This window comes from Streptomyces sp. NPDC002838 (assembly GCF_040295365.1).
Taxonomy (GTDB): Bacteria; Actinomycetota; Actinomycetes; order Streptomycetales; family Streptomycetaceae; genus Streptomyces.
Map to the genome: position 1 here is coordinate 1,740 of NZ_JBEOVF010000032.1, position 112,450 is coordinate 114,189.

The 112,450-nt window shown below is 71.7% G+C and carries 108 protein-coding genes and 3 pseudogenes (1 of these 111 running past the window's edge); 54 read left to right on the top strand and 57 right to left on the bottom strand.

What is annotated here, in order from left to right; all coding sequences use genetic code 11:
- The 5 genes and pseudogenes from ABT063_RS32755 to ABT063_RS32775 form a co-directional block, all read left to right on the top strand.
- Positions 1–223, top strand: a pseudogene (locus ABT063_RS32755) (hypothetical protein); the annotation flags it as partial.
- A gap of 11 nt (positions 224–234) precedes the next feature.
- A complete protein-coding gene (locus tag ABT063_RS32760) occupies positions 235–666 on the top strand; it encodes a roadblock/LC7 domain-containing protein (protein ID WP_351063395.1) in 432 nt (143 codons plus the stop codon).
- A gap of 1 nt (position 667) precedes the next feature.
- Positions 668–1,027 carry a DUF742 domain-containing protein gene (locus ABT063_RS32765; RefSeq protein ID WP_351063397.1) on the top strand — a complete coding sequence of 120 codons (360 nt, stop codon included), beginning with the start codon at positions 668–670 and terminating at the stop codon, positions 1,025–1,027.
- A complete protein-coding gene (locus tag ABT063_RS32770; protein ID WP_351063399.1) occupies positions 1,014–1,601 on the top strand; it encodes a GTP-binding protein in 588 nt (195 codons plus the stop codon). Before ABT063_RS32765 ends, ABT063_RS32770 begins: the two co-directional genes overlap by 14 nt.
- A gap of 354 nt (positions 1,602–1,955) precedes the next feature.
- Positions 1,956–3,335, top strand: coding sequence for a glycoside hydrolase family 43 protein (locus tag ABT063_RS32775; RefSeq protein WP_351063400.1), 1,380 nt, complete (start codon positions 1,956–1,958; stop codon positions 3,333–3,335).
- A gap of 288 nt (positions 3,336–3,623) precedes the next feature.
- Here the strand turns inward: ABT063_RS32775 and ABT063_RS32780 are convergent, their stop codons facing one another.
- From ABT063_RS32780 to ABT063_RS32810, 7 genes and pseudogenes are all read right to left on the bottom strand, one after another.
- Positions 3,624–4,046: a hypothetical protein gene (locus tag ABT063_RS32780; RefSeq protein WP_351063571.1), complete on the bottom strand. Its 423-nt coding sequence runs from the start codon at positions 4,044–4,046 to the stop codon at positions 3,624–3,626.
- Between the two features lie 377 nt (positions 4,047–4,423).
- Positions 4,424–4,588, bottom strand: a pseudogene (locus tag ABT063_RS32785) (tail fiber domain-containing protein); the annotation flags it as partial.
- Entirely contained in the window at positions 4,585–4,806 is a 222-nt protein-coding gene (locus ABT063_RS32790) for a hypothetical protein (protein WP_351063402.1), read from the bottom strand. The gene ABT063_RS32790 and the pseudogene ABT063_RS32785, both read right to left, overlap by 4 nt.
- A complete protein-coding gene (gene amcB / locus ABT063_RS32795; protein ID WP_351063404.1) occupies positions 4,787–5,959 on the bottom strand; it encodes a cyclophane-forming radical SAM peptide maturase AmcB in 1,173 nt (390 codons plus the stop codon). The genes ABT063_RS32790 and amcB overlap by 20 nt, the downstream gene beginning before the upstream one ends.
- 93 nt (positions 5,960–6,052) lie before the next feature.
- Complete coding sequence (locus tag ABT063_RS32800; RefSeq protein WP_351063406.1) at positions 6,053–6,589, bottom strand: DciA family protein; 537 nt, start codon at positions 6,587–6,589, stop codon at positions 6,053–6,055.
- Positions 6,586–6,870, bottom strand: a complete 285-nt coding sequence (locus ABT063_RS32805) for a hypothetical protein (protein ID WP_351063408.1) — start codon at positions 6,868–6,870, stop codon at positions 6,586–6,588. The genes ABT063_RS32800 and ABT063_RS32805 overlap by 4 nt, the downstream gene beginning before the upstream one ends.
- Positions 6,871–6,880: 10 nt before the next feature.
- On the bottom strand, positions 6,881–7,840 hold the full coding sequence (locus tag ABT063_RS32810; protein WP_351063410.1) for an ABC transporter substrate-binding protein: 960 nt from the start codon (positions 7,838–7,840) through the stop codon (positions 6,881–6,883).
- Between the two features lie 464 nt (positions 7,841–8,304).
- On the opposite strand from ABT063_RS32810, the gene ABT063_RS32815 reads away from it, so the two are divergent.
- From ABT063_RS32815 to ABT063_RS32830, 4 genes are read left to right on the top strand one after another with little or no spacing between them, the layout of a single operon-like run.
- The gene (locus ABT063_RS32815; protein WP_351063412.1) at positions 8,305–11,064 is read left to right on the top strand and encodes an ATP-binding protein; all 2,760 of its coding nucleotides are present in this window, start codon (positions 8,305–8,307) and stop codon (positions 11,062–11,064) included.
- The gene (locus ABT063_RS32820) at positions 11,061–11,537 is read left to right on the top strand and encodes a roadblock/LC7 domain-containing protein (protein ID WP_351063413.1); all 477 of its coding nucleotides are present in this window, start codon (positions 11,061–11,063) and stop codon (positions 11,535–11,537) included. Before ABT063_RS32815 ends, ABT063_RS32820 begins: the two co-directional genes overlap by 4 nt.
- A 37-nt stretch (positions 11,538–11,574) precedes the next feature.
- Entirely contained in the window at positions 11,575–12,021 is a 447-nt protein-coding gene (locus ABT063_RS32825) for a DUF742 domain-containing protein (RefSeq protein WP_351063415.1), read from the top strand.
- Entirely contained in the window at positions 12,008–12,610 is a 603-nt protein-coding gene (locus ABT063_RS32830) for a GTP-binding protein (RefSeq protein ID WP_351063417.1), read from the top strand. Before ABT063_RS32825 ends, ABT063_RS32830 begins: the two co-directional genes overlap by 14 nt.
- Positions 12,611–12,650: 40 nt before the next feature.
- On the opposite strand, the gene ABT063_RS32835 is transcribed toward ABT063_RS32830, so the two are convergent.
- From ABT063_RS32835 to ABT063_RS32845, 3 genes are read right to left on the bottom strand one after another with little or no spacing between them, the layout of a single operon-like run.
- Positions 12,651–13,319 carry an ABC transporter permease gene (locus ABT063_RS32835; protein WP_351063419.1) on the bottom strand — a complete coding sequence of 223 codons (669 nt, stop codon included), beginning with the start codon at positions 13,317–13,319 and terminating at the stop codon, positions 12,651–12,653.
- On the bottom strand, positions 13,316–14,023 hold the full coding sequence (locus ABT063_RS32840; protein WP_351063421.1) for an ABC transporter permease: 708 nt from the start codon (positions 14,021–14,023) through the stop codon (positions 13,316–13,318). Before ABT063_RS32840 ends, ABT063_RS32835 begins: the two co-directional genes overlap by 4 nt.
- Positions 14,020–15,174 carry an ABC transporter ATP-binding protein gene (locus ABT063_RS32845; protein ID WP_351063423.1) on the bottom strand — a complete coding sequence of 385 codons (1,155 nt, stop codon included), beginning with the start codon at positions 15,172–15,174 and terminating at the stop codon, positions 14,020–14,022. The genes ABT063_RS32840 and ABT063_RS32845 overlap by 4 nt, the downstream gene beginning before the upstream one ends.
- 297 nt (positions 15,175–15,471) lie before the next feature.
- Here ABT063_RS32845 and ABT063_RS32850 point away from each other — a divergent pair, with 297 nt between their 5' ends.
- Positions 15,472–15,684, top strand: coding sequence for a mannosyltransferase YkcB-related protein (locus ABT063_RS32850; protein ID WP_351063572.1), 213 nt, complete (start codon positions 15,472–15,474; stop codon positions 15,682–15,684).
- Between the two features lie 95 nt (positions 15,685–15,779).
- On the opposite strand, the gene ABT063_RS32855 is transcribed toward ABT063_RS32850, so the two are convergent.
- The 3 genes from ABT063_RS32855 to ABT063_RS32865 are packed head-to-tail and all read right to left on the bottom strand — an operon-like array spanning position 15,780 to position 18,269.
- Positions 15,780–16,514 (bottom strand): FAD:protein FMN transferase, encoded by a 735-nt coding sequence (locus tag ABT063_RS32855; protein WP_351063424.1) that lies wholly within the window; start codon positions 16,512–16,514, stop codon positions 15,780–15,782.
- Between the two features lie 2 nt (positions 16,515–16,516).
- Entirely contained in the window at positions 16,517–16,918 is a 402-nt protein-coding gene (locus ABT063_RS32860; RefSeq protein WP_351063426.1) for an FMN-binding protein, read from the bottom strand.
- A gap of 10 nt (positions 16,919–16,928) precedes the next feature.
- On the bottom strand, positions 16,929–18,269 hold the full coding sequence (locus ABT063_RS32865; protein ID WP_351063428.1) for a ferredoxin reductase family protein: 1,341 nt from the start codon (positions 18,267–18,269) through the stop codon (positions 16,929–16,931).
- Positions 18,270–18,443: 174 nt separating this feature from the next.
- Here ABT063_RS32865 and ABT063_RS32870 point away from each other — a divergent pair, with 174 nt between their 5' ends.
- The 3 genes from ABT063_RS32870 to ABT063_RS32880 are packed head-to-tail and all read left to right on the top strand — an operon-like array spanning position 18,444 to position 21,621.
- Positions 18,444–19,115 (top strand): response regulator transcription factor, encoded by a 672-nt coding sequence (locus tag ABT063_RS32870; protein ID WP_351063568.1) that lies wholly within the window; start codon positions 18,444–18,446, stop codon positions 19,113–19,115.
- Positions 19,112–20,566 carry a sensor histidine kinase gene (locus ABT063_RS32875; RefSeq protein WP_351063429.1) on the top strand — a complete coding sequence of 485 codons (1,455 nt, stop codon included), beginning with the start codon at positions 19,112–19,114 and terminating at the stop codon, positions 20,564–20,566. Before ABT063_RS32870 ends, ABT063_RS32875 begins: the two co-directional genes overlap by 4 nt.
- A gap of 53 nt (positions 20,567–20,619) precedes the next feature.
- Complete coding sequence (locus ABT063_RS32880; protein WP_351063431.1) at positions 20,620–21,621, top strand: NAD-dependent epimerase/dehydratase family protein; 1,002 nt, start codon at positions 20,620–20,622, stop codon at positions 21,619–21,621.
- Positions 21,622–21,655: 34 nt separating this feature from the next.
- Here ABT063_RS32880 and ABT063_RS32885 read toward each other — a convergent pair whose 3' ends face one another.
- Both ABT063_RS32885 and ABT063_RS32890 read right to left on the bottom strand, forming a co-directional pair.
- Positions 21,656–22,768 (bottom strand): sensor histidine kinase, encoded by a 1,113-nt coding sequence (locus ABT063_RS32885; RefSeq protein WP_351063433.1) that lies wholly within the window; start codon positions 22,766–22,768, stop codon positions 21,656–21,658.
- A gap of 2 nt (positions 22,769–22,770) precedes the next feature.
- A complete protein-coding gene (locus tag ABT063_RS32890; protein WP_351063434.1) occupies positions 22,771–23,490 on the bottom strand; it encodes a response regulator transcription factor in 720 nt (239 codons plus the stop codon).
- Positions 23,491–23,593: 103 nt separating this feature from the next.
- On the opposite strand from ABT063_RS32890, the gene ABT063_RS32895 reads away from it, so the two are divergent.
- The 3 genes from ABT063_RS32895 (at position 23,594) to ABT063_RS32905 (ending at position 25,949) form a co-directional block, all read left to right on the top strand.
- The gene (locus tag ABT063_RS32895; RefSeq protein WP_351063436.1) at positions 23,594–24,301 is read left to right on the top strand and encodes a glycosyltransferase family 2 protein; all 708 of its coding nucleotides are present in this window, start codon (positions 23,594–23,596) and stop codon (positions 24,299–24,301) included.
- Positions 24,292–24,918 (top strand): TIGR04282 family arsenosugar biosynthesis glycosyltransferase, encoded by a 627-nt coding sequence (locus ABT063_RS32900; RefSeq protein ID WP_502990926.1) that lies wholly within the window; start codon positions 24,292–24,294, stop codon positions 24,916–24,918. Before ABT063_RS32895 ends, ABT063_RS32900 begins: the two co-directional genes overlap by 10 nt.
- Positions 24,919–25,064: 146 nt before the next feature.
- Entirely contained in the window at positions 25,065–25,949 is an 885-nt protein-coding gene (locus tag ABT063_RS32905) for a methyltransferase domain-containing protein (RefSeq protein WP_502990929.1), read from the top strand.
- On the opposite strand, the gene ABT063_RS32910 is transcribed toward ABT063_RS32905, so the two are convergent.
- Both ABT063_RS32910 and ABT063_RS32915 read right to left on the bottom strand, forming a co-directional pair.
- Complete coding sequence (locus ABT063_RS32910; protein ID WP_351063441.1) at positions 25,838–26,290, bottom strand: hypothetical protein; 453 nt, start codon at positions 26,288–26,290, stop codon at positions 25,838–25,840. The two genes, ABT063_RS32905 and ABT063_RS32910, sit on opposite strands and share 112 nt — an antisense overlap.
- A 59-nt stretch (positions 26,291–26,349) precedes the next feature.
- Positions 26,350–27,570, bottom strand: a complete 1,221-nt coding sequence (locus ABT063_RS32915) for a molybdopterin-dependent oxidoreductase (protein ID WP_351063443.1) — start codon at positions 27,568–27,570, stop codon at positions 26,350–26,352.
- 113 nt (positions 27,571–27,683) lie between these two features.
- Between ABT063_RS32915 and ABT063_RS32920 the strand changes: the two genes are divergently transcribed.
- Both ABT063_RS32920 and ABT063_RS32925 read left to right on the top strand, forming a co-directional pair.
- On the top strand, positions 27,684–29,000 hold the full coding sequence (locus ABT063_RS32920) for a hypothetical protein (RefSeq protein WP_351063445.1): 1,317 nt from the start codon (positions 27,684–27,686) through the stop codon (positions 28,998–29,000).
- Positions 29,001–29,381: 381 nt separating this feature from the next.
- On the top strand, positions 29,382–32,471 hold the full coding sequence (locus ABT063_RS32925; protein ID WP_502990927.1) for a beta-N-acetylglucosaminidase domain-containing protein: 3,090 nt from the start codon (positions 29,382–29,384) through the stop codon (positions 32,469–32,471).
- A gap of 12 nt (positions 32,472–32,483) precedes the next feature.
- On the opposite strand, the gene ABT063_RS32930 is transcribed toward ABT063_RS32925, so the two are convergent.
- Entirely contained in the window at positions 32,484–33,248 is a 765-nt protein-coding gene (locus ABT063_RS32930) for a sugar isomerase domain-containing protein (RefSeq protein ID WP_351063447.1), read from the bottom strand.
- 121 nt (positions 33,249–33,369) lie between these two features.
- On the opposite strand from ABT063_RS32930, the gene ABT063_RS32935 reads away from it, so the two are divergent.
- The 6 genes from ABT063_RS32935 (at position 33,370) to ABT063_RS32960 (ending at position 42,679) form a co-directional block, all read left to right on the top strand.
- Positions 33,370–34,254: a MurR/RpiR family transcriptional regulator gene (locus tag ABT063_RS32935; RefSeq protein ID WP_351063448.1), complete on the top strand. Its 885-nt coding sequence runs from the start codon at positions 33,370–33,372 to the stop codon at positions 34,252–34,254.
- Positions 34,255–34,364: 110 nt separating this feature from the next.
- A complete protein-coding gene (locus ABT063_RS32940) occupies positions 34,365–38,612 on the top strand; it encodes a glycoside hydrolase family 38 N-terminal domain-containing protein (protein ID WP_351063449.1) in 4,248 nt (1,415 codons plus the stop codon).
- Positions 38,609–39,235 (top strand): peptidyl-prolyl cis-trans isomerase, encoded by a 627-nt coding sequence (locus ABT063_RS32945; RefSeq protein ID WP_351063451.1) that lies wholly within the window; start codon positions 38,609–38,611, stop codon positions 39,233–39,235. The genes ABT063_RS32940 and ABT063_RS32945 overlap by 4 nt, the downstream gene beginning before the upstream one ends.
- A 158-nt stretch (positions 39,236–39,393) precedes the next feature.
- Positions 39,394–40,764 (top strand): ABC transporter substrate-binding protein, encoded by a 1,371-nt coding sequence (locus tag ABT063_RS32950; RefSeq protein ID WP_351063453.1) that lies wholly within the window; start codon positions 39,394–39,396, stop codon positions 40,762–40,764.
- Positions 40,765–40,766: 2 nt separating this feature from the next.
- A complete protein-coding gene (locus ABT063_RS32955) occupies positions 40,767–41,804 on the top strand; it encodes a carbohydrate ABC transporter permease (RefSeq protein ID WP_351063455.1) in 1,038 nt (345 codons plus the stop codon).
- On the top strand, positions 41,801–42,679 hold the full coding sequence (locus tag ABT063_RS32960) for a carbohydrate ABC transporter permease (RefSeq protein ID WP_351063457.1): 879 nt from the start codon (positions 41,801–41,803) through the stop codon (positions 42,677–42,679). Before ABT063_RS32955 ends, ABT063_RS32960 begins: the two co-directional genes overlap by 4 nt.
- Here the strand turns inward: ABT063_RS32960 and ABT063_RS32965 are convergent.
- Positions 42,669–44,903, bottom strand: coding sequence for a glycoside hydrolase family 3 N-terminal domain-containing protein (locus ABT063_RS32965; RefSeq protein ID WP_351063459.1), 2,235 nt, complete (start codon positions 44,901–44,903; stop codon positions 42,669–42,671). The genes ABT063_RS32960 and ABT063_RS32965 overlap by 11 nt on opposite strands.
- Positions 44,900–45,934: an N-acetylglucosamine kinase gene (locus ABT063_RS32970; protein WP_351063461.1), complete on the bottom strand. Its 1,035-nt coding sequence runs from the start codon at positions 45,932–45,934 to the stop codon at positions 44,900–44,902. The genes ABT063_RS32965 and ABT063_RS32970 overlap by 4 nt, the downstream gene beginning before the upstream one ends.
- A gap of 8 nt (positions 45,935–45,942) precedes the next feature.
- Between ABT063_RS32970 and ABT063_RS32975 the strand changes: the two genes are divergently transcribed.
- Positions 45,943–47,226, top strand: coding sequence for a glycoside hydrolase 5 family protein (locus tag ABT063_RS32975; RefSeq protein WP_351063463.1), 1,284 nt, complete (start codon positions 45,943–45,945; stop codon positions 47,224–47,226).
- Between the two features lie 4 nt (positions 47,227–47,230).
- Here the strand turns inward: ABT063_RS32975 and ABT063_RS32980 are convergent, their stop codons facing one another.
- The gene (locus tag ABT063_RS32980) at positions 47,231–48,706 is read right to left on the bottom strand and encodes a glycoside hydrolase family 3 N-terminal domain-containing protein (protein ID WP_351063465.1); all 1,476 of its coding nucleotides are present in this window, start codon (positions 48,704–48,706) and stop codon (positions 47,231–47,233) included.
- A gap of 286 nt (positions 48,707–48,992) precedes the next feature.
- Between ABT063_RS32980 and ABT063_RS32985 the strand changes: the two genes are divergently transcribed.
- Positions 48,993–50,033 (top strand): lysylphosphatidylglycerol synthase transmembrane domain-containing protein, encoded by a 1,041-nt coding sequence (locus ABT063_RS32985; RefSeq protein WP_351063467.1) that lies wholly within the window; start codon positions 48,993–48,995, stop codon positions 50,031–50,033.
- Between the two features lie 50 nt (positions 50,034–50,083).
- Here ABT063_RS32985 and ABT063_RS32990 read toward each other — a convergent pair whose 3' ends face one another.
- From ABT063_RS32990 to ABT063_RS33010, 5 genes are all read right to left on the bottom strand, one after another.
- The gene (locus tag ABT063_RS32990; protein WP_351063468.1) at positions 50,084–50,761 is read right to left on the bottom strand and encodes a DUF429 domain-containing protein; all 678 of its coding nucleotides are present in this window, start codon (positions 50,759–50,761) and stop codon (positions 50,084–50,086) included.
- A gap of 17 nt (positions 50,762–50,778) precedes the next feature.
- Positions 50,779–51,186, bottom strand: a complete 408-nt coding sequence (gene msrB, locus ABT063_RS32995; protein ID WP_351063470.1) for a peptide-methionine (R)-S-oxide reductase MsrB — start codon at positions 51,184–51,186, stop codon at positions 50,779–50,781.
- A 13-nt stretch (positions 51,187–51,199) separates the two neighbouring features.
- Complete coding sequence (gene murC / locus ABT063_RS33000; RefSeq protein ID WP_351063570.1) at positions 51,200–52,591, bottom strand: UDP-N-acetylmuramate--L-alanine ligase; 1,392 nt, start codon at positions 52,589–52,591, stop codon at positions 51,200–51,202.
- Positions 52,592–52,760: 169 nt separating this feature from the next.
- Positions 52,761–53,234 (bottom strand): indole-3-glycerol phosphate synthase, encoded by a 474-nt coding sequence (locus ABT063_RS33005; protein ID WP_351063472.1) that lies wholly within the window; start codon positions 53,232–53,234, stop codon positions 52,761–52,763.
- 143 nt (positions 53,235–53,377) lie between these two features.
- A complete protein-coding gene (locus tag ABT063_RS33010) occupies positions 53,378–54,172 on the bottom strand; it encodes a pyrimidine reductase family protein (RefSeq protein WP_351063473.1) in 795 nt (264 codons plus the stop codon).
- A gap of 116 nt (positions 54,173–54,288) precedes the next feature.
- Here ABT063_RS33010 and zapE point away from each other — a divergent pair, with 116 nt between their 5' ends.
- The 10 genes from zapE to ABT063_RS33060 all read left to right on the top strand — a co-directional run bounded on the left by zapE (position 54,289) and on the right by ABT063_RS33060 (position 64,869).
- Positions 54,289–55,401: a cell division protein ZapE gene (zapE, locus tag ABT063_RS33015; RefSeq protein WP_351063475.1), complete on the top strand. Its 1,113-nt coding sequence runs from the start codon at positions 54,289–54,291 to the stop codon at positions 55,399–55,401.
- Between the two features lie 183 nt (positions 55,402–55,584).
- On the top strand, positions 55,585–55,977 hold the full coding sequence (locus tag ABT063_RS33020) for a hypothetical protein (protein WP_351063477.1): 393 nt from the start codon (positions 55,585–55,587) through the stop codon (positions 55,975–55,977).
- Positions 55,978–56,114: 137 nt separating this feature from the next.
- Entirely contained in the window at positions 56,115–56,693 is a 579-nt protein-coding gene (locus tag ABT063_RS33025; protein WP_351063479.1) for a carbonic anhydrase, read from the top strand.
- Positions 56,694–56,701: 8 nt separating this feature from the next.
- Positions 56,702–58,174 (top strand): SulP family inorganic anion transporter, encoded by a 1,473-nt coding sequence (locus ABT063_RS33030; protein ID WP_351063480.1) that lies wholly within the window; start codon positions 56,702–56,704, stop codon positions 58,172–58,174.
- 116 nt (positions 58,175–58,290) lie between these two features.
- The gene (locus tag ABT063_RS33035; protein WP_351063482.1) at positions 58,291–59,079 is read left to right on the top strand and encodes a slipin family protein; all 789 of its coding nucleotides are present in this window, start codon (positions 58,291–58,293) and stop codon (positions 59,077–59,079) included.
- A gap of 93 nt (positions 59,080–59,172) precedes the next feature.
- Positions 59,173–60,567 (top strand): PhoX family protein, encoded by a 1,395-nt coding sequence (locus tag ABT063_RS33040; protein ID WP_351063483.1) that lies wholly within the window; start codon positions 59,173–59,175, stop codon positions 60,565–60,567.
- A gap of 33 nt (positions 60,568–60,600) precedes the next feature.
- Positions 60,601–61,470, top strand: a complete 870-nt coding sequence (locus ABT063_RS33045) for a PPK2 family polyphosphate kinase (protein WP_351063485.1) — start codon at positions 60,601–60,603, stop codon at positions 61,468–61,470.
- 28 nt (positions 61,471–61,498) lie between these two features.
- Complete coding sequence (locus tag ABT063_RS33050) at positions 61,499–63,013, top strand: FAD-dependent oxidoreductase (RefSeq protein ID WP_351063487.1); 1,515 nt, start codon at positions 61,499–61,501, stop codon at positions 63,011–63,013.
- Between the two features lie 60 nt (positions 63,014–63,073).
- Complete coding sequence (locus ABT063_RS33055; protein ID WP_351063489.1) at positions 63,074–63,925, top strand: polysaccharide deacetylase family protein; 852 nt, start codon at positions 63,074–63,076, stop codon at positions 63,923–63,925.
- Between the two features lie 188 nt (positions 63,926–64,113).
- Positions 64,114–64,869: a peptidyl-tRNA hydrolase gene (locus tag ABT063_RS33060; RefSeq protein WP_351063491.1), complete on the top strand. Its 756-nt coding sequence runs from the start codon at positions 64,114–64,116 to the stop codon at positions 64,867–64,869.
- 30 nt (positions 64,870–64,899) lie between these two features.
- Here ABT063_RS33060 and ABT063_RS33065 read toward each other — a convergent pair whose 3' ends face one another.
- Positions 64,900–65,172 (bottom strand): hypothetical protein, encoded by a 273-nt coding sequence (locus ABT063_RS33065; RefSeq protein ID WP_351063493.1) that lies wholly within the window; start codon positions 65,170–65,172, stop codon positions 64,900–64,902.
- 381 nt (positions 65,173–65,553) lie between these two features.
- Here ABT063_RS33065 and ABT063_RS33070 point away from each other — a divergent pair, with 381 nt between their 5' ends.
- The 6 genes and pseudogenes from ABT063_RS33070 to ABT063_RS33095 all read left to right on the top strand — a co-directional run bounded on the left by ABT063_RS33070 (position 65,554) and on the right by ABT063_RS33095 (position 71,532).
- Positions 65,554–65,757 (top strand): cold-shock protein, encoded by a 204-nt coding sequence (locus tag ABT063_RS33070; protein WP_351063494.1) that lies wholly within the window; start codon positions 65,554–65,556, stop codon positions 65,755–65,757.
- A 135-nt stretch (positions 65,758–65,892) separates the two neighbouring features.
- Positions 65,893–66,990, top strand: a complete 1,098-nt coding sequence (locus ABT063_RS33075; protein ID WP_351063496.1) for a fatty acid desaturase family protein — start codon at positions 65,893–65,895, stop codon at positions 66,988–66,990.
- A gap of 208 nt (positions 66,991–67,198) precedes the next feature.
- Positions 67,199–68,503, top strand: coding sequence for an MbnB/TglH/ChrH family RiPP precursor modification enzyme (locus ABT063_RS33080; protein ID WP_351063498.1), 1,305 nt, complete (start codon positions 67,199–67,201; stop codon positions 68,501–68,503).
- An 84-nt stretch (positions 68,504–68,587) separates the two neighbouring features.
- A pseudogene (locus tag ABT063_RS33085) lies at positions 68,588–68,884 on the top strand (DUF4142 domain-containing protein); the annotation flags it as partial.
- 135 nt (positions 68,885–69,019) lie between these two features.
- Positions 69,020–69,799: a TIGR04222 domain-containing membrane protein gene (locus tag ABT063_RS33090; protein ID WP_351063500.1), complete on the top strand. Its 780-nt coding sequence runs from the start codon at positions 69,020–69,022 to the stop codon at positions 69,797–69,799.
- Positions 69,800–69,912: 113 nt separating this feature from the next.
- Complete coding sequence (locus ABT063_RS33095) at positions 69,913–71,532, top strand: alpha/beta hydrolase (RefSeq protein ID WP_351063502.1); 1,620 nt, start codon at positions 69,913–69,915, stop codon at positions 71,530–71,532.
- Here ABT063_RS33095 and hemQ read toward each other — a convergent pair whose 3' ends face one another.
- Both hemQ and hemG read right to left on the bottom strand, forming a co-directional pair.
- Positions 71,533–72,264 (bottom strand): hydrogen peroxide-dependent heme synthase, encoded by a 732-nt coding sequence (gene hemQ, locus ABT063_RS33100; RefSeq protein ID WP_351063504.1) that lies wholly within the window; start codon positions 72,262–72,264, stop codon positions 71,533–71,535.
- Between the two features lie 5 nt (positions 72,265–72,269).
- Positions 72,270–73,943 carry a protoporphyrinogen oxidase gene (gene hemG, locus ABT063_RS33105; RefSeq protein ID WP_351063506.1) on the bottom strand — a complete coding sequence of 558 codons (1,674 nt, stop codon included), beginning with the start codon at positions 73,941–73,943 and terminating at the stop codon, positions 72,270–72,272.
- Between the two features lie 160 nt (positions 73,944–74,103).
- Between hemG and ABT063_RS33110 the strand changes: the two genes are divergently transcribed.
- Together ABT063_RS33110 and ABT063_RS33115 are read left to right on the top strand one after the other, a co-directional pair.
- Entirely contained in the window at positions 74,104–75,090 is a 987-nt protein-coding gene (locus ABT063_RS33110; RefSeq protein ID WP_351063508.1) for a DUF4349 domain-containing protein, read from the top strand.
- 61 nt (positions 75,091–75,151) lie between these two features.
- The gene (locus ABT063_RS33115; protein WP_351063509.1) at positions 75,152–76,558 is read left to right on the top strand and encodes an FAD-dependent oxidoreductase; all 1,407 of its coding nucleotides are present in this window, start codon (positions 75,152–75,154) and stop codon (positions 76,556–76,558) included.
- A gap of 122 nt (positions 76,559–76,680) precedes the next feature.
- Here ABT063_RS33115 and ABT063_RS33120 read toward each other — a convergent pair whose 3' ends face one another.
- Positions 76,681–77,007 carry a hypothetical protein gene (locus tag ABT063_RS33120; RefSeq protein ID WP_351063510.1) on the bottom strand — a complete coding sequence of 109 codons (327 nt, stop codon included), beginning with the start codon at positions 77,005–77,007 and terminating at the stop codon, positions 76,681–76,683.
- A 125-nt stretch (positions 77,008–77,132) separates the two neighbouring features.
- Between ABT063_RS33120 and ABT063_RS33125 the strand changes: the two genes are divergently transcribed.
- Complete coding sequence (locus ABT063_RS33125; protein WP_351063511.1) at positions 77,133–77,951, top strand: rhomboid family intramembrane serine protease; 819 nt, start codon at positions 77,133–77,135, stop codon at positions 77,949–77,951.
- A 120-nt stretch (positions 77,952–78,071) separates the two neighbouring features.
- Here the strand turns inward: ABT063_RS33125 and ABT063_RS33130 are convergent, their stop codons facing one another.
- The 22 genes from ABT063_RS33130 to ABT063_RS33235 all read right to left on the bottom strand — a co-directional run bounded on the left by ABT063_RS33130 (position 78,072) and on the right by ABT063_RS33235 (position 96,267).
- Positions 78,072–78,638 carry a DUF5134 domain-containing protein gene (locus ABT063_RS33130; protein WP_351063513.1) on the bottom strand — a complete coding sequence of 189 codons (567 nt, stop codon included), beginning with the start codon at positions 78,636–78,638 and terminating at the stop codon, positions 78,072–78,074.
- A gap of 4 nt (positions 78,639–78,642) precedes the next feature.
- Positions 78,643–79,200 carry a sigma-70 family RNA polymerase sigma factor gene (locus ABT063_RS33135; protein ID WP_351063515.1) on the bottom strand — a complete coding sequence of 186 codons (558 nt, stop codon included), beginning with the start codon at positions 79,198–79,200 and terminating at the stop codon, positions 78,643–78,645.
- Complete coding sequence (locus ABT063_RS33140) at positions 79,197–79,523, bottom strand: DUF6059 family protein (RefSeq protein ID WP_351063516.1); 327 nt, start codon at positions 79,521–79,523, stop codon at positions 79,197–79,199. The genes ABT063_RS33135 and ABT063_RS33140 overlap by 4 nt, the downstream gene beginning before the upstream one ends.
- A gap of 34 nt (positions 79,524–79,557) precedes the next feature.
- Positions 79,558–81,501, bottom strand: coding sequence for an enoyl-CoA hydratase-related protein (locus tag ABT063_RS33145; protein WP_351063517.1), 1,944 nt, complete (start codon positions 81,499–81,501; stop codon positions 79,558–79,560).
- Positions 81,498–82,373 (bottom strand): alpha/beta fold hydrolase, encoded by an 876-nt coding sequence (locus ABT063_RS33150; RefSeq protein ID WP_351063518.1) that lies wholly within the window; start codon positions 82,371–82,373, stop codon positions 81,498–81,500. The genes ABT063_RS33145 and ABT063_RS33150 overlap by 4 nt, the downstream gene beginning before the upstream one ends.
- Positions 82,354–83,058: a 2-hydroxychromene-2-carboxylate isomerase gene (locus ABT063_RS33155; protein WP_351063520.1), complete on the bottom strand. Its 705-nt coding sequence runs from the start codon at positions 83,056–83,058 to the stop codon at positions 82,354–82,356. Before ABT063_RS33155 ends, ABT063_RS33150 begins: the two co-directional genes overlap by 20 nt.
- A gap of 90 nt (positions 83,059–83,148) precedes the next feature.
- Positions 83,149–83,895, bottom strand: a complete 747-nt coding sequence (gene fabG / locus ABT063_RS33160) for a 3-oxoacyl-[acyl-carrier-protein] reductase (RefSeq protein WP_351063522.1) — start codon at positions 83,893–83,895, stop codon at positions 83,149–83,151.
- A 49-nt stretch (positions 83,896–83,944) separates the two neighbouring features.
- Entirely contained in the window at positions 83,945–84,454 is a 510-nt protein-coding gene (locus ABT063_RS33165; protein ID WP_351063524.1) for a 3-hydroxyacyl-ACP dehydratase FabZ family protein, read from the bottom strand.
- Positions 84,451–84,855, bottom strand: a complete 405-nt coding sequence (locus ABT063_RS33170) for a 3-hydroxyacyl-ACP dehydratase FabZ family protein (RefSeq protein WP_351063525.1) — start codon at positions 84,853–84,855, stop codon at positions 84,451–84,453. The genes ABT063_RS33165 and ABT063_RS33170 overlap by 4 nt, the downstream gene beginning before the upstream one ends.
- Entirely contained in the window at positions 84,852–85,139 is a 288-nt protein-coding gene (locus ABT063_RS33175; RefSeq protein WP_351063526.1) for an acyl carrier protein, read from the bottom strand. Before ABT063_RS33175 ends, ABT063_RS33170 begins: the two co-directional genes overlap by 4 nt.
- A gap of 53 nt (positions 85,140–85,192) precedes the next feature.
- Positions 85,193–86,374 (bottom strand): beta-ketoacyl synthase N-terminal-like domain-containing protein, encoded by a 1,182-nt coding sequence (locus ABT063_RS33180; protein ID WP_351063527.1) that lies wholly within the window; start codon positions 86,372–86,374, stop codon positions 85,193–85,195.
- Positions 86,371–87,201 carry an SDR family oxidoreductase gene (locus tag ABT063_RS33185; RefSeq protein WP_351063529.1) on the bottom strand — a complete coding sequence of 277 codons (831 nt, stop codon included), beginning with the start codon at positions 87,199–87,201 and terminating at the stop codon, positions 86,371–86,373. Before ABT063_RS33185 ends, ABT063_RS33180 begins: the two co-directional genes overlap by 4 nt.
- Positions 87,182–88,156, bottom strand: coding sequence for a beta-ketoacyl synthase N-terminal-like domain-containing protein (locus ABT063_RS33190; RefSeq protein WP_351063530.1), 975 nt, complete (start codon positions 88,154–88,156; stop codon positions 87,182–87,184). The genes ABT063_RS33185 and ABT063_RS33190 overlap by 20 nt, the downstream gene beginning before the upstream one ends.
- Positions 88,150–89,352 carry a beta-ketoacyl synthase N-terminal-like domain-containing protein gene (locus ABT063_RS33195; RefSeq protein ID WP_351063532.1) on the bottom strand — a complete coding sequence of 401 codons (1,203 nt, stop codon included), beginning with the start codon at positions 89,350–89,352 and terminating at the stop codon, positions 88,150–88,152. Before ABT063_RS33195 ends, ABT063_RS33190 begins: the two co-directional genes overlap by 7 nt.
- The gene (locus tag ABT063_RS33200; protein WP_351063534.1) at positions 89,352–90,353 is read right to left on the bottom strand and encodes an acyl-CoA thioesterase family protein; all 1,002 of its coding nucleotides are present in this window, start codon (positions 90,351–90,353) and stop codon (positions 89,352–89,354) included. The genes ABT063_RS33195 and ABT063_RS33200 overlap by 1 nt, the downstream gene beginning before the upstream one ends.
- A complete protein-coding gene (locus tag ABT063_RS33205; RefSeq protein WP_351063536.1) occupies positions 90,350–91,120 on the bottom strand; it encodes an alpha/beta fold hydrolase in 771 nt (256 codons plus the stop codon). Before ABT063_RS33205 ends, ABT063_RS33200 begins: the two co-directional genes overlap by 4 nt.
- Positions 91,117–92,139, bottom strand: coding sequence for a beta-ketoacyl synthase N-terminal-like domain-containing protein (locus tag ABT063_RS33210; protein ID WP_351063538.1), 1,023 nt, complete (start codon positions 92,137–92,139; stop codon positions 91,117–91,119). The genes ABT063_RS33205 and ABT063_RS33210 overlap by 4 nt, the downstream gene beginning before the upstream one ends.
- Positions 92,140–93,276, bottom strand: a complete 1,137-nt coding sequence (locus ABT063_RS33215) for a beta-ketoacyl-[acyl-carrier-protein] synthase family protein (RefSeq protein WP_351063539.1) — start codon at positions 93,274–93,276, stop codon at positions 92,140–92,142.
- The gene (locus tag ABT063_RS33220; protein WP_351063540.1) at positions 93,273–94,547 is read right to left on the bottom strand and encodes a beta-ketoacyl-[acyl-carrier-protein] synthase family protein; all 1,275 of its coding nucleotides are present in this window, start codon (positions 94,545–94,547) and stop codon (positions 93,273–93,275) included. The genes ABT063_RS33215 and ABT063_RS33220 overlap by 4 nt, the downstream gene beginning before the upstream one ends.
- A 5-nt stretch (positions 94,548–94,552) precedes the next feature.
- Positions 94,553–94,825: an acyl carrier protein gene (locus tag ABT063_RS33225; protein ID WP_351063542.1), complete on the bottom strand. Its 273-nt coding sequence runs from the start codon at positions 94,823–94,825 to the stop codon at positions 94,553–94,555.
- Positions 94,826–94,871: 46 nt separating this feature from the next.
- Complete coding sequence (locus ABT063_RS33230) at positions 94,872–95,801, bottom strand: LLM class F420-dependent oxidoreductase (protein WP_351063543.1); 930 nt, start codon at positions 95,799–95,801, stop codon at positions 94,872–94,874.
- Positions 95,802–95,835: 34 nt separating this feature from the next.
- A complete protein-coding gene (locus tag ABT063_RS33235) occupies positions 95,836–96,267 on the bottom strand; it encodes an SCP2 sterol-binding domain-containing protein (protein ID WP_351063545.1) in 432 nt (143 codons plus the stop codon).
- 242 nt (positions 96,268–96,509) lie between these two features.
- Between ABT063_RS33235 and ABT063_RS33240 the strand changes: the two genes are divergently transcribed.
- Both ABT063_RS33240 and ABT063_RS33245 read left to right on the top strand, forming a co-directional pair.
- Complete coding sequence (locus ABT063_RS33240; protein WP_351063546.1) at positions 96,510–97,766, top strand: NAD(P)/FAD-dependent oxidoreductase; 1,257 nt, start codon at positions 96,510–96,512, stop codon at positions 97,764–97,766.
- On the top strand, positions 97,763–99,022 hold the full coding sequence (locus tag ABT063_RS33245) for a cytochrome P450 (protein WP_351063547.1): 1,260 nt from the start codon (positions 97,763–97,765) through the stop codon (positions 99,020–99,022). Before ABT063_RS33240 ends, ABT063_RS33245 begins: the two co-directional genes overlap by 4 nt.
- A 418-nt stretch (positions 99,023–99,440) precedes the next feature.
- Here the strand turns inward: ABT063_RS33245 and ABT063_RS33255 are convergent, their stop codons facing one another.
- From ABT063_RS33255 to ABT063_RS33265, 3 genes are all read right to left on the bottom strand, one after another.
- Positions 99,441–100,265 carry an ester cyclase gene (locus ABT063_RS33255; protein ID WP_351063548.1) on the bottom strand — a complete coding sequence of 275 codons (825 nt, stop codon included), beginning with the start codon at positions 100,263–100,265 and terminating at the stop codon, positions 99,441–99,443.
- Between the two features lie 52 nt (positions 100,266–100,317).
- Complete coding sequence (locus tag ABT063_RS33260) at positions 100,318–101,523, bottom strand: NAD(P)/FAD-dependent oxidoreductase (RefSeq protein ID WP_351063550.1); 1,206 nt, start codon at positions 101,521–101,523, stop codon at positions 100,318–100,320.
- A gap of 67 nt (positions 101,524–101,590) precedes the next feature.
- On the bottom strand, positions 101,591–102,721 hold the full coding sequence (locus tag ABT063_RS33265; RefSeq protein WP_351063551.1) for an Acg family FMN-binding oxidoreductase: 1,131 nt from the start codon (positions 102,719–102,721) through the stop codon (positions 101,591–101,593).
- Between the two features lie 126 nt (positions 102,722–102,847).
- On the opposite strand from ABT063_RS33265, the gene ABT063_RS33270 reads away from it, so the two are divergent.
- Positions 102,848–104,092, top strand: coding sequence for a cytochrome P450 (locus tag ABT063_RS33270; protein ID WP_351063552.1), 1,245 nt, complete (start codon positions 102,848–102,850; stop codon positions 104,090–104,092).
- A 114-nt stretch (positions 104,093–104,206) separates the two neighbouring features.
- Here the strand turns inward: ABT063_RS33270 and ABT063_RS33275 are convergent, their stop codons facing one another.
- Positions 104,207–104,662 (bottom strand): helix-turn-helix domain-containing protein, encoded by a 456-nt coding sequence (locus ABT063_RS33275; protein WP_351063554.1) that lies wholly within the window; start codon positions 104,660–104,662, stop codon positions 104,207–104,209.
- 86 nt (positions 104,663–104,748) lie between these two features.
- Here ABT063_RS33275 and ABT063_RS33280 point away from each other — a divergent pair, with 86 nt between their 5' ends.
- The 6 genes from ABT063_RS33280 to ABT063_RS33305 all read left to right on the top strand — a co-directional run bounded on the left by ABT063_RS33280 (position 104,749) and on the right by ABT063_RS33305 (position 111,751).
- Positions 104,749–105,693 carry an NAD(P)/FAD-dependent oxidoreductase gene (locus ABT063_RS33280; RefSeq protein ID WP_351063555.1) on the top strand — a complete coding sequence of 315 codons (945 nt, stop codon included), beginning with the start codon at positions 104,749–104,751 and terminating at the stop codon, positions 105,691–105,693.
- 6 nt (positions 105,694–105,699) lie between these two features.
- Positions 105,700–107,184 carry an MDR family MFS transporter gene (locus tag ABT063_RS33285; RefSeq protein ID WP_351063556.1) on the top strand — a complete coding sequence of 495 codons (1,485 nt, stop codon included), beginning with the start codon at positions 105,700–105,702 and terminating at the stop codon, positions 107,182–107,184.
- Positions 107,185–107,277: 93 nt separating this feature from the next.
- Positions 107,278–107,928 (top strand): class I SAM-dependent methyltransferase, encoded by a 651-nt coding sequence (locus ABT063_RS33290; protein WP_351063558.1) that lies wholly within the window; start codon positions 107,278–107,280, stop codon positions 107,926–107,928.
- 73 nt (positions 107,929–108,001) lie between these two features.
- Positions 108,002–108,796, top strand: coding sequence for a class I SAM-dependent DNA methyltransferase (locus ABT063_RS33295; protein WP_351063559.1), 795 nt, complete (start codon positions 108,002–108,004; stop codon positions 108,794–108,796).
- A complete protein-coding gene (locus tag ABT063_RS33300) occupies positions 108,793–110,331 on the top strand; it encodes a flavin-containing monooxygenase (protein ID WP_351063561.1) in 1,539 nt (512 codons plus the stop codon). Before ABT063_RS33295 ends, ABT063_RS33300 begins: the two co-directional genes overlap by 4 nt.
- Positions 110,332–110,383: 52 nt before the next feature.
- The gene (locus tag ABT063_RS33305) at positions 110,384–111,751 is read left to right on the top strand and encodes an aminotransferase class III-fold pyridoxal phosphate-dependent enzyme (RefSeq protein ID WP_351063562.1); all 1,368 of its coding nucleotides are present in this window, start codon (positions 110,384–110,386) and stop codon (positions 111,749–111,751) included.
- A 75-nt stretch (positions 111,752–111,826) separates the two neighbouring features.
- Here ABT063_RS33305 and ABT063_RS33310 read toward each other — a convergent pair whose 3' ends face one another.
- Positions 111,827–112,450, bottom strand: the 3' portion of a protein-coding gene (locus tag ABT063_RS33310) for a M56 family metallopeptidase (RefSeq protein WP_351063563.1). It continues 270 nt past the right edge of the window; only the last 624 of its 894 coding nucleotides appear in the window; the start codon falls outside the window, past its right edge; the stop codon is at positions 111,827–111,829.

Here is a 112,450-nt window from a genome sequence, read left to right on the forward strand (position 1 = left end):
GCAGACGCCGCACGACCAGCAGTCACCGCACAACACGCAGACGCCGCACGACCAGCAGTCACCGCACAACACGCAGACGCCGCACGACCAGCAGTCACCGCACAACACGCAGACGCCGCACGACCAGCAGTCGCCGCACGACGAAGACAGACCGGCCGCACCGGACGTCCCCTCCCCGGACCCGGCCGCCACCACCTCGGCTCCCCACACCGACCGCTCATGAAGGACACCGCCATGACACGCGCCACCCCCGCCACGCACACCCAGCTCGACCAGCTGCTCACCGGACTCGTGGACCGGGTCGCCGACGTGAACCAGGCCGTCGTGCTCTCCGAGGACGGACTGGTCGTCAGCAAGTCCACGGGGTTCCTGCGCGACGACGCCGAACGGCTGGCGGCGACCGCGTCCGGGCTGATGAGCCTCAGCAAGGGCGTCAGCATGGACTTCCGCGGCGGCCCGGTGCGCCAGGCGCTCATCGAGATGGCCAAGAGCTACCTGATCCTGACCTCCGCCGGGCCCGGCGCCCACCTCGTCGTGCTGACCGGACCGAACGCGGACGTCGGCGTGGTGGCGTACCAGATGAACATGCTGGTGAAGAAGATCGGCGAGCACCTGAGCGCGGCACCACGGCCCAACGTGGGCCCCATGCCCGCCTCCGGCGAGTGAGGTGAGCGGAAGCGACGCGGCGGGCCGTCTGGTACGGCCCTTCGCCCTGACCGGCGGACGGACCCGCCCCAGCCGCGCCGACTTCACCCTCATCACGACGGTGGCCGCGGTGGATCCGCCGCCCGAGCGGGCCCCCAGGCCGCAGCCCGAGCAGGCACGGATCCTGCGCCGGTGTGCCCGGCCGGTCGCCGTGGCGGAGCTCGCCGCCCTGCTCGACCTGCCGGTGAGCGTGATGGTGATCATGCTCTGCGATCTGCTGGAGGCCGGTCTGATCACCGCCCACCCGCCGCATCCCGTCACCCGCGCCACCCCGGACCTGGAACTTCTGCAGAAAGTGAGGGACGGCCTTGGCCGGCTGTGACTCCGCCACCCGGGAGAAACCCGAAGCACCCGACACCGTCAAGATACTGATCGCCGGGGGCTTCGGCGTCGGCAAGACCACGATGGTCGGGTCCGTCAGCGAGATCGTGCCGCTGCGCACCGAGGAACCGCTGACCGTCGCCGGTCTGGACGTCGACGACCTGGCCGGCATCGAGGACAAGCGGGCCACGACCGTGGCCCTGGACTTCGGCCGGATCACGATCAGCGAGCAGCTGGTGCTGTACCTCTTCGGCACCCCCGGCCAGCAGCGGTTCTGGTTCATGTGGAACGACCTGGCCGTCGGTGCGCTGGGCGCCGTCGTCCTCATCGATGTCCGCAGACCTCAGGCGAGCTTCGCCGCCGTGGACTTCTTCGAGCGCCGGGGCATCCCCTTCGTCGTCGGCGTCAACGGCTTCTTCGGGAAGCATCCGTACCCGCCCGAGGAGATCCGGGAGTCCCTGGCACTGCCGGAGCACGTGCCGGTGCTGCTGTGCGACGCGCGCGAGCGCGGGTCGTGCCGTGACGTACTCATCGCGTTGATCGACCAGTTGATCGCCGCGGCAATCAAGGAATAGACCCCGCCCAGGAGCAGCTCCGCCTACTCGTCGGCATCTCCGGGCATCTCCGGGTCGAACGGGAACAGGGGCCGACGGACGCGGTGGTGGCCGAGGCGGCGGGGGCGAACGACCAGCGGGCACCCGGTGCGGGTCCTGCCCGCACTGCTGGGCGGGGACGCGGTGGCGATCGGGGCGGCGGCGCGGGCGCGGGCGGAACTCGGTCGCGTACGCGGCCGGGTGGCGGGAATCCGCCAAGGCTGACCGTGTGATTGACGGGTGCTCGAGGCTCTCCTACCTTCTGGTCGATTCACCGAACTCTGTTCGGTATATCGACAGGATCGATCAGAAGGCCCGCCCCCACCTGGAGAACCCATGACCCACCCCACCCGCAGACACATCCTCGGCCTGGCCGCGACCGCCCCGCTCGCCGCGACCGGCATCCTGGCACTCGGCGCGGGAACCGCCCACGCCGCCGACTCGGCGTACGTCATGGGCTACTTCACCGAGTCCACGACGATGCTCGAGGCCGACTACGGCCTCCACCTGGCCGTCAGCACCGACGGCCTGCGCTGGATGCCGCTGAACCAGAACAACCCGGTGGTCACGCCGACCGGGGGCGCCGGAGGCCTGCGCGACCCGTTCATCCTGCGCAAGCAGGACGGCACCTTCGTCGTGCTGGCGACGGACCTGAAGGGCACCGACTGGACCCGCGACAGCGTCTACATCCACGTCTGGGACTCGGCCGACCTGCGGACCTTCACCGGCTACCGGCTGCTGAAGCTGCACGACATGACGAACACGCACAGCTGGGCGCCGGAGGCCTTCTGGGACGCCGGCCGCGGCCGGTACGGCATCCTCTACTCGTCGGTGAACAGCAGCGGCCACAACGTGATCATGGTGAGCTACACGACCGACTTCCGGACGACCGAGAGCCCCCAGGTCTTCTTCGACCCCGGTTACGACGTCATCGACGGCAACCTCACCGTCGGTGTGAACGGCGTCAACTACCTGTACTTCAAGCGGAACCAGACGCTCGTCGGCGCACGGTCGACCTCCCTGAACCCGGGCAGCTTCACCGCCTTCAGCACGCCGGTCTCACACGGCGGCACCGAGGCGCCGACGGTGGTCAAGTCCCTGACGTCCAACACCTTCTACTTGTGGGGAGACACCTACGCACCGAACGGCGTCTTCTACGCCTGGCAGAGCACCAACCTCGCGGCCGGCACCTGGACGGCCCTCGACCAGCGCCTCTACACCCAGCCGCTCAACTCCAAGCACTGCGGCATCCAGCCGATCACCTCCACCCAGTACGACAACCTCGTCGCGAAGTGGGGCACCCCGGCCTGGAACCGGCTCAAGTCCTACAACTTCCCGGCCCGTTACGTCCGGCACAGCAACTACGCCGGACGGATCGACGAGTACCCCTTCGACCCGTACACCGACTCCCAGTGGAAGCTGGTGCCGGGCCTCGCGGACTCCTCGGGCGTGTCCTTCCAGTCGGTCAACTTCCCGACGCGGTACCTGCGGCACTACAACTACGAGCTGCGGCTGGACGCGAACGACGGCACATCGACGTTCGCCGCGGACGCCACCTTCCACCGGGTGGCGGGGCTGGCCGACAGCTCCTGGTCGTCGTTCCGCTCGTACAACAACCCGACCCGCTACATCCGGCACGCGAACTTCGCCCTGCGGATCGACCCCATATCGACCAGCACCGAGCGGCAGGACGCCACGTTCCACGTCGGGTACTGACAGGGGCTTCTACAACTCCGCCAGTACCGCCGGCAGTTCGGCCGCCGTCGCCACGTCGCCCACCGAGAAGGAACGCGGCCAGCCGCTGGGGGGTGTCGTGGACCCAGGAGTCCTGCGAGGAGGGCGGACGGGTGGCCAGCCGGGTGATGGGGGCGGAGGACGACAGGACGTCGTAGAGCGCCTCGCGAAGCGCGACCCGGTCGCCGGCGGCGTCGAAGGCACGGATGGCGCACCGTCGCACCAGGCGTACGGGAAGACGGGCGGTGGGGCTGTTGTAGAGAAGATTGATCACCTCGCCGGTGATCCACGCCTGGCGAGTGGTGCGGTCGACGGCCTTCTGGAGACGACGGCCGCACCCGGGCCGTAGCCGCCCCGGAACTCGTCACGGAGCGCAGCGGCAGCCGCTGCTGCCGTCGGCATGCCTTGAGCCAGTACGGGGTTGGAGGTGCGGGCGGCATCGCCCGGGACCACGAAGGCGTCGGGCCGGCGACGCGTCCGTCCGGTGCGGTGACGACGCTGCCAGCGCATGCGGCGCGTGAGGTGGACGGGGCCCACCGGTTCGCACCGGTCGATGAAGTCGGCCAGGAGCGGATGGCGTGCCCCGCGGGCGAAGTCGGCGAGCCCTTCCGTACTGGCCTGGGCGCTTCCTGGGGCGCTGCCGTGGGCGCCGAGGAGGGTGACCGTCCACTCCCCGTTCTCGATCGGGCACACGGTTCCGCCGCGCAGCGGGCCGGCCGCGAGAAGTCGGGCATGATCCAGTGCACGGCGGGCCGGGGGCCGTTGGTTTCGTCTCGGCTGCGCAGGATCTGGCCGGCGTAGCCGGTTGGCCAGTCGACCACGCTTTCCGGGATGGGGGCAGGCCCGGTTCGGCCAGCCAGTGGCCTGCCCGGGAGGCTCCCAGCGGGGCCTTGCCTCTGGCCCCGGCTCAGTCGCCGTGCAGCGGTGGATGCTTCCCGGAGTTGACTGAGGCGGGCTTCGAGTTCTTCCACGCGGTGTAGAAGGGCTTGGACAGCGGTGAGGAGCACGCCGTTGGCGTCGATGAGGGGGATGGCGTGTCCGTCGGCGGACAGGCCGATGAGGGCCTGCCAGTCCTGGGCCATGGGGCCGAGGTGGCGGACGTGGTCGGGCTCCCAGTGGTAACGCCAGGTGCTGATGGGCAGGGCGGCGACGGCGTCCAGGATGCGGTGGCCGTTGACGGGTTCCGGCGGGCCCTCGCCGGGCGGCGGGGACCCGCAGGGAGTGGGGTGGGTCATCGGCTCCAGTCCACGGGGAGGATGTCCCGCTTCAGCCTCCGGTCGCTGAGGACACCGCCCAGGCCGCCGATAGAGCCGATGTCGATGATGCCGCTGGTGGTGTCCTGGCATTCCTGGGCCTGGGCGGCGGGGGTGGCGAGCTGGTCGGCGTTGGCGTGGATGCGTTCGGCCAGCGGGGTGGCGGGCTCGGTGGGCTGGTCAGGGGCGGTGCTGGGCATGGGCGAGGATTCCTTCCATCAGGTCGATTTTGCCGGTGCGGCAGTAGGTGGTCTCGGTGGCGTCCAAATGGCCGGTCTCGAAGTACTTGTTGGCCGCCTGCCCGCCGCGGCAGTAGGCGAAGTAGTCGCAGGCGTTGCGGCAGGCGCGGACCCCGTTGAGGGCCTCGGCCACCCACGGCACTCCCGGAGCCTGGGCCACCAGGCGGGCCAGCGGAGTGTGGAGCACGTTGCCGGTGATGAAGGGGCCGTGTTCGGGGTGGGTGAAGCCGGCCAGTTCCGGGCCGATGGGCACCACGTCCCCGTTGTGGCAGACCATCGGCAGCGGCGACAGTTCGCGTGCCGCGCGCTGGAGGGCATGGCCTGCGAGCTCGGCCCTGATGTAGCTGTAGGCCTGGGCGAACTCGCGCACCCACAAGGCGGGGTTGGCCTGCCAGCAGGCGGCCAGCTCGGCCCAGAACGCCACCACGTGCGCGCTCGGGCGCTGCCCGGGAAGGGTGTGGACGCCCTTGCGTTCGGCCAGGTTAACCCCCAGGCTGCGGCAGCCGACCTCAAGGGCGAAGGCGTACAGCTCCCGCGCCGTCTGCGGGGTGGGATCGCTCACCACGGCGATCATGCCGAAGTCGATGCCGGCCGCGCGTAGCTTGGCTGCGCCGCGCAGCGCGTGGGCGGTGCTGTCCTTGCCGCCGCGGTCGGTGCGGGCGGCGTTCGCCGGCCCGGGGCCGTCGATGCTGATGTCCACGACTACGGGCCAGGAGGCGAACAGCTCGCACCAGGCGTCGTCGATGAGGGTGGCGTTGGTCTGTACGGCGTGTATCACCGGATGCGTCTCTTCAGGCGCGTTGGTGGTGAAGCGCTCCAGGAGGCGGCGGAAGTGGGGCAGGCCGACGGCCAGGGGTTCCCCGCCGTGCCACACCACCCTTACGGGGTGCGAGCGGGCCCACTCATGCACGCCCGCGGCGACCGCGTCGGCCACCTGCAGCGGCATCCGCTTGGCCACCGCGCGCTCGGGCAGGTAGCAGTAGGCGCAGTCCAGATTGCACAGGGTCGTCGGCTGTACGAGCACCGTAGCCGCCGACGCAGCCAGCCGCACAGGGGGCACCGCCTCGTCGTCGGTCCCGGTCGCTGTGTCCAGCCCGGTCGTCGGTGTACGCATACCGTGACGTTCGCATGCACTGCGGCAGACCGCATACGGAGGGCGACAGCCAGGTGACAAGCGGACGCTCGGATGTCGGAATAGGGGGCGGGTCTACTGGAGCCCGCAGCCGCGCAGGGTCGCCGCAGGTGACCCTACGGTCACGGGGTACGGCGCTGTCGTGCGGGTCGACGGGGCGACGACCAACTCGGTGTCCGGGTCGTGGTCGATCTGCGGAGGGCCGGCGACGATCATGGCGGCTCGGGCCCACGGCTGTTCTCGCAACATGAACGGCAGTTCCTCCAGCAGCCAGTTCGCCACGTGCTCCAGCTGCTCGGGGGAGTCACCGTCGCGGACGGCCAACAAGCGGCTCAGCCTGCCGGGGCCGCCGCGCCGCTGCCCCGGGGCCAGGACGCACGGTTCCTTGACGGTCTCCTGGCCGGTTTTGGCGTTGATCCGGGCGATCAGCTGCCTTCCCAGCAGACGCAGGTGGGTGGCATGGGCCGGGGAGACGGGCAGCAGGTCCAGCTGCCGGGTGGCCGGCTCGTAGCGCACCGGCTTCACCTTGCCGGCCAGTTCGGGGGCGACGGCCGCCCACTGGTCGATGACGCTGCCCGCCGCGGTCGGGGCTTCCCAGACCCGCTCGGTCACGAGACTGTCATTCGCCGCGGCGAACGTGATCGGATCACGCCCGCCACTGCGCCGCGACGGCCTCGGCCCGTGCCGCGCCCGTAGAGGCGGCCCACGGCGGCCAGGCGCTGCGCGGTGTGCCCGGAGCGCCGGGCCCGCTCGTATGCCTCGGGAGGCACGGTGGGGACGGCGGTGCCGTCGGCGAGCCGGACGAGCGTGGCGACGTCGAGGTTCGTGCCATCGAGGACGGCGCGGGTGCCCCCTGCCAGAGGGGGCACCCGCGCCGGTCCGTCCGCTGTCATGCTGCGGACGTCAGGTCAGGCCGACCGACTTCAGCCAGGCCTTGGCGACGTCCAGCGGGTCCTTTTTCTCCAGCTGCACCTGGGTGTCCATGTCCAGCAGCGACTTGGTGTCCAGCTTGGCCGACACCTCGTTGAGCGCGGCCACGCCCTCCTGGGAGAGGCCGGACTTGTACACCAGCGGGGTCACGTTCGCGAAGCCGAAGAGGTTCTTCGGGTCCTGCAGGACGACGAACTTCTCCTTGGTGATGGTCGGGTCCGTGGTGAAGATGTCCGCGGCCTGCACGGTGTTCTTCGTCAGCGCCGCCTGGGTCAGCGGACCGCCCGCGTCGAGGGCCTTGAACGACTTGAACTTCAGGCCGTACTCGGCCTCCAGCCCCACCAGACCCTGCTGCCGGGTCTGGAACTCCGGCGAACCGCCGATGACCAGCTCCGGGGCGATGTCCTTGAGGTCCTCGAGCGTGGACTGGGCGGTCAGGTTGTACTTCTTCGCGGTCTCCGCGTTGATGCTGACGGAGTCCTTGTCCTCGGCGGGCGCCGACTCCAGCAGCGTCAGCTTCGAGTCGAGCTTGGCCTTCGCGGCCGCGTTCACGGCCTCGACGGACTTCTGCTCCGCCTTGGGGTCCAGGTAGGCGAGCAGCGAGCCGTTGTACTCGGGCAGGACCGTGATGGAGCCGTTCTTCAGCAGACCGTAGGTGGTCTCGCGGCTGCCGATGTTGGGCTTGTAGGTGACCTTGACACCCTTGGCCTTCAGGGCCTCGCCGTAGATGTCGGCGAGCAGGATGCTCTCGGCGAAGTTGTTCGAGCCGACGACAACGGTGCCGCTGTCCGCCTTGTCGTTCGCGAGCGGGTCGGACGTGTCGTCGTCGGAGGAGCCACATCCCGCCAGCAGGGCCGTGGCGGCGGCGAGCGCGACGGCGGCCACGCCGGGGTGTCTCCTGAAGGACCTGCTGTGTGGGGCGGTAGAAGTCACGATTCCCGTTCCGGACTCTGGGGGTTCATCTGGGGGTTCATGGGGCCCGCGCCAGTGCGCTGCGAAGGCTCTGCGAAAGCACTTACGCTGATCCAATCCAGCGAGTTCTCGGTCAGTCAAGAGCAGCCTGGTCACCAATTGGCCTCAATGCGTGGTCGCTTGTGAAGGAAGGACGAAGGGCCCGCCACCGAACCCACCGAACACGCGTCGGGTTGTAACGGATTCTTGACTGAGGGTGGCGCGATCGAGTGTCCGAAGAGACTGTAGTCTCGCCGAAGTTGGCGCCGGTCACAGTGGCGTGCGGGGGCCGCAACGGTGTTGTCTTGCACCAGTGACATCACACTCGGTGTCGTTTCACACTTGCCTCGGTGCCCTGACCCAGCACCGGCCCGTACCGATCAGAAACGGTCACGTGAGTTCCTCGAGTTCCTCGCGCGCCGTGAGACACCCACGAAGGAGGCCTGGTGTCCACGAATGAGGTGGGCGCACCCGCCGAGTCGACACCGGCACCGTCACCGGTCCGCGGTGGCATACGGGGGTTCGCCGACCGCTGGCCGTTCCGCCGCAAGCTCAACGTCCTGGTCGGTGTGCCGCTCGCCGTGGTCGCCGCCCTGCTCGCCTACCTCATCGCCGACCAGGTGGGCCAGGCCCGGGACGCGGACGCGGCGGCCCAACTGGTCCGGGACAGCGCGCAGGTCGCGGAGCTCGTGGACCTGGTGGAGACCGAGCACCAGCAGGCCATCCTGCTGTCCGTGCGCTACGAGGCCGCCGGCCCCGGCACCCGCCCCTCCACCGCCGAGTACCGCAAGGCGCAGGCCGCGGTGGACACCCAGGTCGAGAAGGTGCGCGAGACCTTCGGCGACCGGCTGCCCGACACCGAGGCGCAGGCCCTGAGAGAGATCAACGGCCTCAGCAGCCTGCGCGACACCGTCGCGCAGGGCTATCTGCCCGCCGACAACATCGACCCGGCCTACGCCAACGCCTCCCAGGGGCTGATCGACGGCCTCGGTCTGGACCACAACGCGGACCTCGCCGGCACCTTCACCGGCAGCCTGCTGGACTCCCTGCTGCGCGCCGACGCCGCCCACAGCGCCTTCGAGACGGCCGTCTTCTCCGCGCGCACCGGTGACAGCAACGCCCTCATCGAGTTCATCGGCGCGGTCGGCGCCGAGAACGAGTACACCCACCAGGCCGACCGCTTCGCGCGGTTCGCCAGCGAGGCCCAGGCCGCCGAGCTCGGCGGCATCGAGCACAACCCCGCCCAGGCGACCATCGGCCGGCACTACGCCGAGCTGCAGATCGACCCCAGCAATCTCCAGGCCGGAACGCCCGAGCGGATCCGCGAGGCGTTCAACGAGGCCCTCGCCTCCTACCCCGCCTACCGCGAGCAGTCCCAGACCCGGCTGGAGATCACCGCGTCGCTCATCGACCAGATCGCCGACCGGGCCGACCACGCCTCCAGCGACGCCGCCTGGCGCGCGATCCTGCTGCTGGGCCTGGCGCTGTTCGGCTTCGTCGTCTGGATCGCCTTCGCGGTGCTGGTACGGCGCTCGGTGGTCCGGCCCGTGCAGGCCCTCACCGGCGCGGCCCGGCAGGTCGCCGACGTCGCCGGCCGTGAGCTGGCGCGGGTGGCGGACGACGACGCCGAGGACGACGGGCCGCCCCGGCTGCGCGAGGTGCCGGTCAACGCGAAGGACGAGATCGGCGATCTCGCGGAGGCCTTCAACCACGTGCAGACCACGGCGTCCGCGCTGCTGGAACGCCAGGTGCTCAGCCGCCGCAACGTCGCCGAGATGTTCGGCAACGTGGGCCGCAGGGTCAGCAACCTGACCACGCGGCAGCTTGCCCTGATCGACGCGGTGGAGCGGGGCGAGACCGACCCGGCGCTGCTGGAGCGGTTGTACAGCATCGACCACATCGCGGTCCGTCTGCGCCGCAACGCCGACAGTCTGATGCTGCTCGCCGGCATCCGCGAGACGGTCCTCGACTCCGGCCCTCTGGCGCTCACCAACGTCGTACGGGCCGCGCTCGGCCAGATCGAGGGCTTCCAGCGGGTCCGTCTGAGCGCCGCGACCGAGGCCATGGTGGAGCCCGACATCATCGGCGACCTCACGCTGATGGTGGCCGAGCTGGTGGAGAACGCGGTGTCGTTCTCGCCCGCGGGCAGCCCCGTGGAGGTGACGGTCAAGAACGACGCCGAGGGCGCGCTGGTCGTGGTCGCCGACCACGGCCTGGGCATGAGCGCCGAGCGACTCGCCGAGGAGAACGCCCGCCTGATCCGCCGCGAACGCCTGGACGTGGTCCCGACGAAGGTGCTGGGCCTGTTCGTGGTGGGCACGCTGGCGCGCCGCTGGGAGGTGACCGTGACCTTGTCCCGCACGCCGGGGGGTGGTGTGACGGCCGAGGTGTCCATCCCGTCGTCTCTGCTGCTGACGATGAGTCCGGTGGCGGTTGCCTCCGGCGGTTCGGCGGTGGCGTCGGGGGCGGTCACCGCGGCCGGTCGGGCAAGCTCCGCCGGCGCACCGGCCGCAGGGACGGCAGCGCTCGGTGGAGCGTCCGAAGAGGGCGGCACACCGGCCACCGAAACGGGGGCCGCTACCCCGCCGACAACGGCCGAGGGCGTGACCGCGGCCTCGGCCGCGTCGGCCACCGCCTCCGGCTCGCGCTCGGCGGTCCTCGCGGACGCCGCGGTCCCGGGCAGCACCGGCTCGGCCGACGACGAGCCCCGGCCGCTCCCCCGTAGGCGCCCCCGGCGAGACACCGCCCCGACCGACGGCTCTGCCTCACCCACGCCGGCCGCGACCGGCCCCGACGGCGCGACGACCCCCGAATCCCGCCCCACCGAAGCCCCGTTCATCCCCAGGGCCCGCACCGGCGAGACGCCCACGCCCGCCCAGCCGCCGACCGGCGCGGGCGTGCCCTCCGACGATCCCTCCGGCTCCCGGCCCCTGCGCCGCCGTGTCCGTGGAGCCACCCTCCGTACGACCTTCGGCACCGACCCCGACCAGCAGGCCCCCCGCCGGGCCGCGCCGCGCCCCGCCGACGCGGACGCCGTCCGGGCCGCCCTCGACGAGTTCGAGGCGGCCGTGGAACGCGCCCACCGCGACAGCGCGAACGGCGCCGGAATCGGCGACAACAACGGCACCAGCGAGAACAGCGACGGCTACGACGGCGTAGCCACCCCGCACGACCAGAACCACTCCCCGGAAGGAGCGGAGCAGTGAGCACGTCGAATGGTGACACTCCCGAGGGAGGCACCACGCCGGCCGAACTGCAGGCCGCCGCAGCCGACTTCACCTGGCTGTTGAATCGTTTCGCGACCGAGACGGCGGGCGTCGTCGACGCCATCGCCGTGTCGTCGGACGGGCTGCTCATCGCCGTGTCCGAGCTGCGCGAGCACGCCGACTCCGAGCGCCTCGCCGCGATCGTCTCCGGCATCACCAGCCTGGCCGCCGGCGCCTCCGGCAACTACGGCCTCGGCGGCCTCAACAAGGTCATCATCGACCTGGAGGGCGGCCACGTCCTGGTCTCCGCGATCGGCAGCGGCGCCGTCCTCGGCGTCGTCACCGACAAGGAGGCCAAGCTGGGCAACATCGCCTACGAGATGACGCTGTTCGCCAACCGCGCCGGTACAGCGCTCAGCCCCCAGCTCGTACTCCAGCTGAAGAACAGCGTCGGCGCCGCGTCGAAGCGCTGACCGGGCGCCGCCCGACCGAGGAGGAAGACACACAGCCATGGCGGACGGCCGCACTTCGACAGGTGCCGGCGAGGACGGCAGCACGCCCCCGGGCCAGGACCCGGTCGGCCCCGTCCCCGCCGTACGGCCGTTCCTGGTCACCGCCGGCCGGGTGGCATCCAGCACATCCGGCCGGACGATGCCCGTCGAGACCCAGGTGGTGGCCACCACCGACGGGCTCGAGGCGCTCGACCGGCTCTCCTTCGAACAGCACGACATCGTCGCCGCCTGCCGGCGGCCGCAGTCCATCGCGGAGATCGCGGCCCGGCTGCGGCTGCACCTCAACGTGGTCCGGGTCCTCGCCGAGGACCTGCGCACGGCGGGGCAGTTGACGGTGCACGTGCCCGACACCGGCGCCACCCATGACGCATCCGTCCTGCGAAGGGTTATCGATGGCCTCAGGGCCATCCCCGACTCCCGAGGGGTACTCCGTGACACCGACTGAACCGGCCACCCTCCCCGGGGCCGCGCAGGCCGCGGCCGTACGACCACCGCTGCCGGTCAAGATGGTGATCGCGGGCGGCTTCGGGGTGGGCAAGACCACCGCCGTCGGCTCGATCTCCGAGATCGAGCCGCTGACCACCGAGGCCGCCATCACCGAGGTGGCGGCGGGCGTGGACGACCTCAGCCACACCCCGCGCAAGACCACGACCACGGTCGCGATGGACTTCGGCTGCATCACCATCGACCCCACCCTGAAGCTGTACCTGTTCGGCACGCCCGGGCAGGAGCGGTTCGGCTTCATGTGGGACGACATCGTCGAGGGCGCGGTCGGCGGGCTCGTCATCGTGGACACCCGCCGGCTCGACGACTGCTACGCGGCCGTCGACTACTTCGAGCACAAGCAGATCCCGTTCGCGGTGGCCGTCAACGCCTTCGACGGCCACGTCAAGCACACGCTGGACGAGGTCCGCTGGGCCCTCGACGTCAACGACCGCGTGCCGCTCGTGGTGTTCGACGCCCGAGAGCGCGGCTCGGTCCGCGACGCCCTGCTCGTCGTACTGGAACAGGCCCTGGCGCGCACCGAGGGGTGATGTACGAGGAAGGGGCCGGGGAAACCCCCGGCCCCCACCGTCAGTTGCTCCTGCGCACCCCCGGCGACACCGCGACCCGGTGCACCGCCCAGAACAGTCCGAGCGTCACCAGCGCCATCACGGCGACCAGGGTGGCGCCGCCGACGACCTTCTCGTAGTTGCGCTGGTAGAGGCCGTCGACGATGTAGCGGCCGAGGCCGCCGAGGGAGACGTACGCGGCGATGGTGGCCGTCGAGACGATCTGGATGGCCGCCGAACGCAGGCCGCTGAGGATCAGCGGGAGCGCCACCGGCAGTTCGACCTGGAGCAGGACGCGGCTCTCCTGCATGCCCATGCCGCGGGCGGCGTCCACCGGGGAGGGGTCGACGGAGCGGACCGCCTCGTAGGTGGTGACCAGGATCGGCGGGATGGCGAGGACGACCAGCGGGATCATCACGGGCAGCAGACCGAGTCCGAGCACGACGAACATCAGCACCAGCAGGCCGAAGCTGGGCAGGGCCCGGGCGGCGGTGGCGATGAACGCGAGCGCGTTGCCGCCGCGGCCGGTGTGCCCGGTCCACAGGCCCACGGGCAGGCCGATTCCGGCGGCGATGGCGAGCGCCAGGAGGGAGTACCAGACGTGCTCCCACAGACGGGTGGGGATGCCGTCGTAACCCTTCCAGTGGGCGCTGTCGCTGAAGAAGGCGTTGATGAAGTTCAGGACGTTCACCGGGCTGCGTCCTCCAGGGCGAGGGCGGCCGGGTCGGGCCGGTCGGCCTTCGGTTTCGTGGGCCCACCGCGCGGCATCCAGGGCGTCAGCAGGACCCGCACGCCCACCAGCAGGGCGTCGATGAGGATCGCCAACACGGCCGTGGTGACGACGGAGTTCACCGCCAGTTCGGGCCGGTGGTAGAACATCGCGTCGGCGAGCAGGTTGCCCAGCGCGCCCTGGTTGCCGATGAGCGTGCCGACGCTGACGAGGCTGATACTGGAGACGACCGCGATGCGCAGCCCCGCGATGATGGCGGGCACCGCGATCGGCAACTGCACCTGCACGTACCGGCGTACGGGGCCGAAGCCCATGGCGGTGGCCGCGGCCAGCGTCTCCTGCGGCACCGACCGCACGCCGTCCACGATCGCCGGGACCAGCACCACCAGGCTGTAGACGCCCAGCGGGATCATCACGGTGAGTTCGGTCTGGCCGGTGTAGTCGATGAGGACGACGAAGAAGGCCAGCGAGGGGATGGCGTACAGCACGGTCGTCACCCACAGCACCGGCGGGTACAACCAGCGGAAGCGCACGCACAGTTGGGCGAGCGGCAGGGCGAGGATCAGCCCGGCCAGCACCGGCAGCAGGGCCTCCCGCAGATGCAGTCCGATCAGACCGAGCCAGCTGTGCTGGAGGTCGCTGGGGATGTCGAAGAAGCCGCTCATCGGGCGGCCTTCGCGACCTTGTCCGGCGTACGGCCGTCCGCCGTACGCCCCTCCGCGTGGGCGCCGCGGATCGCCTCGCCGATGGTCTGCTGGGAGACGACCCCGGTCGCCCGGCCCTCGGCGTCCACGGCGACGGCCCATCCGGTGGGCGAGAGCACCGCGCAGTCGAGCGCGGCCCGCAGCGAGTCCGTCCCGGCCACGAACGGCCGCCCGTACGGCAGGAGTTCCTCCCGCCTGATGTCCCCGGCGGTCAGCCCGTCCGGCTCGCTCCAGCCGAGCGGCTTGCCGTCCAGATCCGTTACGAGGAGATAGGGGGCGTCGGCCGTGTCGCGGGCGGCGATCTGCTCGGCCGTGGAATCGATCGCGACGATCGGCGCGGTCAGCAGCTCCAGACCGGCGGAGGGGAAGAAGGACAGCCGCCGGATGCCGCGGTCGGCGCCGAGGAAGTCCTCGACGAAGGCGTCCGCGGGGTGGGACAGCAGCTCGGCGGGCGGCGCGAACTGGGCGAGCTTGCCGCCGGTGCGCATCACGGCGACCATCGTTCCCAGCTTGACGGCCTCGTCGATGTCGTGCGTGACGAAGACGATGGTCTTGCCCAACTCCTCCTGAATACGCAGGAGTTCGTCCTGCAGGCCCTTGCGCACCACCGGGTCGACGGCCGAGAACGGCTCGTCCATGAGCAGCACCGGCGGATCGGCCGCGAGCGCCCGCGCGACACCGACGCGCTGCTGCTGTCCACCGGACAACTGGTAGGGGTACCGCTTGGCGAGCGAGGCGTCGAGGCCGACCCGCTCCATCAGCTCCCGCGCCCGGGCCCGTGCCTTCTCCTTGCCCCAGCCGAGCATGCGGGGCACGGTGGCGATGTTGTCGACGATCGTGCGGTGCTGGAAGAGCCCGGCGTTCTGGATGACGTACCCCATGGACCGGCGCAGCGTGTTGACCGGCTGCCGTGTGATGTCCTGGCCGTCGAGGAGGATCGTGCCCTCGCTCGGCTCGACCATCCGGTTGATCATGCGCAGGGTCGTCGTCTTTCCGCAGCCCGACGGCCCGACGAGGACGGTGATCGAGCGGTCGGGTATCTCCAACGAGAGCCGGTCGACCGCCACCGTGCCGTCCGGGTACCGCTTGGTGACTGAATCTATCCGTATCAAAACGCCGAATACCCTTCGGGTCTGGCTGAAGTCGCCCGCTCTCGGCCGGGTTCTGTCTGTGCGGGCCGTTGCCGGGAGAGTCTAGACGGCTTGTGTTGCGACCGTGGCGGGCGCTTCCTCGGGATCCGTCGGGGGCGGGCTGTGGGCGAGCTGTGAGTTCGCTGATTCTCATGCGCCCGCCCAGGACGGTTGTCCCCGGCACCGGGCCGCCCCAACCTCCGGAGGCGGACCGGCCGCTCGTACGAAGAGGCTGTTCACCGGCGCCCCCGAGGAACCGCACTGGGCCCGCCCCGCCCTGTGGGCGATCCTGCTGCCGGCCACGTCCTGTACGCCTGGAACCTGTCTTCCGTCACCGGCAACAGCTTCTACAACGCGGCCGTCTACAGCGGCACCATGAGCTGGAAGGCGTTCACGGTGATCTCCATGGGCGGCTGGTCCGGCACCGACGAGGCGATGACCCTCGCCAAGCTCAAGCGCCTGGTGCGCCTGCACGCCTCCGACGTCGGCTGAGCCGACCTCTCATCCACCCAGGGCGGGCTGCCGTTTGCGGCCCGCCCTCTGCCGTGAAACCGCGGTGAAGCCGCGCCGGATCGGTCAGCGTTCGATCACGCCGCCGCGGACCGCTCCCCCGCGACCGGAAACCCGGGCGTCCGCAGCACCTGGCGATGCGCGTCCACCGCGAACACCTCGCAGCCCTCCAGACCGGCGGCCCAGTCGACGCCCTCGGCGCCCATCGCGAACGCCGCCGTGGCGACCGAGTCCGCCTCCGTCAGGGCCGGGGCGACGACGGTCAGGCTGAGCAGGCCGGTCGCCGGGCGCCCGGTGCGGCCGTCGATGATGTGGTCGCCGCGCTCGTAGCACGCGGAGGTCGCCACCGCGCCGTCGTTGAGGTCGAGGACGGTGCACAGTTTGTCGGCGTGTTCGGGGTGCCGTACGCCGACCCGCCAGGGGCCGCCGGCGGCGACCACGTCACCGCCGGCGTTGAGGCAGAAGCGCGTCGCCCCGGCCGCCGTCAGCAGCTGAGCCGCCCACTGCACCGACCAGCCCTTGACCACCGCGCAGGGGTCGAGGCCGCGGTCGGGCAGCCGTACGTCGAAGGCGCCGCCGGTGGCGATCCGGTAGTGCTCGCAGAGGTCGAGGACCTCCCGCAGATCCGCGCTGAGCTCCGTCAGCTCGCCCCGGTCCAGCCGGGACACCTCGCTGTCGGGCTTGAAGGGGCTGAACCGGACGTCGACCTCGCGCAGCCACGCGAAGACCGCGTCCACGGCCGACTCGGGGATGCCCTCGTCGTCGATCCGCAGCGACACGGGGAAGCCCATGACGTGCTCGACGCGCCGCACGGTCAGGCGCCCTTCGCGTCGAGGGCGGCCTGGAGGGACTCCCGGTAGCCGTCGCTGGTGATCGTCGCGCCGGACACGGTGTCGATGTCCGCGCTCTGCGCCTCCAAGGTCTCCGCGATCAGCTTCGGCACCGCCGCCGTGGTCTGCGGATGGTTCGGCTGCTGGAGCATCTTCACGGCGGTGATCTTCTCGCCGTCGAAGGTGACCTCGACCTGGACGGGGCCCTTCTCGGTGTCGACCGTCGGGCCCGCGACGACCTGCGAGGAGCTGCCCGGGGCGGCGGACGTGGAAGGGGCGGGCGCGACGACCTCGGTCGTGGACGTCCCGCCGATCGACGGTTCGTAGCGCCAGACCGGGATCAGGCCCGCGACGCTCAGGACGAGAATGGGTATCGCTCGTTTCACGGTCTCTTCCTCATCCCGCCAGGCTGAAGCGCTCGAAGTGGATCTGCGGCTTGGGCACGTTCAGCTCGCGCAGGCTGCCCAGCACCGCGTTCATCATGGGCGGCGGTCCGCACAGGAAGACGTCCCGGTCGGCGATGTCAGGCACCAGCCGCGCCAGCTCGCCCGGCGCCAGCTTGTCGGGGACGGGCGGGCCGGTCACCAGGTGCAGCTCGGCGCCCTTGGTGAGGGCGAGGTCCCGCAGCTCGTCGTAGAGGACGGCGTCCCGCTCGGTGGCGACGCGGTAGATGACCACGGCGTGGCCGTGCAGCTCCTCAAGGAGCGCCCGGATGGGAGTGACCCCGACGCCGCCGGCGATGAGCACGGCCTCCGGCCGGGTGCGGTGCATCGCGGTGAAGGCGCCGTAGGGGCCCTCGGCGAAGACGCGTGTGCCGACCTTCACGTGCCGCAGGGCGGCGCTGCCGTCGCCGGCCGCCTTGGCGGTCAGCCGCAGGGTGCGGCCGTCGGGGGCGGCCGACAGGGAGAAGGGGTTGGCCTGCCACCAGCGGTCCCGGGTCAGGAAGCGCCACAGGAAGAACTGGCCGGCCCGCGCGGGCATCCGGTCCAGGTCGCGGCCGGTCATGTAGATCGAGACGACGTTGTCGGACTCGGGGACGACGGCCGTGACGCGCAGCTGGTGGCGCCAGTTCCGCCACAGCGGAAGCACCAGCCGGCCCACGATCACCGAGCCGAGCGCGACGCCCCACACCCCATACCAGTACGACGTGGCCACGGAGGACGAGGCGAAGGTCGTACCGACCGCGACCTGGTGGGTGAAGGCCAGCACGACCGCGACGTACGTGTACAGGTGGATGAAGTGCCACGTCTCGTACGCCAGCCGGCGCCGGGCGTAGCGGCCCGAGACGGCGCCCACGACGAGGATGATCGCCAGCGCGACGATCGCGCGGAGCACGCCCTCGATGGTCTCGGCGAGGTCCACGAGCTGGTTGACCGGGTCCAGGTTCGAGGACTCGGCGTAGCCGAAGACGATGAAGACGGCGTGGGCGAGCAGCGTGAACAGGAGGCCGAAGCCGGTCCAGCGGTGCCAGGAGGTCAGCCGGTCCATGCCGATGCGGCGGTCGAGCCAGGGCAGGCGGGCCACCAGGATCAGCTGGAAGGCCATCAGGAGAGCGCCGTACAGACCGGCCAGCCGGCCCAGCACGATGAGGGTGTTCGAGGCGAACCCGGCCTGGGTGAAGAAGTAGGTCACCACGGCCACGTTCGCGGCCAGCACGGCGTACAGGCCCGTGCGGGCCACCACCCTGGGGCGTGTTATCGCCGTGGGGGGCGCAGGGGGCGATTGGACGGCAGTCACGGGACGAGCTCCTTGATCGGGTCCGGGGTACTGAGCTTCTCCGGAGAGAGCTGTCGATTTACTGTCGTGCGACTTTCAAGTACTTATCGATGTGGCCACGGCGGTGCCCCGGGCTCCGGCATCGGGGGTCCGGTGACGCACTATGAGCGGGTGGAAAAAGTACGACTGCTCGTCGTGGACGACGACCCGCCGATCGCCGACCTCGTGGCGACGGTCGCCCGCTATGAGGGCTGGGACGCGGTCACGGCGAACTCCGGTGAGGAGGCGCTGAGCCGCGCCGCGGAGTTCCACCCGGACATCGTGGTGCTCGACCTGATGCTGCCAGACCTCGACGGTTTCGGCGTGCTGGACCGGCTGCGCCGCTCGGGGACGATGGTGCCGGTGGTGTTCCTCACCGCCCGGGACGCCGTCGCCGACCGGGTGGCGGGGCTCACCCGGGGCGGTGACGACTACCTGGTCAAGCCGTTCGCGGTGGAGGAGCTGATGGCCCGGCTGCGGACCGTGCTGCGGCGCAGCGCCGGACCCGGCTTCCAGCGGTCGGTACTCCAGGTGGCGGACCTGACGATGGACGAGGACACCCGTGAGGTGCGGCGCGGCGAGAAGCTGCTCACGCTCACCCCCACGGAGTACGAGGTGCTGCGCTATCTGATGCGCAAGTCGCCGACCGTGCTGACCAAGGCGCAGATCCTGGACCACGTGTGGGAGTACGGCTTCGGCGGCCGTTCGAACGTCGTGGAGCTGGTCGTCAGCCGGCTGCGCCGCAAGCTGGAAGGGCCCGACGACAGGGAGCCGCTGATCCAGACCGTGCGGGGCTTCGGGTACGTGATCCGGCAGGCCGCCGAGTGATCGGCCGGCTTCGGCGGACGTACCGCAGGATGCGCCTGGGCACCCGGCTGGCACTGGGCCTGGGCGCCCTTTCGCTGGTCGTGTTCGCCGTCGTCGGCACGGCTCTGACGACGTACATGCGGGACTACCTGTCGGCCCAGCTCAACGATCAGTTGAGGCTCGCCCAGATCGCCCAGTCCAAGAGCATCACGGACAGCGGCACGCTGGGAAAGCGGTACTACCGCTGGTACTACGCCGTGTACGACGTGTCGGACGGCGCAGCCATGCTCCGCAAGCCCGAGAACGCCGGTGACGTGCCGAAGGACGTCGACGAATTCACCTCTCTGGCCCGCGCCCAGGCGGGCTCGGACTCGGAGCTCCTGCGCACCGAGCACCTCGAGGGCGAGGGCGTCTACCGGCTGCGCTCCTGCGAGGTCGAACCCGGGGTGGTCCTGGTGAGCGCCGCGCCCATGGACGGCATCGACGACACCGTCACGCAGCTGATCACGATCCAGGCCGTCACGTTCGTGCTCGCGCTGCTGGCGCTGGTGATCTTCGGCCGGAAGATGCTGCGGCGCGGTCTGAAGCCGCTCAGCGACATGGCCTCCACCGCCCATGGCATCACCTCGCACAACCTGACGGAGTCGGCGGCCCGGCTGCCGCTGCGCGCGGACGGCCGGGACGGCGGCCCGGAGGTGGAGGAGCTGCGCACGGCGTTCAACACGATGCTGGAGCACATCGACGACTCCCTCGCCGTGCGCGCGGAGGCCGAGCAGCGCCTGCGCCGCTTCGTCGCGGACGCCTCGCACGAGCTGCGCACGCCCCTGATGTCCGTACGGGGCTACGCGGACCTCTTCCAGTACGCCGCCGCCAACGCCCCCGAGGAGCGCGACAAGCACCTGGCCCGGCTGCGCGCCGAGGCCGCGCGGATGGGCGTCCTGCTGGACGACCTGCTGCTGCTCGCCCGCCTGGACGCGGCCGAGGTGGACGCCCCGCTGCGGCTGGTGGAGGCGGATCTGGTGGAGCTGGCCGAGGACGCGGCCGACGCCTTCCGCGCCGGCCACCCGGACCATCCGCTGACGGTGCGGGCCGGTGCCGAGCCGCTGAAGCTGCGCCTGGACCCGCAGCGCATCCGCCAGGTCCTGGACAACCTGCTCACCAACGCGGCCGTGCACACCCCGGCGGGCACGCGGGTGACCCTGACGGTCTCCGTCGAGTCCGGCAGGGCCCTGGTGCGGGTGGCGGACACGGGCCCCGGCATCCCGCCCGCCGACCGCGCCCGCGTCTTCGACCGCTTCTACCGCGTCGACAAGGCCCGCAGCCGCGACCGCGGCGGCAGCGGCCTGGGTCTCGCGGTCGCGAGCTCCCTGGTCCGGGCGCACTGCGGCAGGATCGAGGTGAGCAGCCGGCCCGGGGCGACGGTCTTCACGGTGGCGCTGCCGCTGAGCCCCGCGAGTCTTACGAAGCCGTGACGTGAGGGGCGCGGCCCGGTCGTCCGGGCTGCTCACGGCTCTAGCGTGAGCGTATGCGTGTACTGGTCACCGGCGGTGCCGGATTCATCGGGTCCCATGTCGTCGAGGCGCTCCGGGCCCACGGGCACGAGCCCGTCGTGTACGACGTCCGGGCCGAACCGGCGGCGGACGTACGGAGCCCCCATTCGGTCCGCAACGCCCTGACCGGCGTGGACGCCGTCTGCCACCAGGCGGCGATGGTCGGCCTGGGCGTCGACTTCTCCGACGCGGCCGAGTACGTCTCCCGCAACGATCTCGGTACGGCCGTGCTGCTGACCGCCATGGCCGACGCGGGCGTACGACGGCTGGTGCTGGCCGGGTCGATGGTGGTGTACGGGGAGGGCAGGTACGACTGCCCACGGCACGGGACCGTCCGGCCGGGACCGCGTGCCGTCGCCGACCTGGACGCGGGGCGCTTCGAGCCGGTCTGCCCGCAGTGCGGGGCCGAACTGGCGCCCGGGCTGGTCGGGGAGGACGCCCCGGTCGATCCGCGCAACGTGTACGCGACCACCAAGCTCGCCCAGGAGCACCTGGCGGCGGCGTGGGCGCGGGCCACGGACGGCTCGGCGGTGTCGCTGCGCTACCACAACGTGTACGGGCCGGGCATGCCCCGCGACACCCCCTACGCGGGCGTCGCCTCCTTCTTCCGCTCGGCGCTGGCCCGCGGCGAGGCCCCGCGCGTCTTCGAGGACGGCCGCCAGCGGCGGGACTTCGTGCACGTACGGGACGTGGCCGCGGCCAACGTGGCGGCGCTGGAGGCGAGTTCGCGTCCGGGCGCGCTCACGGCGTACAACACCGGCAGCGGCGAGCCGCACACGGTCGGCGAGATGGCCCGGGCGCTGGCGGCGGCGTACGGCGGTCCCGAACCGGTCGTCACCGGGGAGTACCGGCTGGGGGACGTACGGCACATCACGGCGGACTCGGCGCGGCTGCGGGCGGAGTTGGGGTGGAAGGCGGAGGTGGGCTTCGCGGAGGGGATGCGGGAGTTCGCCCGGGCGGGGCTGCGGGGGGACTGAGGGGTACGGCGCCCTGGGTGCCGTACCCCCGCGCTCATACCTCCGCCGTCGGCAGCGTCACCTCGAAGCGGCAGCCGCCCGGGATGTTGCGTACGGTGGCCCGGCCCTGGTGGGCTTCCACGATGCCCCGGACGATGGCGAGGCCCAGGCCCGCGCCCGCCGGAGGCGTCCGGGCGTGCGTGCCGCGCCAGCCGGTGTCGAAGACGCGGGGCAGGTCCTCCTCGGGGATGCCGCCGCAGCCGTCCGTGACGGACAGGACGATGCCCTCGGGCGAGCGCTCGGCGGCGATCGCGACCGTACCGTCGGTCGGGGTCCGGCGGATGGCGTTGACCAGCAGGTTGCCCAGCACCCGGCTCATCTCCTTGCCGTCCACCTCGACCGGCACGGGCTCGACCCGGCTTCCGACCAGCCGTACCCCGTACTCGCGCGCCAGCGGGTCGGCGCCCGCGAGGGCGTCGCCGACGAGGTCGTACAGGGATATCCGGCTCGGGCTCAGCGCCAGCGCCCCCGCGTGGATGCGGGAGAGCTCGAAGAGGTCGCCCACCATGTCGTTGAGGCGCTCCACCTCCGTGCGGATCTGCCGCAGGTAGCGCTGGGGGTCGGCCGCGACGCCGTCCTCCAGGGCCTCGGACATCGCGCGCAGCCCGGCGAGGGGGGTGCGCAGGTCGTGCGAGATCCAGGCGACGAGTTCGCGCCGGGAGGTCTCCAGGGCGCGTTCGCGTTCCCGGGACTCGGCGAGCCTGGCGCTGGTGGCCTCCAACTCGCGGCTCAGCGCGGCCAGTTCGGCGGTCGCCGGGCCGTCGGGCGAGGTGAAGCCGCCGCCGTCGCCGAAGGAGCGGGCGGCGAGCGTGAGGGCCCGGCTGCGGGCGACGACCCAGCGGCCCAGCAGCAGCGCGGTGGCCAGGGAGACCACGGCGGCCATGGCGACGACCATGGTGACGACCTTCAGGTCGTGCGCGGACAGGAACATCGCCTGCGCGACCGCGAGGGTGCCCGCGAGCATCGCGGTGACGGCGACGGTGGTGACCACGGCGAGGTGCGCGACGACCGAGCGCCGCCGGATGAGGAGCAGCACCCACGCGCCGAGCAGGCCGGCCGTGGCGGCGCCGAGGAAGGCGAAGAGGGCGATGAGGAGGGTGTCGCGCACGGTCAGGCCTCCTCGGGGGTGCTGTCGAAGCGGTAGCCCACGCCCCACACGGTCTGGATCAGCCGGGGCCTGGCCGGATCGTCCTCGACCTTCCCCCGCAACCGCCGGACATGGACGGTCACGGTCGACAGGTCGCCGAAGTCCCAGCCCCACACCTCGCGCATCAGGTCCTCGCGGCTGAACACGCGGCCCGGGTGGCGCAGAAGGAAGGCGAGGAGGTCGAACTCGCGGATGGTGAGGGCGAGTTCGGCGCCGTGCTTGGCGGCTCGGCGGGCCGACGGGTCGACGCTCAGCCCTGCCGCACTCAGGACGCCGGACGGCTGGGCGGGACGGGAGCGGCGCAGCACGGACTCCACGCGCAGGACCAGTTCGCGGGGGCTGAAGGGCTTGGTGACGTAGTCGTCGGCGCCGACCTCCAGGCCGAGGATGCGGTCGTCCTCGTCGCCGCGCGCGGTGAGCATGATGACCGGCACGGGTCCGCGCCCCCGCATCCGGCGGCACACCTCGAGGCCGTCCATGCCCGGCAGCATCAGGTCCAGGACGACGAGGTCCGGCCAGTGCGCGGCGGCCCGGGCGAGCGCGTCGGGGCCGTCCCCGGCGCGGTCCACGACGTATCCGGCCCGGTCGAGGTACCCGGAGACGACCTCGGCGACGGTGGGGTCGTCGTCCACGACGAGGACCCGGGCCCCGGCCTGCGCGTACGGCTGTTGCTGCTGCTCCATGCCGCCAGCCTCGCACCCTCCGCGCCCGCGCGCGGCCCCCCACCCCTGACGTCCTTGTTTCGTAAGGAGCCGAAGTCCGTTATGCCTGTTTCGCGCTCGTAGGGTGAGAGCCGTGACGACCTCTTCCGATCCCGTTCCATGCCCCACGTCCGTGGACGTCGTACTCCCCTGTCTCGACGAGGCCGAGGCGCTGCCCTGGGTGTTGGGGCGCATCCCGCCCGGCTGGCGGGCGCTCGTCGTGGACAACGGGTCCACGGACGGCTCTGCCCGCATCGCCCACGACCTCGGCGCGACCGTCGTGCGTGAGGAGCGGCGCGGTTTCGGCGCCGCCTGCCACGCGGGGCTGACCGCCGCCACGGCCGACGTCGTCTGCTTCTGCGACTGCGACGCCTCGCTCGACCCGGCCGACCTGGTGCCGTTCGTGCGCGAGATCCGGGCCGGGGAGGCGGACCTGGTCCTCGGGCGGCGCCGCCCGCAGGCCCGCGGTGCCTGGCCGCTGCACGCCCGGACGGGCAACCTCGCCCTCTCCCGCCTGCTGCGCCGCCGCACCGGCCTGCGGCTGCACGACCTCGGCCCGCTGCGCGCCGTGCGGCGCGAGCCGTTGCTCGCCCTCGGCCTCACGGACCGGCGCAGCGGCTATCCGCTGCAGATGGTCGTCCGCGCCGCCGACGCCGGCTGGCGCATCACCGAACACGACGTCCCGTACCGCCCGCGCGCCGGCGCCTCCAAGGTGACGGGCACCTGGCGCGGCACCTGGCAGGCGGTACGGGACATGAGCCGCGTGCTGGCGGAGAAGGAGGTATGTACGTGACACCGTCGACCACGGTCCTCGTCATCGCCAAGGAGCCCCGCCCGGGGCGGGTGAAGACCCGGCTGACACCGCCGTTCACGCCGGAGGAGGCGGCCGCGCTCGCGGAGGCTGCCCTCGCGGACACCCTGGACGCCGTGGCGCGCACGCCCGCGCGACGCCGGGTCCTGGTCCTGGAGGGCACGCCGGGCCCCTGGCTGCCGCCCGGTTTCGAGGTCGTACGGCAGTGCGCGGGCGGCCTCGACGAACGGCTGGCCGCGGCCTTCGCGGGCTGCGACGGCCCGGCCCTGCTCATCGGCATGGACACACCCCAGGTGACCCCGGAGCTGCTCACGGTCGACTTCGCGGACTGCGACGCGTACTTCGGTCCCGCGGAGGACGGCGGCTTCTGGGCGCTGGGCCTGGCCGAACCGGACCCCGCGCTGCTGCGGGGCGTGCCGATGTCGACGCCCCACACGGGTGCCGCACAGCGTGCCCGGCTCGCGGGACTGCGGGTACGGGACCTGCCACAGCTGCGGGACGTGGACACGGCGTACGACGCCGACCTGGTCGCCAAGGCGGCACCCGGCGGCCGCTTCGCCGCACGACTGTCCCGACTCACCACGGCCGAGGGCCGATGAGCACGATCCGGACGACGACACCGCGGATCCCGAGGCAGCCGGGCACGGAGACGGCGGACCGCCGAACGGGGGTCGCGACGGAGACGGATGGGCGGTGGCCGGGGTCCGCGACGGACACCGACGAGCGGCGGCCCGGGCCCGAGCGGGTGGGGGACGCGACGGAGACGGATGGGTGTTGGCCGGGTGCCCCGACGGACGCGGACGGGCGGTGGCCGGCCACCCCGACCGACACGAACCAGCGGTGGCCAGATGCCCCGACGGACCCGAGCGGGCCAACGCCGGGCGCCCCGGTCGACACCGACCGGGCGTGGCCGGGCGTCCTCGTCGACGACCGCCCCTGGTCCGCCGACCCCTACTCCGATGCCCTGCGCACCGGCCGGGGTCCCCTCTTCCTGCGTCGGGACGACGGCTGGCTGCTGCCGCTGGAGGTGGAGCGGTGGTGTGCGGACGCCGACGCGGCCGACCTTGGGGTGCTGCGGCGTTGCGAGGGGGCGGTGCTGGATGTGGGCTGTGGGCCGGGGCGGCTGGTGGCGGCCCTGGGCAGGCAGGGGCGGCGGGTCCTGGGCATCGACGTCAGTGAGGCGGCCGTGGCGTGCACCGTGCGGCTCGGCGGCCAGGCGCTGCGCCGCTCCGTCTTCGACCCGCTCCCCGGCGAGGGCCGCTGGGGCACCGCCCTCCTCATCGACGGCAACCTCGGCATCGGCGGCGACCCGCGGGCCTTGCTCGACCGGATGGCCCAACTTCTCGTGCCCGGCGGCCTGTTGATCGCCGAGACGGTGCCGGACGTGGACCTCGACGAACGCGTCCAGGTCCACGTCACCGACGCCCGAGGTGCCGCCGGCACGCCGTTCCCCTGGGCCCGGCTCGGCACGCCGGCCCTGCTGCGGCACGCGGGCCGCGCGGACTGGCGTGCCGTCGATCAGTGGGCGGCCGGCGGACGTTCCTTCGTCGCCCTGCGCAGCCGCAGCACCAACAGCACGGCGGAACCGCCGAACAGCGCGGCCGTCAGCAGCAGCCAGCGGGTGAGATAACCGTCCGTGGACATACCGGTGACACCGGCGTAGCGCCCCGCCACCCGCCCGCTGATCAGCGGGAACCACACGAGCAGGAGCAGCCCGGAAAGGGCGGCGGGCACACGGACGTACCCGACCCCCTCGCGGCGGGGGCCGGCCGCCCTGACCAGCGCGCGGTCGAGCGTGCCGTACACCGGTAGCAGCACCAGATCGTGGAGCAGGGCGGCTCCCACGAACCACAGCGCGACCCCGAACCAGTCCCCCTCCAGCAGCCGGACGCCCGCGTATGCGGCGAGGGCGAACGAGCAGATGAGAAGGAGCAGTTGGAGGGGGCTGCCGAGGGGGATCCTGGCTCGCATCACAGGTTTCCTCACAGGTCTCCTCACAGGTCTCCTCACAGGTCTGGTCATAGGTCTTCTCACAGCTTTCCGAACGTCATCCGGGCCACCCATTTGGTGTTGAGCACACCGGGTGCGGCCGGCACGATGATCCGGGCCGGATGGCCGTGATCAGGGGTCAGATCCTCACCGTTGACGAACAGGGCGAGCAGGGAGCGCGGGTCGGCGACCTGGTTGGCGCGCAGGGCGGCCCGCCGGAAGGCGCCACGCCGTTGCAGCGACTCGACGAAGACGTCGGGCGGATCGTCGTACCCGACGAGGGCGGCGAGATCCCGCAGCCGTACCCCGCGCCACCACTGGTCGGAGGTCGACCAGCCCTCCACGCAGGCGATGGGCAACGCGGCACTGTGCAACGGGAGTTGAAGCAGATCGGCGCGGCTGAGCCGAACGGTTCCGGTGCGCCCCTCGACGACCAGCCGCCAGGCCTCCTCGCTCGTCTCCGCCGCCCTGATCCCCGCGTACGCGGCCGTCTTGTTGATCTGGAAGCCGGACGGTCCCCCGCCCGGTTCGGCGCCGCCGTGCGGTGCGAGGAGTGCGGTCCTGCGCAGCGCCCCGTCGAAGTTCTGCCCGACCGTGGTGACGAAGAGCAGCAGCGAGCCGCCGCCGACCAGTCCGAGGGCGCCACGCCGGGACACGGTGGGCTCGGCGGGCTCAGGAGACGTCAACTCGCTTTTCTCTTCCCTCAGTTCACGCAGATTGCGCAAGGCCGCCGGCGTCTTCAGCACGGCATGCACGACGAACGCGGCGAAGAACACCCAGGCGCCGTAGAAGTGCAGCGGATAGAAGGAGCCGGGAAAGATGTAGTCGAGCTGGACGTTGAGCACGCCGGTGACGAACTCGAACAGCGCGCCGCCCACCAGCAGCAGCAGCGAGATCCGCTCCAGCGCGTGCGCGACCGACCGCGCGGGCGGCAGCGTGAACAGCTTCGGCACGACCGACCACAACTTGGCCAGCAGCACGGGAATCAGCACGATTCCGAGCGTGACGTGGACGCCTTGGTTCAGCCGGTACAGCCAGTGCGGGTCGGTCGGCCAGGAGAAGAGGTAGAAGCCGAGGATCCCCTTGTCCGGGGTCTTGTCGTTCACCCGCGACAGGTCCGGGTTGTAGGCCGCGTACGACAGCAGCCCGGTCACGAACAGCACGGTGATCCCGCCGAGCAGCACGACGCCGAGCACGGAGGTGAACCAGGGGCCGCGCAGGGGACTGCGCCAGAACGCGGGCGAGAAGGGAGAGCGTGCCATGCCCCGACCGTAGGCCCGCGCCACCCCCGCGGCGGGTCCTTGAACCATGACGAAACTCTGACGTTCGCCCTTGTCAGCCGTCCGGACGAGCCCCCGCGGCCTAGCGTTTCCGCGTGAACCGCGATCTGAGACGTGACCTGTACGCGGCCCTGGCCGCCGCGCTCCTCGTGACGGCCGCCATCGTGATCGGCACCGTCATCCAGCACCGCTACGGCACGCTCCGCGTCGGCTGGCCGCCCCTGCTGGCGACCTGGGAGCCGCACGTGGGCCCCGGCACCCCGGCCGCGCTCGCCGTCGCGATCGCCGTGGTGGCGTACGGTCCTTCCCTCGCCGCCCGGCTGCCCTGGCGGACGCTGCTCCTCGCCACCTGGGGCGCCGGCATGGCCTGGACGTGGTCCCTGGCCCTGGTCGACGGCTGGCACCGGGGCATCGCCGAGCAGTTGACGACCGGGAGCGAATACCTCCGGGTCATCCACCGTTTCCAGGACATCACCGCGACCCTCCAGGGCTTCAACGACCACATCCTGATCGACACACCCGACAACTGGCCGGCCCATGTCGCCGGGCATCCCCCGGCGGCCACGCTCACGTTCGTCCTCCTGGACCGGATCGGCCTGGGCGGCGGGGGCTGGGCGGGAGTCTGGTGCATCACCGTCGGCACGACGGCAGCGGTCGCGGTCCTGCTCACCGTGCGCACCCTCGCCGACGAGTCCCTCGCCCGCCGAGCGGCCCCCTTCCTGGTCCTCGCCCCGGCCGCCGTGTGGGTGGGCACGTCCGCCGACGGCTACTTCGCGGCGGTCACGGCGTGGGCGGTGGCGTTCCTCGCGCTGGCGGTGACGGGACGCCGGCCGGCGTGGACCGGTCTCGCCTCGGGACTGCTGTTCGGCCTGACCATGTACCTGTCGTACGGCCTCACCCTGTTCGCGGTGATCGCAGCCGCCGTTCTCCTCCTGGGCTCGAACCGATGGCGCCCGCTCCCCTTCGTCCTGGCCGGCTTCCTGGTCGTCCCCGTCACGTTCACCGCCATCGGCTTCGACTGGTGGGAGGCGTACCGGCTGCTGGTCCGCCGCTACTACCAAGGGGCGGGCGGGGTACGGCCGTACGGCTACTGGGTGTGGGCGAACCTGGCGTGCACGGTGCTGATCGTGGGCCCGGCGACAGTGGCGGCCCTACGCCGAACCGCCGTGAAACTCACCCACCGCCGCTCCCGCCCCGACGTCCGCCTCGGTGTCCTCGTGCTCGCGGCTCTCCTCGCCCTGCTCGTCGCCGACCTGTCCGGCATGAGCAAGGCGGAGACGGAACGGATCTGGCTGCCGTTCGTGATGTGGCTGCTGCCGGCGTGTGCGTGGCTGACGGGAGTGCGGGGGTGGCTTGTCGGGCAGGCGGTGCTGGCGTTGCTGCTCAACCACCTGTTGTTGACGGGCTGGTGACGGCACCGTCTGGCCGGCCTTGACGGCGGGCAGCTCGGCGTTCTCCCAGCTACCCCGAGGTCCTTGTCGAAGCGGGCTCTGGCGTCGGTGGCCTTCTTCGCCTTCAGGTCGGCGCCGAGGGACTCGGCGAGCCGGCCGGTGCGTTGAAGCGGCTGGAGCAGGGAGGTGCGGGCGACGCTGATGCCGACCGTGGGGGCGAGGGCTTCGCTCCGGCACGGCGGCCGCCTGTCCGGTCGACGGGGGTGATGCCGAGGCGGAAGTGCGCTGTGCGGGGCCGGGGTTGCCGACACCGACCGGACCATTGAATGGTTCATTCAACATCTCTAACATCACTCGGTGGATGCATTCACCCATTTCGCTCACGGCCTCCGGAGGAGAACCGTGCTTTCATCCACTCGCTTCAGACGCACGGCCACCGCCCTGCTGCTGGCCGTCGGGCTCACGGTCCCGACAGGACAAGCGTCGGCGGACCCCCGCCCGACCGTGCCGCAGGTGTGGCCGACACCCCGGACCATGCACACGAAACCCGGCCAACTCACCGTCCCCGACCGGGTCGTTGAAGTCGTCGGCCCCGGCACCGACCCCTCCGCCCGCCGCGTCGTGGAGGCCGTCCTGCGCGACGCCGGAGCCGACCGGATCACCACCGTCGACGCCGGCGACAGACCTCCCGCCGCAGGGCTGACCGTCTACCTCGGCGGCCCCGACGAGAACAGCGCCACGGGGAAGGCACTGAAGCGACTGGGCGTCTCCTCCCCCGACGGCCTCGCCTCAGGCGGATACGTCCTGGCGTCCGGCCGGAAGGACGGCCGATCCCTCCTCGCCCTCTCCGGCGTCGACACCACCGGCACCTTCTACGCCGCCCAGACCCTGCGCCAACTGGTCACCCGGCACGGCCGATTGCCCGAAGTCACCGTCCGGGACTGGCCGACCGCCGCGCTGCGCGGAGTCGTCGAGGGCTTCTACGGCACCCCTTGGACGCATGCCGAGCGGCTCAGCCAACTGGACTTCTACGGGCGTACGAAGCAGAACGTCTACGTCTACTCGCCCAAGGACGACGACTACCTGCGCGCCCGCTGGCGCGAGCCGTACCCGCCCGCCGCACTGGACCGGTTGAAGGAGCTGGTCGACCGGGCCGACGCCAACCACGTCCGCTTCACCTACGCCCTCTCCCCCGGGCTGTCCGTCTGCTACTCCTCCGAGGCCGACATCGCGGCCCTCACCCGCAAGTTCGACTCGCTGTACGCCATCGGCGTCCGCTCCTTCGCGATCCCGCTGGACGACATCAGCTACACGAAGTGGAACTGCGCCGAGGACGAGAAGGAGTTCGGGAGCGGGGGCGGGGCGGCCGGTGCCGCGCAGGCCCATCTGCTCAACCGGGTCTGGCAGGACTTCACTGCCGAGCACGCCGACCTGCACCCGCTGGAGATGGTCCCCACCGAGTACTCCGACCTCGCCGACTCCCCCTACAAGAAGGCGCTGCGCGAGAAGCTGGACCCGTCCGTGGTCGTGGAGTGGACCGGCGTCGGCGTGATCGCGCCGACCATCACCGCCGGCCAGGTGGCGCAGGCGCGTGAGGTGTACGGCCACCCGATCCTGGTCTGGGACAACTACCCGGTCAACGACTACGTCACCAGCCGTCTGCTGCTCGGCCCCTACACGGGTCGCGAACCCGGTGTGGCGAGCGCCGCGACCGGTGTGACCGCCAACCCGATGGTCCAGGGTGAGGCCAGCCGGATCGCCCTGTTCACCTCGGCCGCCTATCTGTGGAACCCGGACGCCTACGAACCCCGGGCCGCCTTCCTCGCCTCGGTCCGCGACCTCGCCGGGCCCGAGGACGAGAAATGGCTGCGCGTCTTCGCCGAGAACAACTACTCCTCCCAGCTCGACGCGACCGAGTCCCCTACCCTCACCCGGCTCATCGCCGACTTCCGTACCGCCTACGAGCAGGACAGCGGACTCGACCGGGCGGCCGAGCGCCTGACGTCCTACTTCGCCGACATGGCCGCCGCCCCCGCCGAGTTGCGCGCCGGCCTCGACAACCCGGGCTTCCTCGAGGAAACCTCCGCCTGGCTCGACAAACTCGGCCGTTACGGCACCGCGGGCGAGACCGCCGTGGACCTGTTGCTCGCCAACAAGCGGGGCGACACGGATGCCGTAACCACGTACTGGAAGAGGCTCAGGGCGGAGCGGAAGGAGCTGGACGCCATCCCGCAGCAGGTCTCGCCGGGTGTCATGGACCAGTTCCTCTACACGACGATGCTGGACAACGCGCCCGATCCCGGCGTCGACGCCTCCTTCGCTCCCGCCTCGCTCTCCCTGAGGCCCGGCGCCTCCGAGGCCGTGACGCTCACCCTGTCCGACGAGCGATCCACCGCCGTGAAGACGGTCACCTGGAAGCTCGACGTGCCCGATGGAGTCACGGCCTCGCCCGCCGAGGGGACGGTGACCGTGCCGGCCGGGGGCAGCGTCTCGGCCACCGTCGAACTGACCGCGGACACCCCGGGCGTCCACTCCGTCGTGGTCTCGGGCGACGGCGTCCTCGACCGCGCGATCCCGGTACAAGTCACCGAAGGAACGGGCACGTTCAAAGCCCTCACCGCCAACTTCAGTGGCGCCTCGGTCAGTTCTGTCGACCTCGCCTCCGGCAAGAGCACCGACATCGCCGTCGGCAGCAACCCCGGCGAGGTGGCCGTCAGTGCCGACGGCCGTACCGCCTACGCCGCCAACCAGGGCTCGAACACCGTCAGCGTCATCGACGTCGCCGACAACGCCGTCACCGCCACGGTCGCCGTCGGCCGCGTCCCCGCCGGCCTCGCGCTCACGCCCGACGGCGGCACACTCTGGGTCGCCAACTACACGGACGGCACCGTCCAGCCGATCGACACCACCACGTTGAAAGCGGGCACCCCCGTCCCGGTCGGTTCCGGGCCGGAGAACATGGCGATCACACCCGACGGCCGGGCCCTTTACGTGGCCAACATCCACGACAACACCGTCACCCCGGTCGACCTCTCCACCGGGAAGGCCGAAACCGCCGTCCCCGTGGGCCCCCGCCCCTTCAACGTCGTGGCAGCGCCCGACGGGAGGACGGTCTACGTGTCCAACTCCGGCGGCTCGACCGTCACCCCCATCGACACTGCCACGAACGACACCGAGCCCACCCTGCTGGTCACCGGCCAGGCCTACGGTCTCGCCCTCTCCCCGGACGGCCGCACCCTGTGGGTCAGCCCCAGCACCGGCGACACCGTCACGCCCGTCGACACGGTCACCGGCGCCCCCGGCACGAGCGTCGAGGTCGGCAGATCGGCCTTCGACGTGGGCCTGGACTGGAACGGCCGTACGGCGTACGTCACGACGGCCGACGGGAACGTGCTGGTACCGGTCGACACCGCGTCGGGCACCACCGAGGCACCCCTGACGACCGGCGCCTATCCGCTGGCCGTCGCGCTGACGCCGCTGCCCGTGGAGTAGGTCTGGAGTAGGTCAACTGGCGGTGCGCCGGATCCGGCCGGCGTACCGCTTCTCCAGCTCCAGGTTGCCCTCGAAGCCGCCGGGCACGTTGGCCGAGACGTACACCGGCGGCTGCTCCCCGGCGGCGAGCAGCAGGGCCGACGCCTCCGCGACCGCCATCTGGACCAGCATCACGCCGGTGAGCGTGGACAGGGCGCAGACCGCGCCCCCGCCGGGGAGTTCCAGGAGGGCGTCGCCGCGCGGGGCCGCGTTGTCGAGGACGACGTCGGCGAGGTCGGCGAGCTTCTTGCCGCTCGGGTGGGCGGCGGGGACGGCCCGGGTGTGGGTGAGGGAGGTGATGGCCAGGACGCGGTGGCCCCGCGTCCTGGCGTGCAGCGCCATCTCCACGATCACGTTGTTGACGCCGGAGTTGGAGATGACGACGAAGAGGTCCTGGGGGTGCGGGGCGGCGAGGTCGTAGAGTCGCGCGGCCACACCCGGCCGGCGTTCCAGGAGCGGGTCGTCGAGGACGCTCGGGTCGTCGCCGCCGTACAGGACGAGGTCGGCGATGCTCAGCCGGTTGGTGGGCACCAACCCGCCTGCGCGACCGGCCAGTTCGAGGACTGTCGCCTGGGAGTGGCCGGTGCCGAAGGCCTGGATCACTCCGTCCGTGCGCACGCACCCGGCGATCAGTTCGGCGGCGCGCGCCACGTCGTCGCGGGCGGACTCGGTGACATGCTGGAGGACGGCCAGGCTCTCGCGCGCGAACCCCTGGGCGCTGACGGACTGGACGGACACGCGACACTCCCCTAGCTGATGGATTGAACCACCCTATGCATCTCCATCGGTGAATCAATAAATCATAGGACGGTCCTGGTATTCAATCCGCCCCCTGAACGGTGGCTGGTACATTCTTCCCATGCCCCCGACCGACGTCACCACACTGATCCGCACCGAGCTGCCCCGGCTGGCCGGCTCCCTGCGGAAGGTCGGCGAGCTGATCCTGGAGGATCCGGCCGCCGTCACCCACTGCTCGGCCGCCGAGCTGGGCCGCCGCACCGGCACCTCCCAGGCGACGGTGACCCGTTTCTGCCGTGCGATCGGCCTCGACTCCTACCAGCATCTGCTGATCGAGCTGGCCCAGGAGCGCGGCCGCGGCGAGGTCTCCGACTGGGGCACCGCCGAGATCGGCCCGGACATCTCCCCCGACGACGACCTGGAGCGGGTGGTGCAGGTCGTCGGCAGCGCGGACCTGCGCGCGGTACAGCAGACCATCGACCGGATCGACCTCGACGCGATCGAGCGGGCGGCGCAGGCCATGGCCCGGGCCCGGCGGATCGACGTCTACGGCGTCGGCGGCAGCGGGGCGGTGGCCCAGGAGACCGAGACCCGGCTGTTCCGCATCGGCTGCGCGGTGCGCGGCTGGACCGAGGTGCACGCCGCGGCCACCTCCGCCGCCCTGCTCACCCCGGCGGACGTCGCCATCGGCATCTCCCACTCCGGGGCGACCCGGGAGACGATCGAGCCGTTGGAGCTGGCCAAGGAGCGCGGTGCCACGACCGTCGTACTCACCGCCGACCCGCGCTCGCCGCTCGCCCGGGCCGCCGACATCCGGCTCATCTCCTCCACCTCGGAGACCAGCTTCCCCACCGGCATCATCGGCGCCCGGCACTCCGTGCTGGTGCTCATCGACTGCCTGTACGTCCGGGTCGCCCAGCTCTCCTACCAGCGCGCGAGCGCCTCGCTGGCGCTGACCGACCACATCGCCGGGCAGCACGCGGTGAAGTCGCGCCGGGCTCGCTGAGGGTGTCCGGGCATGCATGGATGAACCACCGAGGAAACGTGAAGATGGTTGTTTGAACCATCCCCTCGGTGCCACGATGGGGCTCCGCCGAGCATCCTCGTAGGAGCCTCATGCGCGTCATCTCTGTCGAGTCGACCGAGCTCTTCGCCGGAACCGCCGAGCAGCCGCGCCAGGTGGTGGCCGTCGAGCTGAGCCACACCCCGGGCCGGACCGTCCGCCTCACGGTCGAGGGCCCCGGCATCACCGGAGAGGCCGACGCCACAGCGGCCGACGACGGCACCGTACGCGCCGAGATACCCGTGCTCAGCGATCTCGCGGTCGGTGAGCGCCGCGACATCACGGTGACCGCCGCCGAAGGAGACCGACTCGCCCACCACACAGGTGAGTTCACCGCTGCCGAACCCGGCTGGACCATGTTCATGGTCAGCCACTTCCACTACGACCCCGTCTGGTGGAACACCCAGGCCGCCTACACCGAGACCTGGGACGTCGCCGACGACCCGGCCACGACCGGCCTGCCCGCCCGCACCTTCGACTCGCGCGGCCAGTCCGGGATGAGTCTGGTGCGGGCGCACTGCGATCTGGCGCGGCGCGACCCGGCGTACACCTTCGTGCTCGCGGAGGTCGACTACCTCAAGCCGTACTGGGACGCCTTCCCCGAGGAGCGGGCCTTCCTGCGCGAGCTGATCCGCACCGGCCGCGTCGAGATCATGGGCGGCACCTACAACGAGCCGAACACCAACCTCACCGGCGCCGAGGCGACCGTACGCAACGCTCTCTACGGGGACGGTTTCCAGCGCGCGATCCTGGGAGCCGCTCCCGAAACCGCCTGGCAGCTGGACGCCTTCGGGCACGATCCGCAGTTCCCGGGGCTGATGGCGGACGCAGGCGTCACCTCGAGTTCGTGGGCGCGCGGGCCGTTCCACCAGTGGGGGCCCACGCTGTCGGTGTTCGGCGAGGAGCCCCGGGATCCGCGGCGGATGCAGTTCCCGGCGGAGTTCAGCTGGATCGCCCCCTCGGGACGCGGGCTGCTGACCGCGTACATGGTCAACCACTACGGCGCCGGCTGGGCGATCGACAACGCGCCGACCCTGCCCGAGGCGGAGGCGGCCGCCCTCAAGCTGTTCAAGGGGCTGAAGAAGGTCGCGCTCACCCGCAACGTGCTGCTGCCCGTCGGCGGGGACTACGCACCGCCGTGCCGCTGGGTGATGGACATCCACCGGGACTGGAACGCCCGGTACGTCTGGCCGCGCTTCGTCAGCGCGATCCCGCGGGACTTCTTCGCCGCCGTACGGGCCGAGCTCGACGCGGAGGGCCGCAAGGCCTCGCCGCAGACCCGGGACATGAACCCGGTCTACACCGGCAAGGACGTCTCCTACATCGACACCAAGCAGGCCCAGCGGTACGGCGAGACGCTGCTCGCCGACGCGGAGGCCTGGGCGACGCTCGCCTCGCTCGTCACCGGGCACGCCTATCCCGACGCGGCGCTCGACAAGGCCTGGCGGCAGCTGATCTACGGCGCCCACCACGACGCCATCACCGGCTCCGAGTCCGACCAGGTCTACATCGACCTGCTCACCGGCTGGCGGGAGCTCGCCGACCTCGCCGAGACGGTGCACGCCGACGCCACCGGCGCCCTCGCCGACCGGGTCACCCCCGGCAGCGGCCCCGACCTGGTCGTCTTCAACTCCGCGAGCTGGGCACGGCGGGACGTGCTGACGGTCGCCGATCCCGGGCGGGTCCCGCTGGACGACGCCTTCCAGCCACTGCCCGCCGTACGCGAGGACGACGGGCAGCTGCGGGTCGTCGTACCGGAGGTGCCGGGCATCGGCCTCAAGGCGCTCCCGCTCGCCGAGGGTTCCGTACCCGGGTGGGCCCCGGGCGAGGGGACGACGATCCGCAACGAGTTCTACGAGGTGACGGTCGACCCGGCGCGCGGTGGCGGCGTCAGCGGTCTGCGGGCGCTCGCCGAGGGCGAGGGCGGCCGGGAGCTGCTGCGGCCCGGCGACATCGGGAACGAGCTCGTCGTCCAGGAGGAGTACCCGAGGCACCCCCGCTTCGGCGAGGGGCCGTGGCACCTGACCCCGACCGGCACCACGGTCGCTCGCGGCCGGAATGTGACAGCTTCCGTGAAAGTGGAACATTCTCCGGCCGGGTCCCGTGTCACCGTCACCGCCGACCTCGGCCTGTTCCGGTACACACAGAGGCTGTGTCTGTGGAAGGGCGTCGACCGGCTCGACGTGTCCACCACCATCGACGGCTATGACGGCGCCGACCGGCTCATCCGGGTGCGCTGGCCCTCCGACGTGCGGGGCGGTCTGCCGGTGCACGAGGTGGCGGACGCGGTGATCGGGCGCGGGTTCGGGTTCGTGGAGGTGGACAGCGAGCGGTTCCCGTGGACGCTGGACAACCCCGCGAACACCTGGTTCGGCCTCGGCTCCACCGCGCGGGTCGCGGTCCAGGACGACTCCGGCGCCTACCTCGGCCAGCGTGCCATCGGGGTCGCCGAGCTGGTGTACGCGGACTGGGACACCGCCGGTGACCTCGGCACCCCGCTCGCGGCGGCCCTCGTCCGCGCGGGCGTCACCGCGACCTCGACCATCGCGGGCGGACCGCGTTACGGCGACCTCGAGGTCGACTCCAACCTCCCCGACATCCGGATCGCGATCGGCGGCCCCGACCGCAACGCCGTGGTCGCCGAGGCGCTGGGCTGGGATCCGGCCGCCGGGCGGGAACTCGGACGCCAGCTGGCCGAGCGGGGGGTGGCGGCCGTATGGGTGGCTCCGCGGGCGGGACTGCGCGAGGAGTGGGTGCCGGGCGCCGATCTGCGGGACCTCGAACGGCTGCCGCTGCTGGTGGTGGCGGGCGCCCGCCCCGAGGACGACGCCAAGGCGGTCGACGCGCTGATCGCCGACCTGGACGACGCGACCGTCACGGCCACGGCGGCGGGCGGCGGCGAGGCGCTGCCGCCGGGCGACGCCTGGGACGGGCGCGGCTTCGCCGTCCTCAACCGGGGCACGCCCGGCTGCGTGGTCACCGCCTCCGGTGACCTCCACATGTCCCTGATGCGCTCGTGCACCGGCTGGCCGTCCGGCATCTGGGTCGACCCGCCGCGCCGTACGGCCCCCGACGGTTCGGCGTTCCAGCTCCAGCGCTGGTCGCACACCTTCGAGTACGCCGTCGTGGCGGGCCACGGAGACTGGCGTGAGCTCCGACTTCCCGCGCGGGGGCACGAGTTCAACCATCCGCTCACCGCGCGGCTGCGGACCGGCTCCGAGAGCTCCGCGGCCCCCGCGCTGCTGCCCAGGAGCGTCTCCCTGCTGACGCTGGAGCCCGCCCGCGAGGTACTGCTCGACGCCCTCAAGCCCCTCGGCTCCCCGCTCGCCCGGGGCAGCGTGGCTCCCGCCGACCCCGGGCGCGGGGTCGTCGTACGGATGCACGAGGCGAACGGGCGGCCGGTGCGGGCGCGGGTGCGCGGGCCGCTGGAGTGGAGGCGGGGCGCTCGTGTGGACGTACTGGAGCGGCCCGGGGAACCGCTTGCGCCTGACGGCAACGGAGTCCTGGACGTCGGTCTGACCGGCTTCGAGGTGGCCACGGTGCTGGCCACGCCCTCGACAGGGACCGAGCCGGCCTCCGGCCCGGGAGTCGCCGCCCACGAGCCCGCCCAGCCCGTGCACACCCGCTACTGGCTGCACAACTCCGGCCCCGCCCCACGCGGCAACATGCCCGTCGCCGTCTATGTCTCGCCCGCCGCTCTCACCGCCGCCGGTCCCGTCACCGCGACCGTCCGGGTCGGCTCGGAGCTGACCGACGCGCCGGTGTCGGGCACGGTGACCTTCGAGGTGCCGCCCGGCTGGTCCGTCCAACCCGCCGAGCTGCCCTACGCGTTGGGGCCGGGCGGGTTCAGCCTGGCCGAGGTCACGGTGACGCCCCCGCCGGACGCCGAGCCGGGCCGCCACTGGCTGGCCGCCCGGCTGTCGTACGGCGGGCAGACGTACGAGGACGTCGTGGCCCTGGACGTGCCCGACGGACACACCGGGCCGACGCTGGTGTCCCGACTGGGTGCGGAGCGGGTCGCCGTACGCGAGGGCCGGCGGGCCCGGGTTCCGGTGACCGTGCGCAACACCACCCGGGGGCCGGTCTCCGGGCAGCTGTGGGCCGTGTCGTCCTGGGGCACCTGGCCGGGGGTCGGGCCGGGCTGCCAGGGCTTCACCGTGGCCGGCGGGCAGGAGCTTCAGTGCGTGATCGAGGTGGACGGCTCGGCGGTGCCGCCGGGGTCGTACTGGCTGATGGCGAAGGTCGCCTGGCACGGCTGCGTCGCCTACACGGAGGCCGTCGCGCTGGAGGTGACGCCGTGACCGAGCCTGCGGCCCTGGTGCACGGGGAAGCGGTCGCACGAGACCGCGTGGACGCCCTGCTGAGGGCCGTCCCGGCCCGCGACCGCGAGACCCGCCCCGAGGCCCTCGCCCGCGCCGAACGGCAGCGGCGGCGCTGGGCGACCCAGGTGGTGGTCACCGACGAGCTCGCCCGCCGGGCCTGCGCGGATCGGGGACTGAAACCTCCCTCGGAGGTGTCGCCGGCCCAGGTGCTCGCCGTGGCCGAGACCGATGTCGCCGACCTCGGCAGCATCGTCGCGGCGGCGCTCGCCCACTCCCCGGCGGCGCGCGTGCTGCTGGCAGAGCTTGAGCGCGAGCAGCACGTCCCCGAAGCGGCCGTACACGACTACTACGACCGCAACCGGGACCGCTTCCTCACACCCGAGGCGCTCCGGCGCGGGGTCGACCCCTTCGGCGGGGCGGCGGAGGCGGACTTCCTGCCGTACGAGGACGTGCGCGGCGGCATCGTGCGGGAGCTGCGGCGGGCGGGCGGACGGCGGTCCTTCTTCGACTGGCTGGACCGGGCCCGTACGGGCGTGGTGTACGCCGCGGGACACGAGCACCCCGGAGATCCGGCGCACCCGGACCACGAGCACCGGCACTGACCCGGGCCGGAGCGGGCCTGAGCCGGCCGGAACCTAAAAGCAACACGGCACCCATTGACCTCCGATGAATTGTGGTCCACATTTTCATCAATCGGAGCTGAAGTTGGTTAATTGAACCAGCACATCCTGGCTTCCCGGTCGCAGGAGGGCACACGACAATGCGCGCTAGAAGACTGACCCGCACCCTGACCTGTATCGCGGTCCTGTCCTTGACCGCCGCCGGCTGCGGCCTGTCCGGCGGCTCCGACGGCGACGACGCCACCGCCGGCGGCTGCAAGGTCGACAAGGGCAACGTGGGGTCGGGGAAGCTCACCGGCGACGTCAAGGGCAAGATCACCTTCCAGACCACGAACCTGAAGAAGGACTTCGGGGACTACTTCAACGGCGTGATCGACGCCTTCGAGAAGGCGCATCCCGGCACCGAGATCAAGTGGATCGACGATCCCGGCGACGCCACCTTCACCCAGCGCCTGGTCGCGGACGCGCAGGGCTGCACGCTGCCGGACGTGGTGAACATCAACGTCAACACGGCGATCGCGCTCACCAAGAACGGCTACCTGCTCGACCTGGACAAGAAGGCACCGGACGCGGGCGAGCCGTTCGTCCCCGCGCTGTGGAAGTCGAGCCTGTACCCGGACGCCTCCGGCACCGAGGTGCACAGTGTGCTGCCCTGGTACTCCGGTGGCATCGTGCAGACCTTCAACACCGAACTGCTGGAGAAGGCGGGCCTGGATCCGGCCAAACCTCCGACGACCGTCCTCGGTCTGTTCGACGACGCCGAGAAGATAGCCAAGGCCTCGGGCGGCAAGTACTTCGCCTTCCTGGCCAACCCGCAACTGCGCATCCCGGCCGACTGGCAGCAGATGGGCATCGAGATCCTGTCCGCCGACGGCAAGAAGTTCACCTTCGCCGACGACCCGAAGACCGTTCAGTGGGTCGAGGCCATGACGAAGCTGTACAAGAGCGGGGGGATGCCCAGGGACTCCCTCTCCTCCACCCAGGACCCGGCCAACGTCTACGGCCAGGGCAAGCTGGCCTACGGCCCCACCAACCCCAACTTCCTGCGCTTCATCCAGCAGAACAACCCGACCGTCTACAAGAAGACCGGCGTCGCCCGCTTCATGCTGGACGACCTCGGCCACACCGTCGGCGCCCCGCAGTACATCGGCGTCGCGTCCACCAGCAAGAACGCGGCGACCGCGCTCTCCTTCGCACAGTTCCTGACCAACGCCGAGAACCAGCTGGAGTGGGCGAAGGACCCGAACGTCGTGATCTTCCCGTCCACCACGACCTCCCTGGACGACCCGTTCTTCCAGTCGGTCAAGGGCGACGACCCCTTCGGCGAGGCCCGCAAGATCGTCGCCAGCGATCGCAAGACCGCCACGGCCGACGAGATCGCCCTCACCCCCGGCGAGTTGAACGCCATCTCGGCCCAGATCCAGCTCGCCATGCAGGGCAAGAAGAGCGCCGAGGACGCCCTCAAGGAGGCGCAGTCCAAGGCCAACGAGCTGATCGAGCAGGGCAGCTGACGATGGCTCAGCGCACTCTCGACCAGGCGTCCGTCCCGCCTCCCCTTGGGGCGGGCGCCAAGCGCCCCGGCACTTCCCCCTCGCCCGACACGCCGGGGCGCCTGCGCCGCGTCCTCCGTTCCGTGGCCCCTGGCCCGACCGCGGACGCGGGGGGCGCGGCGCTCTACCGCCGCTGGTGGCTGCCCTGGCTGTGGATGACCCCCGCGATCATCGGCACGACGGTCTTCGGGGTCTTCCCCTTCCTCAACACGATCCTGGTGTCCTTCACCGACGCCAAGCCGCTCGGCGGCGCGTACAACCTGGTGGGCCTGGACAACTACACCCGGATGCTGGGCGACTCGGACTTCTGGCTCGCGACCCGCAACAGCGTCCTGTACGCGGTGATCGTCGTCCCCCTGATGGTCCTGCTGCCCCTGCTGCTCGCGATCCTCGTCGAGAAGAACCTCCCCGGGATCGGCTTCTTCCGCTCCGCCTTCTACACCCCCGTCCTCGCCTCCAGCGTGGTCGTCGGTCTGAGCTGGCAGTGGCTGTTGAGCGACCAGGGCCTGGTCAACACCTGGCTGCAGAAGGCGCACATCATCCGGGAGGCCATCCCGTTCCTGTCCGACTCCTGGCTGATCCTGCTGTCGGCGATGGGTCTGACGCTGTGGAAGGGCCTCGGCTGGTACATGATCTTCTACCTGGCCGCGCTGGGGAACGTCCCCCGGGAGCTGCACGAGGCGGCGGCCGTCGACGGCGCCGGCGTGGTCCGCCGCTTCTGGCACGTCACCGTGCCCGGCGTACGGCAGTCGATGATGCTGGTCGGCACGCTGACGGGCATCGGCTCCCTGCGGATCTTCACCGAGATCTACATGCTCGGCGGCTCCACCGGCGGCCCCGGCGGCGCCGACCGGACGCTCCCCTTCTACATCAGGGACGTCGGCCTCGACCCGCTCACCGGCAACGCCGGCTACGGCGCGGCCGTCAGCGTCGCCCTCTTCGCACTCACGCTGGGCCTCACGCTGCTCGCGCAGCGTCTGACGAAGGAGGACGAGTCATGACGACGGCGGTAGAGCGGCGCCGGCGCCTGATGCCGCGCTGGCGGGACTACGGCCGTCCCCGCCAACTGGTCGTCCGTTACCTGCTGTTGGTGTTCGTCCTGTTCATCACCGTGGGCCCGCTGCTGTGGCAGGTGCTGTCGTCCCTCAAGGGCGCCGGCGAGGACGTCTTCGGCGCGGGCGCCTCACTGATCCCGCGCGACCCGACCCTGCGGGCCTACGAGAAGGTCTTCGACCAGGTCCCGGTGTGGACGTACATCAGGAACAGCGTGTTCGTCGCCGTCATCTCCATCACCAGCCAGCTCGCCTTCTCCACCATGGCCGGGTACATGCTCTCCAAGCCCGGCTGGAAGGGCCGCAAGCTGGTCTGGGTGCTGCTGATGGCGTCCATGATGTTCCCCTTCGAGTCGATCATGGTGTCGCTGTTCCTCAGCATCCGCGACCTGGGCCTGGTCGACAACCTGGTCGGCGTCTGGCTGCCCGGCTTCGTCGCCGCGATCAACGTCCTGATCATGCGGGCCGCGTTCCTCTCCGTGCCGCGCGAGATCGAGGACGCGGCGATGCTGGACGGAGCGGGCGAGTGGAAGCGGTTCCGCCACCTCTACCTGCCCTCCGCCTACGGCGCGATCCTGGTCGTCACCATCAACACCTTCATCAGCGCCTGGGACGACTTCCTCTGGCCGCTGATCGTGCTGCGCACGGAGGAGCACTTCACGCTGACGCTGGGTCTGGCGCGGCTCCAGACCTCGTCCTTCGGCTACGACCAGCGGCTGGTGATGGCGGGTTCGGTGATCTCGGTGATCCCGGTGCTGGTGCTGTTCGTGATCACGCAGCGGTGGTTCTACAAGGGGGTTTCCTCGGGGGCCGTCAAACTCTGAGATCCAGCACCGCGGGTACGGCGGTGAGCGCGGCCCGGGACGACTCGGCGACGCGGATCTCGACGGCGCCGGCCGGTGCGAGTTGCTCGGTACGGAGGGGCATGGCGACCGTACGGCACTCGCCCGGCGCGAGATCGACACCCTCGAACGCACACAGTTCGAGGGTGCGCGGCCACACTCGAATGAGCAGCCGACGGACGTACAGCTGGACGACAGTACGCCCGTGCCGCGCACCCGTGTTGGTGACGTCGACCTCGACGGTACGGCCGGAGAACCGCGGTGGGCCGTACGCGAAGCTCGTGTACGACAGCCCGTGCCCGAAGGAGTAGAGCGGCTCGGCGCTTTCGTCCACGTAGCCGCCGTACTCGGTGTCCTTGTGGTTGTAGTAGACGGGGAGTTGGGCCGCGGAGCGCGGTACGGAGACCGGAAGCCGCCCGACCGGCTCTGCCAGTCCGAGCAGTACCTCGGCGATCGCCTGGCCGCCCCACGGGCCCGGGTACCAGGCGGTGAGCAGGGCGGCCCCGATGTCGGGAACGACATGCGGTCGGCCCTGGATCAGAACGACCACCGTCGGCGTCCCTGTCGCGGTGACGGCCTCCAACAGGGCGTACTGGGCCTTCCCCAGCCGCAGTCCGGCCAGGTCGACGCCCTCGCCGCAGGTCATCTCGGAGACGGCGGTGCGGGCGGCCCCGTTGGCGGCGAAGTCGGTCTCGGGGGTACGTGCGCTGCTGCCGCCCAGCACGAGCACGGCCAGGTCGGAGGCGGCGGCCTCGACGATTGCCTCGGGTATGCCGGAGAGGTCGTCGCCGGTCAGCGCGCAGCCGCGGGCGTGGCGGATGTCGACACCGGGCGGGGCCAGCCGCCGTAGTCCATCGAGGACGGTGGTGCCGGTGCCGGGCTGTTGCGGGGCGGTGTAGTCCCCCAACTGATGGGCGGTGGTGGCGGACTGGGGTCCGAGGACGGCGACGCGGGAGACGGCCTCTGTCATGGGCAGGACGCCTGAGTCGTTGCGGAGAAGGGTGACCGCGGCCCGGGCGAGGGCCGTACTGACGTCGGGGCCGTGTGCGGGAGAAGGCGTCCTCGCACCGTGCCTCTCGAACAACCCCAGGCGGAACTTGAGTCGGAGCACCCTGGCGACGGCCGCGTCGAGGACGTCTTCGCTCACCATCCCCCTTGCGACCGCCTCGTCCAGATGCGTGAAGCCCTCGTCCCAAAGGCTCAAATCGACACCGGAGTCGAGCGCGAGGGCACCGGCGGAGACCTTGTCGCCGGTGATGCGCGCCAGGCGGTCCACGGCGAGGCCGTCGGCCATCACGAGCCCCTCGAAACCCCAGTCGTCCCTGAGGAGTCCGGTGAGCAGGGCGCGGTTGCCGGAACAGGGCATCCCGTCGACCTCGTTGTACGCGGCCATGACGGCGGCGGCTCCGGCGCGGACGCCGGCGCGGGCGGCGGGGAGGTGGATCTCGTGGAGTTCCCGGGGCCCGAGTTCGGACTCGGCGGAGTTGCGGCCGCCGACGGTGGCGCCCTGCCCGGCGAAGTGCTTGAGGACGACGGGGACCTTGTCGGCGGCGAAATACTCGGCGGACTCCCCCTGCATGCCACGTACAAGGGCCTCCGTGAAGCGGGCCGCCAGGTACGGGTCCTCACCGAAGCACTCCTCGGTCCGGCCCCAGCGGGGATCGCGGGCGATGTCGAGCGCCGAGACGAGAGCCACGTGACCGCCTCGGGCACGCAGTTCGGCGGCGGCATGGGCGGCGGCGCGTTCGTACAGCTCGGGGTCCCAGGTGGCGCCGCCGGCCAGGTTGACGGGGAGGACGGTGCCGTCGAGGGCCATGTGCCCGTGCGGCACCTCCTCGACGAACAACGCCGGGATGCCGAGCCGACTCCGCCCGACGACATGCCGCTGCACCAGGTCGGCGAGGTCCGCGCCGTCCTCCGCACCGGGCCCGCCCGCGTGGTCGACGCCGGACCAGGCATCGGCGCGCTGGAGTCCGTAGAGGGCACCGAGTCCGGCGAAGCGCTCGGTCTCGGCGTACAGGGCGTCGGTGAGTTCGAAGTCGCCGTCGGGGGTGCGGCGGTAGGCGTCCCAGCCGTACATCCGCTGGTTGAGCTGCCCGACCTTCTCACGCAGGGTCATCCGGGAGAGCAGGTCCCGGACGCGGGCGTCGAGGGGGGCGGCGGGGTCGCGGTAGAGAGCGGGGGCTTCCTGCCCCGTGACGCTCACCGGCTGCCGCCGCGGTGTGCGAGGCGGGCGAGAGCCACGGCGCCCCGGCAGCCGTCGGGCACCCAGTCGAGTGTCAGCCCGAGCGGCGCGAGGCGGACGGTCAGGCGCGAGGTCAGGGGGCCGTCGGGACCCAGCAGGCCGCCGGTGGCGACGAGCGGTTCGCCCGGTCGAGGCGCCAATGCCCCTACGGCGTCGGTCAGTTGGTCGGCCGCCTCGTCCAGGATCGCCACCGCGACGGCGTCCTTCTCCCCGGCCGCCTCGGCCACCAGCGGGGCGAGGCGGGCGAGCCGGATCGGAGGCTCGGCCATGACGGCGGGGAGCAGGTGCATCCGGTAGGCCTCGCGTCGGGCTCGGGGCCAGTCGGCGACCACGGCGCCGCCTTCCTCGTACGACAGGACAGGCCCGCCCGGCAGAACCTCGCCCGGCAGACCCAGCGCTTGCCCGACCGATCCCGCCAGCGCCGTCGCCGGCCCCCGCCCGTCCGCCATCCGCAGCCCCGCCCGTACCGCCGCGCGTCCGATCCAGAAGCCGCTGCCGTCGTCGCCGAGCAGCCAACCGTCGCCGTCGACGGTGGCCGTGCCACGGCGGTCGGTGATGCGCATCGCGACCGCGCCGGTGCCGGCCACGAGGGCCAGCCCGCCGGCCGGGGTGCCGGGCGCGGAGGCGAACGCCGCCTCGATGTCGCTGCTGATGCCGATCGGGCCGGCCGGGATGCCCAGCCGTCGCAGCGCCTCGGTGAGGGCGGACCGGGCATTGACGTGCCCGGGGTCGTCCGGGGAGGCGGCCGTGGCGCCCGCGAAACCGCCGGCCACCGCCACGACCCTGCCGCGCGCCTCCTGCGGGACCGCCCGGGCGAGCGCCTCGGCCAGGTGGTCGGTGAGTCGCGGCACCGGCACGGTCATGGCGTTGCCGGGTCCCGCGGCGCCCTCGCCCAGCGGGCGCCCGTCCTCGGCGGCGGCCAGCACGGCACGCGTGCGGGTGCCGCCCGCGTCGAGGCCGACGACGAGTTTCTGGTTCAAATCATTGCCCATCACTGAGTATGGTGGTTGATACATTCGTGCAGCACAAGGGCAGCCCCGAGGAGGATCCCATCCACACGCTCCGCTTCGGCGTCAACTACACGCCCCGCCGCGGTTGGTTCCACTCCTGGCACGACTTCGACCCCGCGCACGCCCGCGAGGATCTCGACCGGATAGCCGGGCTCGGCCTCGACCACGTCCGCGTCTTCCACCTCTGGCCACTGCTCCAGCCCAACCGCACGCTCATCCGCCCCGCGGCCGTCGACCAGTTGGTACGGCTCGTCGACCTGGCGGCCGAAGCCGGCCTGGACGTCCTCGTGGACGGCGTGCAGGGCCACCTGTCCAGCTTCGACTTCTACCCGGAGTGGACCCGCAGCTGGCACCACCGCAACGTGTTCACGGACCCCGAGGCCATCACCGCGCAGGCCGACCTGCTCCGCACCCTCGGCCACGCCCTCGCCGACCGCCCGAACCTGCTCGGTCTCCAACTCGGCAACGAGCTCAACAACCTGGTCGAGCACAACCCGGTGACGGTCGCACAGGTGGACCACTACCTCGACACCCTGCTGGCCGCCACCCGCGAAGGCCTGCATCCCGGCCACCTCGCCACCCACTCCGCCTACGACGCCGCCTGGTACGGCGACGACCACCCCTTCACCCCCGAGGCCTCGGCCCGCAAGGGCGACCTGACCACCGTCCACCCGTGGGTGTTCTCCGGCGACTGCGCCCGCCGCTACGGGCCCCGCTCCCCGCAGGTGCTGCACCTCGCCGAGTACGGCACGGAACTCGCCACGGCGTACGCCGAGGACCCCGCACGGCCCGTCTGGGTCCAGGAGACGGGCGCGCCGGAGCCGCACATCCCGGCCGCCGACGCACCGGAGTTCGCGCGGGCGACCGTACGGAACGCGGCCGGGTGCGCGACGCTGTGGGGTGTGACGTGGTGGTGCTCCCACGACGTGGACCGCTCCCTGGCCGACTATCCGGAACTGGAGTACACCCTGGGCCTGTTCGACTCGGCGGGCCGTGCCAAGCCGATCGCCGACGCCCTCGCCGAGACCGTCGCCGACCTGCGCGCACAGCCGCCGTCCCCGCAGCCGCGCGACACCGCCCTGGTCCTGGACTGCGCGCCGGGCACGCGGTCGGCGTCCGGTCCGGGAGGCGCGTACTTCGAGGCGTGGATGCGGCTGCGCACGGAGGGTGTGCGCCCGGCGGTGGTCCTGGCCGCGCGGGCGGAGGACGCCGAGTACTTGGCGGCGCGCGGGATCAAGGACGTCGTACGGCTGCCGGTCGTACGGCTGCCATGAGCCCTTACGCGCCCGCCAGCGCCTCCGCGAGCGCCCGCAGATTGACCCGCCCGCGCCCGTAGGAGCACAGGGCACCGTCCTCCGGCAGCCCGGTGGCCACGCGTATCGCGTCCGGCCGCCGGGCCAGCAGGGCGTCCCGCAGATGCCGCTGCCAGGGATGAAGCCCGGCATCGCAGGTGGCGACGACCAGCGGCGTGCGCCGGGACACGCGCACGATCCCGTCGACGAGGGCGGCCGGATCCGCGGGCTCCCCGGCGACCGACGTACCCGCGGCCGTGGGGTCGACGGCGCGCAGCTCGCTCAGCAGGTCCTCACCACCCCAGTTGAGCGCCGGATGCGGCGGCGGGAACAGATCGACGACATGGGCACCCCGCAAGGGCGCCGCCCCGCCCCGGCTCCGTACGGCCCGGCGCGCCGCGTCCAGCCCAGCCCCCGCGTCCCACGCGGCGACCTGGGCCGCGGGGGTCGCGTACCGCTCGGCGAGCCGCCGCACCCGCCCCGCGGCCTCCTCCAGGCGCTCCTCGGCCAGCACACCGGAGCGCAGGGCGCCCAGCACGGTGTCCCGGCAGGACAGGGTGACCTCGAGATCCGGTACGGCGACGATGACCTGGTCGGCCCCCGCGGCGAGGGCGATGCGCGCTCCGGCCGCCTCGCCGTAGCGGTCGGCGATCGCCTTCATCTCCAGGGCGTCGCTGACCAGGACGCCGTCGTAGCCGAGGTCGTGGCGGAGCAGGTCGCCCAGGATGCGACGGCTGAGGGTGGCGGGGCGGTTGGCGTCCAGCTCGGGGAAGACCACGTGGGCGCTCATCAGCATCGGCACGCCCGCGGCGATCGCGGCCCGGAAGGGGGCGAGGTCGAGTTCGCCGTACGGCCGCGGATCGACCGCCATCTCGTGGTGGCTGTCGGTCACGGTGCCGCCGTGCCCGGGGAAGTGCTTGGCGCAGGAGGCGACGCCGCGCGCCTCGGTGGCGGCGACCCAGGCGCGTACGTGGCGGGAGACCAGCTCGGGATCGGTGCCGAAGGAGCGGGTCCGCACGATCGGGTTGTCCGGGTGCCGCTGGACGTCGGCGACGGGGGCGTAGGAGGCGGTGACGCCGAGCGTGGCCAGGTGACCGGCGAGGGCGTCGGCGCAGCGGGCGGTCAGCGCGGGGTCGTCGGCGACGCCGAGGGCGTAGCAGCCGGGGACGTCCGGGGCGCCCGCGTCCACGAGGTGGCCGATGCCGCCGCCCTCGTTGTCGATGCCGACGAGCAGGTCGGGGCGCAGGGCCCGCAGCGTGTCGGTGAGCCGGCGCAGTTGCTCGGCGTCCCGCACGTTGCGCGTGAACAGGATGACCCCGCCGAGGCCGCGGTCGATGAGCCGTTTCAGGGTGTCGGGGACGGCTGTGGTGCCGTCGAATCCCGCGACCAGACAGCGGTGTGCGGCCTCGTCCAGACCGACGGGGAGAACGGTGCTGACGGGCACTGACTCGGTACGGGTCATTTTCGGAATCCTCTGGCTCATTCAGCCAAAAGTCAACAGGCGTATGGATCACTGATTCAGGACAGTGACTGAGTAACTCGGCAAGGTCGACACCTCCGGCATGCCGGCGCTGGGGACCGCGGCGCACCACGTCGCCGACCCGCCCGCGCCCCTTCGGCTCCCGGACACCGGGGCGTCACACGGGGCGGGAACGTTTTCACCGTCCCCGTCTGTACCCCTGCCTCGCCTCGATCCGTCACGCCCCGCACACCCGGCGGGGCGTTGACGCGGAAGGACGACGTGCGCCGTGTCCCTGCTCCCGCTCGACGACCTCCCCGGGCCGCTCCCCGCCACCTCCCCGGCCCCGGTCTCCCCCTGCCCTGACGCTGCCTCCCCCACCCGCTCCTCGTTCCCCACCGCACGCCTCCTCCCCAGGCTGCTGAGTCTGCTGCCGCTCCTGCTGATCGCGGCGTGGGCGGCGATCGACTGGCGCACCGTGTACGACGGTGCCGCCCGGCTCGCCTCCGCCGATCCCTGGTGGCTGCTGGCCGCGGTCTTCTTCACCTGCCTGGGCTGGGTGTGCGCGGCATGCGTCCGGCAGGGCGCCATTCCCGACCGACTTCCGCCGGGGTTGCTGCTCGCCTCGCAGTTCGCCGCCGGTGCCGCGAACCATGTGCTCCCGGCGAGCATCGGCGCCCACGCCGTCACCGTGCGCTTTCTGCAGGGCCGCGGGATCCCCCTGTCGCGGGCTGCCGCGTCACTCGCGCTGTACTCACTGGTCAGGCCGATCGCGAAGACCGCGGTGTTCCTGGTCTTCCTGCTGGCCTTCCCCGACCTGGTACGGCTGGAGGAACTGGTCCCGGACCGGCGGACCCTGCTCCTCGGCGCCGGAGCCCTGGCGATCGGCCTCACCGCACCCCTGCTGGTCGTGACGGCCGTACCACCGCTGCGCCGCCCGGCCCTCACCTTCGTACGGACCGCCCTGACGGACGCACGCCGACTGCACACCATGCCCGGCCGGGTGCTCGCCCTGTGGGGCGGGGCGGCCGCGACCCCGCTGCTCCAGGCGAGCGTGATCTTCTGCGTCGGGGCCTCGCTCGGCCTGCCCATGACCTGGGCCCAGGTGGTCTTCGCGTTCCTCGCCGCCAGCACCGCGGTCGGCGCCGTCCCCGCACCGGGTGGCATCGGCCCCGTGGACGCGGCGCTGGTCTTCACGATGGCCGCGTTCGGCGCGCCCCTGGGCCTGGCCACGGCGACGGTGATCGGTTACCGCGTCGTGACGGTGTGGCTGCCGCTGCCGCCGGGCGCGTTCGTCCTCTCGGCACTCGTCCACCGCAAGGTGCTTTGAACGCACCCGGCCCTGAGGGGGGCACTGGTCAGCCCCGCGGCCATCGGCAGTCAATAACGAATCTCGACCACTCGCTCCGCCGCGTCCAGCTCCGGCACCTCCGGCACGCGCCCCGAGATGCCGAGCGCGATCCGGTGTGCCGACCAGGCCGCGGCCGCGGCGTCGAGAACGTCGTCCACAGGAACGCGGTCGGCCTCTCCGAGCTCGTCCGGGAGGACAAGCCCGGCCTCGGCCAGCAGGCAGCGGCGAAGATTCTGGCCGCGCCAGGTCTTCTTGGCGTGAGCCGGCGGCACTCCGCCGGCCAGGGCGCGGAAGGACACCTCGGGGTGCACCTCGTGGATCCGTTCATCGGCAAGCCAGCACGCCCGCGCCTCGAGGAGCTTCGGCGCCAGCGCCCATGCCTGCCGGCTCAATCGCTGACCGGTGAGCTCCTGGCAGCGGTCCGCGGCCGCCGCATAGTCCGGCTCCTGCCACGCCGGCCTCGGCGCGATGAGGAAGACACTGCCGCGCCGCACCTGGAGGAGCGCCCGGGCCGCGAGATCCGCCGCGCGCCACCCCTTCTCGACAAGGCCCAGCGGCATGTCCACGGCGATCACCCGTACCCCGCCGGCACGCTCGATCAGCGCATCGAGCCGGACATCCACCAGGCTGCCCGCGTACACGCCGTCCGTGAGCCTGATCCCCGCCCACCCCTGCTTACCGCAGGCATCGACCCCCAGGACGTCCATCAGTACGTACTCCCTGGTCAGCCCTCGTCAGGGACCAGCCGCAGCGAGATCGAGTTGATGCAGTACCGCTGGTCCGTGGGGGTCGGGTAGCCCTCTCCCTCGAAGACGTGCCCGAGGTGCGACCCGCACCGCGCACACCGCACCTCGGTCCGCACCATCCCGTGCGACCGGTCCTCGATGAGCTCCACCGCGTCGGTGTCCTTCGGGTCGTAGAAGGACGGCCAGCCGCAGTGCGACTCGAACTTCGTGGTGGAGGTGAAGAGTTCGGCGCCGCAGGCGCGGCAGGAGTAGACGCCCTCGGTCTTGGTGTCGGTGTACTCACCGATGAAGGCGGGTTCCGTCCCGGCCTGCCGCAGCACGGCGTACTCGGACGGGGTCAGCTCCGCGCGCCACTGCTCGTCCGGCTTCTCGACGTCGTACGACATGAAGGCCAACCCCTTACCTCTGCGCGAGACGGTCCAGAATCCGCGGGCCCAGGTCCGTCACGTCACCCGCGCCCATGGTGAGAACGAGATCACCGGCCTTCGCCATTCCCGCGACGGCCTCCGGCACCTCGCCCTTGTCGTGCACCGACGTGACGTCCGCGCCCGCGGCCCGCGCCACCTCGATGATCAGCTCGCTCGTCACGCCCGGGATCGGGTCCTCGCGGGCCGGGTAGACGTCGAGGACGACCGAGGCGTCCGCCAGGGCGAGGGCCTCGCCCATCTCCTTGCCCAGCTCCTGCGTCCGGGAGAACAGGTGGGGCTGGAAGACGACCAGGATGCGGGCGTCACCGGCCGCCGCGCGCATCGCCTCCAGGTCCGCCGTCATCTCCGTCGGGTGGTGGGCGTAGGAGTCGATGACCTGGACGCCGGCCGCCTCGCCCTTCAGTTGCAGGCGCCGCTTCACACCGGTGTACGCGGCGATGGCCGGGGCCAGCTCCGCGGCCGGGACACCCAGCGCCGCGCCCGCGGCCAGCGCGGCCACCGCGTTGTGCGCGTAGTGGCGGCCGGGGACGGAGACCGTGAAGGTGAGCTCCTCGCCGTCCAGGACGACCGTGACCTCGCTCTTCAGCCCCTGGGCCGTCACCGACAGGATCCGTACGTCCGCGTCCGCCGACTCCCCGTACGTCACCGTCTTCACCGACCCGGCCAGCCTCCGCGTCAGTTCCCGGGCGCCCTCGTGGTCCGCCGTGATCACCAGCGTGCCGCCGGGCACGATCCGGCCGGCGAAGGTCTCGAAGGACTCGTAGATCTCGTCGATGGACGCGTAGTTGGCGTGGTGGTCGAGCTCGACGTTGAGGACGATGGCGACCTCGGGGGCGTACTTGTGGAAGCTGCGGTCCGATTCGTCCGCCTCGGCGACGAAGATCTCGCCCTCGCCGTGCAGGGCGTTGGAGCCGGGCGCGTCCAGATCGCCGCCGATGGCGTACGACGGCTGCAGGCCGAGCTCGCTCAGCGACACCGCCAGCATCGACGTCGTGGTGGTCTTGCCGTGCGTGCCGGCCACCGCGATCGGACGCAGACCGTCCATCAGCCGGGCGAGGGCGTCCGAACGGTGGACCACCGCGATCCCCAGCTCCGCCGCCCGCGCCAGCTCCGGGTTGTCGGCCCGGATCGCCGAGGACACGACGACACAGGTCGCGTCGGACGCCAGATGCTCCGCCGCGTGCCCGATGTGCACGGTCGCGCCCAGCGCCCGCAGCGCCTCGGCGGTCGCGGACTCCTTGGCATCACTGCCCGCCACCTTCGCCCCACGCTGCGCCAGAATCTTCGCGATGCCCGACATTCCGGCGCCGCCGATGCCGATGAAGTGCGGTCGGTCCATGGCGGTGGGAAGGCCGGGTGCCATGCGCATTTCTCCCAAGATCCAGTACGAGAATGAACACCCCCAGCCTATTGCGTAAGGGCGACCGCAACGCCCCAGGGGCGCGGGGCGGTGACAATCATGCGGCTCCGCCGCGTGGGCGCGACCAGCCCCACACAACCCTCAGCCGGACACGCACCGCATCCCTACGGCGCTACGCCTTACTGTGCGAGAACAACTTCAGCACCGGCACCCCCACCTTGTGCCGCGCCCGCGACGCCCAGTCCCGGTGGAAGAACTCCTCCACGTAGTGGGGATCGGTCAGCACGATCACCTCGTCCGCGTCGACCTCGTCCACCAACGACTTCAGCGCATCCAGCGGGTGGTCCGCGATCAGCCGCCCCTCCGCCTCGCTGCCGGCCGCGCGCAGGGCGGTGAGGGACACCTCCAGTGCCTGCTGTCCGACGCTCTTCGCCTCCTCCCCCTCCGGCGTCTCTCCCTCCCGCGCGGCCTCGTCGATCGCGCCGAGCGCGACGTCGTCGATGGCGCGCAGCAGCCGGTCCGCCTGCTCGCCGCGTGGTTGCAGCAGCACGTGGAAGGCAACGCTCTCCTCCCCGTGCAAGCCGGTGACGAACTCCACGTCGGCGGACGTGAGGGCCTTCTCGATCATCAATACGCTTGTGAACACCAGGCGCCCCTTCTCCTCCGTGGGCCGTGCCAGGCCCTGCGGAAACCATCCTGCCCCGCGATCGCACGAGTACTGCCGGAATCAGTGTGCCCGCCGAAAGCTAAACGGAACGGAAGATTCCACCAATGTCGGGACCGACCGCCTCAGGACCGCTGGTACCGGCTGAAGAGGAACCCGTCGTCCTCCAGCAGCGACACCAGCGCGAACCGGTGCGGAACCCCGACCGAGGGCCCGCCCGCGATCCGCTGCGCGTCGCCGACGGTGAGCATCGGGGACACGGTCAGACAGAGCTCGTCGAGGACTTCGGCGGCCACCAGCTGGCCGAGCAGGCGCGGACCGCCCTCCGTCAGCAGCCGGGCGTGCCCGAGCTCGGCGAGGGCCCGTACGGCGCGGGCGGGCTCCACGCCGACGCCGTCCCCGGCGACGACCACCCGCGCGCCCGACTTCTCGGCGGCCGCGATCCGGTCCGGGGCGGCCGCGGCGCCGGTGAGCACCAGGGTGGGCACGAGCGGTGAGGTGAACAGCGGGAGGGTGAAGTCCAGGTTCAGGCTCGCGCTGACCACGGCGATCGCCGGCGCGGGCGCCTGCCCCGCCGCCGCCCGCATGCCGGCGAACTCCGCACGCGCGCGTGCGGGGCGGTACCCCTCCTGACGTACCGTTTCGGCACCGACCACCACCACGTCCGCCAGGGCCCGCAGGGTGCCGAAGATCCGCATGTCGGTGGCGCTGGAGATGGGCTGGGAATGGCCGTCGTGCTGGGCGGCCCCGTCGAGCGTGGAGACCATGTTGGCGCGCAGCCAGGCCACCGGCCCACCGGAACCGCCCTCGGGCCCGAGCTCGGGATAGGCATAGGCCCCGGCCAGCTCGGCGAGGCTCCACTCGGCCTCCTGCCGGCCCCGGGCCACTGTTTCGTCGGTCACAGGGAACAGGCGTCGCATGTCGTGCAGTCTGGCATGACGCTCAGGGCCTGCCCGGCGGGTCCGGCGGAGGTCGCGGAGGAACCGCCTGCCCCAGTTCGGCCGGACCCGCCGGGCAGGCCCTAGCATGGGTAACCGTGCCTACCTCCCCCGCCGCGTCCGGATTCGGCCCCATGGCCGACGCCGCCCCGCTGTCCCTGTGCGCCCGTGAGCCGCACGTCCCCGCGGACCGGCTGGTCGCCGAGATGGTGCCGCCGCCGCGGTTCGACTCGGTGCGCTTCGGCACGTACATCCCGGACCCGAACCAGCCCAGCCAGACCGAGGCCGTGCGGGTTCTCGAGGGTTTCGCGGCCGGGCTGGGCGGGGCGCACGCCTCGGGGGCCGGTAAGAGCAAGCGCGGTTTCCTGGGATTCGGGAAGGCCAAGGCACCGAAGACCCCGGCCGCCCCCCGCGGCGTCTACCTCGACGGCGGCTACGGCGTCGGCAAGACCCACCTGCTGGCCTCCCTCTGGCACGCCACCCCGGCCGAGCCCGCGCTCAAGGCGTTCGGCACGTTCGTGGAGCTGACCAACCTGGTCGGCGCCCTCGGCTTCCAGAAGACGGTGCAGACCCTTTCCGGCCACCGTCTGCTGTGCATCGACGAGTTCGAACTGGACGACCCCGGCGACACCGTCCTCGTCTCCACCCTGCTCGGCAAGCTCGTCGACGCGGGCGTCGCCCTCGCCGCCACCTCCAACACCCTGCCGGGCAAGCTCGGCGAGGGCCGCTTCGCGGCGGCCGACTTCCTGCGCGAGATACAGGGCCTGTCCGCGCACTTCCGCGCCCTGCGGATCGACGGCGAGGACTACCGCCACCGCGGCCTGCCCGCGGCCCCGCCGCCGTACACCGAAGAGCAGGTCACCAAGGCCGCGCACGCCACCGAGGGCGCCTCCCTCGACACCTTCCCGCAGCTGCTGGAGCACCTCGCCCGCGTCCACCCCAGCCGGTACGGAGCGCTCACCGACGACCTCAAGGCGGTGTGCCTCACCGACGTCCGGCCGATTCCCGACCAGTCGACGGCCCTCAGGCTCGTCGTCCTCGCGGACCGGCTCTACGACCGTGAGGTTCCGGTCCTCGCCTCGGGACTGCCCTTCGACCAGCTGTTCAGCGAGGAGATGCTGAACGGCGGCTACCGCAAGAAGTACTTCCGGGCGATCTCCCGCCTCACCGCACTCGCCCGGGACGCCAAGGGACTCGTCGAATCCGCCTAACCGACCAACTCTTCCAGGTCAAGGGCCAGTTCACGCCACCCCACCCGTAGGCTTCAGCCTCTCTTCAGGTCGAAACGCTAAGTTAACCCTGCAAACAACTTTGCCGGGCTAAAGTGTTTCTTGACCAGTCATTGACTAAGCGTTGGTCCGGAGTAGAGGTGTGAACTGCCTGAAGGGGGGCGCATGTTCCGAGGTACGACGGTACGGACCGTGGTAGCGATCCTCGCCGCCGTCCTGCTCGCCCTCCCCTTCTTCGCTCCCACCGAGCACTTCGCATCCGCGCACACGGCGCGTCAAGTCGAGGCCAAAGCTCAGCCCGGAATTAAACTCACCGGCAAGGCGGTCCGCGACGAGACGGCCACGTTCCGGCACTGCGACCCGGCAAAGGACCAGCCCGGTCCCCTGCGCCCCCGCGACCGGCACCGTGCCGTCGACTTCGGTCCTGAGGCACCCGATCGCCCGTTGCCGGCACAGGACCGGGCGGATGCGGACAGACGCCTCGCACGCGTCGCGCTCACCACGTCGAGACCCTCGACAGCGCACTCTCCGGCCGCACTTCAGGTCTTTCGCTGCTGACAGCACAGCTGCTGGCAGCACAGCAGTCCCCCACCTCTGTCATGTAAGCCCGATGTCATGTAAGCCCGACGCGCCCTCGTGGCGCACCGGGTAAGCCCCGACGCGCCATTGCGACGCGCCAGGAGGAGTCACCACATATGCAGCCCCTCATCGACAACGCCCGCATGTTCGGACAGCGCCCTGAGGAGTTCGCCAAGCTGGCCGAAGGCCAGTCCCCGCAGGTCCTGTTCATCACCTGCTCCGATTCCAGGGTCGTCCCGGCCCTGATCACGGGCGCCCGCCCCGGCGAGCTCTTCGAGCTGCGCACCGCGGGCAACATCGTCCCCCCGTACGCCTCCGAGCACCCCACCAGCGAGGCGGCCACCATCGAGTACGCAGTGGAGGTGCTGGGCGTCAACGACATCGTGGTCTGCGGCCACTCGCACTGCGGCGCCGTGGGCGCTCTGGTCCGCGGCGACGACCTGACCGCCGTACCGGCCGTGCGCGACTGGCTCACGCAAGCCGCTCCGCGTCCCGCGGGCGCGGCCGAGGACCCGACCGTGGCCGAGGGCGTGCAGAGCCATGTCCTCGCCCAGGTACTGCGGCTGCGGTCGTACCCGTTCATCGACAAGAAGCTGGCGAGTGGTCAACTGACCTTGCATGCCTGGTACTACGAGGTGCACACGGGGTCAGTGCTGACCCACGACGTGTCCTCCGACACCTTCCGGGCACTGTGAGGGCCGCTGTGGAGAATCGAAGGAAGTTCCCCCATCTGCGGCAGGACTTCACCGCATCCCTGGTCGTCTTCCTCGTCGCGCTGCCGTTGTGCGTCGGCGTGGCCGTCGCCTCCGGGGTCCCGGCCGAACTCGGCCTGGTCACCGGCATCGTCGGCGGCATCGTCACGGGCTTCATGCGGGGCAGCAGCCTCCAGGTGTCCGGACCGGCCGCGGGTCTGACCGTGCTCGTCTTCGAGGCCGTGCACGAGTTCGGGCTCCCCGCGCTCGGTGTGATCGTGCTGACCGCCGGACTGCTCCAGCTCGCCATGGGCGCCCTGAAGCTGGGCCGCTGGTTCCGCGCGATATCGGTCTCGGTCGTCGAGGGCATGCTGGCCGGCATCGGACTCGTGATCATCGCGGGTCAGCTGTACTCGGCTGCCGGTCTGGAGGCCCCCGCCTCCGGTATCGGCAAGATCGCCGGGCTGCCCGGTGCCGCCGCCGACGCGCTCGGCAGCACCGAGGCGCTCGCCTCGCTCGCGATCGGGGCGGGCACCATCGCGGTGCTCGTGCTGTGGAAGCGGATGCCGAAGAAGGCACAGCTGGTGCCGGGCGCGCTCGCCGCGGTGGTCCTGGCGACCGTGGTCACGCAGGTGTCCAGCCTGCCGATCGGCACCGTCGAGGTGAACGGCCTGCTGGACTCCATCCAGCCGCCCGGAGCGGGCGCCTTCGGCGAACTGGCCAACCCGGCCATCTTCGGCACGATCCTCGCCTTCACCCTGATCGCCTCCGCCGAGAGCCTGTTCAGCGCCGCCGCCGTGGACCGGCTGCACGACGGTCCGCGCACCCAGTACGACAAGGAGCTGATGGCCCAGGGCGTGGGCAACGCGGTGAGCGGCGCGCTCGGCGCGCTGCCGATGACCGCGGTCATCGTGCGCAGCTCCGCCAACGTCCAGGCGGGCGCCAAGACCAAGGCCTCCCGCATCCTGCACGGCGTGTGGCTGCTGCTGTTCGCGGCACTGCTGCCGTCGACCCTGGCACTGATCCCGCTGCCCGCGCTCGCCGGCATCCTGGTCCACGCGGGCTGGAAGCTGATCCCCTTCCGCGGGGTCGTGGCGCTGTGGCGGGAGCACCGCGGTGAGGCGCTGATCCTGGTGGTCACCGCCGTGTCCATCGTCGCGGTGAACATGTTCGAGGGCGTGCTGATCGGTCTGGCCCTGTCCGTGGTCAAGACCGCCTGGGAGGCCTCGCACCTGAAGCTGGAGGTCATAGACAAGGGCGCCGGACCCATCCAGGCGTACCTGTCGGGCAACGCGACCTTCCTGAGGCTGCCGAAGATACTCGACAGCCTGGAGGCACTGCCGCAGGACCGCCCGGTCGAGCTGGACCTGTCCGGGCTGCACCACCTCGATCACGCCTGCCGTACGGCGCTGGAGAACTGGGCCGAGCGGCACAGTTCGGTCGGCACGGAACCGGTGCGGGTGACCTCGCCGGAACCGGTGTAGCAACCGCGTCGTAGGCGCGTCGGTGCCCGGTCCGGGGCCTGTCATGGCCCCGGACCGGGCACCAGGCATATCGTTGCAGGAACAGACACAACGGACCTCTGGAAGAGGAGGTCGGGATGCTCGCAGAGCTGGTGACAGCGGCCGCGGCGGTCGGTTCCGCGGGAGTCGTCTACGTCGCCGCGGCGGCGCGGGTCGTCAAGCAGTACGAGCGCGGGGTGGTCCTCCGGCTCGGGCGGCTGGTGGGAGACGTACGGACGCCCGGATTCACGTTGATCGTCCCGATGGTGGACCGGCTGCACAAGGTCAACATGCAGATCGTCACGATGCCGGTGCCGGCCCAGGAGGGCATCACCCGTGACAACGTGACCGTGCGCGTGGACGCGGTCGTGTACTTCAAGGTGGTCGACGCGGCGAGCGCGCTCATCAAGGTCGAGGACTACAAGTACGCGGTCTCACAGATGGCGCAGACCTCCCTGCGCTCGATCATCGGCAAGAGCGACCTGGACGACCTGCTGTCCAACCGGGAGAAGCTCAACCAGGGTCTGGAGCTGATGATCGACAGCCCGGCCGTCGGCTGGGGCGTCCAGGTCGACCGGGTCGAGATCAAGGACGTGTCCCTGCCGGAGACGATGAAGCGCTCCATGGCCCGGCAGGCCGAGGCCGACCGCGAGCGGCGGGCCCGGATCATCAACGCCGACGCCGAACTCCAGGCCTCCAAGAAGCTGGCCGAGGCCGCCCAGCAGATGGCGGAAACGCCCTCCGCACTGCAGTTGCGGCTGTTGCAGACGGTGGTGGCGGTCGCCGCCGAGAAGAACTCGACGCTCGTGCTGCCGTTCCCGGTGGAGCTGCTGCGGTTCCTGGAGAGGGCACATCAGGAGCCGCCCCAGCAGTCGATCGGGAAGTGACCCGTTCTACGCGCGTGGTTCCCGTGATCCTCGGCAGATGATAGACACGGCGGGGTCACAGTTCCTGTCCGCCAGCAGGAAGGTTGTTGCCCCATGTCCGAAACCGTGTCCACGACACGCCGTCAGATCCTCACCGGCGCCGGAGCGCTGGGCGTCTCGATCACCTTCGCCGGAAGCCTCTCCGACCTCTTCGCGGGCACCGCCGCCGCGCAGAACCTCGGCCACACCGGATACGGCCCTCTGGTCCCCGACCCGGACGGCCTGCTCGATCTGCCGAAAGGTTTCCGCTACAAGGTGCTCTCCCGCGAGGGCGACCCACTCCGCTCCGGCGAGGGCCGCGTCCCCTCCAACCACGACGGGATGGCCGCCTTCGCCGGGCGTTCCGCGGGCAGGCACGGCGGCCGGGTCCACCTGGTTCGCAACCACGAGAACCGCAACACCGCGAAGATCCCCGTCCCGACGGTCAAGGGCCTCACCTACGACCCGGCGGGCAAGGGCGGCTGCACGGCCCTGACGCTGGACGAGCGCGACAACGTGCTGTCGGAGCGGGTCGCGATCGCCGGTACGGCCGTCAACTGCGCGGGCGGGCCCACCCCTTGGGGCACCTGGCTGACCTGCGAGGAGACCGAGGACAAGGCGGGCACCAACGGTTACACCAAGGACCACGGCTTCATCTTCGAGGTCCACCCGGCCGACCCGCTCCGCTCCGGCGCCGTACCGCTGACCGCGATGGGCCGCTTCCAGCACGAGGCGATCGCCGTCGATCCGAAGCGCGGCATCGTCTACGAGACGGAGGACGCCTTCGAGCGGCCCTTCGGCCTCTTCTACCGCTTCCTGCCCGGCAAGCCGCTGGCCGGCCTCGGTTCACTGCGCGCGGGCGGCCGGCTGCAGGCGATGCGCGTGCCCGGCGTACCCGACCTGTCCTCCATCCAGGAGACCGGTACCTGTTTCGACGGCATCGAGTGGGTGGACGTACCGGACCCGTCGGCCGCCGAAACCCCCATCCGTCACCAGGACTTCGGCCCGAAGGGCATCACGCACGCGCAGAAGCTGGAGGGCTGCTACTGGGGCGGGACGTGCGTGTACTTCGTGTCGTCGTTCGCGCGCAGCGCGGAGGGTTCGGCGGCCGACCACTACGGCCAGATCTGGCGCTACGACCCCGCGGCGCGCCGCCTGACCCTCGTGATCGTCTTCGGCCCGGACACCGACGTCCAGCTCCCCGGCGAGTCCCCGGACAACATCTGCCTCGCCCCCAGCGGCGGTCTCATGGTCTGCGAGGACGGCAACGGCGCCCAGCACGTCTACGGCGTCACCCGGCGCGGCGAGGTGTACGCGGTGGCGCGCGGCCGCCAGAACATCGGGACTCCGGACGAACCGGAGTGGGGCGAGTTCGCCGGTGTCACCTTCTCCCCGGACGGCAGGACGATGTACGTGAACTGCTACACGCCCGGGACGACGTTCGCGGTGACGGGGCCGTGGCGCAGGTAGCGGCGCGGGAGGAGCAGGAGGAAGGGGTGCCCCGTGGCCAAGAAGGGCTCGAAGTCCCGTAAGGGGAGCGAACTCCGCGAGCTGCTGCGCGTGCCCGGCGGCGAACCGGTCGACCTGGCCGCGTACGACGCACGGGGCACCCCCGGCGGCCCGAAGGGCAAGGCGGCGGGCAAGGTGGCCACCGCCGAACTCGGCGAGCAACTCGCCGAGCTCCAGGAACGCCTGTGGGCGGCGAGCACGGCCGGTGACCGGCGCCGGGTCCTGCTGGTGCTGCAGGGCATGGACACCAGCGGCAAGGGCGGCACGGTCAAGCACGTCATCGGCCTGTTCAACCCGTCCGGCTGCCGCATCCATGCCTTCAAGGCACCCACTCCCGAGGAGCGCCGGCACTCCTTCCTCTGGCGCATCGAGAAGGCGCTTCCGCACCCCGGCGAGCTGGGCATCTTCGACCGCTCGCACTACGAGGACGTCCTCATCGCCCGCGTCCGCGAGCTCGCCCCCCGCGCCGAGATCGAACGCCGCTACGACGAGATCAACCGCTTCGAGAAGTCCCTGGCCGACGACGGCGTGACCGTGATCAAGTGCTTCCTGCACATCTCCTACGACGAGCAGCGCCGCCGCCTGCTCAAACGCCTCGACCGCCCGGACAAGCACTGGAAGTTCGCCCCGTCCGACATCGACGACCGCGTGCTGTGGCCCGCGTACCAGGAGGCGTACGAGATCGTCATGGAGCGCTGTTCGACGCCGTACGCCCCCTGGTACCTGGTCCCGGCGGACCGCAAGTGGTACCGGAACTGGGCGGTGAGCCGGCTGCTTCTGGAGCACCTGAGGGCGCTGGACCCGCAGTACCCGAAGGCGGACTTCGACGTGGCCGAGTGCCGTCGGCGGCTGCTCGCGCAGTGAACCGGCCCGGTAGGGGTACCCGGCTCGTATGACAGAGCACCCGCATGTCAGCGGCTCGTACTGGATCCAGACCGCGCCCGGCCCGGAGCGGCCCGTGCTGGAGGACGACCTCCGTGTCGACGTGGCCGTGATCGGCGCCGGCGTCGCCGGGCTGAGCACGGCGTGGGAGCTGGCGCGGGCCGGGCGCGAGGTGGCGGTGCTGGAGGCCGACCGGGTCGCGGCCGGCGTCACCGGGCACACCACCGCCAAGGTCACCGCGCTGCACACCCTGATCTACGACAAGCTGCGGCACACCCGCGGCCCCGAGGGGGCGCGGCTGTACGCCCGCTCGCAGACGGAGGCGATCGAGCGGGCCGCCGGCATCGTGGCCGAGCTGGACGTCGACTGCGACTGGGAGCAGCGGAGCGCCTACACGTACGCCCGCGACGCGGGCCGCGTGGAGGAGTTGCGGGCCGAGGCGGAGGCGGCGCGGGAGGCGGGGCTGCCGGCGTCGTTCGTGACGGAGACCGGGCTGCCGTTCCCGGTGGCCGGCGCGGTGCGGGTCACCGGACAGGCGCAGTTCCATCCGCGCAAGTACCTGCTGGCCCTCGCCGACGACGTGCTCGCGCACGGCGGGCACATCCACGAGCACACCACCGTCATCGGTCTGGAGGAGGGCGAGCCGTGCCGGCTGACGACCGACACGGGGGCGACGGTGACCGCCGGGGACGTCGTGGTCGCCACGCACTACCCGGTCTTCGACCGCGCCCTGCTGTTCACCCGCCTCTCTCCGCGCCGCGAGCTGGTCGTCGCCGGGACGATCGGCGCCGACCGGGACCCGGGCGGCATGTACATCACGCCGGAGGAGGGCACGCGCTCGGTCCGCACGGCACCGCACGGCGAGCAGCGGCTGCTGATCGTCACCGGGGAGCACTTCACGCCCGGCACCGGCGACACCCGCTCCCGCTTCCAGCACCTGGCCGACTGGGCCGCCGAGCACTTCCCCGACGTCACCCTCACCCACGCCTGGGCCACGCAGGACAACGACCCGACCGACACCGTGCCGCTGGTCGGCCCGCTGCACCCGGGTGCGCACCACGCGTACGTCGCCACCGGCTTCGGCGGCTGGGGCATGAGCGGCGGGATGATGGCGGGCCGGCTGCTCACCGCGCTGATCACCGGCGAGGAGTGCGCGTGGAGCGGGCTGTACGACCCGCGCCGGCTGCGTTCGACCGTGCGCGAGGCCCCGTCGTTCCTCAAGCACCAGGCACAGGTCGCCCGCCACTTCGTCGGCGACCGGCTGCGGCCCCCGCCGCCGGTCGAGTCCCTGCCTCCGGGCGAGGGCGCGGTCGTACGCACCGGTGGCGGCCGGCTCGCGGTGTACCGGGACGAGGGCGGCCACCTGCACGCCCTCTCCCCGCGCTGCACCCACATGGGCTGCATCGTCGCCTTCAACGCCGCCGAACGCGCCTGGGAGTGCCCCTGCCACGGCTCCCGCTTCGACACGGACGGCAAGGTGGTGCAGGGGCCGGCGACGCGGGCGTTGGAGCAGCGGGAGATCTGAGCGGGTGACGCTCCGGCGGTGCTGACGCACATATAAGTCATATCGCCATACATTCGTACGATGATCACTCTTGTGCGACGCGGCACCGCCGCCTGCGCCCTGAGCGCCGCCCTCGCCTCTCTCGCCGCCTGCGGCACCGCCCAGACCCCCCGGGCCGCCCGCCCGGCCCCCTCGGCGCCCGCCACGGCCCCGTCCCGGCCGCCGACCCTCGCACCCGGCCCCGCGGGCCTGACCCCCGTCTTCGAAAACGGCCCCCGGACGCACGGCAGGACCGTCGCGCTCACCTTCGACGCCGACATGACCGCCGGCCAGGGGCCGCGGGCGGCGGCGGGCGAGCGGTTCGACAATCCGCGGCTGATCGCGACGCTGCGGGCGCTGAAGGTGCCGGCCACGGTCTTCATGACGGGACGGTGGGCCGAGCAGTACCCGGCGCAGGCCCGGTCCATCGGGCAGGACCCGCTCTTCGAGGTCGCGAACCACTCCTACAGCCACTACGCCTTCGCCGACGACTGCTACGGGCTGCCGACCGTCTCCGAGAACCGGATGCGCGCGGACGTGGAGCGGGCGTACGCCGCCTTCCGGAAGGCCGGGGTGCCGGAGCCGATGCCGTACTTCCGCTTCCCCGGCGGGTGTTATGACCGGCGGGCCCTGAAGGCGCTGACCCCGACCGACGTCACCGCCGTGCAGTGGGACGTGGTGAGCGGGGACGCCTTCGCGACGGACGCGGACGCGGTCGCACGGCAGGTCCTGGAGGGGGTGCGGCCCGGGTCGGTGGTCGTCATGCACTGCACGCGCAGTGCCGCCCCGACGACCGAGCGGGCGGTACGGACGATCGTGCCCGAGCTGCGCCGGCAGGGCTTCCGGTTCGTGAAGGTGTCCGAGCTGATCGGAGCGGCGGCCGTCCGGCGGTGACCGGCCTACGCCGAACGTATGAGCGAGGACGACCACTGCCTGATCGACGCGACCAGGCCGCCGAAGGCGGAGGGGCCGCCGTACGCGATGGGGTGCCCCCCGCTCGAGCGCAGTCGGGAGTGGGGAGGCAGGAGGCCAGCGGACGGCTTGCTCGGGGTGACGCGCGCCGGCATTGGCAGACTGGACGCGTGAGCAATGATCCGACTCCTGTGAATGACAGCCCTTTCCGGTCCCGGCGAAACGCACGCGACCACGCGCCGCAGTTCGTGCTGCCCCTGGTCGTCCGTATCGAACGAGCCGCACCCCCCGCCCGTACCGACGCCCTGGAGACCGCCGCGCGCGCCGTACTCGTCATGCTCAGTGACGAGCGGTCCCTCGGTGACGGCGAGTGGGCTCAGGCCGTGCGGGACTGGCAGGACGCGCGGATCCGGAAGGTCGTACGGCGAGCCCGCGGAGCGGAGTGGCGGCGGGCCGAGGCGTTGCCCGGGATCACGGTCACCGGCGAGTCGGCCGAGGTGCGGGTCTTCCCACCCGTCCCGCTGGACGGCTGGCCCAAGGACCTGGCCCGGCTCCAGGTCTCCGGGACCGACCTCGACGACCCGGAGCCGCCGATGGACGCGGACGGGTCGGCGCCGGTGCTCTGGCTGAACCCGGACCTGGAGATGTCGGCCGGCAAGTCGATGGCGCAGGCCGGACACGGTTCCCACCTCGCCTGGTGGGAGCTGTCGGACGTGGAGCGGGCCGTCTGGCGCGAGGCGGGGTTCCCGCTCGCCGTGCGCCCCGCGGCCAAGGGCCGTTGGCACGAACTCACCACGAGCGGGCTGCCGCTGGTGCGGGACGCGGGGTTCACGGAGATCGCGCCCGGGACAACGGTCGCGGTCGAGGGATACCACCGCGTCAGCGCCTTGCCGGACGACGCGCGCCGGCCGATCACCTGGCACTGAGGGTCCGGGCCCGACTGCCGGTCCTCCGGCTCAGGAGCCGTCGCCCTGATGCCTGCGCACGCGCTCCGCCAACGGGAGGGGCGTCTCGTCCAGACCGGTGACCGACCCGCTCGCCATCCGTGCGCACGTCCCGTGGCAGGCGAGCAGTTGCCTGTCGTCGCGGTGGGAGACCACCACCGCCTCCGCGTCCGGCCGGCTCCGGTAGTCGGTGCCGCAGATGAGACAGGCCAGCCCAAAGAGCATCTCGGCTGTCGGTTCGGGGCGGCCGCGGCGGTGGCCGGAGATCGCGTCCTGTGAATACATGCGTCCAGCATCCTTTTGGTCGGTTCAGGGCACGCGCGAGGTGCCGGAATGCGCTACCGCGGGGCGCGGAGACAGTACGAGCCAGGAGTACGGCATGCGAGGTGCGCTTGGTGCCGCAACCGTACTCCCCTCCGGACCTCGCAGCCGACCCGTCAGGCGTCCGCGGACCTTTCCCCGCCCGACGGGAACATTGCCGGCGCTCCGGACGTTGGAACGAGTGGTTGTAGTTGAAGTTTGCGAACGTGTGAGCGCCCGCGGAGTTCTGACAGCGGGCGCTTCGTCGTTATTCGGGGGTTTTCTTCGACGGCTGGCGACCAGCAGCCCGGGATCGCGCGAAGTGCGTGTTTCCCGCACTACTCGCCATCTCGAAGGAGACAGCACGTGGCTCAAGGAACCGTGAAGTGGTTCAACGCGGACAAGGGTTTCGGCTTCATCGCCCCCGATGAGGGCGGCGCCGACCTCTTCGTCCACCACTCGGCGATCGACACGAGTGGTTTCCGCTCCCTGGAGGAGAACCAGCGGGTGGAGTTCACCGCCGCCCAGGGCCCCAAGGGCATGCAGGCCGACCAGGTCCGCGCGCTCTGAGGCGCTCAGAGGACACCCTCCCCGAGGCAGGCCCGCGGCGCGGGCCTGCCTCGCGCTGCTTCCGTACGGCTGCCGCATCCGGCGCCTCGTCCCCGGCGCCGGCCAGGCAGCGCCGTGCACCCCGAAAGGAACCCTGTGACCACTGAGATCAGCGCCCGGAGCACCGATCCGGCGGAGCACGCCGAGATCACCAAACCCCCGCCCGCCGGCCGGGGCAGCGACTACGCCGCACTGTCCCGCGAGGTGAAGCAGAGCGGGCTGCTGAAGCGGCGCCCGGGCTACTACTCCGTCAAGGTAGGGGGGAACCTGCTTCTGCTGGCCGCCGGCTGGACCGCGTTCGCCCTGATCGGGCAGTCGTGGTGGCAGCTGCTGACCGCCGCCTTCCTCGCGGTGATGTTCACCCAGACCGGGTTCATCGGACACGACGCCGGACACCAGCAGATCGCCGGCTCCAAACGCGTCAACAACCTGCTCGGTCGCGTGCACGCGGACCTGCTGATCGGCCTCAGCTACGGCTGGTGGATCACCAAGCACAACCGGCACCACTCCCACCCCAACCACATCGACCGCGACCCCGACATCGCCGACGGCGCGATCGCCTTCACCGAGGACCACGCCCGCGTCCGCAGCGGAGCGTACGCCTGGCTGGGCCGTCACCAGGCCTGGCTGTTCTTCCCGATGCTGCTGCTGGAAGGACTCGCCCTGCACGTCGCCGGCGTACGGGCGATGCTCGACCGCACCGGCACCGCGACCTCGCGGGCGACCAAGCTGGGCGAGGCGGCCATGCTGACGGCGCACCTCGGCGGCTATCTCGCCGCGCTGTTCCTGGTCCTGTCCCCCGTCCAGGCCCTGTGCTTCCTCGCCGTGCACCAAGGACTGTTCGGGCTGTACATGGGGTGCTCGTTCGCCCCCAACCACAAGGGCATGGCCATGTTCGCCAAGGACGACAAGATCGACTTCCTGCGTCGGCAGGTACTGACGTCACGCAACATCCGTGGCAGTCGGTTCACCGACTTCGCGCTCGGCGGGCTGAACTACCAGATCGAGCACCACCTGTTCCCCTCCATGCCGCGGCCCAGCCTGCGCCATGCCCAGGAGATCGTGCGCACGTTCTGCGCCCGGCACGGCATCGCCTACCACGAGACCGGGCTCTTCGACTCCTACGCCCAGGTACTGCGGCACCTCCACGCGGTCGGCGGCCCGCTGCGCCTGCGCCCCGAGCTGGAGTACTGATCACCCTTCCCTCGGCCTTCACCGGCTTTTGAACGGCACGGCCGCTGCCCCCGTATCTCCTGGCACTGGCCGAGCGACACCCGCGCCGAACCTCAAATGTTGCTCTGAACGTTCCCGCGGCGGGGTTCGGGCGCGGGCGCCGGGGCCATACCCCCGTCACGCCCGAGGAGGCGGCACCGCGTATCCGGAGGAAGCCGAGGAGGGGACCATGGAGCGACTGGGGACGGGCATCGGGTGGCGGCCGGAGATCGCGGACGCCGTGGAACGCATGCCGGGCATCGACTGGGTCGAGGTCGTGGCCGAGAACGTCTGCCCCGGCCACCTCCCGGAGTCGCTGCTGCGCCTGCGCGAGCGCGGGGTGACGGTGGTTCCGCACGGCGTCTCGCTCGGCCTCGGCGGCGCGGACCGCCCCGACGAGGGGCGGCTCGCCGCCCTCGCCGAGCGGGCCGAGGCGCTGGGCTCGCCGCTGGTCACCGAGCACATCGCGTTCGTCCGGGCGGGCGGGCCACTGACCGCCTCGCCGCGCCTGGAGGCGGGCCATCTGCTGCCCGTGCCGCGCACCCGTGACGCGCTCGACGTGCTGTGCGAGAACGTCCGCATCGCGCAGGAGGCGCTGCCGGTGCCGCTCGCCGTCGAGAACATCGCCGCCCTCATCTCCTGGCCCGGCGAGGAGATGACCGAGGGTCAGTTCCTGTACGAGCTGGCCGACCGCACGGGCGTCCGCCTCCTCATCGACGTGGCGAACCTGCACACCAACCATGTCAACCGCGGCGAGGACCCGGCGGCGGCGCTCGCCGAACTCCCCCTGGAAGCCATCGCCTACGTCCATGTCGCGGGCGGCTTCGAACGTGACGGCGTCTGGCACGACAGCCACGCCCATCCGGTCCCCCGCCCGGTCCTCGACATCCTGACCGACCTCGCGTCCCGGGTCTCCCCGCCGGGCGTCCTGCTGGAACGGGACGAGAACTTCCCCGAACCGGCGGAACTCGAAGGGGAGTTGGAAGCGATACGGGAGGCGCTGGAGAAGGGCGGCGCGCAGGCCACCACCCCTGCGGCCCCGGCCGCCCCCGTCCCGCCGACGACGACAGCGGCCGACGACGCCAACCGCCAACGGCTCGCCCTGGCACAGACGGCGTTGCTGTCCGCGCTGGTCGCGGGGACGCCCGTGCCCGAGGGGTTCGACCGGGTACGGCTGGGCGTGCAGGCACGGGCCCTGGCCGGCAAGCGGGCGGACGTGGTCGCGAAGGTCGCGCCCGAGCTCCCGGAGCTCCTCGGCGCCGACTATCGCTCCGCCTTCCTCACCTACGCCCAAGGCCATCCGATGACCGACGGCTACCGCCGCGACGCTCTGAACTTCGCCGAGCACATGCTGCTCGCCGGGCGCCTGGAGGACGCGGGCGTCCGGCGGGAGCTACGGGAGTGGTGGCTGGAGCGCTCGGGACCGGCACCACGCTCGCAACGCCCGGCGGTGCGACTGGCGCGCGCGACGCGGCGGGTACTGCTGCGCCGCTGAACGGGAAGACGGTGGTGCACCTCTCGGCCGACCGAGTCGGGTGGTGGGTGGGCATAGGCCCGGGGGTCCAGGGGGCGGAGCCCCCTGGCGGGGGCGAAAACCCGGTACGGCAGTTGCCGCACCGGCCTGACGGCGCCCCTCGTCGCGCTGATCTTCCCGATCTGGTCGTACGAAGACAGGTCCGGTACGGGCCTGGACGTACTGAACGCCCAGACCGTGTCGACGAGGTACGGGCCGCTGTCCGCTCCGGACCGGGACTTCGTCATGAAGGTCCGGCTGGACGAACGCGTCCGCGACGTCGCCTCCAAGCTCGGCCTGGAACTGCCCAACGAACCCACCGACCAGCAGAAACAGTGGCTCGCCACGCTGAACTCGGCACGTCAAGGTCCTGGAGGCCACCGGCCCGCCACCGGAGCCCGTGGATCCCTGAGGCGGAACGTCACGTACCGGCAACGCTCGGTCCGGATTGTGAACAAGGCATGGCGTTCCACTGGCCCGTTCGCATAGAAAATCCACATGTTCTGGGTCCTTCTCCTGCTGCTCGCCTGGGCCGCCGCCGGCACGGCGTGTACGCGGCTGTGCCTGGCCGCCGTGCGTACGGCGACTGTGGACACAACAGACGCGACCACGGCCCGGGCACACGATCTGACGCTGTACGAGGCCGCGTTCCTGTCCGGCGGCCCCCGGCGGGTCGCCGATCTGACGCTCGTCTCCATGGCGCGCCAACGGCGCCTGCTGCTCGCGCACACCGGCTGGGCGACGGTCGTCGACCCGCGCGGGCGGGACGAAATGGAGCGATCGGTGATAGGCGCCATCGGGCCGGAGGGGCAGTCGCGCATCGCGCCGGTACGGGCCGCCGCCGCGGCCGCGGACGCCGTGCACGGCATCGCCGACCGGCTCGTCAGCGCGGGGCTCGCCATGCCCGACGGCGCCCGGGCCGGTGTCGCGGCCGGGGTCCGCCAGGTGCGGCTCGCCGCGGGGGCCGTCGTCGCGCTGGGCGCGACCGCGCTGCTGACGCCCGCTCAGTCGGACATGCCGCGCGGCCTGGTCGCCCTGTGGTTCGGGCTTCCCTTCGCGCTCACCCTGAGCTGCCTGGCCATCGCGCGGATCGAGGTCCCCCCGTACGCGCGCTGGGCCTCCCCGGCCGGCCGGCGCCTGCTCGGCGCCCTGACCCGGCACGCCGGCGGGGACGACCGTACGGACCTCACCTCCGTCGCCGTCCACGGCATCAGCGCGATCGGCGAACCGGACCTGCGCGCGGCCTTCGCCCACCGCGAGCAGCACCGGCAGGAGTGAAAGACGGGGCGCACGGAGGCATTGGCGCCGACACCGGCCGAGTGGTGCTTGCCTTCGCCAACAGGTGACCGAAATATCCCTTTTGTTGCTGCCGTGCACCGAAGGGAAACGCGATGAGAGCCCCCGCCCTCTACTCGGCCGCCGGGTCCTTGCTCCTGACCACGCTCGCGGCCGCCCCGGCCGACGGCGCCCCGGCCGTGCCGGCCGCGGCCGAACTGCGCGGCACCGCGGTGGCCGCCGCGCACGCAAAGGCGGAGGGCATCGACTTCGGGAAGTGCGCCGCCGAGCCGGACATGCCGGACAGCGTGCAGTGCGGCACGGTGTCCGTCCCGCTCGACTACGCCCATCCGCACGGCAGGCAGATCAAGCTGACCGTCAGCCGGATGCGCGCCACCCACAAGGACCCGCACAACAGCAAGCGCCGCGTGCCCCGGCAGGGCGCCCTGGTCTACAACCCGGGCGGGCCGGGCGGCACCGGCATGTACTTCCCGCTGATCGGTGCGCTCCCCGAGTGGAAGCGGATCGCGGCGGCGTACGACCTCGTCGGCTACGCCCCGCGCGGGGTGGGCCGCTCGGCGCCCCTGTCCTGCAAGGACCCCAAGCAGTTCTTCCAGGCACCGTCACAGGCGCCGACGCACCCCTCGGAGTCGTACAAGCAGGAGCGCGTCGCGCAGGCGAAGGCGTACGCGCGCGGCTGCGCCCAGCGTGCGGGCAGCGCGCTGCGGCACTACACCTCCCTGAACAACGCCCGCGACCTGGACGTCCTGCGCGCCGCGCTGGGCGAGCACAGGCTGACGTTCATGGGCGCGTCGTACGGCACGTACTTCGGAGCGCTGTACGCGACCCTGTTCCCCTCGCACGTACGGCGGATGGTGTTCGACTCGGCGGTGAACCCGGCCCCCGAGCAGATCTGGTACCGCAACAACCTCCGCCAGTCGGCCGCGTTCGAGGGCCGCTGGGAGGACGTCCGGGAGTGGATCGCCCGGCACGACGCCGTGTACGGGCTGGGCGACACGGCTCAGGAGGTGCTGCGCAGCTACGAGAAGGCACGGGCGCGGCTGGCGGTGAAGCCGGCGGGCGGGAAAGTCGGGCCCGCGCAGTTGCAGGGCGCGTTCCTGTCGGCCGGGTACTACGACGACTACTGGCCGCACCGCGCGCACGCGCTGTCGGCGTATCTGAAGGGCGACCCGAAGCCGCTGATCGAGCAGGCCGGGCCGCATCCGCAGGCGGCGGCCGAGGCGGAGAACACCCACGCGGTCTACACGGCCGTCGAGTGCAACGACGCGCCCTGGCCGACGGACTGGAGGGTGTGGGACCGGGACAACACGCGGCTGGCGCGCATCGCGCCCTTCGAGACCTGGGACAACGTGTGGATGAATCTGCCGTGCGCCTACTGGCCGGCGCCTCGGCAGCAGCCCCTCGACGTGCGGACCGGGCGGGGCGAGCTGCCGCCGACGCTGATCCTGGCCGCCGAGCGGGACGCGGCCACGCCGTACGACGGCGCCCTGGAACTGCACCGGCGTCTGTCGGGTTCGGTGCTGGTGACCGAGCGGGGCGCGGGCACGCACGGCATCGCGGGTGGTCCGAACCCCTGCGTCAACGGGCACGTCGAGGCGTATCTGCTGCACGGCGACCTGCCGGCGCGGCGCGCGTCCTGCGCACCGCGCCCCGAGCCGAAGCCGAAGTCGGCGACCGCCGCCCGGAAGGCGCCGACCGCCATGCCCCCACGCTGATCAGGCCAGGCCCGAGACCAGCTCGGCCACGGACTTACGTCGCCCGGTGAAGAACGGCACCTCCTCACGGACGTGCCTGCGGGCCTCCGAGCCGCGCAGGTGGCGCATGAGGTCGACGATGCGGTACAGCTCGTCGGCCTCGAAGGCGAGGATCCACTCGTAGTCGCCGAGGGAGAACGAGGCGACCGTGTTGGCGCGCACGTCCGGGAAGCCGCGGGCCATCTTGCCGTGGTCGGCGAGCATGCGGCGGCGGTCCTCGTCGGGCAGCAGGTACCAGTCGTACGAGCGCACGAAGGGGTAGACGCTCACGTAGTCGCGGGGCGTCTCGTCGGCGAGGAACGCCGGGATGTGCGAGCGGTTGAACTCGGCGGGGCGGTGCAGCGCCATGTTCGACCACACCGGCTCCAGCGCGCGGCCCAGCTTGGTGCGGCGGAAGAGGTTGTACGCCTCCTGGAGCTGGTCGCTGGTCTCCGCGTGCCACCAGATCATGAGGTCGGCGTCGGCGCGCAGACCCGACACGTCGTACGTGCCGCGGATCGTCACGTCCTTGGCGGCGAGCTGGTCGAACAGCTCCTGGACCTCGTCGGCGTAGCCCGCGCGGTCCTCGGGGAGCACGTCCTTGAGCTTGAAGACGGACCAGAGGGTGTAGCGGATGACCTCGTTGAGGTCCTTGGCCAGCTTGCCCTTGTTCGGGATCCTGCCGGGCTCGGTGGTGGGGGCGTCGTCACTCATGGTCCTTATTCTCCCGCTCCGCCGTGCAGACTCTGCACCGGGTTGGCGGTGAGCTCCTGCACAGCTCGCAGGTCACCCTGGATCTGGTCGACGGCCGCGTACGCGCTCGCGATGCAGGCGGGGATGCCGACGCCGTCGTACTGCGCGCCGCACACCGCCAGGCCCGGCAGCTTGCCGACGTGCTCGCGGATGCGGGCCACGCGCGCGTGGTGGCCGACAGGGTACTGGGGCAGGCCGTCGGTCCAGCGGGTGACGCGGGTTTCGACGGGGGTGGCGTCCAGGCCGGTGGCCTGCTCGAGGTCGTGCCGCGAGACGTCCACCAGGTCGGCGTCGTCGCGCCGGAGGATCTCCGTCTCGCCGTACCGCCCGACGGAGGTGCGCAGGACGATCAGGTCCGGGTTCTCGTCGGCGATCCAGCCCCACTTCTGGGAGGCGAAGGTCGACGCCTTGATGGTGCGCCCGTCGACGGGCGGCACGAGGAAGCCGCTGCCCTCGGGGAGGGAGATCTCGCCGCGGCGGTAGGCGAGGGTGACCAGGGCCATGGAGGCGTACTCCACGCCGGCGAGCTCGGCGGCGGCCTCAGGGGCCTCGGCGCGCAGGAGTCCTGCCGCGACCGGGGCGGGCACGGCGACGACGACCGCGTCCGCGTACAGCACACGATCGCCGGCGACGACCCGCCAGGTGGCGGGCGGCTGCGCCGCCGCGGAGCGGTGTGCCGGCGGGGCGTCGGAGGCGGGGGACTCGGCTGCGTGAGGACCAGCCGCTGGGGTACGAGCTGCGAGATCCGCCGCCTCGGCTTCCGTCCGCGCCGCGCGGCCCCCGGCCGCTGCCGCCCGCGCCCCGCAGCTCTCGTCGGCCCCCGCCCCGCCGCGGCCGAAGGCTCGCGGCCGGCCCGCGTCTCCCGCCCCCGTCGGCGCCACCCTGCGCAGTTCCGTCACCGGCACCCCGGTCAGGATCTCGCCGCCGTGTGCCCGCACCGACTCCGCGACCGCGAGCGGGAGGGTGCCCACGCCGCCCTCGATGCCCATGAACACCGGCCCGGTCTGCTGGTTGGCAGCGGCCTTGGCCTGGATCTCGCGGACCGCCTGCGTCAGGGAGTCGTGCGTCCGCGCCGCCTGGAAGAGCTGCGGGACCGCCGAGCGCATCGAGATGCGGTAAGCGTCGCCCGCGTAGACCCCGCCCAGCAGTGGCTCGACGAGGCGGTCGACGACCTCGCGGCCCAGCCGCGCCGCCACGTACTCCCCGACGGCCACGTCGTCGCCGACCTCCGTGCGGGGCAGGTCGGCGTCGCGCTCGATGCGGGCGAGGCCGTCCTCGGACAGCACACCGGAGAGGGCGGAGGGGGTGCCGGGGACACCCATGACGTGGCCCTTGGGCATCGGGCGCAGGGCGCCGCGCGTCCACAGGGAGGCGCTCGCGGTGGCGGGCGGCTGGAGGCGGTCGGTCAGACCGGCCTCGCGGGCAAGGGCGACGGCCTCCGGGCGGCGGGCGAGCATCGACTCGGCGCCGAAGTCGACGCGCGCGCCCGCGATCTCGCCGGGCAGCAGCTTGCCGCCGACCCGGTCCGACGCCTCCAGCACGGTCACTGTCGCCCCGCGCCGCAACAGCCGGTGGGCGGCGGCCAGTCCGGCGATGCCCGCTCCGATGACGACGACCCGACCCGCACCCGTTGCGCTCATGTCCCCACTTTCTCAGACCCCACTGACACTCCCGCGGCACCCCCGGTGTCCTTCACGAGTCCTGACCGTGACCGCATCGGGACCGTCGAAGGCCAACGTCCGGGCCCGCCCCGGCGTCGAAGGAGCGTCAGTCGTCACGACGACCCTCGGGGGTACGCACATGCGCGCACGACCTTCCGTACGACCGGTCCAGGCCCTGGCCGGGATCCTCCTGGCCGCGGCCCTCGCGCTCACCGGCTGCAGCGGCGGCGCCGACAGCGGCTCCGGCGACGAGGGCGCCCTCGCCCAGTCGGACGCGAAGGAGGCCGCCCCGGGCGGCGCCGCGGACAGCGACAGCGGCAACGGGGCGAGCGGCGCCAAGGCCACCGCACCGCCCAAACTCACCGCGAGCCACATCATCCGCACCGCCTCCCTGACCGTGCGGGTCAAGGACGTACCGAAGGCTCTCGACGCGGCCCGCACCACCACCGAGACCGCGGGCGGCTACGTCGGCAAGGAGACCACCACCCGGGTCGAGGAGAGCGGCGAGGAGACGGAGGTGGTGCTGCGTGTGCCCGTCGACAAGTACGACGAGGTCCTCGCCGATCTGGAAGGCACGGGCAAGCTGCTCGAGCGCACGGCAAAGGCGCAGGACGTCACCGACCAGGTCGTCGACGTGGAGAGCCGCATCACCTCGCAGCGAGCGAGCGTGACGCGGATCCGCGAGCTGATGGACCAGGCCACCCGGCTGAGCGACGTGGTGACGCTGGAGGGCGAGTTGAGCAGCCGCCAGGCCGAGCTGGAGTCGCTGCTCGCCCGGCAGGCGTCCCTGAAGGACCGCACGACCCTGGCCACCATCACCCTCTCCCTGCTCGAGCCGCCGGTCGAGGAGGCCACCGAGGACGACGATCCGGGGATCGTCGACGCGCTGGCCGGCGGTTGGAACGCCTTCGTGACGATGCTGCGCTGGATCGTCGTGGCGCTGGCGGCAGTGCTGCCGTTCGCCGCGGTCGCCGCGCTGATCGTGCTGGTGTGGCTGCGGATCGTACGGCCCCGGCTGCCGCGCCGGCCGGCCACCGCGTCGGCGATGACCGCGCTGGGCCCGCTGCCGACGGCCCGGCAGGCACCGGAACCGACGCGCCCGCAGGAGGGCGGGGAGGAGAACTGAACCAGCCTGGGCAGGAATGGCCGGGCAGGACTGAAATGCCCGGCACCCGTAGCGTGTTCGCATGAGCGTGAGCATGAGCGGAACGAGCCGTGGGGCAGAGCGTCTGGTCGTGATCGGCGGCGACGCCGCGGGTATGTCCGCGGCGTCGCAGGCACGCCGTCTGAAAGGCCCGGACGAGTTGGAGATCGTGGCCTTCGAGCGCGGCCACTTCACTTCCTTCTCGGCCTGCGGCATCCCTTACTGGGTGGGCGGCGAAGTCTCCGACCGCGACCAGCTGATCGCCCGCACGGCCGAGGAGCACCGCGCGCGGAACATCGATCTGCGCATGCGGACGGAGGTCACGGAGATCGACGTGGCCGGCGGGCGGGTACGCGCGCGTGACGTGGATTCCGGCGCCGAGTCCTGGAAGTCGTACGACAAACTCGTGATCGCGACCGGCGCCCGCCCGATCCGCCCCGACCTGCCGGGTGTCGACGCGCCCGGCGTCCACGGCGTGCAGACGCTCGACGACGGCCAGGCGCTCCTGGACACGCTGGCACGCACGCGTGGCCGCCGCGCCGTCGTGGTCGGCGCGGGCTACATCGGCGTCGAGATGGCCGAGGCGCTCATCAACCGCGGCTACGAGGTGACGGTCGTCAACCGCGGCAGCGAACCGATGTCCACGCTCGACCCGGACATGGGCCGCCTGGTGCACGAGGCCATGGAGGGCTTGGGCATCACCATGGTGAACGACGCCGAGGTGACCAAGCTGCTGACGGGCCAGGACGGCCGCGTGCGGGCGGTCGCCACGCAGGACGCCGAGTACCCGGCGGACGTGGTCGTGCTGGGCATCGGCGTACGCCCCGACACGGCGCTCGCCGAGGCGGCGGGCCTGCCCCTGGGGGCTCATCGCGGGCTGCTGACGGACCTGGCGATGCGGGTGCGCGGGCACGAGAACATCTGGGCCGGCGGGGACTGCGTGGAGGTCCTCGACCTGGTCTCCGGGCAGGAACGGCACATCGCCCTCGGCACCCACGCCAACAAGCACGGCCAGGTCATCGGCACCAACGCCGGCGGCGGCTACGCCGCCTTCCCGGGCGTGGTCGGCACGGCGGTGAGCAAGGTCTGCGATCTGGAGATCGCCCGCACGGGCCTGCGCGAGAAGGACGCCCGCCGCGTCGGCCTCCAGTTCGAAACGGTGACCATCGAGTCGACCAGCCGCGCCGGCTACTACCCCGGCGCCTCCCCCATGACGGTCAAGATGCTCGCCGAACGCCGCACGGGACGGCTGCTCGGCGTGCAGATCGTCGGCAGGGAGGGCGCCGGCAAACGGGTCGACATCGCCGCGGTGGCCCTGACGGCCGGCATGACGGTGGAACAGATGACGTCCCTGGACCTGGGGTACGCGCCGCCGTTCTCACCGGTATGGGACCCCGTGCTGGTCGCCGCCCGCAAAGCAGCAAAGGCAGTTCAGGAAAACGCCCTATAGGGCAGCGTCCCCAGGGGCGCGGGGCTGTGTCGATGTGCGGCTTCGCCGCGGGGCGCGACCAGCCACACACGACCCGCAGCCGAGAACCACCCACACCCCCACGGCGCTACTCGCACAAACCCCTACGCCGTCCCATTGATCCGATCGATCGCCTGTCGAGCCTGCTCGGCCGGCGGCCGAGCAGGCAACGACGACACCGACGCGCTGGAAGGCATCGCGGCAGCCGGCTGCGCCCCCGCCGGCCTCGCATGCGCAGCCCCCTGCGGACTCGACCGGAGCCGATGGCTCACCGCCTCGTCGAGAGTGACGGGCCGCTGCTTCTGCGTGGCCAGCCGCCCGGCCTCCTGGCCGAGCCTGGCCACGTCCTCCCACGGCAGCCGCAGCACCAGCGCGATCTCGGCTTCCCCGTCGGGCGTCGCCACCATCGGAGGGGTAACTCGGTCGTTCATCGCCTGTTCCTCACGTCGTCCCCGCGACCCGCCTTCCCCGTGCCGCGGGCGGTTGAGGACACATACGCACGCGCGGACGGCGGCGTTCACCGGTTCGCCGCCCGCATCGGGGGCACTACTTCCTTGTGGTCATCCCCGTCCATGACGTGAACCCGGCGCGCCGTACCCCCTGGGTGACGTACGCGCTGATCGCCGCGAACGTCTTCGTCTTCCTCTCCACGCCCGGCCTCGCCGGCTCCGTGACGGGGGAGAGTCACCTGGCCCAACTCTGCAACCTCCAGGCGTTCCTGGACCACTACGCGGCGGTACCACGGGAGTTGATCCACCATCAGATGCCGCGCCTGGTGCCGACGGGCGACGTCGGGGTGGGCCCGCAGGGGGCGGGCTGCGTGATCGGGCCGCCGAGCTACGACAAGTCCCCCGAACTGGCCGTCCTCACGGCGATGTTCCTGCACGGCGGCTGGTTGCACCTGTTGGGCAACATGCTGTTCCTGCTGATCTTCGGCAACAACATCGAGGACCGGATGGGGCACATCCGCTTCGCGCTGTTCTACGGGGTGTGCGGGTACGCGGCCGCGTACGGCTACGCGCTCGCGAACGCCGACTCGGCCGACCCGCTGATCGGCGCGTCCGGGGCGATCGCGGGGGTGCTCGGCGCGTACCTCGTGCTGTACCCGAGGGCACGGGTGTGGGTCCTCGTCCCGTTCCTGATCTTCCTGCCGCTGCGGCTGCCGGCCTGGCTGGTGCTGGGCTTCTGGTTCGGTCTCCAGGCGGTGTACTCGTCCGGCGAGGGCATCCCCGAGGCCGGGACCGTGGCATACCTGGCGCATGTCGTCGGCTTCCTGGCGGGCATGCTGATCGCCTGGCCGCTGCGCCCCGGCACTCCGCCGCCACCGGAACCGCGCGGCCTGCTGTTCGGCAGGCGGGCACGGCCGGGCTGGTGAGAACAAAAGCACCGGCCTCGGAACGAGGCGCCAGGAGAGACTCGCATGCCTCGACGAACGCGAGGACATCCGAAGTCGATTCCGATGCCCTCGCGCACGAGCAGGCGCGCAGCACATCGGTCAGAGCGCCGCGAGCATCGTGAGCATGGCCACCGCCATCGCGACACGGCAGGCGCGGCTCAAGAACATGGCGAGACGTGGGACCTGCCCGGAGATGTCCGCAGGACCTGGGGCCACGAGAGTGGCCCCGGCGTAGAGGACGTAGACCGCGAAGTAGGCGAGCAGGATCCCAGTGAGCACTGGCACGCCGATGCCGGCCATGTGGGCCCCGGGTTCTGTGCCGGAATGGTGTCCGCCCACGGGCATGGTGAACGCCATGTAGACCATCGCGAGCGCGCCGATGACGTGATGCAGACGTTGGCGCAACGGACGCGGGAACGCCAACGCGGTCAGACCGATGGCGGCGAAGACTGTTCCGAACACGGTGCTGCTCCAGCTGGGCAGGACGGCCATCAGCGAAGGCGGCGCCATTGCGGCCATGCCGAAACCCATCAGAGCGTCGCCCGTCATCTCGGCTCGCTCCGCGCGGGGCCCGGTGCGGACGCGGAGCAGACAGTAGGCGCCGACAGCCGCGCACAGTGCAGCGAGCAGCCAGCCGGGAAACCCGGACAGTGCCGCATGATGCATGCGGTCAACCCCCCAGGTCCTCGATGAGGGCTGCCCGGGCCCGCGCCACCCGGGACCGCACGGTTCCCACAGGGCACCCGCTGACCTGCGCGGCCTCTGCATAGCGCAGGCCCAACAACTGGGTGAGGACGAAGGCCTCGCGGCGTTCCTCAGGCAGGGTGTCGAGCAGCTGCCCCAGGGCGATGCCGTCGTCGAAGCCGGGCAGGCCGCGCGGCTGGGAGCGTTCAGCCATCGACTCCCAGTCGGGAACGGCGTACAGGCGCGGCCGGGCCGCCGCATACCGGCTGCTGTCGACGACGGCACGCCGTGCGATGGTCATCAGCCAGGTCCGCGCGGATGAGCGGCCCTGGAAGCGGCGAAGAGCGCTGAGTGCGCGCAGGAACGTCTCCTGAGTAAGGTCGTCGGCGGCCTGTGGGTCACGGCTGAGGTGGGCCACGAAGCGCCAGACATCGCGGTGCAGTGAGCGGACGAAGCGCTCCGCCGCGTCCGCGTCACCGTCGCGGGCCGCGAGTGCCAGCCGGGTCGCGTGCGTGTCGCGGGTCAGCCGGTCTGTGTTGGTCACGGAGTTCCTCTCGGTCGGAGCTCATCACCAGGCGGAAACCGTTTCCGCTTGCTGCCGGTGTCCTCACGTGCCGAGCCGTGGTCGGTCCGGAAGCCTCCGGCGGCGTACATGCGGCGTTCGAGCGCGCGCTCCTCAGCGGTCAGTGGAATCCCCGCGCGCCGGCGCTCCGGGTGTCCCGGCGGCGGGTCGCCGGACCGCAGGACGAGCGCGGTGTACTCGGGATGGCCCGGGGCGACCCAGAAGCTGCCGTATGCGGTCAGCGCCCGCCAGAAGCCGTTGAGCAGGACGAGAGCCCGGTAGCGCCACAGCAGGGCGCCCCTCATCCCCGTGGGGCGCGCCCCAGCTCTGGACGGCCGCTCACCTCCGCTCCCCCAGGTCGCCTCCGGTGCTGCGTACGGCGATGCCGGACCGGTTGAGGTACGGGGTGATGCCCCCCAGGTGAAGGGGCCACTCGCCGCTCGCCAGGAGCATCAGGTCGGCGTCGGCGGGGCCGGTCAGCGTGCCCTCGGCGACGAGTGCGCCGATGTCGCGGGCGAGGGCTGTCAGGGCGTGGTCGAGCGCGTCGCGGGCGGTGGCCGCAGGAGACGGCGCCGCGTGGGCCAGGCTGCCGGCCCGGCGCAGCCGTCGGCACAGCACGCTCGGCGGCGTCGGCAGGGCGAGCGGTGCGCAGACCGTGTCGAGGTCCTCCTCACGGGCGCGGTCGAGCAGCGCGCCCAGAAAGGTGGTCCGGAGCCGGTCCGCCACGGACCCGGGATGGTCGCCGACGGGCAGGCAGGGCAGGCCCAGCCGGGCGACGAGTGCGCCCGCCGTGGCGTACGCGGCGTCGGTGGCCCCGGCACGGGTCAGCTCCACGGCGCCAGGAACGGAACTGGCGGTGATCAGACTGAGGCCCACCACCCGGCTGGGGTGTTTGAGCCCGGCCGCCAGGTCAGCGACCGTGCGGCTGCCGACGGCGAGGAGAACGCAGTCCTCGGACACGACGCCCTCGGCCTGTCGCAGCACCGCGTCGTCCTCACCGGGCCGTCCGCCGGGCAGAGCCGCGACGACTGCGTCGGTGTCCGCGACGACGTCCACCGCGGTGCCGCCACTGATGCGTTCGGCGCACCGCTGGGCGTCCGCCGCCGAGATGCGGCCGGAGGCCGCGGCCTCGTCGAGGAGACGGCGCAGTTCGCCGGTGGCGACGTCGCAGGCGACCGGGTCGGGGACGCACACGGCGACCGGTACGCGCAGCTTCTCCAGCAGCAGGGCTGCGAGCCGCAGGCCGTGCTCCCCGTCGCCGATCAGTCCCACGCTCCGCACCGGCCGGGCCAGGCGGGGGTCGGGGCGTGCGGGGTGCGTTTCGGCGTGCTTCTGGGTGAGCTGGAAGGCGTAGAGGCTGGAGCGGAACTCGGGGGTGACGAACAGGTCGGCGGCGGCCTCTTCGGCGGCGGTGAGCACCTCGTCGCGTGTGGCCGTCCTGGTGAGTTCCAGCAGCTCCAGGGCGCGGCGTGGTGCGGGGACGACGCCGTGCGTGTGCGTCTCGACCAGGCCGGCGGCGCGGGCCAGCGCGTCGTCCCACTGGTCGGCGAAGGCTTCCGGCGCGGGCCGGGTCACAGTGTGCTGGCCTCGCAGGACGCCGGCGGCCCAGGCGAGCGAGCGGTCGAGGAACCTGGACGGCTCCAGCAGGACGTCCGCCAGACCGAGGGTGTGGGCCTCGGTGGCGGAGAGCATGCGGCGGGCGGACAGCGGATGCTCCAGCATCAGGGTGACGGCCTTGTCGGGGCCGAGCAGCCGCGGTGCCAGCCAGGCACCGCCCCATGCCGGTACGAGGCCTAGCGAGCACTCGGGGAGGGCGACAGCGGGAGCGCCGCGCGAGAGCGTGCGGTAGCCGCAGTGCAGGGCGAGTTCGAGGCCGCCTCCAATCGTGACGCCGTTGAGGAACGCGAAGCTCGGCACTGGCAGGTCGCCGAGACGGCGGAAGACCTGGTGGCCGCGGCGCAGGGTACGCACCGCCTCCTCGCGGTCGGTGACGCCGGCCGCGAGTGCGAGATCCGCTCCGGTGCTGAACATGAACGCGGTGCCGGTGACTGCAACCGCGGCGATATCTCCCGTCCGGGCCCGGGCCGCCGCCTCGTCGAGGACGGCGTCCAGCAGGTCGAGACCCTCGGGGCCGAACGTGGTGGGCCGCATGGCAGGGCCGAGCGGCGGGAGTCCGTTGTCGAGGGTGATCAGGAAGAGAGTGCCCGCGCCGTCCGGCAACTGGACGTCGCGCGGACGGGGTGTGGTGACGGTCTCACGGGCCTCGGGTCGCTGGGTGGTCACGGGGTCTCCTGGGCGGCCGGGGGACGGGGGGACACGATCAGGTCGCCGAGGAACTCGCGGATGGCGTCGAGGAGTTCGGCGGGTCGTTCGAGCGGCGGGGTGTGTCCGGTGGCGGGCAGCACCACGAGCCTTGCGCTGGGCATGCGCGCGGTGTACTCGCGCACGACGGGCAGCCGGATGGGGACGTCGTCGGCGCCGTGGACCACGAGCACCGGGACGTTCACCTCGGACAGCCGGTCGGTGATGTCGCCGCGCCGGTAGACGGAGTGGCAGGCGTGCTCGATGCGATCGCCGGTGAGGGTGGTGAAGTGCTCGGTCCAGAACCGCGCGGTGTCACTGGTCAGGAAGTCGCGACGGAAGTTGAGGCGGGCAACCATGGCCGCGAGGTCGGGGCTCATTCCGTCCGCGAGCACAGCCTCCACCATCGCCTCGAAGGGGCGCCTGGTGTTCTCCGGTTCCTCGTCGGGGCGAGTGTCCACCAGGACAAGGGCGGAAACGAGCGCGGGGTGCCGCAGGGCCATGCGCCAGCACTTCATACCGCCCATGGAGTGGCCCACCCACACGGCGGGACGCTCCCCCATGACGCCGCAGTAGGCGTCCGCGAGCCTGTCGACCTCCTCCTCCAGGGTGTACGGAGACGTGCGCGGCGGCGCCAGGCCGTGGCCGGGCGCGTCGACGGCGACGGTCGTCCGGGTGGCGGTCAGCCCAGCTGTGACGGGCTCCCACACCCGGCTGTCAGTGAGCAGCCCGTGCAGCAAGACGACCGGGTCGCCGGTACCACGCCGGTGCCATCCGAAAGCCCACCCCCCGGCCTCGACCGTGGAACCGGCGCTGCGCGTACGCGCCGTCGTGTCAGCCGCACCCCCCGCCATGGCCGAGGTCACCTCCTCTGCGTGCGTCGAGCGCCGGCTCGGGAAACTGCTCGGAGGGCGGCGTGTTGCCGTCCGTCCCGTGGTCGAGGGTGCCGAGGAAGGCGTCGAGGCGGTCCAGACCCCAGTACTTGTCGTGGCCGTTGATGAAGTACGGCACCCCGAACACGCCGTCCTGGACCGCGCGGCGCAGTGCCCGGGCACCCTCCTCGCGCAGTCGGGGGTCGTCGGCGGCGCCCGCGAGTTCGCCGGGGTCGAGGCCCATCTCCTTACCGATGGCGGCCATGGTGGCGGGGTCGCAGATGTCCCTGCCCTCCAACCAGCGGGCGGAGTACACGCGGTCGGCGAACTCGGCGCCGCGGCCGTACTCCCGGGCGGCGAGGTAGGCGAGGTGGGGGACCTCCCAGACCGGGTTCCGGTCCACCGGCCAGGTGACCTTCAGACCGTGGGCGGTGGCCAGCCTGCGCACGTCGGCGAGGATGTAGAAGTGCTTGGGGCGTGACATGGCCGTGTAGACGAAGGCGTCCTTGGTCTCGGCGAGGAGCCGTTCGCTGCGCGCGTCGGGCTCCCAGTAGGGCACCCACTCCAGAGCGGCCAAGACCTCGGGGTGACGTGCCGTCAGCTCTCGGTGGGCCAGCCAGGAGTAGGGGCTGCGCAGGGAGAAGTAGAAGATCTTTCTCGTGGTCATCGCCCTCGCCTTCCGGGGCTGTGGGGGTCGGGTTTCGGTGCCGGGGCCGGGACACGGCGCCCGGAATGGGGGCGGCTCGCGCCGCCCGGCTCACAGGGAGATGCCGCCGTCGATGGCGAACACCTGACCGGTGATGTACGCGGCCCGCTCCGACACCAGGAAAGCCACCAGGTCGGCCACCTCTTCAGGTTCGCCGAACCGGCCGAGCGCGATGCGTGCGCGCATGCCCTCGGCGGTGCTTTCGGGCAACGGGGCGGTCATGTCGGTGGAGATGAAGCCGGGAGCCACCACATTGGCGCGGACGCCGTGGCGCCCGAGTTCCTTGGCGAGGGATTTGGTGAAGCCGATGATCCCGGCCTTGGTGGCGGCGTAGTTGGCCTGCCCCACGTTGCCGTGGAGGCCGCTGACGGACGACAGCGTGACGATGTTGCCCGCCCGGCGCTTCATCAGCGGGAAGGCGACGGCGCGGCAGAGGTTGTAGGTTCCGTTGAGGTTGATGTCGACGACCTCTCGCCAGTCGTCGTCGCCCATCATCAGCAGGGGCTTGTCGCGGATGACGCCGGCACAGCCGACGACGGTGGTGATCGGGCCGAGCTCCTTCTCGGTGGCGGCGACGAAGGCACGGACGGCTTCGGGGTCGGTGACGTCCGCCTGGACGGGCAGAACGCGGGCCCCGGTCTTGCCGGCCGCCTCCGCGGTCTCCTCCGCGGCGTCGCTCCGGCCGCGGTAGCAGAACGCCACGTCGTGGCCTGTCTCGGCGAGCCGTTCCACGACGGCGCGGCCTATGCCCCGTGATCCGCCGCTGACCAGGGCGACGGGACGGTCCGGTGCTGGCATGGCGGGATCTCCTCGGAGGGCTGCGGGGGCGTGCGGGGGCGACGGTGTCTCAGTGGCCGGTGTGGCCGGACGCGAGCGGTGGTGCCACGGAGGCGAGCGGGCGCAGGGCGACGATGAAGTGGCCCACCTCGGCTACGAGGTCGCCGTCGCGCCGGGTCTCGCCCGCCAGGATCGTGGTGTCCCCGACCGCCCGGACCACCCGCACCCGGTGCTCCAGCAGGTCGCCGGGGAGCACGTGGCGATGGAAGGCGATCCGGTCGATGGCGCCGGCGAGTTCGACCTTTCCTGTGGTCACGTCGGGGTTGGGTGTGTCCCAGACGGCGAGCAGCACCGCCGCCTGGGCCCAGGACTCCACGAGCAGCGGGCGTGGGTAGTGGAAGCGGGCGGGGCCGCCGTGGGCGGGGGCCCCGCGGTAGCAGGGTTCGCCCACGGTTACCGCCTTGAGCGCGGTCAGGGTGCGCCCCGGGTCGACCTCCGTGACGCGATCGACCAGCAGGACGGGATAGCGGTGCGGGATGATCCGGGTAATGGCGTCGGCGTCGGCGGCCCAGCTGCTCATCCGGTCGCCCCGGTCCCCACCACGCGGTGCACGAGCCGCAGTTCGGCGGCGCGTCCGCGGTCGGTGCTGACCATCACGTCGCTGCGCAGCTCGCCGCCGCCGTCGTCGTCGGAGTAGTCGACGCGCAGGGTCAGCTCGTCGCCGGGGAACACCGGGTCCCGGAAGCGGCAGCGCTCCACGGCGGCCAGCTCCAGGTCGCGGCCGAGGCGCCGTTGGTCGAAGAGGATGCTGCGGTCCGCGTACTCGATGAGGCAGACGCCGGGCAGCACGGGGAAGCCGGGATAGTGCCCGGGGAACACCTCGTGTCCGGGATCGACGGTGGCGTGTGCGGTCACCGTGGCTCCGTCGCGGGTGACCGACCGGGGATCCATTCCGAGCAGGGAGACTGACGGCGCGGTCATGAGGCCGCCCGCAGTTTGGCGTGGAGCAGCTCGTAGGTGTCGTCGAGGGTGGCGAGCTGTGTCAGCTCTTCCTCGGCCAGCTTGACGGGGAACTCCGCTTCGAGCCGTACGGTGATCTCGAGGGCCATCAGCGAGTCCACCCCGAGGTCGTCGACGAAGTGCGCCTGGTCGGAGATCTGGGAGACATCCACGTCGAGGATCTCGGCGAGCAGGCCGCGCAGCCGCTCCTTGTCCAGGGCGGCGTGGCTCACGCGGTCGGGGGCGGTGCGGGTCTCTTCTGCCATGACGTTCCTTTCACTGCCAGGTTCGGGGGGCGGTACAGGACGAGGGCTGCCGGTCACCGCAGCCGTAGGACAAGGCAGGCGACGAGTCCGTCGTCGTCGAGGGAGGTCACCACGGCGGCGGCGCCGGGCCGGGGGCGGTGTGCCGCGGCGGCGAGCACCGCGGCGAGCTGGACTCCTGCTGACGCCGCGGACGCGTCGCCAAGCAGTTCGCGCACCCCGACGTACTCGACGTCCGCGCCATCGAGTACGTCGCCGAGCACGGCGGTCTCCACCGTCTCGACGTCGTCGGCGTCGGCGTCGGACGGACGCTGTCCGAAGCCCATGGGGCAGGTGCCCGGGGGCGGGGCGACCCGGCCTGAGGGGGCGGCGAAGGCGACCTCGCGGGGTGCCGTGCCGGCCGCTTCAAGGGCGCTGCGCACACACCGCTCCAGGGCGGGGCGGAGCCCTTGCGGACCGGCACCGAAACGGACGGCGAGGATGTCGGCGCGCGGGGTGCGGCCGGCGTCCTGGGCGGTGTCTGCGTCCTCCAGCAGGAACATGGCGCACGCCTCGGCGAGCGGCGTCCGGCGGCGCTCCTCGCCGCGCGTGTGCCAAGCGAGCCAGGCGCGCTGTTCGGAGAACTCCTCGACTGCACCGCACAGCACCGTCCGGCTGTAGCCGCGCTCGCGGAGCCGGGTGGCGTAGCGCAGGGCCTGGAGTCCGGTGAGGGGGCCGCCGGCCAGGGTGGCGTTGGGGCCCTTCAGGCCGTACCAGATGGCGCTCTGCCCGGCGGCGCGGTTCATCACGGTGTTGGGGAACAGAGCCGGATCGACGTAGAAGGGCTTGGCGCCGGTCAGCGCGTCGCGGGTGAAGTCCATCGTGCTCTGCACGCTGCCGGAGCCGGTGCCGAGGACGAGGCCCACGTGTTCCGGCTCGTCGAGACGGCGGCGGCTGCCGTTCGGTTCCAGGAGGGTGCCGAGGGTGGCGACGGTCAGGCCGGTAAGCCGGTCCATGGTGCGGGTGCCGCGGCTGCCGAGCAGGCCGACGATGTCGAAGCCCGGCACCAGGCAGGCGTCGCCCGGCGCCTGCCACACATCCCGGTTGAGCCGCGGCACGACAGGGCGGCGGGCCGAGACGCCCTCGACGAACGGTTCGGCACCGATGCCGTACGGGGAGAGTACCGACCATTCGGAGATCACGGTGGTGGCGCCGGGCGTGGTGGCACCGGCGGCGGTTTCCGGCACGGTGGTGGTCATCGGGTCGTCTCCCGTCGGCTCCAGGTGGCGCCGGCGGCGGCGAGTTCCGCGCCGTCCACGCCGATCGTGTTGCCCGTCAGCCACGACGACGGGGCGTTCGACAGCAGGACGACCGCCTCCGCGACGTCCTCGGGTGTGGTGAGCCGGCCGTGTGGATTGCCCGCCGCCGACTCGCCGACGAACTCCTCGTGCCCGGGGATGCGCAGCAACGAGGGGGTGATGGTCACGCCCGCGCGCAGGGCGTTGACCGCGACGCCGTGCGGGGCGAGTTCGCAGGCGAGCTGGCGGACATGGGATTCCAGGGCGGCCTTGGCCGCGGAGACAGCGCCGTAGCTCGGCAGGACCTGGCTGGTGCCGGCACTGGTCATCGCGAAGATCCGGGTGCCCTCGGCGATGAGCCCCGCGGCCAGCAGGTCCTGGGTCCAGTAGACGAGGCTGTGGGCCATCACGTCGAGCGTCATCTCCAGCTGGGCCCGGGTGAGTGCCTGCTTGGTGTCGTCGGTGGGCAGGAACGGCACCAGGCTGCCGAAGGCCAGGGAGTGCAGGACGGTGCGCAGCGCCTCGCCGCCGGTGAGTTCGGCGAGGGCGGGCACCAGGCGGGTCCGCCCGCGGTCGGACGCCGCGTTGACGTTGAACAGGTGTGCCCGCACGCCCTGGGCGCGCAGGGCGCACTCCAGTTCCTTGGCCGCCTGGACACCGTCCGCGCGGTCGAAGTGCACTCCGGCGACATGAGCGCCCTGCTCGGCGAGGGCGAGGGCGGTTGCCCGGCCGATGCCGCTCGACGCGCCGAGCACCAGGCACCAGCGGTCACGCAGTCGGTTCCGCACGTAAGCCTCCTGACGGGGTTTGTCGAAGTTCGGCGGCGAGGACGTGCACGGCGGCGAGGTGTCCGGGGGCCGTCGCGGTGACGACGACCCGCTGCCCGCCGCGGGCGGTGAACGGCTCCGCCGCGCTCAGCAACGGGGCGAGGCACCCGGCTCGCGCGGCGGACTGCCGGGCGGGAGTGCCGAGCAGTGCCGCGACGGCCCGGCCTCGGGCCGAGGTGTCAAGCACCGGATGGACCGGCGCGGGCGGATCGGACTGCACCGCGCTCAGCAGGTCGCCGACAGCTGGGCCGAGCGCTCCGTCGGGAGTGTCGGCGCCGGGCGGCACGAAGGTGCTGGCAGCGCGCAGTGTGCCACGCACGGGAGCGCCCCGGTGCTCCGCCGCGGCCCGCGGCTCCAGAACCAGCGCCACGGCGCCCTCCTCGGGGGACGGCCCCGCCTTCGGCGCCGGAACGGCCCGGTCCTCGACGGCGACGACGACCACCAGGTCGGCACGGCCGAGGCGGAGTGCCCGGACGGCCGTCTGCAGCGCCTCGACACCGGCGACACCGGACGTGGTGAGAGTGCAGCTGAAGCCCTTGAAGGACTGTTCGGCGGCGAGCCGTCCGGCGAGCACGTTGACGGCGAAGTAGGGGGCGAGCGCGGGACGCAGCCGCTCGGCCCCGGTGTCGACGACTGTGCGATCCATGTCCCGGAACAGCGGGGCGAGCCCGTTGTTGGTGCCGACGACGAGTCCGCGGCGCTCCGGGGGTATCCCCTCGGGCGTCGTGGCGGAGCGCAGGGCTCGCCGCCCTGCGGCGAGCAGGTACCGGGCGCCCTGCGGAAGGTACTTGTGGCCGCGCGGGCCGAGTTCGGCGTCGGCGTCGAACCAGGCGCCGGGCGGCCCGCCGCGATCCGGGACGACGGCGGCCACGCCGGTGACCACGATGTCGCGAGTGCGGTGATGCGCTGTCAGCACGTGGCCGCCCCCCTTATCACCAAGGAGATGTTGTTGCCGCCGAAGGCGTACGCGTTGATCAACACGGCCGTGCCGGTGAGCGGGGTCTCGACGGTCGGCAGCGGCACGTCACAGCAGGGATCCGGCGCCCCGACGGGCACGTTGGGCGGTACGCTGTCGCGTCCGACGATCAGGGTGGCGGCGACGGCGGCGAGACCCGCGGCGGCCCCGCCGGTGTGCCCGACGAGCGCCTTGAGGCTGTACAGCGGCGGTACGGCCGCCTCAGGCGCGAACACCTCACGCAGGGCGGCGCTCTCCACCCGGTCGTTCAGCCGTGTGCCAGTGCCGTGCGGAATCACACAGCCGACCTCGCCGGGCGCGACACCGGTACGGTCCAGGGCGTCACTCAGGGCGCGGATGATCTGCTCGCCGCTCTCCTCGGGTGCGGTGGGGTGGCCGGCGTCGCAGCTCCAGCCGGACTCTCCGACCTCGGCGAGCGGCCGGGCGCCGCGGGCCCGTGCGTGCGCCGTCGACTCGAGCACCACAATTCCCGCGCCTTCGCCGAAGACGGTGCCCGCCCGCTCGGCGGCGAACGGTCGGCAGCCCTGGGCGTCGACGGCGCCGAGACGGTTGAAGTTGGCGAGCGCGATGCGGGAGTAGGCGTCGGCACCCCCGGTGACGACAACGTCGGCCTCGCCACAGCGGATCATGTCCGTGGCAGTGGCGAGCGCGAAGCCACTGGCGGCACAGGCGTTGCTGGCGCTGCTCGCGGGTCCGGTGACGCCGAGTTCGGTGGCCAGCCGCGAGGACACCTCGAAGTCGGGCCGCCATTCGTGCGTCGCGACCGGATCGTCCGACGGGCCCGGTACGGCCGGTTCGTGGTCCCGTTCCCGGTCACCGATGGCGCCCATGCAGGTCCCGAGCACCACCGCGGCCCGCCCCGTGCGCAGCTCCTCCGGGCCCAGGCCCGCGCCGACGAGGGCCTCGTGCGCCGCCGTTACGGCGAAGGAGGTGGCGCGTCCCGGGCCGTTGCCCGCGTCCTCACCGAGGGCGGGCTCCGGCACCAGGTACATCAGGGGCAGCTCCATGCGCGCCCACGGGTCGGGCACCTTGTCCGGCTGCCTGGCCCCGGCACGGGCCATGGCGTCCCGCAGCGCGGGCACACCGGTGCCGTGGCACGTCACGGCACCGACTCCGGTGACCAGAACGGGATCCATCAGCCGTGCCGCCCGTTGAGCCGCTGGATCATACGGTCGTCGAACTCCACCAGGCTCCAGTCCCTCCGGTTTTCGATCAGCGCGTAGCCGTGGGTGATGCGTCCGGTCGCGGTGTGCACGGGGACGCCGTCGCGCAGGACGTAGCAGTCCATCCGGGCGGTGTAGATGAGCCGCTTGAACACGTCCTCGACGGTGAGGACGGTGTAGATGTCCTCCTCCATGCGGGCCTCGGCGAGCATGACGACCGAGTTCTTCGGCACCACCGGGATCCAGTTCTGCTCGTCCAGCAGCCGTTTGATGGAGATGCCGCGATCGGCCAGGAAGAGGTCGACGGCCTCCTCCATCAGGCGTAGGTAGCCGGACATCTGCAGACGCTCGGTGAAGTGGCAGTAGAAGTAGGGAATGCGCCACTTCCAGCCGTAGGCGTTGGCGTCCTGAGTCAGTGCGGCCAGCAGCGCGTCACCGTCCGCCACGGTGGCCGGCGGGGTGGAGGCGACTGGTACACGGACGAGTGAGGCACGGTCGATCTCCTTGACGGTGAACGGCTCCAGCACCTGGGGCACCGGGGCGGCCCCACCGCCCCGCGGGTCGTGCCGAAGCGCCACCCGGACCTTGGCGGAGACCGTCTTGAGCGGCGTTGTGGGCCCGTGGATGTCGAGCCCGACAGTCAGGGCGATCTCTCCGTCGACGGGCCGTCCCTCGGCGACGACCCGCGCGCTGACGATGTCGTCGATGTGCGTGGCGGAAAGGATCGCGGCCTCGATGCTCACGATGTCGACACACAACCCGAAGTCCTCGTACAGCATCCCGGCGGACCAGCCGCTGCGCCGCATGTGCTCGAGGACGGCCTCCTCGACGAGGTAGTTGACGTGCTTGAAGCCGATCCAGGTACAGATGTTGGAGCCCTCGTAGCGTGGCCGCAGCTGCACGGTCGTGGGGCGCTCCAGGGCGTCCACGGAATCCGGCAGCGAACGGGCGGTGAACACGGGTGCCTTGGTCACGTCATCTCCAGCGGGGCGTCGGCCGGCGGGGCGCCGGCGGAGCGGTCGGACGGGGCGGGCAGCGCGGCGAGGAAGTCGCCGAGCAGCCGGGTGAAGGACCGGGCCCGCTCGGCCATCGGGAAGTGTCCGCATGACGGGAGCACGTCGAGCCGGGCCGTGGGCAGGGCGCGGGCCAGGTTCCGCGCGTCGGACGGAGGCGCGGCGCGGTCGTCCTGGCCGGTGACGATCAGGACGGGCAGCCGTATGCGGTGCAGCGGTAGCGCGGGGGTGCGCAGATAGGCCCCGAAGAAGTCCATCCAGCCGTACGGGCCGACACTCTCCCGCACGCGCAGGGCCATGGCGTGCCGGACCGCGGGGTCGAGTCGGCCGCCCGCGGACACGTGCAGTCCCTCTTCGAGGATCAGGTGGAACTGGTTGAAGTAGTAGGAGATCGTCTCCCAGTCGAAGTCCTGCGGGCGCGGCCGGTAGAAGGGGGCTACGAGCACGGCTCCGCGCAGCGGGGACGCGTCCTTGGACGCGAGGTGTTCGAGCAGGGCGTTGGCGGCGAACGAGTGCGCCACCACGACCTGGGCACGGGTGCCGCGCGCCACGTGCCCGACGAGCCGGGCGGGGTCACCCGGGAGGCCGGGGCGCGCTGTGCCGTCGAACGGCCAGTCGACGTCGGCCGCGGTGATCCGGACGCCCTCGGGTGCCTCGGCACGGCAGCGGTCCCACAGACGTGTGCTGCCCGCGAGGCCGTGCAGCAGGGTCACCCGCAGTGCGCTCATGACGCGGCTCCTCCGGGTGGCCCGGGCACGCGGTGCAGGACGAGCGCGGCGGCGGCGTCGTCCTCACCGGGACCGCCACCGCGGGGCCCCTGTCCCGCGGTGGCGAGCATGGAGTGGCCTCCGGTGCGGGCGAGTTCGGCGGTGGCGGCCACGCACTGCAGCACGCCGAGCGCGCCCGAGCAGCGGCCGTGACGCGCGCTCAGGTCGTACGTGCGGACCCCGGCCGGGCGCGTCGTGTCCGGGGTTGCGGGTGAAAGGGGGCGCTCCGGCAGCCACCACGCGTCAGGCGGGGTGCTCTCGCCGTCGCGCGCGACGGCGAGAGCACCGGGCAGGTCACCCGCGCGTGCGTAGCGGCCGATGCGGGCGAGCGGGGTGCCGCCGCGGGCCTGGACGGCATCGGCGGCCTCGGCCACGAGGGCGACCGCGCCGTCGAGCAACGGCTCGGCGTCGCCGACCAAGTGCCGCACCGGCTCGTTGACCGGCTCGACGCCGATGACCAGGACCCGCCGCAGCCGTCGGGCCGCGATGAGGGTGCGAGCCCAGTGCACGGCGTCGAGCCCGGAGGTGGGGCCGTTGCACAGTGTGACGTTGGCGCCGCGCAGGCCGTGGACGATGGCGACCCAGGAGGCGGTGACGTTGCTGGCGGTGTTGGGCAGCAGCATGGGACTGGTCGCCTTGTACGTGCTGCGCCGGATGGTGGCCGAGGCGTCGCAGACAGTGTCGACGTTGCCCCAGTTGCTGCTGACCACCACGCCGAAGTCGTCCCCGTCCACGGTGAGATCCCCATCGGGGTCGAGCAGACCGGCGTCGGCGAGCGCCTCCCGCGCGGCGCACAGGGCCAGTTTGGTGGCTCGGTCCTTGTACCGCAGGCCGGGTCCCCGCAGTGCGTTCACCGGATCCATGCCTGGTTCGCTGCCCGGCGGATCCAGCAGGGCGTCCGGTCCGGGCACTCCCGCGAGCGCGGTACCCAACCCGCTGATCAGCACGTCGGCGCGCACCGTCGATTCCGCTGCCCGCATCTACGCCACCTTCTCCACGACGGCCACGGCGTTGAGCCCGCCGAAGCCGAAGGAGTCGATCTGGGCCAGGGAGAGTTCGGGGTCGACCACCGGCTCGGGGCCCAGTCGGAAGCCGGCCATCTCATCGATCGGATCGGCGAGGCCGAGCGTTGGCGGCACCCTGCCGGAGGCGAGTGACTGCACCGCGGTGATCAGGCTGTGCAGCCCCGAGGCGCCGGCGGTGTGCCCGATCATCGACTTGATCGCTGTCATCCGCGGGGTGGCCTCCACGCCGGCGTAGACCTCGACGAGCGCCTGCGCCTCGGCGACGTCGTTGTGCGGGGTCCCCGTGCCGTGCAGCAGGACGAGGTCGATGTCGGCGGGCTTCACGCCGGCCCTGGCGTGGGCAGCGCGCATGACCCGGCCGATGCTCTCCGCGTCGGGGGCAGAGGGGTGGTAGGCGTCGCAGTTGACGCCGACCCCTCTGACCCGGGCGTGCGGCCGGGTTCCGGGCGGCGCGGTGCGGTGCAGCACCACCGCGGCGGCGCCGTCGCCCTGGAGCATGCCCCGCCGGCCGCGGTCGAAGGGTCGTACCGCGTCGGGTGCCTTGTGGTAGACGCGGTCGAGCATGCCGTAGGTGCTCTCGGTGATGGTGTCCGCGCCGGCCACCACCACGGTGTCCGCTTCGCCGAGGTCGAGCAGGTCGACGGCCATGCCGAGCGCGTACAGGGACGCGGCGCAGGCGTTGGCGACGGTGTAGGTGCAATCGGCGTGGAAGCGGCGCCGCAGTGCGGTGCCGAAATGGAGGTCGGCCGGGTCGAAGGCGGTGCCGTCGCACCAGTTCAGCTCGACGGAGCGCAGTTCACGCAGGGTGGTGCCGAGCACCACCGGTATGCCCGTCAGATCCTCGGTCATTCCGGCGTCGGCCAGCGCTTCGGCCACGGCGTCCAGGAGCCATTCGGTGGGCCGCATCGGGCGGTCCGTACCGGGCGCGGGCCGGTCGTCGATCTCGTAGGCGTTGCGGGCACGGAATCCGGCCGGGTCGAATCCGCGCAACGGCGCCAGCCCGGTGCGGCCGGCGCACAGTGCGTCGAAGGTGGCCACACGGTCTGCGCCGACGCTGCTGTTCGCGCCCATGCCGGTGATCAACGCGCTCATCGGGCCTCCCCCGCGAGCGCCGGCTCCGCCTCGGCGTACTTGCCGAGGATCAGCACGGCGTTGTTGCCTCCGAACGCGAGGGCGTTGTTCTGCACGACGCGCAATTCCGCCTCGCGCGGCACGTTGGGGACGCAGTCGAGCCCGCACTCGGGGTCGGTCTCGACGTGGTTGATGGTGGGTGGAATGAAGCCCTCGGTGATGGCCAGGGCGCAGGCGGCGGAGGCCAGGGAGCTGGCCGCGCCCATGGTGTGCCCGATCATCGCCTTGATGGAGATGGTGCTCGGTGGCCGCTCGCCGAACACCTGGCGGATCGCGGCGGCCTCGGTGACGTCGTTGGCCTTGGTGCCGGTGCCGTGCGCCGAGATGAAGTCGATCTCCTCCGGCTTGACGCGGGCATTGACGTGGGCGAGTTCGATGCAGCGGGCGATGCTGTCGCGGTCAGGGGCGACCGGATGGTGGGCATCGCAGTTGAGGCCGTAGCCGAGCACCTCGCAGTAGATCCGGGCGCCCCGGGCGAGCGCGGACTCCAGGGTCTCCAGCAGCAGGACGCCCGCTCCCTCGCCGGTCAGAATGCCCTTGCGGCCCCGGTCGAACGGCTGGCACGCCTCGGGGGCGATGGTGCCGAGCCGGTAGAAACCGGTGAAGGTCTTGCGGCACATCGCGTCCGCGCCGCCGACCAGGGCGACGTCGACGTCGCCGCCGCGCAGCGCGTCGAGCCCGTAGCCGATGGCGTAGTTGCCGGCCGCGCAGGCGGTGGCGAGCGTGGTGGCCTCGACGTCGGTCAGGCCCAGTTCGGCGACCACCGCGGAGGAGAGCCGGCCGGCGGAGGTGCGGCGGGCGACGGTCGGGTCGAGGTGCTCGGGCCCGTCGGCGAGCTCGGCGGCCACCAACCGGTCCAGATCAGCCGATTCGCCGTCGGTGGTGCCTATGCACACCAGGGACCGGCGGGACCGCAGTTCCGCGAGATCCATCCCCGAGTCGCGCGCCGCCATGACCGCCGCCGCCGTGGAGAACTGTGCGGCGCGGCCCAGGTGTTCGACGGAGGTGTGGGTGATCCATTCACCGGGGTCGAATCCCGCGACCTCGCAGCCGTTGGCGTGGGCGAAGCCCTCGGTGTCGAAGGCGGTGATGGGCTGCGCGCCGTTGCGCCCCTCGCGCAGCCCGGCCAGGAACTCCCCGACGCCGATGCCGATGCTGGTCACTGTGCCCAGCCCGGTGACCACCACCCGCCGCGACCCCGGCCCGCCCTTGGGCGGCCTGCTTGTCGTCACGGGGCTCACCGCGCCGGCAGCGCCCGGTCCACCACCGACTCCACGCCGTCGAGGTTGACCATGCGACTGAGTTCGTCCTGTTCGATGGTGATGCCGAACTCGCGTTCCAGGGCCGCCAGGATCTCGATCGCCCGCAGCGAGTCGGCGTCGTGCTCCTCCTTGAACAGGCTGGTGTCGGTGAGTTCCGCGGGATCGATCTCCAGGATCCTGCAGACGATCTCCTTGATCTTTGCCTTGCGCGCCTCACGGCTGGCGATGGTGTTGTCCGGCGTGGTCATCTGCTCTCCAGGGTCGGTGGGATGGACGCGAAGCGGCGGGAGCCGGTCACAGCCGGACGAGGACGTCCTTGACCAGCCACTCCATGGTTTCGACGATTTCTGCGGGACGCATGGACAGGTCCAGGACCATCAGCTGCACCCCGGCCCGGCGGTAGGCGTCGATCTCCTCCACGACCTGCTCCGGAGTGCCCGTGATGCTGACCCGGTCGGACATGAAGTCCATGACCTCGAAGGGCGGCACCAGGGCTCGACGCACGGTTATCTCGACGGCGGCGGGGTCGCGGCCCGCTTCGGTGGTGAGCCGGTCGAGTGTGGCGCGGGCCGCCGTGATCTCGTCCGGGTACAGCTCGTGCGCGAGCCAGCCGTCGCCGAGCCTGGCCACGCGGCGCAGGGCCGCGTCGGTGTTGCCTCCCACGTACACGGGCGGCCCGGTCCTGCTGTGCGGCCGGGAGGCCAGCCACATGTCGTCGAAGTCGGTGAACCGGCCGTGGAAGGAGGTGGGATGACGGGCCGCCCACAGGGTGCGCATCACCTCGATGGCCTCGTCGGTGCGGGCACCTCGCTGGGTGCGCGGGACTCCGACCGTCCTGAACTCCTCGTCCATCCAGCCGATGCCGGCGCCGAGTACGGTACGGCCCAGGGAGAGCTGGTCGAGCGAGGCCAGTTCGGAAGCGAGGATGACGGGGTTGCGGTACGGGAGCGCCATGACATGGGTGCCGATGCGCACACGCTCGGTGACGCCGGCGACCACGCCCATCACGGCGATGGGTTCGAGCCAGGCCACGCCCCAGTTGTAGGCATTGGCGGTCTTGGCGCGCGGGTAGAGGCAGGTGCTCTGACGGGTCCGCGGCAGGGCGACATGGCTGCTGACCCAGACGGAGTCGAAACCCATCCGGTCGGCGGCCGTCGCCACGTCGAGGAGGTAGCGGCGGCGGCCCGGGGGACCGACGGTGGGCAGTGCGATACCGAACTTCACGGGACATCTCCAGGGCGGTGGCGGCGCTGTCTGCTCAGGCGGGGCGCTCGAACCAGTGCTCGAACTTGGCGGCGTAGAGGGTGTTGCCGGAGAGCTTGACCTTGCCTCCGAGGAATGCCTGCATTCCGTTGAGCCGGCCGGTGAGCAGCTTGAGGAAGGTCGGCAGCCCCACGGTGGTGGTCAGCTTGGGGGACTCCACGCGTCCCCGGCCGGTCCGGCAGCTGCCGCCCGAGATCTCGACGAAGTACTCGAAGACCCCGTCGGGTGTGTTGATCAGGTACTGGAAGGCTGCTTCCTGCCCCTTGGCCCGGTCGGCCCGGAACGCCTCGGGCATGTTCCCGAAGACGTCGTCGAGCAGCCCGGCGATGCCGCCGGTCTGCTGCCGGGCAAAGTCGAAGACCTCCTCTTCCTTGCGGCGCCCGGCCGCTTCCTTGATCTCTTCGAACCTGCGGGTGTCCAGGGGCATCGCCACGCTCCTGTGTCGGTAGAGCCGGTGTGTCGGACGGCCCTCAGGCTGCCGGGCGGCCGCGGGCGGAGACAGGGCCGTCAGGGCGGTGGATCGGGCGCCGCCGGGAGCGGCCGGGACGACGGGCCGAAGGCGCTGCCCGAGTGGGCACCTCCCCCAGGCCTTTCAGACTTTCGGCCGCCCGGCTTTGCTGTGCGGGGCACCGGCGTCCGCCGGCCGCCCCGCACGCACGCGGAGGTCATATGTACGACGTGATAGTCGTCGGTGCCCGCTGCGCGGGATCGCCACTGGCGATGCTGCTGGCCCGCAAGGGGTACCGCGTGCTGGTCCTGGACCGTGCGGCGTTCCCCAAGGACACCGTCTCGACGCACTACGTCCAGCCGAGCGGACTCGCCCGGCTGCGGCGCTGGGGGCTCCTCGACCGGCTGACCGCCACCGGCTGCCCACCGATCACTCAAGCGGTGTGGTGGTTCGGCGACGACCTGTCGGTCCGGGGGTTCGCTCCCCCGTACGACGGCGTCGGGATGGCGCTCGCACCGCGCCGCACCGTGCTCGACGCGCTTCTCGTGGCCGCGGCCCGGGAGGCGGGAGCCGAGGTGCGCGAGCGGTGCACCGTGCGCTCCCTGCTCCGGGACGACACCGGGCGCGTGGAGGGGGTGCGCTATCACTGCCGCGGCCGGGAGCACACCGCGCGCGCCGCGCTGGTGGTGGGCGCCGACGGCCGCAACTCCCTGGTGGCCCGGGAGACGGGCCCCGAGAAGTACCACCAACGGCCGCCGCTGACGGTCGTGTACTACTCCTACTGGCGCGGTCTGTCACCGGAGCGCCGTCACCTCAACGAGGTCTACCTCATGGGTGACAAGCAGATCGGGGTGATCCCGACCCACGACGACGTCTGTCTCATCCAGGCAGCGCGTCCACACTCGTTCTACTCCACCTACCGCACTGACATCGAAGGCCACTACCACAAGGCCATCGCCGAGGCGGCGCCCGCGCTCGCGCGCGAGCTGGCCGAGGGCGCGGAGCGCGTCGACCGTTTCCGCGGCACCGCCGACCTGGGCAACTTCTACCGCAAGCCGTACGGCCCCGGCTGGGCCCTCGTCGGCGACGCCGGCTACCACAAGGACCCGCTCACCGGGCAGGGCATCTCGGACGCCTGGCGGGACGCGGAGCTGCTCGCCGACGCCGTCGACCGGGTGTGGTCCGGCGCCGAGGAGTGGGAGTCCGCGCTCGCGGGCTACGAGCGGACCCGCAACGCCGCCTCCGACCTGATCTACGAGTTCACCTGTGAGGCGGCCGGCTTCGATCTGGATCCGATGACCCGGCAGCTGGTCCGGGTCGTCGCCACGCACCAGGAGGACGCCGACCGGTTCTTCGGGATGATCGCGGGCTCGGTGCCCGCCGAGGAGTTCTTCGCCCCCGACAACCTGCTGGCGATGCTCGGGCGACTGCCCGCCGACGCCCTGGCGGAGCTGACCGGCACGAAGGGAATCCAATGACCTATCAGCCCACGGAGGACACCGTGTCCGGCGAGGTGCCCCCGCTGGAGGACTTCGACCCGTACAACGACGCCTTCCGGGCCGACCCGTACCCGGAGTACGAGCGGATCAGGGCCCTTGGCGGCCCCGTGCACTGGGACTATCTGGACTCGTACGTGGTCAGCAGTCACGCGGACGCCACCGCGGTGCTCGCCGACTCCCGGATGCGTCTGCAGCCGCCCGATCCGGTGGCCGAGCTGCTGGCCACCGTGGTGCCCGACTCGCTGCGGTCCATGAGCCGGACCCTGCTGTTCACCGACCCGCCCGACCACACCCGGCTGCGCAGCCTGACCCGGCGCCCGTTCGCCTCGCCGCGGTTGGGCAGGGTCCTCGCCGACGCACGCCAACTGGCCGACGGGATTCTGGCGGACGCGCTGCGCCGCGGCCATCTGGAAGTCGTGGACGAACTGGCCTTCCCGGTGTCGCTCCAGGCCATCGGTGATCTATTGGGCATCCCCCGGGCGGATCTGCCCAAGCTCCGCGACTGGGGGCAGGCCATGTCACCGGCCGCCGACATACCGGCCGCCCCGGCCTCGATCGACAGCGCGGTCGAGGCCTATGAGGCGTTCGACGACTACTTCTCCCATCTGGCCCGCGTTCGTGGCGAGAACCCGGGCGAGGACCTCTTCTCGTCCCTGGTGGAGGCGCATCGGCAAGGCTCGATGAGCCGCAGCGAGCTGCACGCCAACGCCGCGCTGGTGTTCATCTCGGGCCACGAGACGCTGGTCGCGTTCACCGCGAGCGCGTTCCTGTCCTTCCTGCGCAACCCCGCCCAGTTGGCCCTGCTGCGCGAGCATCCGGATCTGGCGGCCGCGGCTACCGAGGAGGTCCTGCGCTACGAGAGCCCCCTGCAGTTGGCCACCGCGGGCGGCGGGCGTTGGACCGCCGAGGAGGTGGAGATCAGCGGTCGGACCCTGCCGGCGGGCGTGCGCGTCCTCACCTTCATCGGCGCTGCCAACCGGGACCCGGCGGTCTACGAGAGCCCGGACCGCTTCGACATCACCCGGCCCGGAGCACGGCATCTCGCGCTCGGCCACGGCCTGCACTACTGCCTGGGTGCCGCGCTCGCCAAGCAGCAGGGCATCTTGCTACTGGAGTCACTGGCCCGCTGGCCCGTGCGGCTGGCCTCGGACGCCGTAGACGCACCCGAGTGGCTCCCACTGTTCATGCAGCGCCGACTGGCCCGGCTGCCGGTGACCGTGATCCCCGCCGAGTAGCACTCCGCCCGATCTCTGTCGCCGGCGGTCGCCCACCAGTAGTGCGGAACGCCGGGCAAGCAGGCCGACTGGCAGGCCCCAGTGCGTGTGCACGGGGTCAGCGATACCGCGTCGTGTCCGCCGCAACGCGCTTGTTTGCCCGGGGAGCCCGCTGACGTACGCAGCCCGTAGCCCCACTCCCGGGACAACCCAGTCTTCAATGGCCACACACGCGACAGGCAACGGGCGGCATGCCTTCACCGAGGCCACCTGACGCAAGGGCTCCCGCCGACCGATGCGCTCGACGGTTCCTGTCCCTGCGGGTGCGGCGCCCAGGCCGTACAGATCGGGCAGACACCGCCCACCACAGCCCGCACCGACTGGAGGGGAAGACCAACCCTGGTCTTCCCCTCCAGCGCGCGGCGCTCGGTCCTTCGGCTCAGCCTTCGGCGGAGACGCCGAATCGGGCGACGGCGGCGTAGTCCATGACGTCCCAGTGCTCGGCGATCAGGCCGTCCTCGATGCGCAGCAGATCGGAGGTGTGCAGGCGCACCTCGTCACCCGAGGCGGCCTCGTGTCCGTGCCAGACGCAGAAGATGCCCACCAGGTCGTCCCGGGCGATCATCTGGGTGATGTCGCCGACCAGGTCCGGCGCGAGCTGGAACAGCCCGGCGAAGAAGTCCTTCATGCCCTGCAAACCGCTTCCCGACCGCGCCGCGAACGGGTTGTGCTGGACGTAGTCCTGCCGGTAGTAGTCATCAGCCTTCTCCAGCAGGTGCTGGTGCATCAGCTCGTCCCACACCCGCTGCACCAGCCGCATGTTGGCCTGCTCGCGGGAGCCGGCCTTCCAGTCGGGCTCGCCGGTGGCCTGAGTGGTCTGGTCGGGCGGTGTCATGCCGAGTTGGGTGAGGGCGGAGTAGTCGAACACGCTCCAGTGTTCGGCGATCCGGTCGTCGCGCACCCGATAGAGGTTGGCGGTCTGCTGGGACAGCTCCCGCTCGGTTCCGCCGATGGTTCCGCGCCAGCGGACATACACCAGGACCCGGTCGTTCTGCTCCACCAGCTGCTCGATGCTGCAACTGAGGTCGGGCACCAGGGTGAGCATGGTGGTGGCCCAGGTCTGCAGGCCCTCCACGCCGGGGGCCGCGCCCGGCTGGTGGTTGACGTAGTCGGGTGCGAAGAACTCCGGCGCGCGGTCGAAGTCGTGCTTGTTGTAGATCTCCTCGAAGAGCTGCCGGATCCGCCGTCCTGGTGTCTGGGTCATCGTGGTGTCTGCCTCTCTGCCGATCGTGGGTGCGGTACGACGAATGCGGTGGTCAGGCGTCCTGGGCGGCGAGGGCCGCGGCGCGCTCGATGAGGTCGGGGGTGAAGAAGACGTCCCATGTGTAGCTGCCGGCGATGAGGCCGAAGAACCGGTCGATCTGCTCCTGGTCGTCCTGGATCACCCGCAGCACGTTCAGCAGCTCGGGCATCGGTTCGAGTTGGGCCGCCTGGAGGTTGAAGAAGTACTCGGGCATGGCGTCCTCGTCGCGCTGCTCGGCGAAGTCCGCGAGCGCCTGGTCGACCGGACGTTCGCCGCCGAGAGCGGGGTTGAGCAGCCCGGCGAGGAGGTCGGCGTGCCGGAGTGCGTCGCTGATGCCGAAGGCACCCACGGGGTCCTTGTGGAAGCCGGAGTCTCCGACCAGCGCCCACCCCGGTCCGGAAGCCCGGCGGAAGAAGTTCGGCAGCCGACCGGTGCCGGTGAACCGGGCCGCACGCTCCGACTCCCGGACACGCTGGGCGAGTTCGGGTGCGGTGTCCTCGAGGGCCTTCAGGTAGGAGCTCTCGATGTTGCCGCGCACGCTGTCGAACAGAGCACGCGGCCACTGAATGCCGATCATGACATTGTCGTCGTGCGTGGGTACCACCCCGATGGCGCGCCGGCCACGGACGTAGACCTCGTAGTCGGCCTTGAGGCCGTTCCAGTACGTGTAGTAGAGGCAGTTGAGGGTGGGGGCTTCCTCGTACCTGCGGGCGCCCGCCTCCCGGGCCACCAGCGAGTCGATGCCGTCCGCGCCGATCACCACGGCGGCCCGCTCGATGGTCTCCCGGCCGTCCGCGCTCTTGACGCGTACACCGGTGGCCCGGTCGCCGTCCCACACGAGCCCGGTGACGTTCGCGCGTTCGCGCATCTCGGCGCCTGCTTCGGTGGCGGCGGTCACCAGGAGGTGGTCGAGCACGTAACGGCGGGGCCCGTAGGCGGTCCTGATGCCATCGACGGCCGGTGCGCAACCGGTGATGCTGACGTCCTGAAGCGTCCACCGGGCCACGTCGAGCGGCGGGCAGCCGGTGGCGACGAGGCGGTCGAGCAGGCCCCATCGGGCGAGCCGGGCGATGGCGGGCTGGTGCACGTAGTGGGTGGACATGGTGTCGCTGGGGAAGGTCGCCCGGTCGAGCAGCAGGACCCGGTGGCCGGCCCGCGCGAGCAGCATGGCCGAGGTCGCTCCGGCGACCCGGGCACCGACGACTATCGCGTCGTACATGGTGGTCTCTGCCTCCTCGGCATGGTGGCGGAGCGAGTCCGCCGTACGGTGGGTAGGGAGCCCCGCATCACCCGGCGTCGGTACCGAGGACGGTGGCGACTGGCCGCCGGGGGCTCGTGCCCGCGGCACGCCCCGGACGACCGATGCGGAACGTGACGAGTGCCTGTCTGCCGGGGTCGCCGACCAGTTCCTCCAGCGCCTTGCCGAAGCGCGGCGGAAGGCCCAGTTCGCGTTCTCGGTCGGCGCGGACGGTCATCATGTTGAGGTGGCCGACGGCCAGCCCCCTGGTGGTGGCGAACAGGTGGACGCGCTGGAGCAGCCGCCCGCCGCGCATCCGTTGCACCCTGTCGTCGGCGTCGGTCACGGTGATCATTCCGAAGGCGGCGGCCGTGGCCACGTGCACGTTGCGTGTGTTGCGCAGCCAGAACCGGTCGGCCGTGCGCCGCGAGGGCGCGGGCAGCCGCTTGCCCAACGTGCTCATCAGGGGCGGCATGCCCTGGGTGTCCACGGTCATCCCGTCACGGCTGCGCTCGATCTCGCGGTCGGTGCCCCGGTACCAGCGGTGGCCGGCGAGCGACTGGCCCTCGTCGGCGATGACGGCCTCGGTGGCCTCGACGAGGAGCTGCGCGACCCGGGCCCGTTCCCCGTCGTCGGCGAACCAGAGCAGGGCGGGGCCGCCCGGCTCGTGACCGGCGAGCGCGGCGATCTCGTCGAGCAGTGGCCGGGGCAGCGACTGGCGCAGGAACGGGCCACGGTTGGTGCGACGGTGCGGTATGGCGTCGTACAGCTCGGAGGGGACTCGCTCACCGGAGGTGAGTCGCAGGACCCCCGCGTGCTCGGGCCGGGCCGGGTCGGGCATCAGGTCCAGCTCGGGTTCGTGTCCGCGGGCCCGAGCGGCGAGCACCATGTTCTCCAGGGCGCAGCCGAGTCCCACGTAGAGTTCGCGGTCGAACGGGTCGAGTGCGCCCTGCCGACGGGTGAGGTCGGCGTACACGTCGATCCGGCTGGAGTGGTCGCCGACGGTGAACCGCCACGGCTGGACATTGCGGGCGTTGGCCGCCAGGATGCCCGCCGCGACGACTCCGTCCGCACCGTCCCGGCTCTCCCAGGTACGCCAGGCGTCGAAAGCTGCTCCCCGCGGCGGCGGTGCCGCGTACGTGGTCATCGCGGTCACGGGGGTGAGCGGTTCGGTTCCCATGGCTGGCTACCCTCGGGGCTGGGCGCGCACGGGGGTAGTGCCCTTTGGAGGGTGTATGCGAGGTGCCCGAACGACCACGGCGTCGGCGGCTGGTCGGACGACGGGCGGTGGCCGGATCCTCGGCCCATGACGGAGACGACGACGGCTTCCACCACGCGGAGCCCGGAAGAGCATCTGATCACTTTCTTCGACCCGGCGAACCGCCCCGACCCGTATCCCGTGCTGCGCCTGATGCGTGAGGCGTCGCCCTTCTACGCGATGGACGGCGCGCTACTGGTGCTGGGCCGGCACAAGGACGTGGAAACCGTGCTGCGCTCCCCGTTGGCCAGCGCCGACCGCGGCAAGTCCAGGATTCTCAGTACGGATGCGGTCGAGTCACGCAAGGAGGTCATGACCTTTCTCGACCCTCCCGACCACACCCGGCTGCGGGGCCTGGTCACCCAGGCGTTCACGCCGCGCATGGTGCAGAGCCTGGAGGGCCGGATCAGGGAGATCGTCGACGACCTGGTGGACCAGGTGGCCCGGGCCGGCTCGCCCGTCGACATCCCGAGCGTGTTCTCCTATCCCGTCCCGGTGCGGGTGATCTGCGAGATGCTCGGGGTCCCGCCGGAGGACCACAAGATCTTCGGCACCTGGTCCACGGTGCTGGGGCGGGCGCTCGACCCGCTGATGGCGGCGAACCGGACGCCGGAGATCGACAAGGAGGACACCGAGACCCGGGCCGCGTTCTACCAGTACTTCCGCGACCTGATCGCGTCCGGCGGCGCCCGTGGCGAGGGGCTGCTGGCGCGTCTGGTGCAGGCCGAGGAGGAGGGTGACCGGCTCTCCGAGAAGGAGCTGCTCGCCACGCTGGCGCTGCTGGTGATGGCCGGGCACGAGACCACCGCCAACCTGATCTCGCACGGCATCCTCACCCTGCTGCGCCACCCGGACCAGCTGGCTCTGCTGCGGGAGGACCCCTCCCTCGCGTTCCCGGCGGTGGAGGAGATCCTCCGGTTCGAGCCGTCGGTGCAGATCCTGCACCGGATGGCGAAGGAAGCCATCCGGCTGGACGACTTCGAGATCCCGGCGGGCATGGATGTGTTGCTGCTGGCGGCGGCAGCCAACCGCGACCCCGAGGTCTTCGACGACCCCGACCGCTTCGACATCACCCGGGCCTCCGGTCGACGGCTCGACCACCTGTCGTTCTCCAGCGGAGTGCACCGCTGCCTGGGCGCGAACCTGGGCAAGCTGGAGGCGGCCCTCGCGCTGCAGGCTTTCTTCTCCCGGGTGGAGGACCCGCAGGTGGTGACGGAGTCCCTGGAGTACCGCCCGCACGTGATTCTCCGGGGCCCGGAACGGATGCGGGTGTCGTTCTCGGGGGTCCGGTAAGGCCTGACGTCCCGGTGTCCGTGGAAGCGGCCCGGGCCGCGGGACCCGGGCAGGCGCTCGGTGAAACTCCGCGAGCAGGAGAACCCCTCGCGTCGGCCGCCGGGGCGGCTGACGTCAGTGGGCGTGCCCGCGCAGTTCCACCGAGTGCGCCCGCGCGGCCTCGGTTCCCTCGTTCAGCGACTCCACCAGCCGGCTGAAGCCGGGGCACTCGGTGAAGTCGTGCGCGCGGCAGCTCATCGCGTGCTCGATCAGCGTGCGCGACGCCTCGATCTCCCGGATGCGCCGCTCCAGGTCCTCGTAGTGGGCGCTCAGCAGGGCCTGGCGGGCGTCGGCGTTCCGTGCGTCGAGGACGTCGCGAAGCTGTTCGAGGCTGAAGCCCGCGGCCTTGCCCCGAACGATCATCGCGACTCGGGCGATATGGCGCTTGGTGTAACGGCGCCTGCCGTTCACCCGCTCGGCGGGGGACAGCAGTCCGCTGGACTCCCAGTGCCTCAGCACGTGGGGGCGCAGATCGAACCGTTCGGCGAGTTCGCCGATGGTCATCATCGACTCCGCGTCACTTGACTTCATGTTGACATTAACTTGCAGAGTTGGGCCCAGGTCAAGCCGATCGGACACGTCACACGACACGACGGGAGCGGACACAGGACATGGACATGAAGGACGTCATCATTATCGGCGGAGGCCCTGCCGGGATGTCGGCGGCACTGACCCTGGGCCGGACTCATCACACGGTGCTACTGGCCGACAGTGATGACGGACGCAACGCGCCGGCCGAGGCAATGCACAACTTCCTGACCCGCGAGGGCACTTCGCCCGCTGCCCTCCGTGAACTGGGCCGGGAGAACCTGGCCGCCTACCCGCACGTGGAAGTGCGTTCCGTGGCGGTGGACTCCGTGCGCCGACTGACCGATGAGCACTTCGAGGCGACCTTGGCGGACGGCACCGTGGCGGAGTCCCGCCGACTGCTGCTCGCCACCGGGCTGCGGGACGAGATGCCTCCCGTGCCCGGCGCCGCCGAGCTGTGGGGCAAGTCGGCCTTCCACTGCCCGTACTGCCATGGATACGAGGTCACGGGCAAGAACGTCGCGGTACTCGGCACCGGCCCCGAGCGAGTCAGGCTCGCCCTCCAACTGAGCCGCTTCGCCGCCGACATGGTGCTGTGCACGGGCGGTGAGCCGCTGGAGCCGATGCTCCAGAACGTGCTGGAGACCAATGACGTCACAGTACGGCCGGAGCCGGTGACCGCGCTGGTCGGTGAGACGGGCCAACTGCGCCACATCGCCTTCGAGGGCGGCGGAACGCTGGAGCGGGACGCCGTCTTCATCAAGACCGTGCTGCACCAGCGTGCCCCCTTCGCCCAGCTCCTGGGCTGCGCCACGTTCCCCGACGCCAGCGTCGAGGTGAACGAGTTCGCGCAGACGAGCGTGCCCGGCGTCTACGCCGCCGGCGACATGGCGCGCCGCGCCACGGTGCCCGCCCCCATGGCCGCGGTGATCGCGGCAGCCGCCAGCGGCACGGTGGCCGGGGCGATCATCGACCAGGACCTGCTCAGCGCCGAGTTCAAGCTGCCCAACCCGTTCGCGTCCGGGAGGGCGTGAGAGCGCATGACCGAGAGCATTCCCGTTGGGCCGGAAGAGTCCACCCGCGACACCTCCGGCCAGGAACGGACCAACCGCAGCAACGTACCGCTCGCCTCGATCGCGCTGGTCCTCGGCATGCTGCTGTCCGTGCTCGACCAGACCGTCGTGGCCATCGCGCTGCCGGAGATCACCGCTGACATCGGCGGTGCCGGGAGCTTCAGCTGGGTGGTTACCGCGTACGTGCTGGCGTCCACGGCGACCGGCACCTTCTACGGCCGGATCAGCGACCGCTACGGACGGCGTGAGGTGTTCATCGTCGCCGTCGTGCTGTTCACCGTCTCCTCGCTGTTGTGCGGCATGGCGCAGTCGATGCCGCAACTGATCGCCGCCCGCGTGGTTCAGGGAATCGGCGCCGGCGCGCTGTTCGTGATCCCCACCGTCGCCCTGTCGGAGCTGTATCCGCAGCATCTGCGCGGTAAGGTGCAGGGCTTCACGGGCGCGGTGTTCGCGCTCGCCAGCGTCGGCGGGCCGCTGGTCGGCGGAGCCATCACCGACGGGTCCGGCTGGCGCTGGATCTTCTACATCAACGTACCCATCGGCGTGCTGTGCGTCGCGCTGTGCGCCGTCGCGCTGCGGCTGCCGCGGGCCGGCGCGACAGACCGTGTCGACTACCCCGGAGCGGTCCTGGTGGTCGCCGCCGTGGTGAGCCTGCTGCTGGTGACCGAGTGGGGCGGTCGCGACTACGACTGGGGCTCCGTCCAGATCATCGGTCTCGCTGTGGCGTGCGTCGCGCTGTTCACGGCGTTCGTCCAGTGGGAGAAGCGTGCCGCCAACCCGCTGCTGCCGATGCGGCTGTTCGCCAATCCCGCACTGCGCCTGATCCTTCCCGCCACAGCCGTCCTCGGCATGCTGCTGTACGGGTCGGTGGTGTTCATGCCGACCTTCCTGCAGACCGCGTACGACTGGAGCGCCACCCGTGCCGGGCTCGCCCTGATCCCGTACTTCATCCCGTTCATCGTCGTGTCGGCGGTCGCGGGCGGCAAGGCCGGCAAGAGCGGGCGGTTCAAGCCGTACCTGCTGACCGGCGCGGTGGTGCTGATCGGGGCGTTCGTGTTGCTGGCCACGATCGACCCGGACCGGGACTACCTCTACGCGGCGGGGGCCATGGTGGTCCTCGGCGCCGGATTCGGGCTGCTGATGCAGAACCTCGTGGTGGTGTCGCAGAACGCGGCCGCGCCGCCCGACCTCGCGGCGACCACGGCGGCCAATCTCTCCATCCGGGGACTCGGCATGGCCGTGGGTGTGGCGCTCTTCGGCAACCTGCTGGCCCGCAAGGTCGGCGACGGCCCGGTGTCCCCTGCCGCCACCGCCGAAGCGATCCCGGACGTGTTCGTCTGGGGCGTGCCGCTGGCCGTGCTGCTGCTTCTGCTACTGGCTCTGGTGCCCCGCGTCGACGCGGGCCCCGCCCAGGAGAAGCCGGACACCGAGGCCGAACCCTCCACCGCCTGATCCCCTTTCGGAAAGCCGACTGTTGCCCACAGGTGAGGAGAGGCCGCACGACAAGCCTCTCCTCACCGCCACCACGCACCGGAGACAATCGACATGCGCCGTCCGCTGAACGCGGCACACCGCGGCCTCATGCGCCTCGCTCCCGTTCACCGCCACGCCCACCGGGAACCCGGCGGGATGGGCATGAGCAGCGTCTGGTACGACCGGCTCTCCGGACGGCTGCTCGGCGGGCTGTACCGCAGGGCCGCCACCGAAACCGCGACCGTGCCTGCGGGCGGCGCCGTCCTCGACATCGGCACCGGGCCGGGGCACCTACTGCTCGCCGCCGCCCGCAGGCGCCCGGACCTGGCGCTGCACGGGCTCGACATCGCTCCCTCGATGGTGCGCCGGGCCCGTCACAAGGCGGCTGCCCAGGGGCTGGACGACCGCGTCAGCGTGCATCTCGGCGACGCGGCGCACCTGCCGTTGGAAGACCGCACGATGGACCTGGTCGTCACGACCCTCAGCATGCACCACTGGGACGACGTCCCCGGCGCCATCGGCGAAGTGGCCCGGGTGCTGCGGCCCGGCGGCCGCTTCGTGGTCTACGACTTCCGCTCGGTGACGGCCACCCTGCCGACCGGGGCCGTGGCCACGGCCCCCCAGTTCGCCGGCGCCGCGGTGGAACACGATCTGGTCCGGGCCTTCGCCTGGATCCCCTTCCGGCCGTTCGCCCGGCTCGCCGTCCGCCTGTCGGCGGACTGACCGCTCCACCCTCCCCCGACGGCCAGGCCGATGGGGCCTGGCCCCCTTCTCTCCTCGGAGGTTGACTCCCGGCATGACCACTCAGGAGAACTACGGCCCCACCAGCTACGGCGAGGAACTCGCCGACATCTACGACAACTGGATCGTCCGCCTCCAGGAGGACACCGAGCCTACCGTGCGTTTCCTCGCCGACCTCGCGGAGCACGTCGCGAAGGACACCGGGGAGCAGCGCGTACTCGAACTAGGCGTCGGCACCGGGCGCGTGGCGCTGCCGCTGGCCGCCCGTGGCGTGGACGTCACCGGAATCGACGCCTCCGAGGAGATGCTGGACGGACTGCGCGGCAAGCCCGGCAGCGACGCGGTGTCGCTGGTGCACGGTGACTTCGTGGCACCGGACGTGCAGGGCCCCTTCGGCTTGGTCTACGTCGTCTTCAACACCCTCTACAGCCTGGCCACCCAGGAGGATCAGACACGCTGCCTCGCCGGCGCGGCGGCTCTGCTCCCGGACGGCGGCGCTTTCGTCTTCCAGGGCTTCGTGCCCGACACCGCGCGCTTCGAGATGGCTCGGCAGAGCGGGCAGCAGATGGAGGTGGCGCGCAGCGGCGCCACGAGCCTCAACCTGGGCATCGCCCGCCACGACCCGGTCCGTCAGCACATGTACCCGCACTACAGCCTCAAGGACTCGGACACCGAGCGGGAGCACACCGTGCGGTTCCGCTACGTGTGGCCGAGCGAGCTGGACCTGATGGCCCGGCTGGCCGGACTCACCCTGGAGCACCGGTACGCGGACTGGGAGGGTGGCGCCTTCACCGCCGAGAGCCAGGCCCATGTGTCGGTGTACCGCAAGACGGGCCCCGTCCAGCCATGACGGGACGTCAGGGCGCGTCCGTGCGAGTGGCGGTGATCGGCGCCGGTTTCGCCGGCCTGGCCGCCGCCGTGCAGCTCAAGCGGCAGGGCATCGAGTCGTTCACGGTGTACGAGAAAGCCGGCGACCTCGGCGGCACCTGGCGGGACAACACCTATCCCGGCGCGGGCTGTGACATCCCCTCGCACCTGTACTCGTACGCGTTCGCCCCCTATCGCGACAGCCGGGTCCGCTACCCGGGGCAGTCGGAGGTGCTGGAGTACCTGCGCGCCTGCGCCCGGGACCACGGGGTGGACCGGCATGTGCGGTACGGCACGGAGATCACCGCGGTGCGCTACGACGACTGCCGTGGGCACTGGACCCTGCACACGGCGGACGGGCAGGCGCACACCGCCGAGGTGGTGATCTCCGCCGTGGGCCAGTTGCACCGCCCGAACGTACCGCGGCTGCCGGGCTCGGAGGACTTCGCGGGCACCGCGTTCCACACCGCCCGCTGGGACCACGCCCACGCGCTCGACGGGCGGTCCGTGGCGGTCGTCGGCACCGGGTCGAGCGCCGCGCAGGTGGTGCCGGCCATCGCCGACCGGGTGCACCGGCTGTACGTGTTCCAACGCACGGCGAACTGGGTGCTGCCCAAACCGAACGCCCGGTTCCACCCAGCGCTGTCGCTGCTGCTGCGCACCGTGCCGGCGGCCCACCACGCCTACCGCTCGTTGCTGTTCCGCCGCTCGGAGGCGGTGCTGCTGCCCGCGCTGCGGGGCAACCGGTTCCTCGGGGCCATGCTGCGCACGATGGCCCTGCGCCATCTGCGGGCCGGCGTCCCCGACCCGGAGCTGCGCGCGCGGCTGACGCCCGATTTCGCCGTGGGCTGCAAACGGGTCGTGCTGTCCTCCGACTGGTACCCGACGCTCGCCCGCGACCATGTGGAGGTGGTCACGGAGCCCGTCGCACGGGTCACGGAGAAGGGCATCGAGACCGCCGACGGCGTCCACCACAAGGTGGACACGATCGTCTACGCCACCGGTTTCCGCACCACGGAGTTCCTCGCCCCCATGACGGTGACCGGCCGCGGGGGGCTCGCCCTGCAGGAGGTGTGGCGAGGCGGGGCCCGCGCCTACCTCGGCATCCACGTGCCCGGGTTCCCGAACCTGTTCCTGATGTACGGGCCCAACACCAACCTGGGACACAACTCGGTGATCCTCACCCTGGAGGCGCAGGCGGTCCACGTCGCCCGCTGCGTGGCCCTGCTGGCCGCCCGGGCCGCCGACGGCGACGGCGGCTGGGGCATGGAGGCCGAGCAGGACGCGCTGGACACCTGGCAGCGCCGGGTCGACGACGGCTCCGCGGGCACCGTGTGGGCCGGCTCCTGCACCAGTTGGTTCAAGACCGGGGACGGGGTGCTCACCAACAACTGGCCCTACCGCAGCACGCTCTACCAGCGGATGACGGCCCGTCCCGACCCGGCAGCGTTCCGCTTCCTGCCGCCGGCGGGGAGCCCCTCCGAAAGCACCGGTGACCTGCACCAGGTACCCGATTAGCTCGCCCGAACGGAACTGGGAGGAGGAAGGGCCCCGCCCTACCGTGCTACGCATGACAACTTCCGAGACAGGCATGGGACTTGAAGCCGCCAAGGCGGTCGCCGCCGACGACGCCGCACATGTCTTCCGCGGCTGGGTGCAGCAGGGCACGCACATGGCTCTGCCGGTGGCCGGAGCGGAGGGATCGTGGTTCTGGGACTACGCCGGCAACCGCTATCTCGACTTCTCCTCCCAGCTCGTGTACGCCAACCTCGGGCATCAGCATCCACGGCTGGTGTCCGCGATCAAGGCCCAGGCCGACCGGCTGTGCACCATCGCCCCGCACTTCGCCGAGGAACGGCGCGCCACCGCCGCCCGCAAGATCGCGGAGCTGGCTCCCGAGGGCCTGAACCGGGTGCTGTTCACCAGCGGCGGCGCCGAGGCCGTGGAGCACGCCGTGCGGCTCGCGCGGCTGCACACGGGACGGTTCAAGATGCTGGCCGCCCACCATTCGTTCCACGGCGCCACCTCGACGGCGATCCAGCTCACCGGGGATCCCCGCCGGTGGCGCAACGACACCGGTACGGCGGGAGTGGTCCGGTTCTTCCCGCCGTACCTGTACCGCTCGGCGTTCTACTCCGAGAACGAGGAGCAGGAGTGCGCGCGGGCGCTGGAGCACCTGGAGCAGGTGATCGTCCTGGAGGGGGCGCGCACCATCGCCGCCATCGTGCTGGAGCCGGTCGGCGGCACCAGCAGTGGCGTGCTCGTCCCGCCGGACGGCTATCTGGCCGGGGTGCGGGAGTTGTGCGACCGGTACGGGATCATGCTGATCCTGGACGAGATCATGGTCGGCTTCGGCCGCACCGGCGCCTGGTTCGCCTCCGATCACTGGGGAGTGCGCCCGGATCTGATGACCTTCGCCAAGGGGGTCAACTCCGGCTATGTACCGCTGTCGGGGGTGGTCGTCTCGGACGAGATCGTCGAGACCTTCAGCAAGACGCCGTACCCCGGTGGCACGACGTACTCGGGCCATGCGCTCGCCTGCGCCGTGGCGGTGGAGGCGATCGACACGATGGGTGACGAGGGCGTCGTGGAGCACGCCGCGCGGCTGGGCCGCGAGGTCTTCGAGCCGGAGCTGACGAAGATGGCCGAGCGCCACCCCTGTGTCGGCGAGGTCCGCGGCATCGGCGCGATCTGGGCGCTGGAGCTGGTGAAGAGCCAGAAGACCAAGGAGATGTACGTCAACTACGACACCCCGGACCGGCTCACGCCGCAGGGCGCGGAGCTGATGGGGGCGCTGATGCAGCGAGGGGTGAACGCGATGTTCTACCTCAACCGGCTGAACATCACGCCTCCGTGCAACATCAGCGAGGAGGACGCCCGGGAGGGTCTGGCCAGGATCGACGAGGCGTTGACTGTCGCGGACGCCCGCGTGGCGTGACGGCACGGACACCACGTCCGAGGCCCGTTCCTCTGTCTCCCCTGCGAGCGGGAGACAGCGGAACGGGTCAGCGGGTCAGCAGAAGGGCATGAACTGTTCTCCGATCACGGCCGCCACGCAGCAGTACAGGATCAGTCCCAGCAGGACAATGACGCACAGCAGCAAACGGCGCAGGTGACAGCAGCGCAGAAATCTAGCGAACCGTTTCTCCCCGTGCTCCAACTGCTCGACGCGGGCGGCCAGCGCGGTGTCACCGCCCATTGCTGTGCCGATGGCCGGCCGACCGGAATCGGATAGGCACTTCACCAGGGCGCTTGCGACAACGCTGGGCGCGGCGAAGACCAGCGCGGCCTGGTCCGCAGACAGCTCCTGACGGGTCTTCACATGGTGTGCGACCACGCGCGGGCCCGGCACGAAGCGCAGAGTCGAGGCGACCGTCTCCACGACGAGCCGCCCCAGCGGATGCCGGCGCCGGGCGTGGTGCAGCTCGTGTCCGAGCACCGCGGCCAGTTCGTCGTCGGTCGTTCGCTGCGTCAGGCCGGTGCTGATGGCGACCACGGGCCGCAGCAGACCATGCGTGACGGCGATGGGTTTGTCCACGTCGAGCTGGACAAGTCTGACATCGTTATCACCAATGCCGACATACCGGGCGATCGTCAACAGCCGTTCGCAGGGCGGATGGGCATGCTCGTTGATCCA

Bases quoted from the DNA above. Each gene is read 5' to 3' on its own strand.
- ABT063_RS32760 (WP_351063395.1), top strand. From the start codon at position 235: ATGACACGCGCCACCCCCGCCACGCACACCCAGCTCGACCAGCTGCTC.
- ABT063_RS32775 (WP_351063400.1), top strand. From the start codon at position 1,956: ATGACCCACCCCACCCGCAGACACATCCTCGGCCTGGCCGCGACCGCC.
- ABT063_RS32790 (WP_351063402.1), bottom strand. From the start codon at position 4,806: ATGCCCAGCACCGCCCCTGACCAGCCCACCGAGCCCGCCACCCCGCTG.
- amcB (WP_351063404.1), bottom strand. From the start codon at position 5,959: ATGCGTACACCGACGACCGGGCTGGACACAGCGACCGGGACCGACGAC.
- ABT063_RS32805 (WP_351063408.1), bottom strand. From the start codon at position 6,870: ATGACAGCGGACGGACCGGCGCGGGTGCCCCCTCTGGCAGGGGGCACC.
- ABT063_RS32825 (WP_351063415.1), top strand. From the start codon at position 11,575: ATGGCGGACGGCCGCACTTCGACAGGTGCCGGCGAGGACGGCAGCACG.
- ABT063_RS32840 (WP_351063421.1), bottom strand. From the start codon at position 14,023: ATGAGCGGCTTCTTCGACATCCCCAGCGACCTCCAGCACAGCTGGCTC.
- ABT063_RS32880 (WP_351063431.1), top strand. From the start codon at position 20,620: ATGCGTGTACTGGTCACCGGCGGTGCCGGATTCATCGGGTCCCATGTC.
- ABT063_RS32890 (WP_351063434.1), bottom strand. From the start codon at position 23,490: ATGGAGCAGCAGCAACAGCCGTACGCGCAGGCCGGGGCCCGGGTCCTC.
- ABT063_RS32900 (WP_502990926.1), top strand. From the start codon at position 24,292: ATGTACGTGACACCGTCGACCACGGTCCTCGTCATCGCCAAGGAGCCC.
- ABT063_RS32910 (WP_351063441.1), bottom strand. From the start codon at position 26,290: ATGCGAGCCAGGATCCCCCTCGGCAGCCCCCTCCAACTGCTCCTTCTC.
- ABT063_RS32915 (WP_351063443.1), bottom strand. From the start codon at position 27,570: ATGGCACGCTCTCCCTTCTCGCCCGCGTTCTGGCGCAGTCCCCTGCGC.
- ABT063_RS32935 (WP_351063448.1), top strand. From the start codon at position 33,370: ATGCCCCCGACCGACGTCACCACACTGATCCGCACCGAGCTGCCCCGG.
- ABT063_RS32940 (WP_351063449.1), top strand. From the start codon at position 34,365: ATGCGCGTCATCTCTGTCGAGTCGACCGAGCTCTTCGCCGGAACCGCC.
- ABT063_RS32950 (WP_351063453.1), top strand. From the start codon at position 39,394: ATGCGCGCTAGAAGACTGACCCGCACCCTGACCTGTATCGCGGTCCTG.
- ABT063_RS32955 (WP_351063455.1), top strand. From the start codon at position 40,767: ATGGCTCAGCGCACTCTCGACCAGGCGTCCGTCCCGCCTCCCCTTGGG.
- ABT063_RS32960 (WP_351063457.1), top strand. From the start codon at position 41,801: ATGACGACGGCGGTAGAGCGGCGCCGGCGCCTGATGCCGCGCTGGCGG.
- ABT063_RS32970 (WP_351063461.1), bottom strand. From the start codon at position 45,934: ATGGGCAATGATTTGAACCAGAAACTCGTCGTCGGCCTCGACGCGGGC.
- ABT063_RS32975 (WP_351063463.1), top strand. From the start codon at position 45,943: ATGGTGGTTGATACATTCGTGCAGCACAAGGGCAGCCCCGAGGAGGAT.
- ABT063_RS32980 (WP_351063465.1), bottom strand. From the start codon at position 48,706: ATGACCCGTACCGAGTCAGTGCCCGTCAGCACCGTTCTCCCCGTCGGT.
- ABT063_RS32990 (WP_351063468.1), bottom strand. From the start codon at position 50,761: ATGGACGTCCTGGGGGTCGATGCCTGCGGTAAGCAGGGGTGGGCGGGG.
- msrB (WP_351063470.1), bottom strand. From the start codon at position 51,186: ATGTCGTACGACGTCGAGAAGCCGGACGAGCAGTGGCGCGCGGAGCTG.
- murC (WP_351063570.1), bottom strand. From the start codon at position 52,591: ATGGCACCCGGCCTTCCCACCGCCATGGACCGACCGCACTTCATCGGC.
- ABT063_RS33010 (WP_351063473.1), bottom strand. From the start codon at position 54,172: ATGCGACGCCTGTTCCCTGTGACCGACGAAACAGTGGCCCGGGGCCGG.
- ABT063_RS33020 (WP_351063477.1), top strand. From the start codon at position 55,585: ATGTTCCGAGGTACGACGGTACGGACCGTGGTAGCGATCCTCGCCGCC.
- ABT063_RS33025 (WP_351063479.1), top strand. From the start codon at position 56,115: ATGCAGCCCCTCATCGACAACGCCCGCATGTTCGGACAGCGCCCTGAG.
- ABT063_RS33035 (WP_351063482.1), top strand. From the start codon at position 58,291: ATGCTCGCAGAGCTGGTGACAGCGGCCGCGGCGGTCGGTTCCGCGGGA.
- ABT063_RS33040 (WP_351063483.1), top strand. From the start codon at position 59,173: ATGTCCGAAACCGTGTCCACGACACGCCGTCAGATCCTCACCGGCGCC.
- ABT063_RS33050 (WP_351063487.1), top strand. From the start codon at position 61,499: ATGACAGAGCACCCGCATGTCAGCGGCTCGTACTGGATCCAGACCGCG.
- ABT063_RS33055 (WP_351063489.1), top strand. From the start codon at position 63,074: ATGATCACTCTTGTGCGACGCGGCACCGCCGCCTGCGCCCTGAGCGCC.
- ABT063_RS33065 (WP_351063493.1), bottom strand. From the start codon at position 65,172: ATGTATTCACAGGACGCGATCTCCGGCCACCGCCGCGGCCGCCCCGAA.
- ABT063_RS33080 (WP_351063498.1), top strand. From the start codon at position 67,199: ATGGAGCGACTGGGGACGGGCATCGGGTGGCGGCCGGAGATCGCGGAC.
- ABT063_RS33090 (WP_351063500.1), top strand. From the start codon at position 69,020: ATGTTCTGGGTCCTTCTCCTGCTGCTCGCCTGGGCCGCCGCCGGCACG.
- ABT063_RS33095 (WP_351063502.1), top strand. From the start codon at position 69,913: ATGAGAGCCCCCGCCCTCTACTCGGCCGCCGGGTCCTTGCTCCTGACC.
- hemQ (WP_351063504.1), bottom strand. From the start codon at position 72,264: ATGAGTGACGACGCCCCCACCACCGAGCCCGGCAGGATCCCGAACAAG.
- hemG (WP_351063506.1), bottom strand. From the start codon at position 73,943: ATGAGCGCAACGGGTGCGGGTCGGGTCGTCGTCATCGGAGCGGGCATC.
- ABT063_RS33110 (WP_351063508.1), top strand. From the start codon at position 74,104: ATGCGCGCACGACCTTCCGTACGACCGGTCCAGGCCCTGGCCGGGATC.
- ABT063_RS33115 (WP_351063509.1), top strand. From the start codon at position 75,152: ATGAGCGTGAGCATGAGCGGAACGAGCCGTGGGGCAGAGCGTCTGGTC.
- ABT063_RS33120 (WP_351063510.1), bottom strand. From the start codon at position 77,007: ATGAACGACCGAGTTACCCCTCCGATGGTGGCGACGCCCGACGGGGAA.
- ABT063_RS33130 (WP_351063513.1), bottom strand. From the start codon at position 78,638: ATGCATCATGCGGCACTGTCCGGGTTTCCCGGCTGGCTGCTCGCTGCA.
- ABT063_RS33140 (WP_351063516.1), bottom strand. From the start codon at position 79,523: ATGAGGGGCGCCCTGCTGTGGCGCTACCGGGCTCTCGTCCTGCTCAAC.
- ABT063_RS33150 (WP_351063518.1), bottom strand. From the start codon at position 82,373: ATGGCGGGGGGTGCGGCTGACACGACGGCGCGTACGCGCAGCGCCGGT.
- ABT063_RS33155 (WP_351063520.1), bottom strand. From the start codon at position 83,058: ATGACCACGAGAAAGATCTTCTACTTCTCCCTGCGCAGCCCCTACTCC.
- fabG (WP_351063522.1), bottom strand. From the start codon at position 83,895: ATGCCAGCACCGGACCGTCCCGTCGCCCTGGTCAGCGGCGGATCACGG.
- ABT063_RS33165 (WP_351063524.1), bottom strand. From the start codon at position 84,454: ATGAGCAGCTGGGCCGCCGACGCCGACGCCATTACCCGGATCATCCCG.
- ABT063_RS33170 (WP_351063525.1), bottom strand. From the start codon at position 84,855: ATGACCGCGCCGTCAGTCTCCCTGCTCGGAATGGATCCCCGGTCGGTC.
- ABT063_RS33175 (WP_351063526.1), bottom strand. From the start codon at position 85,139: ATGGCAGAAGAGACCCGCACCGCCCCCGACCGCGTGAGCCACGCCGCC.
- ABT063_RS33180 (WP_351063527.1), bottom strand. From the start codon at position 86,374: ATGACCACCACCGTGCCGGAAACCGCCGCCGGTGCCACCACGCCCGGC.
- ABT063_RS33195 (WP_351063532.1), bottom strand. From the start codon at position 89,352: ATGGATCCCGTTCTGGTCACCGGAGTCGGTGCCGTGACGTGCCACGGC.
- ABT063_RS33205 (WP_351063536.1), bottom strand. From the start codon at position 91,120: ATGAGCGCACTGCGGGTGACCCTGCTGCACGGCCTCGCGGGCAGCACA.
- ABT063_RS33210 (WP_351063538.1), bottom strand. From the start codon at position 92,139: ATGCGGGCAGCGGAATCGACGGTGCGCGCCGACGTGCTGATCAGCGGG.
- ABT063_RS33215 (WP_351063539.1), bottom strand. From the start codon at position 93,276: ATGAGCGCGTTGATCACCGGCATGGGCGCGAACAGCAGCGTCGGCGCA.
- ABT063_RS33225 (WP_351063542.1), bottom strand. From the start codon at position 94,825: ATGACCACGCCGGACAACACCATCGCCAGCCGTGAGGCGCGCAAGGCA.
- ABT063_RS33235 (WP_351063545.1), bottom strand. From the start codon at position 96,267: ATGCCCCTGGACACCCGCAGGTTCGAAGAGATCAAGGAAGCGGCCGGG.
- ABT063_RS33240 (WP_351063546.1), top strand. From the start codon at position 96,510: ATGTACGACGTGATAGTCGTCGGTGCCCGCTGCGCGGGATCGCCACTG.
- ABT063_RS33245 (WP_351063547.1), top strand. From the start codon at position 97,763: ATGACCTATCAGCCCACGGAGGACACCGTGTCCGGCGAGGTGCCCCCG.
- ABT063_RS33255 (WP_351063548.1), bottom strand. From the start codon at position 100,265: ATGACCCAGACACCAGGACGGCGGATCCGGCAGCTCTTCGAGGAGATC.
- ABT063_RS33260 (WP_351063550.1), bottom strand. From the start codon at position 101,523: ATGTACGACGCGATAGTCGTCGGTGCCCGGGTCGCCGGAGCGACCTCG.
- ABT063_RS33265 (WP_351063551.1), bottom strand. From the start codon at position 102,721: ATGGGAACCGAACCGCTCACCCCCGTGACCGCGATGACCACGTACGCG.
- ABT063_RS33270 (WP_351063552.1), top strand. From the start codon at position 102,848: ATGACGGAGACGACGACGGCTTCCACCACGCGGAGCCCGGAAGAGCAT.
- ABT063_RS33275 (WP_351063554.1), bottom strand. From the start codon at position 104,662: ATGAAGTCAAGTGACGCGGAGTCGATGATGACCATCGGCGAACTCGCC.
- ABT063_RS33280 (WP_351063555.1), top strand. From the start codon at position 104,749: ATGAAGGACGTCATCATTATCGGCGGAGGCCCTGCCGGGATGTCGGCG.
- ABT063_RS33285 (WP_351063556.1), top strand. From the start codon at position 105,700: ATGACCGAGAGCATTCCCGTTGGGCCGGAAGAGTCCACCCGCGACACC.
- ABT063_RS33290 (WP_351063558.1), top strand. From the start codon at position 107,278: ATGCGCCGTCCGCTGAACGCGGCACACCGCGGCCTCATGCGCCTCGCT.
- ABT063_RS33295 (WP_351063559.1), top strand. From the start codon at position 108,002: ATGACCACTCAGGAGAACTACGGCCCCACCAGCTACGGCGAGGAACTC.
- ABT063_RS33300 (WP_351063561.1), top strand. From the start codon at position 108,793: ATGACGGGACGTCAGGGCGCGTCCGTGCGAGTGGCGGTGATCGGCGCC.
- ABT063_RS33305 (WP_351063562.1), top strand. From the start codon at position 110,384: ATGACAACTTCCGAGACAGGCATGGGACTTGAAGCCGCCAAGGCGGTC.